This window comes from Proteus sp. G2674 (genome assembly GCF_009915195.1).
Lineage (GTDB): Bacteria > Pseudomonadota > Gammaproteobacteria > Enterobacterales > Enterobacteriaceae > Proteus > Proteus mirabilis.
Window position 1 is genome coordinate 115,343 of sequence record NZ_JAABLS010000005.1, and the last position, 100,532, is coordinate 215,874.

Genomic DNA, 100,532 nt, shown 5'->3' on the forward strand with positions numbered 1-100,532 from the left:
AAGGGCATTGGCAAAATAATCCTGGTGAGGCTACACCGTTAATTCTATTTGGTATACCGGATATGGATGAAGAAAAAACCAAATATGCCCTTCAAATTCCTTATTTAGGTAGCCTGATATTAACTCATAGTTTAGATAAACAAGTACCAGCACTAAAAGAATTTCCTAAAGATGATAGGCCAAATTCACTGATTGTTTTTTGGTCATTTCGTATTATGGTCGGTCTTGGCATGCTGATGATTTTAGTGGGTGTATGGGGCACATGGTTACGTTACAAGAAAAAATTATATCAATCTAACCTCTTCTTGAGATTCACTTTTCTAATGGCACCTTCAGGATTAATTGCCATTTTAGCGGGTTGGTTTACTACAGAAGTAGGTCGACAACCTTGGGTTGTGTATGGGATACAACGAACACGAGATGCGGTATCTGCTCATGGTGAAATGCATATGAGCATTAGCCTACTGATTTTCTTAATCGTTTATGGATCTGTATTCGGAATTGGATATGCCTATATGTTAAAACTTATCCGCAAAGGTGCGCCGGAGGTTCAAGATGGGAATTGATTTACCCGTTATTTGGTTCATCATCATCGTATTTAGCACATTAATGTATATTGTGATGGATGGTTTCGATCTCGGCATTGGCATGCTCTATCCTTTTATAAAAGAGAGAGAAGATCGCGATTTAATGATGAATACTGTCGCCCCAGTATGGGATGGCAATGAAACATGGCTAGTTTTAGGTGGTGCAGCGCTCTTTGGTGCGTTTCCTTTAGCGTATTCAGTGATCCTTGATGCTTTAGCTATGCCTTTAACTATCATGCTAGTTGCGCTTATTTTCAGGGGCGTTGCTTTTGAATTTCGCTTTAAAGCCGATGACACTCATAAGGTTTTTTGGGATAACGCTTTTATTGTCGGCTCTCTATTAACCACCTTTATGCAAGGTATAGTCGTCGGTAGTATTGTTCAAGGTTTACCCATTATTGACCGTACTTTTGCAGGAAGCTATTTTGATTGGCTATCACCCTTTGCCCTGTTTTGTGGCTTTGGTCTAGTCATTGCCTACTCACTGTTAGGGTGTGGCTGGCTCATTATGAAAACTCAAGGCCATTTACAACAGAGTTTGTATAAAGTGATCTTGCCATTAACGTTCGTTATGCTAGCAGTGATAGCCGTAGTCAGTTTATGGACACCATTAGCACAACCGGCGATTGCTGAACGTTGGTTTTTACTACCCAATATTTTCTTTTTCTTACCTGTACCACTGCTAGTGTTATATAGCGCTTGGTTGATTATTCGCGCAGTAAAGAAAAAAGGTCATTACTTACCTTTCTTTGCTTCTCTAGCGATTATATTTCTTGGTTTTACTGGGCTAGGGATTAGTATCTGGCCAAATATTATACCGCCGGCAATTAGTTTTATCGATGCATCAGCACCACCGGAAAGCCAAGGTTTTATGCTCGTTGGTGCGCTATTTATCATTCCCATTATTCTCGTTTATACATTCTGGAGTTATTACGTATTCAGAGGAAAAACCAATTATGAAGAAGGCTATCACTGATCCGAACCCTGAAACAAAACCCTCATTACTGAAAAAATGGGGTTGGTTAATTACCATTTGGTTTTGTAGTGTTTTAGCGCTATTTGCCGTTTCTTCGCTATTTCGTTTTTTAATGACGGCAGCGGGAATGAAAGTAAAGTAAAAAATCAATTAGGTAATATAAAAATAAAGCGGGATAAATTTCCGCTTTATATTAGTTAAAAAAATTCCTCTTTTTAACTCGCGTTACTGTTAGTGCCTCTCCCCTCATAAAAATACAAGCGCTTTAATTTGTTGATTTTTATTTTCTTTATTTACATCTTATTTGAACTACATCACGCTTCGACAAGTCAATCTTATTCATGGCTTTACTAAATTAGTGTTAATAGTGATAATGACTATCATTATTGATTGTAAATGATAATATATAACAAGTAATAAATAGCTTAGATGGGTTGGATAAACGTGAGTAATCAAGACAGCACACAACAAAAGAATATTTATCGTCCTGCACCGCCTCGTTTGGTGCAAGTAAAACGTATAGTAGATATCACGCCGGGCATGCGCTCTATTACCTTTACTAGCGATGACTTGGACAATTATCCAAGTCACACAGGTGGTGCCCATTTAAAAATATTTTTACCTGTAGAAGGCCAAACTAAACCAACAATTCCAACACTCACTGACAAAGGCCCTAGTTGGCCCGAAAACCAACCAAGAGCGATAGTACGAACTTACAGTGTGCGAGCTATTCGTCCTGAATTAAAAGAGCTTGATATTGAATTTGCGGTTCATGAAGATGCAGGTCCAGCCATTAATTTTGCTTTAAATGCCAAGGTAGGTGATTATATTGGCATTACTAATCCTGGAGGGCCTGATCCCCTATTGGCTCCCGCCTCTCATTACTATATGGCAGCCGATCCCAGCTCATTACCCGCTTTAATGGCATTAATTGAAACAATGTCACCCGATGTACAGGGTAAAGCGGTGATCCGCATAGAAAATGAATCCGATCGCCAAATTATTGATGCTCCTCAGGGACTAGAAATTGTTTGGTTAGTCGGCTCTGTTGAAACACAAACTCAGCCTCTGATTGATGAATTTATCTCTTGGTCGTTACCAAAGGAAGATGTGGCATTTTGGATCGCCGGAGAAGATAAAATTATCCGTGCACTAAGACGTTATATTCGTCGTGATAAAGGCTATGAGCGCGGACAGATTTATGCTATCCCTTATTGGCGTTTTGGCTTTAATGAAGAAGGTTATCATGCAGAGCGTCATCATGTTATGGATAATGAAGATGTAAGCTAAGCGTATTTTAGATAAAACGAGTTGGCTGTACCGGCAGCATATTAAGACCCTCATTTAATATGCTGCCTTTTTATAGGAATGATAATAGCGAAGAAATCTTTAATATTTAACTTATATAAACAATAATTCACCTAACACAACTCCTGACAAAACAAACAAAAAAACCATCAACTCATCAAAATTAAATAAATAACAGAAATAAAACCCAATTTACACTGTCAATTCAAACAAAAAAATATAAACCATTAAGCCAATCAAAATCTTTCACTAAAATAATATTTAATTATTATTGAAACAGAACAGTAATTTAATTATTATACCGCAGCTTGACGTTACTCTTTATTAGCTAAAAATAACATATTGAACTTAATTTATTTATATTTTTAGAGTGAGAATTCAAAAACAATAGCAAATAATAATTTTATTATCTTCAATTGATTATTAGAATTTGACTGAGTCAAAAAATAATAGAGATTAACCTAAATCTATGTATTTTTACTATTGAATTAAGGATGAAAAATGAATTGGTACTTAGAGGTTATTAAAAATAATTATGCTAATTTTTCAGGTCGTGCGCGTCGAAAAGAATATTGGATGTTTATAGTGGTAAATACCATTATTTTAGCTGTGTTATATGGGATCATGTTCTCTTCTATTGACAGTTATACTGGTGAAATGAGTGGTACAGGCTTTGCTGCTTTGATTATTATCGGTATCTACTCTTTAGCAACTATTATTCCTAATATTGCGGTCACAGTGCGCCGTTTTCATGACCAAGATAGATCTGGTTGGATGGTTTTATTATCATTTATTCCTTTCGTTGGCGGACTGATCCTGTTTATTTTTATGTGCTTAGATGGCACTAGAGGTGAAAATAGATTTGGTCTTGATCCTAAAGCCTAATAGCTAATTAATTTCTATCTTAATACAGTGAGTAAACTATTTATATAATTTACTTACTGTGTTGATTCTCCTTTCTCTTACAGTTACTTCTCTTATCCCCTATTAGCATAGAATTTTATGCCTGATTATTTTAAGTAATATTATCCACATACTATTATGCCCATGTATGCCATATAGTAATTTAAATAACATGAATGTTTTTTATCGGCAGCATATTAATACCCTAATTTAATATGCTGCCTTTTTTATTGCTATGCTAAAGAAATATTTTAATCACTATATGCTGCTAATACATGCTGACATAGACTAGAACGCACACAATCTTCTTCATTAAATTTAATGACACCAACACGCTCATTAGCTTGAAAACGACTTAGTGCATCTGCTAATCCTGAATTTACATTGGCAGGTAAATCGCATTGCGTAATATCACCGTTAACAATCACTGTCACATTTTCTCCCATTCGCGTTAAAAATAATTTCATTTGATTAATGGTGACATTTTGCGCTTCATCCAATATGACAAATGCATTTTCAAAAGTGCGTCCTCGCATATAGGCAAATGGGGCTATTTCAACTTTGCCGATTTCAGGCCGTAAACAATATTGTAAAAAAGAGGCGCCTAAACGTTTAACTAATACATCATAGACAGGACGAAAATAAGGCGCGAATTTTTCTGCTATATCGCCAGGAAGAAAACCTAAATCTTCATCAGCTTGTAATACAGGCCGAGTAACAATAATTCGCTCTATCTCTTTATTAATAAGGGCATCAGCAGCCATTGCTGCACTTAAAAACGTTTTACCACACCCCGCTTCCCCTGTCGCAAAAACCAAATTTTGATGTTTAATAGCGTTCATATATTGGCGTTGAACTTCATTACGAGGAGAGAGTGTTCGTTGATCACGTTTCTCTCTCGCCATACCAATTGTTTCTAGATCCCCAAATCCTGGTAAAACCATAACATTATCTCGATGGGCGGCATTACGTTGCTCTTTACGTAATGTACGTTTATTTTCTCTACGTAAACGTGTTGCTGCTTTTTGTCTACTCATAATGGTATTTACCTTTGTTAGTCTCAAAAAGTCATCAGATCAATCATTGTTTGACTAGAAAATAAGGTGAGCCTCCCTCAGACTCTATTGCGCTGTAGAAAACAAAAAAGCCGGTCACAAACTTGAGCATTAAACATCAATGCACAGTTGCTACCAGCTTTGTCTTGGTGATTTAAAATTTTGATTGCTTCTGTCATTCATATTCCCCATCATGGAGTTAGAGTGAAAATTAACGAAGCTTTATGACAGTATAATGACAGAACAAAAATTTTTTCAATATTTAAGTCATTAATAACGCGATTAAGTTAACATTTTGCTAACAAAGAGCGCTATTGAGGGGAATAAAATGCGTTTTTTAAAATTACCTTTTATTTATTGGCTGCTACTCAATTGCATCCCATTTATTGGCTTTGAACTACACTCAGGCAATATAAAACCCGGTGTTTTTTTCTATTTAGGTGCCCTAACGATCATCACTTCAGGGATTTGGCTATTTTTCTGCCTTTACTTTTTTATCAAACATAATACATCCCCTAACCCTCACCAGACACCGCGCCAGTTAGTCACCACAGGTCCATATAAAATAAGTAGAAATCCTATGTATCTTGGCTTTCTCGATATTAGTATTGGGCTGTTTTTTATTTTTGGTAACTGGGGATTTTTAGGGGCTGCGCTTGCCTTCTACTTTATTACCGATCGCTATACTATTGTGCAAGAAGAGAAAATATTAAGTGAGCGGTTTCCACAAGCGTGGCGACAATATTGCCGCCACGTTCGACGCTGGATATAACAGATCTAGACTAAAGCGCTTTACAGTTATTTGCTAATCGGTAACCCGCTTTAGTTGCTTCATTTTCGGTTTTAAAATATACCGCATTTTTATCTGACATGGTTCTATAACCAGTACAGTGTGAAAAATGATAAATTTTACTATTTAGATTACCTTTGATCTGCTCATCTTGGGAGACTGTGGGCGCTTTAGGCATATCTATTTTGTCAGTTGTAGGACGATATGTTGCAATTAATCCTGCACCACTATTTTTATGTCCTAACTGCCACTTCATTTGTCCCGTAACAAAGGGATTATGATGCCCAACAATGTTAGCAATTCGATTATCTCGCTCTCTTTCCCACGGTGTTGGTGGGTAAGCTTTATCCCATGCCATAAAAAGCTGTTGTTGTTGACGTGACATTGAGAGGTTATAACGATCATGCAAGTAGAAATAGACACGTGCAACTTGACCTTTCACCTCATTACGAGGCTCAAAGGTGCGAGAAGCAAAATCGACCCGACTGCGACACTGGCCATATTGATAAGGCGCTTGAGATGATAATTGACCAAAGCTAAAATTACTGCGATCACCATTCACCTCTCCAATCGAAGGCGCTAGATTATGTAAATCAGCCTCAATTTTGCCAAAAATAGGATCGTTTTTAACACAGTTAGCTCGCCCACCATTTTGCCAGCATTGACGTTGATGACCAAAAACCCAAGCAGGGACGATATGTTCCCATTCAATGCGTGAAGCTCGGGTGGCTTGTGCCCTCACTTGATAACCACAACTGGCTAAATTAACACGTCCCCCCGATTTTCCTACCCACTCCCAATGACAACCACAATACAGCGTACCTTGGTTGTTTTGATTTTGATCATAATAAATGCGTTCTCTGGCTAGCTGTTTTGCTTTAGTGAAATTTTCCGGTGCCTGTGCGGATACATTTAGCGTAATAATAAATAAACCTAACGCTAAAACAATATAGTGTAATATTTTTCTCAAAGTGCTATCTACCTTATACTCTCTTTTATTAAACCTAATAAGATTTATTATTAAATAACCAACTAATAATCTTATTTTTATTTGCGCTTACCATACCTTTTTTATTTATTTGAAGATATCTTTTTAATTCATTTTTTGATGGATTTACTAAAACAATACAAATGAAAAGTGCTAGAAAAAGGCGCTATTCATGTCATTGTGTAAAAACATCTTTGCTATGGTTTAAAGATTGGTATTTTAATGGAATAGATAAAATGAATGAGAATATGCTGAATTTAATGAATGAGCTCGTCGAAATAACCAAAAAGCATGCGAACAATGAAGATGTTAAAGCGCATGCTAATTTAGAGTCAGAAAATAAATTAAGAATTCAAATTATTATTTCTGGTAAAAACGAACTGGATATTACATTAAATTCGCTACAACATGCGGTATAAAGCATTTATACACTGGGGCGTTTACGATATAACCACAATCCAGGTAAAGATAGTCCAATAGAAAGAGCACCCACAATAAATGAAGCTTTAAGAAAATTAGTCACTAAAGCTTCAAAAATTTCTTCGCTATAGCCTATTTGAGTCAACTTCACCACGGAGATCATCGCAACATAAGCATTGATCCCAGGAAACATAGGAATAATTGCTGCAACAGTGAAAACTTTTGGATGAGCTAACCACCAGCGTGACCATTGAATACCTATACAACCGACTAGAATAGCGGCACAAAAGCTTGCCCACTCAATATTCATACCACTTATCATTAATACCGTACGAGAGCCATGCCCTATTGCACCTAACAACGCACAATATTTTAATGCACGTAACGGTACATTAAATACCATTGCAAACCCCACCGCAGGTATTGCCGCTAAAATCATATCTTCAATTAGCGTTATAATAATGTTGATTATGCCCAATCTCTTAACTCCCATACTGCCATCGCTAAAATAACCCCTAAGCAGGTAGCAAGTGTTAACATCGTCGCCATCGCCCAGCGTGCGAGTCCTGTATTAACATGACCTTTAAACATATCAGCAACAGCATTAATTAAAGGAAATCCAGGAACTAATAATAGAACGCTCGCGGCCATTGATATAGTGGCAGTAACTTGAAAATAAGGGAGTTTTAGCAATAAACCTGATACTGATGTCGCAACAAATGCCGTGATACAAAAGTTGATTAAAGGATTTACTTGACGATGAGTAAGGAGCTGACGAACCCACATTCCCATTCCTCCGCCCAAAGCAGAGACTAAAAAGCCATCCCAATCACCGCCATTCAATTTGGAAAAACATCCACAAGAAAGTGCAACCATAACAATAATTATCCAACGTGGATAACGTAGTGGTTGGATATGTTCAAAACGTTTCCTTGCTTCATCAATATCCGCGAGATGATGCTCAACTAAAATAACAATGTGCTGAACTTCGGTAACAACATGCATATTGATACCACGATCAACAATTTTTCGTGTTGAGGTTTGGCAATGACCATTAACTATTGTCGTTAATACCACCGCATTGGCTGAAATAGCCGTTTCAACTTGATGAACGCCTAAAGCCAGCCCAAGTCGCGTTGAGAGCTGTTCAACCAACATACTTTCAGCACCATGTTGTAACAACAATAGCGCCGTTTGAATACATAATTTCGTAATTTCACGCTGTTTATCTTGTGAAATGGCATATTCTTCAGCCATTATCTGATTATCCATACTACGCCTTAGTATTTATCAAAAAACGCGCCATAACCAATTGAAAGCTTATCAGTATAGTTCAATCATGACGCTATCGTCTTTCTATACTATTATGAATAATTAAAATATTTAAGGCTGAAAGTAGATCAAAGTTTTATCCATCTTGGTACTACCATAAAAGTGTATTCTTACTATTGAACTACAAAATCAAAAACAACAAAGGCACCGAAAATATTAGTGCCCCATAAATACGAGTATATTTTTTATTTCTGAGGGATGATGGTTTAAGCTAATAAACTATTGGCTTTGAGATAAGCCCCATCAAGGGTTTCTTCAACAAAGATAGGTACACCGTACACCGCAGAAACAACGGGAGATAACTGCATCAGTTGCTCTTTATCATTTGTTTGTTGATTGACGGTCATGATCATTCCAGCACAATATTGACTTAATGGCATTTTCCCTGTTTTCAGCCAGCGTCTAACGGCTTTCATGCCCTCCATATCCTCTTGTTCATTTTTCTTGTTGATAGGTGGGTAAACCAATACAAAGTTTTGTTTTTGAGCAAGCACTAAGTCCATTTCAGCAATCCAGTTATTAGCATGCTCTAACGTTTCTGGGAAAACCTGCATGGTAATAATGGGAAATTGGTCAACAGACATTATTGTAAAATTGTTATTATTCAACATATTGTTATCTCTCAGTCATTATCTTCACTTTAGATTAGAATAATTATCATTTACATTCAATAAAAAGGCTCTTTATTAGTGCACTGATCGCATTAATAGACAATTTTTATCAGCAATAAATTTCTATCGACTTATATTTATTCTTTTAATATATAAAACACTATAATTATTTTATATATTCTTTATAATTATTTTATTTTTAATAAATAAGCTATTCATAAAATGACCACTTTATAAATTTGAAAATATATTTGAAGTCATTTAAAGATTATCATGACAGAATTCATTAATTTATAACTAAGAGAAAATTAATATGGTAAGTTTCTTGAGAACAAAGTCCGCTGTCTTATTATCAATAGTTATTTTTCCTATTTTCTTTTTATTATCAGGCTGTTTTTCATTCGGGTTAATGTTATCAACTGAAAATGATAATGGCTATCATCGTTCTCATTGGAAAGGCGATTCAATTACCGCACTCTCTCTAGCAAAAGATAGTAACGGTACTAGCGGATGGGTATTTATTGGTGAGCATTTTGATTATTTATTAATAAGAGGTGGAGATAACGCAGTAAATATTTTAAGAGATCCTCTTATCCACCATGATAAATTGAGCGTAGAAAATCCAGTTGAATTTATTATTGATAAGCAAAAGAAGCAATTTAATGGGAAAATTAAAATAAATTATAACTGGATAACTCAAACCGATAAAGAAGCAGCATTAACTTATGGTTTTATATGTAAAAAAGATATAAACACCTGTTCACTAAAAATAGATAATTTACTTGGAACAGTTCATCAAAAAAATAAAGAACAAAAAAATGAGTATTTACTACCTTTTAACCATCCCTTTAATGTTGAATTCTACCAATACAAAGAAAATCTTATTGGTGCCAGCACACCAAGAATATTATTACCCGTTACTTTGGCGCTAGATATAGTTACATCTCCTTTACAATTGCTGATGATCCCAATACTAAGCAAGTAGTATCGATAAAATAATTGATTATCAAACACTAAATATTCTAGTTTGATTAATAAGGAGATAGCGTTACCTCTATCTCCTTTTATACCATATTATACTATGATGTTAGCCTATTTCATCGCTTATAGGATTAACGCACAACTAACACAGATTGTTTGGCGTAAGCCACAATTCCTGATGCATTAGAGCCTAATAAATGAGTTGAAATGCTAGGACGACGAGAGCCAACGACAATTAAATCCGCTTTAATTTTTTCTGCCAGCTCTAACACTTTATCTCTTGCTGAGCCAAATGCGGCAGAGAAATCAACTTGCTCTTTAGGTAAATCTACAGAATTAGCTAATTCTTGCAGTTGTTCTTGAACTCGTTCAATCGCTTTATTAGCAAAAGAGCTTAACATATCATAATGGTAGCTATAACTAATTGAAAAACGTGAAACATCAGGAATAGCATGAAACAAATGGATCTTAGCCCCTTCAAGCTTTGCAATATAAACAGCGTGTTGTAAAGCCTTTTCGGTTAATTCATCTTCTGAAATATCCACGGGCACTAGAATTGTCTTATACATAGCAACTCCTCATTATTAATTATCGTCTGTTTGTTATTTTGATTTTTTCAACCAACAGTATGATTGCTAATCCTCTTCAAGATGCCATTTATGTAATTGTCGATGAATAAAGGGTGTCACTACTAATCCAATCGATAAAATAAAAACACACTGAAGAAACAAACCATAAATCGCAATAAAAAAACGCCCTGTTGGTGTTGCAGGCGCAGGCTCTACCGGTTGACCACTTAACATTGATATTGCGTTTAATGAGGACTCCATAAAAGTATGTCCTTCAATAAAATAGAACCCTAGCACGCCCGGTAATAATCCTAAAAAAAAGAATACAGTACCTATTATATAGTAGCGTAGAATACGTAGAATAAAATGGTCGAGCCTTAAAAGTTCTTGTGTAAATTTTTCCATCCCATTGACTCTATTAATGCGCAACCCAATGAAAATAATTTAATAATGATAAAATAGATAATTTAAAAGAGAAAAAATAGGTTATGAAACCTCATAACCTATTAACATGTGTCAATTAACGAACCACTAACACAGAAATATCTGCATAACGAACAACGCCTGCAGCCGTAGAGCCTAATAAATGTGTGCTAATGTTGGGTCTGCGAGAGCCGATAACAATTAAATCTGCTTGAATATCTTTTGCTGTCGTTAAAATTTCATCACGGGGAGAGCCGAAAGTGACAGTGTAAGCCACTTTTTCAGCAGGCAGATCCACCGAATCCACCAGCATTTGCATATCATTTTCGGCTTTTACTGTCGCTTTGTCTTTAATTTCGGGATAACCCAGTGAATAAGCATTAATAATGGCTGAAGAGATAGGAAGCACATGAATAAGATGTAAATTAGCTCCTGTTTCTTTGGCTAAATAAACCGCATGGCGTACTGCTTTACTGGTTAACTCTTCTTCTACAATATCGATAGGCACTAAAATTGTTTTATACATAATAACTCCTCTCAACTCTCCATTTGCCTTAATAGTATCGCAATAACCTCAAGATTACTGTGAGTCAATTAACTAAAACCAACCTAATATCAATTATCAATCGGCTTTAAGTATTAATGAGTTACTACAAAAAATAAACTACTCAGTTAAAATAAATCAGTGCTGTGCTGTTGGTGGGTTGCCCACATTTGGTTGCGAACCGCACGGATGGTATCAATAAGCTCTGATGCGGTTAATCCTATTGGCCCTATTCCTTGTTTTATTAATTGGTCTGCGGCTATACCATGTATCCATACAGCACTCGGCACAGCCTCTGCGATTGGCATACCTTGTGCTAAAAAACTTGCCATGACACCGGTTAATACATCACCGCTCCCTGCTGTCGATAATCCACTGTTCCCTGTTGTATTTACTGTGATATTTCCTTGAGGTGAAGCAATCACCGTTCCTTGTCCTTTCACTATGGCCCAACAATGATATTGGCGTGTAATTTCTATTGCAGCTTGTTGACGGTTATTTTGAATATCAGCAACATCACAATGAAGTAAAGTTGCGGCCTCTTTCGGATGGGGCGTTAATACACAATTAGCGGTTAAATTCGTGTTAATATGCGATAAGTTTAATTGAGCCAATAACACCAGCGCATCGGCATCAAAAACATAAGGTATTTTCTCGTTACGTTGTGCTAGTACTGTAGTCAGCAATTGTTCCGAATCAGATGAGAGCCCTAAACCGCAGCCAATCGCCCATGCTGATATTTGTGGTTGCTCTAATAATGTTATGGCTGTTTGTAGCATCAGTTCGGGTGCACTATCAATAAAAGGCAGTGGCAATTGTGGTTGTGCAAAGCCCAAAAAGACTTTACCACACCCTGCTTTAAGCGCACTTTTTCCCGCTAAAACAATCGCACCACTCATGCCTTCTGAGCTGCCGATAATGGCTAATGTACCAAAAGTGCCTTTATGTGTATTCCCCATATTTCGCTGAGCGAGTGCAGGATAGTGAGATATTGCTTGTAATAGTTGCTCTCTGTTCATCTATTATTCCTCATATTCCTCACCTTTTATTGCTGAGTGTTTATTTTTATATCAAACCGCATTAAATGGTAATGGCTAATTTAAAGTATAGCGTGATATCGATGACATAATCATAATAAGAGTGTGCTAGCGGAAATGATTTCTTATCTACTATTTATTTATTCGTTTTATTCATTTATTTCTTTTATGGGCGGTAAGAAAAGCTATTCATACCAGATGAATACAATGTTATTCTGTTACTAGGCATTATTTTTAGGTTAATAAACAAACGATATAAAGGGAAATTCACCATGAATGAGAAGTTTAAAACACAAGCAGATGTTGAAACATTAGCGCAAGAAGTTGCATGCCTAAAAACGCTTGTGACTTATATGTTAAAAGCATTAGGTCAAGCAGATGCTGGACGCGTTATCTTAAATATTGAGCGAGCTATTTCCGAAGTTGCTGATGAACAACAAGCAGAAACCTTCCGCAACACATTAAGCCAAATTAAAACAGCTTATCGTCAATAATGATATTGACGTCATCAAAGTGCAATTGCGCATGATTTTAATTTATTGTCGCTTCTTTTTGTGCTGCACAAATAAGCAAAAAGTAAATCTGAAAAGTCTATATACTTAATTCCGAAATAAACCATTCTTTATTCATTTAACTGCCCCTCTATTGTTATAGAGGGGATTTTTTTATCTGTAATAAATAACTAATGTTAATCCTATTCTGATTTAACGCTATATGGGTTTATATGTTACACTTACAGTGTACGCACCAAAAATAAACCATGAGGCTTATAATGAAACCACTTCTGTTATCCCTGCTTTTACTTCCTGCTGTTGCATTTGCTAACCCAAGTAAAATGGCTGAAGATTATTGCAATACATTCAAAGATATCTCAGTAAAAGCTTATGATACTAATGAAGCACCTGAGAAAATCGCCAAAGACGCATTAGCAACATTGAAATCTCAAAACTTTGATTTTGCAAAACTAGATGCAACGGAAGCTGATTTTTCTAATGGCACCGTTGAAGTTGTTAAATCTTTACGTGATGCAAAAGCAGAAATTGGTTCACGTGAAGAGTTCCAAGAAGGCTTAACGCAAATTGTTGCGGCATGTAAAATTCAAATGGATTCTGTTTTACAAGAGCAGAAAAAATAATCCATTGACTGCCTTAAATGATTAAGCGCAGAGTCCAAGGAGCAGAAATAATCCTGCTCTTTTTTTATTAAAACTCCCCTATTTCATTTCTTACGTTTAACCCTGCTAACTTTTCCCTGCCGCTATTTATTGTGCATGATAGTATCCATCTATTGCGATTAAGGTTTATAATACTTTAGTAAATAATCATTAGAACTGGCCATAACAAGGAGATATTGTGAGCAACGAACAATCCATCCAGCGATTAAGAAGACTACGCCAGTCAGAGAACCTGCGCGCGCTGTTTCAAGAAACGACACTCAGCAAAAATGATCTAGCCCTACCTATTTTCGTTGAAGAAGGCTTAGAGGATTATCAGCCGATCAAAAGTATGCCAGGTGTGGTACGTATTCCTGAAAAACGCCTTGCTTATGAAATTGAGCGTATCGCTAAAGCGGGTATCAAAACGGTCATGACCTTTGGTGTCTCACACCATCTTGATGAAACAGGTAGCGACGCTTGGAAAAGCGACGGTCTAGTTTCTCGCATGTCTCGTATTTGTAAAGATGCTGTACCAGAAATGATTGTTATGTCAGATACTTGTTTCTGTGAATATACTTCACATGGGCACTGTGGCGTTTTACATGGTGAACATGTCGATAATGATGAAACTATCCATAATTTAGGTCTACAGGCGGTTGCCGCCGCACAAGCTGGTGCTGATTTTATTGCTCCCTCTGCCGCAATGGATGGTCAAGTTGCCGCTATTCGTGCTGCATTAGATCAAGCAGGATTTACCGATACCGGTATTGTTTCCTACTCAACTAAATTTGCTTCTGCATTATATGGCCCATTCCGTGATGCTGCTGGCTCTCGCTTAATTGGTGATCGTAAAACATATCAAATGAATCCGATGAATCGTCGGGAAGCTATCCGCGAATCATTGATTGATGAGCAAGAAGGTGCGGATATGTTAATGGTTAAGCCTGCTGGTGCTTATTTAGATATTATTCGTGATGTTCGTGAACGTACACTATTACCGTTAGCAGCCTACCAAATTAGTGGGGAGTATGCGCAAATCAAATTTGCTGCATTAGCGGGTGCTATTGATGAAGATCGCGTGGTAATGGAAACACTAGGCTCCATTAAACGCGCAGGTGCTGATTTAATTCTCTCTTACTTTGCGCTTGATTTAGCAGAAAGAAATCTACTTTAATCACCCTTGTATCTAGATGACAAGTGAATAGATCACTAGGAATCTTCAGTATATGACTAACCCCACCACTAAAAACATGGCGGTTAGATACGCTAAATACTTCAAGTTATAACGATAATTTGAAGTATTTTTCACCCTATATTATGAGGCGACTATGGATAACTGTATTTTCTGTCAAATTGTAGCGGGAAAAGCACCTTGCCATAAAATTTGGGAGGATGAACATCATCTTGCGTTTCTTTCAATCTTCCCTAATACCAAGGGTTTTACGGTTGTTATTCCGAAAAAACACTATCCAAGTTATGCTTTTGATTTAAGCGATGAAGCCTTAGCGTTATTGATCATCGCCACTAAAAAAGTGGCAAAAATCCTAGATAAAACATTCCCAGATGTGTCACGCACGGGGATGTTTTTTGAAGGTTTTGGCGTTGATCATGTTCATAGCAAACTCAGCCCAATGCACGGTACGGGTGATATGACAAAATGGGCGCCCATTGAAAACAGACAAAAAATTTTCTTTGATAACTACCCTGGCTATCTTTCATCTCATGATTTTGAGCGCGCAAATGATGAGGAATTAGCGCAATTAGCTGCGCTTATTCGCCAAAATAGTCAGTAATTGATCCAGCCATAATAAACTAATAGCAATAACGGATAAGCATTTATTACTTATCCGTTATTAGTTAATATTACACAATTATTCTTTATTTATACGTAATTGGCGTTGGCTTAGCTAACATAATTTCTGTCTTAGCCGGCTCGGTTTGTGCAATCACTTTACCGTGACGAATAGAGTAACGTACAGGGACTTGACGACGTAACGCATCAAAACCATTTTCAGCAGGAAGAATAATAAAGTTAGCACTATTACCGACTTCCACACCATAATCCGTTAATGCCAATGTTTTTGCACTATTATGACTGATAAGTTGTAATCCATTATCAATTTGCCCATAGCCCATTAACTGACAAACATGTAACCCCATATGCAGCACTTGTAGCATATTTGCTGTACCTAATGGATACCATGGATCAAAGACATCGTCATGACCAAAGCAAACATTAATACCACTCGCTAACATCTCTTTGACACGGGTGATCCCTCGACGTTTTGGATAACTATCAAAACGCCCTTGCAAATGGATATTCACTAATGGATTGGCTACAAAATTAATGCCTGACATTTTTAATAAACGAAATAAACGCGAAGTATAAGCGCCATTATAAGAGTGCATAGCGGTTGTATGACTTGCTGTCACCCGTGAGCCGATATTTTCTTTATGTGCTAATGCAGCAACGGTTTCAACAAAACGCGATTGTTCATCATCAATTTCATCACAATGCACATCAATAAGTCGATCGTATTTCAGCGCTAATGCGAAGGTTTTATGTAGTGACTCCACGCCATACTCACGGGTAAATTCAAAGTGCGGGATTGCCCCCACAACATCCGCACCTAATTTCAAGGCCTCTTCTAATAATGCTTCGCCATTAGGGTAAGATAATATCCCTTCTTGGGGAAATGCCACAATTTGTAAATCAACCCAAGGTTTGACTTCTTGTTTGACTTCTAACATGGCTTTTAAAGCCGTTAACGATGCATCAGAAACATCAACATGGGTTCTTACATGCTGAATACCATTGGCGATTTGCCATTGTAATGTTTGCCACGCCCGTTGTTTAACATCATCATGGGTGAGTAATGCTTTTTTTTCTGCCCAACGCTCAATACCTTCAAATAAGGTTCCTGATTGATTCCAGTTTGGCTGTCCTGCTGTCTGCGTGGTGTCTAAATGTATATGAGGTTCAACAAAAGGAGCGTGAACCAATCCACCTTGTGCATCTAACCCTTGGGGATGAAAATCGCTTTGCGGTTGTGGCTCAATGGCTGCAATCTGGTTATTTTTAACTGTAATGCGCCATAAACCTTCTTTTCCAGCTAAACGAGCATGATTAATTTGTTCTATATTTTTACCCAGCATGACTTATCTCCGCTTGTCGAGCTGTACGACGATTTAATATTGGATTTAATACCGCGTAACTGATTGCGCCACCTAACACGGCATTAACAGGTACGATCCCTGGTAACCAGTGACCGGCAGCAATACCGATAGCCACAGCAAGTAAGGCTACCCAGTTCACATTTTGCATATTGTCAGCATTGAATTGATTATACCGCGCTCTATTCATCAGATAATCTGCAATAATAACGCCACCTACAGGGGGGATCGCCGCGGATAGAAAGGTTAACCAACCAACAAAATTATTATAAAGCCATAGCGCACACAATGTGCCGATAATGCCATTAACCACAGATAACTTTTTACTGGATAACCCTGTGATATTGGCAAAACCTAATCCTGATGCATATAACGCATTATCATTGGTCGTCCAGATATTTAAACCTAATACAATGATCGCCGGCAGTAATAAACCTTGCGCTATCATCACATCGGAGATATCCGCCATGCCTAATGATGCCGCTCCCGCAGCACCAAAGACAAACATCAAAGTATTTCCTAAGAAAAAAGCCACAATAGCGACAATCACGGCAATTTTAGGGTTACGCCCAAAACGAACAAAATCCGCCGTTAATGTACCGGCACTAATAAAAGAGCCTACCACCATGGCAAGGGCTAAATTAAAATCGAGTTGTTCGGCAGGCTTCACAGCCATTAGTGTATTAAGCCCTCCCATATCATGTACCGCAAGATATACCGAGTAACTTCCTAGGATAGCAATAGCAGGAACCGCAATAATGGAGAGAATAGTTAATGCAGAGATACCAAAAAACACAGTGATAGTCATTAAAATTCCTGATATCGCAATCAGGAGATTAATATCAATCCCCGTGGCTTTACCAACGGGAATAGCAAACATCGCAACACCAACACCAAACCAACCGACTTGTGTACCACCGAGTAAAAATGAGGGGAGCCAAGAGCCTTTAATACCAAAAGAGTAACGAGCAAGAAGATGAGTGGTGAGACCTGTTTTAGAACCAATAAAACCAAGAAATGCGGTGTAAATACCAAGGAGAAGATTACCGATAAGAACTGCGAGGAAGAAATCATTAAAGGAGAGACCAGTACCAAGAGCGCCGCCAGTCCACATACTGGCTGAAAAAAACGTTAATCCCAACATCACAAAGGTTAACGCTAATCCACCCTTTCTTGCGGATATGGGCACCGGGCCCTGACTATAATTGTTGTCCTGAGACACTTTAACCCCCTATTCATTTCACCAGGCCAAAAAATCTGACGCATTCTATCGGCATAAAAATTTTATGCAAACGTTTTCGTACTCTGTTTATGATAATTAATGGGATCGGTGATAGAAAAAATTGATATATCTCACATCAATCCTGATGTTATGGTTGTTTTACTTGAGTCACTCGACTTATTTAAAATGATTGTAAAAAGGAGATTGCTTTAGAAATATTTATGATAACAATGGAAAGTTCATAATCATTTAATTATGAAAAAATACATAAATAATATTTAATAAAACTTAAAAAAATAAAATAATAACGAAAAAAGAAGCTTTACTTTCAGTCACAAAAAAGAGGAATTTTCATTCCTCTTGACTATTGTTTTGATAAGTTAATTAATTTCTTCTGGCAGGTGAATGTCCAGCAACATAGTAATCTGCTTGGCTTGCTGGCAATGGTTTAATGCCTTTAATTTTGTCTGCCATTTTTTCAGCAATCATAATGGTTGTCGCATTTAAATTGCCAGTAATTATATTGGGCATAATGGAAGCATCAATAACTCTTAAGCTTTCTATACCATGAACGCGTCCGGCACCATCTACGACGGCCATTTCATCATTTCCCATTTTACAACTACCACAAGGGTGAAATGCTGTTTCTGCCCGCTCACGCACAAAAGCATCCAGCTGTTCATCCGTTTGAATATCTTTCCCGGGACTAATTTCTTCACCGCGATAGGGATCTAATGCAGGTTGCGCCATAATTTCTCTCGTGATACGAATAGCAGCCCTAAACTCTTGCCAATCTTGCTCTGTTGACATGTAATTAAACAAGATGCTTGGATGCTGATGTGGATCTCGTGAGGTTATTTTTATACGTCCGCGACTAGGCGAACGCATCGACCCCACATGAGCTTGAAAACCATGCACTTCCACTGCATTACTGCCATTATAATTAATCGCCACTGGTAAAAAGTGAAACTGAATATTTGGCCAAGCAAACTTTTCACTTGAGCGAATAAAACCCCCTGCTTCAAATTGATTGCTCGCCCCAATACCCGTTCCTTTAAATAACCACTCGGCACCAATTTTAGGTTGGTTATACCATTTTAACGCCGGATAAAGTGAAACGGGTTGTTTGCATTCATATTGCAGATACATCTCTAGATGATCTTGCAAATTCTGCCCCACGCCCGGTAAAACATGTACTGGCGAAATATCAAACTCATTGAGAACATCTTCAGGGCCGACACCTGAGCGTTGTAAGATTTGTGGTGATGCAATCGCCCCGGCACAAAGCAGTATTTCTTTACGTGCTTTCACATGCTGTGGCGTGGTATTAGTTCCTTTAAAATAGCGCACACCACTTGCTTTTTTACCTTCGAATTCAATAATATCGGTTGTAGCATGTGTCTCAATAGTTAAGTTTTTGCGCGATTTAGCTTGGTCAAGATAACCCCGTGCCGTACTGGCTCGACGCCCATGGGGGGTTACCGTTCTATCCATAGGGCCAAATCCTTCTTGCTGATAACCATTGAGATCGTCAGTTCTAGGATATCCAGCTTGTACACCGGCTTCGACCATCGCATGGAATAAAACATTATTCCCCTTTTTCGGTGTAGTCACACTAACAGGCCCACTATCACCATGATAATCATTAGCCCCAATATCTCGGGTTTCAGCTTTACGAAAATAGGGTAAGCAATTTAAATAATTCCAATCTTCAAGGCCAGGTAATTTGGCCCACTCATCAAAATCCATCGCGTTACCACGAATGTAACACATACCATTAATGAGTGATGATCCTCCTAATCCTTTACCTCGCCCGCACTCCATGCGGCGGTTATTCATATGTGGCTCAGGCTCTGTTTCATAAGCCCAATTATAGCGTCTACCCTGTAACGGATAAGCTAATGCTGCTGGCATTTGTGTGCGAAAATCGAACCTGTAGTCCGGTCCTCCAGCTTCAAGGAGCAGCACAGTAACATCAGGATCTTCTGTCAAGCGGGTAGCAAGAACGTTACCGGCTGAACCAGCACCGATAATAATGTAGTCATAGACCATTGTTATCTCCTCTGTTTCAGTCATTAAAATTAAAAATAGAATGGATTAAAAAACGGATGAAAACTCCCCAAGTTCAACTTGAATAGATTTAATTTGAGTGTAATTTTGTAGTGTGACAAGCCCATTTTCACGGCCAACACCGGAATGTTTATAACCACCAACAGGCATTTCTGCTGCAGATTCACCCCAAGTATTGATCCAGCAAATTCCGGCTTCTAATTGATGTATAACGCGATGTGCCGTTGTCAGATCTCGAGTCACCAAGCCTGCGGCTAATCCATAGACACTATTATTGGCGCGTAAAATAACTTCATCTTCTGTTTGATAACTTAAAATGCTCATTACAGGGCCGAAGATTTCGTCCTGTGTGATTTTCATATCATCAGTACAATCGGTAAATACCGTTGGCGCCACATAAGCCCCTTTCGCCAATGCACCAGCGAATAAACGTTCACCACCACAAAGTAGTTTTGCACCTTGAGCTTTACCTAACTCGATATAGCTTAAAACTTTTTCAAGATGAGGGAAGCTGACTAATGGTCCAAAGTTGGTATCCATTTCCAGTGGTGATCCAACGCGAATACGAGAGACACGCTCAATGATTTTAGCTTCAAAAGCTTGTTTTAACTTTTCTGGCACAAATACGCGTGTTCCATTGGTACATACTTGTCCTGAACTATAGAAATTAGCCATCATGGCGATATCAGCTGCGGTATCAAGATCGGCATCATCAAAAATAATTAACGGTGACTTACCACCTAGCTCCATAGTGACATCTTTTAAGCTTGATGAAGAAGCGCTCGCCATCACTTTTTTCCCAGTATCGATCCCACCCGTAAATGAGACTTTAGCGATATCAGGGTGCTGCGTTAGCCATTGCCCTACAGTGGCATCACCCGTGACCACATTAAATACCCCTTGAGGCAAGCCCGCTTCAGTATATATTTCAGCCAATTTTAATGCCGTTAATGATGTCATTTCACTCGGTTTAAAAATCATCGCATTACCTGCTGCTAATGCAGGTGCTGATTTCCATAACGCAATTTGAATTGGATAATTCCATGCACCAATGCCGGCAACAACACCTAATGGCTCACGACGGGTGTAAACAAAAGCGCTGTCACGTAGTGGGATCTGCTCCCCTTCTAGGGCAGGAATAAGACCCGCATAGTATTCCAATACATCAGCACCGGTGACAATATCGACATAACGTGTTTCAGACAGGGGTTTACCGGTGTCTAACGTTTCTAAATGCGCTAACTCATCATTACGTTCACGTAAAATATCCACGGCACGTCGAAGAATACGGGAGCGTGCCATCGCAGGCATAGCAGCCCATATTTTTTGTCCTTGCTTTGCACTTTCTACCGCCCAATTAATATCTTCTTCACAGGCTGATTGTAAATGTGCAATCACCTCACCTGTAGCAGGATTAATTGCGGCAAATTGTTCACATTCAGGTTGTGCGCAATCAACATATCCACCATGAATATAAAGCTTGTGTAACGGTGGGTTTTGCATATTTTCTCCTTTATAGTGAGTAAGTTAAGTCTGTTTATCCTGGCAAAGATTAAGTTGCATATCGATATACTCATCAGTAATTTTTTTTGCTTCTGCTAACGAAAATGGCTCCTCGCTAAGGGCACTACGTAGCCATAAACCATCGATTAAAGCGGCCAAGCCTTTGGCGGCTAAGCGTGCTTTATCTTTTGTTAACGCACGTCCAAATTCATAACAGAGATTAGAGTACAAACGTCTATCATTAACCTTTTGTAAACGATGCAAATTAGGCTGATGCATGCTACTTGCCCAAAAAGCCAGCCAAGTTTTCATTGCGGTTTCACTGGTTTGTGACGTATCAAAGTTACCATCGACAATGGCTTGAATACGCAATTTAGGCTCAGCATCGCTTAAAATACGTAATCGCATTGCGACGGCAAAACCTAACTGATATTGGATATGGCGCATTGCCGCTTCCAATAAACCATTTTTATCACGGAAGTAGTGGCTTATAATGCCATTAGATACCCCGGCCTTTCGTGCAATTAATGCAATGCTGGCATCTTGCATTCCGACCTCATTAATCACCGCTAATGTCGCCTGAATTAATTGCTGTTTACGTATCGACTGCATCCCTATCTTCGGCATGTTTTCAAGACCTAAAAAATACATTGAACACTTTTATTAAACGTTTTTTTAATTGAACATTCAATCAATATTAACTATTGTTTATCACAATTAATTCACAAATGACATAAGGAGCAGATCGTGAAAATTTGAATCTTTGCATATAAATCAATTGATTAGCAAAGAATGCAACTTTTAACTTTTAGATGAATAAATTTTTGGAATTTCTGATGACAACTCTTAATAGCTCAAAAAAACCACAGAAAGATAAGCTCAATTCTGTTGTTTTTTTCGCTTCCGCAACGCTGATTTTAGCGTTCTCTTTTTTCACTATTTTAATGACAGATACCGCCAATGCATGGATCATTAAAACACTAGGTTGGGTATCAAAAACCTTTGGTTGGTACTATTTATTAGCGGCAACTTTGTACATTGTTTTCGTTATTTTCGTTGCCACATCTCGCTTTGGTAATATTAAATTAGGCCCAGAACAGTCAAAGCCTGAATTTAGTGTATTGAGCTGGTCTGCTATGTTGTTTGCCGCGGGGATCGGGATTGACTTAATGTTTTTCTCAGTCGCTGAGCCTATTACCCAATATATGCTACCGCCTACTGGCGAAGGTGAAACAATAGAAGCAGCCCGTCAGTCGATGGTGTGGACATTATTCCACTATGGCCTGACGGGCTGGTCTATGTATGCACTGATTGGTATTGCACTCGGGTATTTTAGTTATCGTTATAATTTACCCTTGACCATCCGCTCGGCACTTTATCCTATCTTTGGCAATCGTATTTATGGCCCCATCGGTCATACTGTCGATATTGCTGCCGTATTGGGTACTATTTTTGGTATTGCCACCACCTTAGGTATTGGCGTAGTACAACTTAATTATGGGTTGAAAGTTCTCTTCGATTTACCGCAAGGGTTAGGTGTACAAGGTGGTTTAATTCTACTTTCCGTAATTATGGCGGTGATCTCAGCCACATCAGGCGTCAATAAAGGCATACGTATTCTTTCAGAATTAAATGTATTACTCGCTTTAGGGTTAATTTTATTTATCTTATTTGCTGGTGATACTGAATTTTTATTAAATGCGTTAGTACTTAATGTCGGTGATTATGTAAACCGATTCTTAGGAATGACACTAAATAGCTTTGCTTTTGATAGACCGACGGATTGGATGAATAGCTGGACACTTTTCTTCTGGGCTTGGTGGGTTGCTTGGTCACCTTTTGTGGGCTTATTTTTAGCACGTATCTCAAGGGGGAGAACTATCCGTCAATTCGTTATAGGCACCTTGATCATCCCTTTTGTATTCACGCTATTATGGTTGTCTATCTTTGGTAATAGTGCACTTTATGAAGTGATCCACGGTAATCAAACCTTTGCTGAAACAGTATTAGCCTCACCAGAAAAAGGCTTTTATTCTTTACTTGAACTCTATCCGGGATTTGGTTTAACCGCTTCCGTAGCGACTATTACAGGATTACTTTTCTATGTAACCTCTGCAGACTCCGGTTCATTAGTTTTAGGTAATTTCACTTCTCAACTGAGTGATATAAATAATGATGCCCCAAATTGGCTGCGCATATTCTGGTCTATCGCTATTGGTCTATTAACATTAGGTATGTTAATGGCAGACGGGGTTTCTGCTTTGCAAAATACCACGGTTATTATGGGATTACCTTTTAGCTTTGTTATTTTCTTTATTATGGCAGGACTATATAAGTCATTAAAAGTAGAAGATTTTAGACGCGTCAGTTCATTAAACACCAATGCGCCAGCGCCTCTTTATGGTAACACCACCATGAACTGGAAACAGCGTCTAGGTCGTGTGATGAATTTCCCAGGTACTACCTATACCCAACGGATGTTAGATTTAGTTTGTACCCCAGCGATGCAAGATGTGGCTAATGAGCTGTCATTACGTGGTGCAAATGTCTCGTTTAATCTTTACCCGCTGGAAGAAGAGCCTCGTTTAAACCATTTAGAATTAGTGGTTGATTTAGGCCAAGAGCAGCATTTTATTTACCAAATATGGCCACAAAAATATTCAGTACCTGCATTTACTTATCGTGCTCGTCGAGGTAAATCCCATTATTACCGACTAGAAACCTATTTATGGGAAGGTTCACAGGGTAATGATTTAATGGACTATACCAAGGAGCAAGTGATCAGTGATATTCTCGACCAATATGAAAAACACTTAAACTTTATTCACTTAAGTCGTGAAGCGCCCGGTGCAACATTAACATTTCCAGAATCAAATTAATTAGCGACTGAGCTATCTTATCTCTCAAGGGAACCCGTTTTATCGGTTCCCTTTTTTATTAGCCTGCATCACACACCTTATGCAATACATCGCTATTTTCTGACTTTATTTCATGTTGACATGCTTAAGCTAATTCCTAAAAACTGACCTAACAGTGAATAAATAATCAAAATTAAAACATATTTATTTACTTATTGTGTTTTTTTAGTAATCTACATAAACAATAAAAATGTAGAATAATTTACTTGGGAAACATCACATGAATCGTCGTTCATTTTTAACATCATCAAGCTTAGTGATCGGGGGACTTTCATTAAGTTCGTTTGTTAGCGCTGCCTATGCCGCAGAAACTTCAAACCGTAAACGTATATTTAACCGAGTTAAGGACAGCGCATACATTTATCATCGAAAAGTTACAAAATACGTATTTATACATATTAAAGGCCTTACATTATTTTCTGTATGATTAAATATTGTCGTCGGTGTTTAAACACTAAAATATTTTTTACATTATTAATGGGGCATCCTAGATAAGGTTTAAAATTTTCCTTTAACTTTATATTTTAAAATAGTTAATTGCTGTTTGCTCTTGGTGTATTAAATCGCAATTTATACTCTTACAGATACAGCTTAATGCACCTTAGAAATACCGTTAGGTTTACGTATATAACGCTTCGCCTGATTGCGAAACAGCGTGCTCATCTATCAGCACTCTGAGCCGGTGAAAATAGTAAACGACAATGTTCCTGTGGACATCAACCAGCTTTGCTGGCAATACGAGCTGCAATAGAGTCTGCAATAAACAACTCAAGTAACTATTCCTTTTTGTACTAACTGAGTCTACTTTTCCTCATATAACTATCCTAGATCACCTTAGTTATCTAGAACTGCCCATATTTATATGGTATATCCTAAAATAATTTAGTTAAAAAAGCATAATAGTCATATTTAGACTACAAGAATAATCTGAAAATCTAAAAATATATACATATTAACCTCTACGTATAATGAATTTAGTTGCGTTTTATGAGTAAATAAGTCGATAATTATACATAGTTAAATATTAGTACATGGTAAATATGAAATAAGGAATAAGGTTATTAAAATAATTTTATTTCTTATTGTTTATTTCTTATTGTTCCTTTTCAATTATTGAAACCCAAAAGTAATCTTATTTAGATATATTACCGGAGAGAGTTTTATTATGAATAAAATGCTTCTTGCTGCGATGATCGCAGGTATTTTTTCATCAACAGTTTATGCTGCTTCTGATAATACCATTCGCTTTCAAGGTGAAGTTTCTGATGAAACTTGTACTGTAACTGTTAATGGTAATTCCACACTTCCAGTTGTTTTATTACCAACAGTACCAGTCACTGCATTAGATACTGCTGGTAAAACAGCAGGTCAGACACCATTTACTATCACTGTAAGTGGTTGTACTGGTTCTAAACCAACCGATACAAATATTAAAACTATTTTTATTGCTAATAATCTGACAAAAGAAGGCCGTATTGGTAATACAGCATCAGATAACAATGTTAGCTTAGAAATTATTGATCCTGCAAAAACAGGTACCAAAATTGATTTAACTGGTGTTGGTAACGAAGGTTTAGTGTTAAAAGCAAACGAAAAATCAGCATCTTATGATTATGCTGTACGTTATTATGCGGATGACATTGCAACAGCAGGTAAAGTAGAAGGTAGCGTGCAGTACTCTATCTCTTATCAATAATGCTTATATGTCTCCTTTATATAAAGGAGACATTTTCTATTTATATAAAGGAGGCATTTCTATCCATATCAGAGGAATATAAGTAATGAAAAAAATAATAATGTTAATTGCCTTATTTTTTTTAAGTTATAGCACAGCATCGCATTCTAGTGTCACGATGCTAAAAACACGTATTATTTATTCATCAGATTCACGCTTTGAAGTTTTAAAATTTATGAATAACGATGAAATTCCTTACATTATGCAAATATGGGCGGATAAAGACAATCCTAATTCGACTCCAGATAATGCAGATGCTCCTTTTATTATTCAACCTCCAGTCTTTCGTATCGATCCTAAAACAGGGAGAGACATACGATTAATTTATACTGGTGAAGGTTTACCACAAGATAAAGAATCTATTTTCTATTTAAATGTGGCGCAAATTCCACCTAAAAATTTGAATAAAGATATAAAAGAAGGAAATAGCTTTACGGTTATTGTGCATCATCGATTAAAAATATTTTATCGTCCAACAGCAATTGTTTCTCAGCTAAATAATATCGAGAAACAAATATCATTCTTAAAAGAAAGTAATGGCAATATAAAAGTTAAAAATGACTCACCTTTCTTTGTGTCATTCGCACAATTTGAGGCTACTAATGCATCAGGAAAAAAATTTATATTTAAATCAACTATGGTTCCTCCGTTATCAATGGAAGTTTTAGTCGCTGAAAATGGTGGAAAGCTTCCATTTTCGCCTGATAAGATGACCTATAAATACCTTAATGATCTAGGTGGGCAAAACAGCGCAATAAAATTAATTCATTAATAAAAATGGCATTGAAATGAAATTAATAGAAAATAGCACTGCACAATTAAATAAGAGAATAAAAGTCGTATTCTTAATCGGCTCATTTTCTCTATTTACTCAATCAATGCCCTCTGCATTTGCAGATGATTATGAATTTGATCCTTCTTTACTATTAGGTATTAAAAATAATATCAACATTAATCAGCTTCATGATAGTAATTATGTGGAGCCTGGTGATTATGATGTTGACATCTACATTAATAATCATTTTATTGAAAGAAAAACCGTGAGTTTTCAATTAAATGATAAGGGTAAAGTCACACCTTGTTTTACTCAAAAACAGATTGAGGAAATGGGGCTCTTGCTAGATATCGAGCCAAATCAAGATAATAATCAATGTTTAATATTGAGCCAATTTAATAAAAACATCGTAGACTCGTATGATGCTTCTAACTTTAGAATAACGATTACAGTGCCTCAAATTTTATTAAAACGAAAACCACAAGGTTATGTCAATGAAGACGATTTAGATGCGGGTAACACCATGTTATTCAGCAATTACTCTGGTAATTACTATAAGAATAAATCGAACGGACAAACTTCAGACTATGGTTTTGGTAGTATTAATATGGGCGTAAATCTAGGAACTTGGCAATTTCGACAACAAGCATCTTACTCTTATAATTCATCAAAATCGGGAAGTAACAGTGAATTTAATTGGATAAGAACTTATCTACAAAAACCATTACTGACATTAAAGTCAATGTTAGTTGTCGGTGATATTTATACAGCAGGATCACAATTTTCTAGTCTGGCATTTAAAGGTATTCAATTAATGTCTGATGAAAGAATGTTGCCGGATTCTCAAAAAGGTTATGCGCCTGTTATTCGCGGTATTGCAACAACGACTGCCCGAGTAGTGATAAAACAAAATGGTACTGAAATTTATCAAACGACGGTATCACCAGGGCAATTTGAAATAAATGACCTTTATCCAACCAGTTATGAAGGAGATTTATTAGTCGAAATTCACGAAAGTAATGGTAAAGTTTCTTCTTTCACAGTGCCGTTTACCGCATTACCTGAATCAGTGAGGGCTGGTCGCTTTAAATACAACTTTACCGCTGGTGAGGTGAATAATTTTGGTTCAGAAAATAGTTATTTTTCAGATATTGCTTTACAATATGGTATGAATAATACGGTAACGTTAAATACTGGGATACGTGTAGGACATCAATATCAGGCAATATTTGTCGGCTCTGTTATTGCTACAAAATTAGGGGCCATAGGTTTTAATTCGACATTTTCAAATGCTGAAGTGGCTGGTAAAAATTATCAAGGTGGACGATTAGGTATTAGTTATAGCCGTACTCTCAGTCTAACCAATACTGTTATTACACTCGCAGGTTATAAATACTCAACAGAGAATTTCCGTGAATACAATGATGTTTTGGGGTTGAGAAAAAGTGCAAGTAATGACATAGAATGGAATTCCAGCAGTTATAACCAAGAAAGTCAGTTTACACTTAGTGTTAATCAGTCTCTTGATAAGTGGGGGCAACTTTATGTTTCGGGCTCTATCAGCAACTATTATGGTAATAAAGGACATGATGCCCAGTATCAAATTGGTTATTCAAATACCTATAAAGATATTGCTTATAGTCTTGTCTATAATCGCCAAAAAACAGGGAAAATAACGGCGAATAATACTTTTACACCAATAACTACTGATCCAATATCGGAAGATATGGTGATGTTATCTGTTTCTGTACCTTTAGGACGCTCTGATTATTCACCAATGCTGTCACTATCCTCTAGCCACTCTAGTAATGATTCGAATTACCAAACGAACTTATCGGGGCTTTTAGGGGAAGATAAAACACTTTCTTATAGTATAAATGCAGATTATGACACACAAAATAGAGTGGTAGGTACTGGTTTGCATTTAATTAAACAACTTCCTTTTACCACGTTATCAGGCAGCATTTCTAATAGTAAACAATACACTCAAGGTAGTGTGGGCATTCAAGGTGCGTTAGTTGCACACAGTGGCGGGATAACATTAGGGCCAAGTATTAGTGATTCTTTTGCTTTAGTGGAAGCCAAAGGTGCAAGTGGAGCGACTGTGAGTAATGGAATGGGGGCACAGATTGATCCTTTTGGCTATGCTATTGTGCCTTCTCTTGTCCCTTACCAATATAACAATGTTAGTTTGGATGGAAAAAATATTAGAAATAATAATATTGAGCTATTAGAAAATACTAAACAAATAGCACCATATTCAGGTTCTAGTACCAAAATCGTTTTTAAAACCCAAGTCGGATACCCTGTATTGATTTCAGTTAAACCTTCAAACTCATTGGCATTAGGTGAAAATGTTTATGATAAAGATAGAAATATTGTTGGCATGGTAGGACAAAGTAACCAGATTTATGTCAGAGTCGAAAATAAAAAAGGGACACTAACTGTCGGTAAAGATGAAGATAGTTGCCAAATCAATTACTCAATACCAGAAGAAAAAGAAGACGATAAACTCATTTTATTATCAGGTCAATGCTTATGAAATTAAATTGCTATTTACTTTCTCATCACTCCTCTATTTTATTTTTATTGGCCTTGATGCTATTCCCTTCTTTAGCATTGGCAACATGTTATAAAATAACAACCACAACGACAGATCCCAATAATGTGTATTATACCGAGCCGGGCAAAGGTTCAGCGAAAAATTGGCAAGGTGCTAGAGATGATTCAGGATCAATGGGAAGTACCCCCAAAGTAATTAATGTTAATAACGATCAGTTTCAAATTCCAGGTACATTAGTAGCGACTGGCTTTATCTCTTTTTTTGAAGCAGGTTATGAAGTTTATGATCCTGAACAAATATTGTTTCGTTGCACAGCCGATGAAGAGGGAAAATTAAGAGAATTCTATTCAACGAATGGTGACTATATCTATGGGGGTAGAAATTTAGTTAATCCAGCTTTAGGCTTAAATAATACTTATATTAGTTTAGCAAGAGGGCTGGGTATTCGCATTAAAAATACCATTACAGGTGAATATTATAGTCGCTATTGGAAATCTCGTGCTTTAAATAATTTAGAAAGAGATAGCCAAGGATGGATCTTAGTAAAAGCAAAAGACTTCTCTAATATGGAAGTAGAGCTATTTAAGATTAACTATGAAAGAATAAGTGATATGCCCCCCGAACAATCAAGTAATGGGTTAATTACGTTTGCTAACCAACCGGCGGGTTATATCGCCTTTCAAAGCTCTAACTTTTCTTATTTATTAAAAGATGGTTCAGATCACGCCACAAATTATCATGGCTTTTATGATTCTTGGCCGGCTGCTGTAAATATGTCTCGCCGTATTTACATTCGTAATGCGTCCACTTGTTTTGTGCGAAATGTTACGCCTTATGTTTCATTCCCGCTAGTCACTATTAATGAGTTAGAAAGAGGCAAAAAAGTGACTTTACCTATTACGATTGATTTTTATTGTCAAATAGCACCACCAGCAAACGATGGAATGAGTTATATTTCCAGCGGAACTGGGCCTGGGCAAACTGCAATGGGATTTTTACCTAGACCTACAAATGTTAATAAGGCAATTGAATTAGGATTAACAGTACCTAATGGTGCTGCAATTACCCATTTAGTGACAGACGGTTATGGTACTGATACAAATATGGCAAAAGGGGTTGGTGTAAGAATATATCGCCCATCAGGTATGCCATTAAACTTATTATCAACATTAGCGAATGAAGGACAAGGTGAAGGTTATGGTTGGTACCCTATTGATGATGATGCAAGCGCAGTCTCATATGACAATGGTATTGTCGATTCAACAAAAACATTGTATGCCTCATTAGAAGCGTTACCGAGAGAAAAAATAACTGCCGGTAAATTTAATGCAAAATTACAAGTAATTATACAGGTGCAATAAATATGAAAAGGATCAGCATTTTTATGCTATTATTGTGTTTTTCGTTTATCGCCAAAGCGAATTTAGCGTTAGACGGCTCAAGGGTGATCCTTTATCACTCAGACAGAGAAGCATCCTTAAATATAAAAAATGATGGTGAATTACCTGTGGTAGTTCAAACTTGGGTGGATGATGGTAACCCCCAAAATACCCCAGAAACGATAACTGATGCTTCTGTTTTATCATTACCGCCAGTATTACAATTAAAACCGAGTGAATCACAACAGATACGAGTTATTAATAAATTTATTAACATAGATAAAGAGAAAGAGACACTTTATTGGCTTAATTTATATGAAATTATGCCGAAGCCTACAAACAAAAAATATGATGAAAGATTGATTAATGTCGTCGTCAGATTACAAGTAAAAGTATTCTACCGCCCAGATGATTTAATTATGGTAATTTCTGATGTTAGTCGTGCTCTTATTTTTAAGAAATTAGATAAACAGTTACTAATTGAAAATCCGACGCCTTTTTATGTCACCATAAAATCAGCATCTAGTAAAAATAATCCTAATATTCTTATTCCTATGATAGCGCCATTTTCAAAACAGAAAGTCAACCTAGTGGATAGCAAAATAAATACCATTAACTACATTTTGATTGATGATTTTGGTGGAGAATTTAAAGATAATAAAGAGGTAAAATAGGTTCACTGGTGGTTTATATTGGATTATTTAATTAAATTAGACTAATCATTTATTGTAATTAACTCCATCAATTATAAAAATAGAATATAATAGGATGTTGTTTTTTATTCGCTGTATTATTTAACACCTTATCTAGGTATAGTCGTATAGTCCCTTATTTATTATTCACTAGACAAAGTAGCTAAATCCATTTTAAAAATTAGTAAACAGAATTTATAGCTAAATACGAAAAGATATTTATCCTATCAATGCATTAGCTTTTATTTCAGCTAATTCTTACGCTTCCACCTTAGCCTTTTTCGTGCCCTTACGAGCCTTCCAGTCAGCACAAGTAACTTGATCGACTAATGCGTAGCTGTTTCTTTCGTTTGAGAGCTCGCATTTAAATGGATAGCCTTTGCCTTTAGTTGTATATGGAACGCAAAATAAGAGCCCTACTTTATTATTGCTAGCAAATAGACTGAGAACAACAACAGGACGATGACCAACCTACTCATGTTCTTCAACTGGATCAACGTCTATGCAGATTAAATCACCCAAATCAGGTATACATCAAGATGCTATTATATTAATTCCTTACCTACTCGAGCTCCAAAGTCAGCTTTCTCATGAATATTCTCCGATGTGATGCCGGCTAACAAGTTATCTAATGAGCTTTAACCAGTGTGATTATTAGCCTTCATCACACCTGCATTACATATCTCATGCAATACATCGCTATTTTCTGACTTTATTTCATGTTGACATGCTTAAGCTAATTCCTAAAAACTGACCTAACAGTGAATAAATAATCAAAATTAAAACATATTTATTTACTTATTGTGTTTTTTTAGTAATCTACATAAACAATAAAAATGTAGAATAATTTACTTGGGAAACATCACATGAATCGTCGTTCATTTTTAACATCATCAAGCTTAGTGATCGGGGGACTTTCATTAAGTTCGTTTGTTAGCGCTGCCTATGCCGCAGAAACTTCAAACCCTAAACAGCTATTTAATGCAGAAAATCCTTTACTGTTAAACTTTAATGAAAACTCGCTAGGCATGTCATCCAATGCCAAACAGGCGATTATTGATGCACTTCCCCATGCTTTTCGCTATCCAGATGATGCGCGAAGCGCACTTATCAGTGCATTAGGTGAAGAATTTAAGCTATCAGACAAACACATCACTCTAGGTAATGGCTCCTCTGAAACCATACAAGCAGCCGTACAATATGTGGCGAATAAAGCGCAAAAAGCAGGTAAAGCGGTACAACTAATTGTGCCTGATCCAACGTTTAATTATGCCGAACTTTATGCTGAACCTTTAGGTGTTAATATCGTAAAAGTGCCGGTTGATAACACATTGGCTTTTGATTTAACCGCCATGCAGAAAAAAGCACAAGCATTTGATGGTATTAGCATGGTATATCTGTGTAATCCTAATAACCCAACCGCAATGCTGACACCAACAGCGGCATTAACAAATTGGATCACCTCAGCAAAAGAAAATGTCTTTTTTATTATTGATGAAGCTTACGCTGAATTTGTGACAACACCTGAATTTACCAGTACGATAGCATTAGTTGCTCAAGGTTATAAAAACTTGATTGTTACCCGTACATTTTCAAAAATTTATGCATTAGCTGGATTAAGGGTAGGCTATGGTGTGGCAGTCCCTGAGGTAATTAGTGAAGTAGATAGTTTCGTTTCTATTGATAATACCAATACTGCCGGTGCTGTTAGCGCATTAGCCTCGTTAAAAGATCACGCTTTTGTGGCATATAGTCGCAAGTCAATTGATGTATCACGACAAATGGTGGTTGATACTTTAAACGCCTTAAATATCGAGTATGCACCTTCTCACGCCAACTTTATTTTTCATAAAGTCAAAGGTGATGTAAAAACTTATCAAGAGAGAATGAAAGCGGCAAATATTATGGTAGGACGTGAGTTTCCTCCCGCATTAGGTTGGAGCCGTTTAACCTTAGGAACCCCTGAGGAGATGAGTTATTTTGTCGCGACGTTAAAAGAGTTTAGAACTAAAGGATGGATATAATCCTCTACAGCCAATAGTTATAAATGTATTTAAAAGGGAACGACACAGTTCCCTTGTTATTTACAGATATTCTAAAGAAAATAATACTTCACCATTTGCACTTCCCCCAACTACGTCCTTATTAGTTGCGATATATTGCGCATAAAAATCGAGAGAAATATTATTAGTTGTCTCTACAGGGTAAATCATACTACTTTTTCCTGGTAATATTTTATTCTGATTTTTATCTAAAATAGCAATACCTATATTTTGAGCCGCATTTTTTTCTGCCAGCTTAAACAAGGTACTATCCTTACTGTCAGTATCACCACTAAACATTACTTTTACACCGCTAGTAACAATACTGCAATCAGTTAAGTTAAGTGTAAACTTTACTGGCTCTGTTGTATTTTTTTGCTGAAAATCTTTTGTTCCCCAAACCCCTAAGTCAACAAATTTATTTAGCGAATCAGGACTGACTCTACAAGTATTTGCCACAATGTTCGCTTTTATAACAATATTTGTATTAGCTAATTCTGCTGTTGCATCTTTAGTAAAAAATACTGTATATCCGCTAAAAAGTAGCATTCCCCATAATAGAAAGCGCATTATTTTTCTAGTATGTAATAACTCATTCATGATATTAGCCTATTAAAATTAAGGGAAATCAACTCTTAGAAAGCCACTTGATGTGACAGCGCCTTCAGTTGGTATTTTTCCATCAATACTTACGGGATAAACATTAATCGTGACATTAGCATCAGCATTTTGGTTGAGTCTGAAAGGAATAAAACTTGATAAATCATTAGGTGTTAATTCAGATCCACTTGAATTAGCAACCACAAAGCCAACACTTTTATTATTAGAAACAATAGCATTACCTTGAACTGAATCTGCTTGTAATCGCATTGTTAAATCAGCACTGGCATCTATATTGTCACATTGAATACTTAAGTTTCTAGAAACCGTATTAACTCCTTCGGCTTTTTTCCCTGCTACTTTAAAACTTGATGCAGGAATATTGTCAAAATCAATATTCAACACTTGCCCTGAATTAATAACGCAAGATTGTGGAACTGTCATTGAAAGATTTAAAAATAGCTTTGTGATGATAGTTTGTTTAGTCGCACAATTCTGTGGTTGGCAAAAACCAAATTCGCCTACAAAGATATTTTTTACATAGGTACCAGAAATAATAGCCTTGTCAATTTTTATTCTGGTTTGATACTTTCTTACAGAAACGACGCTTTCTTCGTTTTCAGTATAAGTACGGGCACCACAAGTAGAGCTTAGCGTAGGTACATTATAAGGGACATAAATTGTTCTACAATTATTAGTCATTCTTAACGCAACAGAAATATAGTCATCTATCTTAGAATAAATCCAGTCATTATTGCTGGTATTTGCACTAGGAATATTACCATTGGAATATGTCGCCCATGTTTGCGCTTGCCCCGCATTCCATCTTAATGTAATTCGATTGGACAAAGTAATATCAGAAGCATCTTTAGTAACACCGACTTTATTTTCCGTCTTTGATAGTTGTCCACTAAGCGTGGAATATTCATTCGCATTACAACCACTGACACAGCTCACAGCGACTGCATTATTTGAAATAATGGCTATTATTGTAAACAATACTATTCTAATCATAATAAAATCCGTAAATATGCTTGTTTTTAATATTGGCATGTGGAAGAAATAAAATAGATACCTTTTTCTTTTGATGACTTCTCATTAATTTGGTAATCAAATATACATTGTTGATCAGCCATTTTTCCCCATTTTGCTTTTAGCCTACCAACAGGTGCTAAACCAGAGATAAAAACATTCCCATTATCGCCAACAATACCACTTACGGAACGCTCTTCATCAACAACCATCGCACCGAAAGGTATAATAGCGCCATCTTTTTTGCTTAATGTAACCATTGCTCGATAGCCAATATTCGTTTTAAAATTAGCTTCAACCAATGCCCCCTTAGTAGGAACTACATTAATAATCGTATTTTCTAATTCAATATTTTCTTCTAATGAATTAATATCTAATGAAACTCGATTATTTTTATATGTTGAAGCAAACGGTAAGACGGCATAACCTTTATTATCAGTTAATATACCATTTGCATTTTCTACTTTAATATTATTAGCATCATTTGCTTTAATAAGAATATTGGTATCCCCTAAAGGTTGAGTTAAAGTAATACCTCCTGCATGAGCAACAACACCACCATTTAAACTATAATTAAACTCATGCCAATCATTACTATAATTATATCCGCTACCTATATTAGCATATTTACCTTTATAATTAGCATAAACCATTCCTGAATAACCAGAACCATTATGCGTATATCCTTGTTGAATATTATAATTTAAATTATTGTCTTCAAGGAGAGTTCCTGTTAGTCCCACTTGATTGACCCAAACATTGTCATCGCTTCTATTCATTGAGTAAACAGCATACATACTATTTCTACTTGAATGTAAGTCACTTACAGTTTGCTGGTTAAATACATCATTAAGAGGAATTGATATATTAAAAGCTACATTTTTATTATCACCACGCATACCCGGTGATTTTAATTTCGATAAACTAAGACTATAATTTATCCTATCAATATTAGCATTATAACCCAGTTGCCATAACTGTTCAGTTTCAGTTGTGCGCCAATAGTTTTGGTAAGAGCCTAAAATATACAAAGAACTATTATTGGTAATTTGCTGATTTATATTAAGTTGAAACCTTCCTTTTTTAGAATAATTTAAATTATAGTAGTTAGATAAGTTATCCTCATCTCTTATTATTCCATTATCTGTTACTATTTCACGCCCTGCCATTTTTTTATAACTAACTTCATTTAAGGTATAATAGCCTTGCGTTGAATATCGATACCCCATTATTTGAAAGTTAGTGCCTGTGCTATTAATCGATTTAGCATAGAGTAATCGGAATGACTGCCCTTTTTTATGCTCATCGTTTGGCAATATACTATTCGCCTGTATTACATCTGCTGATATCGCCCCAAAGGTGCCTAGATTACCACCTAAACCAATCGCATAGGCTTGATAATTATTTGAAAATTGGCTTCCTCCATATAACGTCATATTATAAGGTAAGCCATATACTAAACTTAATTGACCAAAATTAGGTTTATCTTGATAATCTGCTCCGCTACGAAATTCCCCTCCAATCAATTCGTATTTTAAGCGTCCTTCACGTTGTAAAATAGGCACATTTGAATAAGGTACAACAAATTGTGTAATTTTACCGTTATTCTCTTTGATTGTGACATCTAAATTACCGCTACTTGATGTGGCATAGAGATCTTTTATTTCAAATGCACCTGGAGGTACAGAAATTTGATAAATAACAAAACCATTCTGCTTGACTGTAACAATAGCATTGCTATTCGCAATACCCTTTATCGTAGGTGCAAATCCTCTCATGCTATCAGGCAACATATTATCATCAGATTCTAGCTTAATCCCTCTAAAACCAAGACTATCAAAAATGGTTCCATTAGAAAAAGAGTCACCAAGGGTTAATTCAGCACGTAATGGAATAATAGGTTTTTGTACATATGTTCTTATATTCCTCCATTTATTTTGCTTACTTTCACCACTGGCATAGTTCCATGAACTTTCATTTCTAAATCGCCATGAACCAAGATTAATACCAGGATTTAAGTTTAAAAAATAATTATTATTATCAACGTTATCCTTAAAGTTCTTACTATTTCTTCCTGTGAAATTATAATTTAGTAAAAACGCATTAATCCCATTATCCCATTTTTCAGGTGGGATAAAGCCACGAACATTATTTTTAAACATTATTTGTGGAATACTTAAAAATAATTTTTGTCCTTCAAAATCGAATTTAACACTTGAGTTTTCTATTTTATCTAAAATATTCTCACAAGCACTATCTTTACTTTCTACCTCTTCTGATTTCTTTTTGCTATTTTCAGTTAAAGTTATTCCAAAATTTGTTAAAGTTTTATTATCTATACAAGGTAATAAGCCTGTATCATCGGATGATGCATCGCTTTCATAAAATATTAATTTTTTTGTTTCAACATATTCATCGTTTACATAAATTTCTACTGAATACATTCCTTCAGGTTGGCCTTCACCTTTATCAAATCGAGATAAATCTGCTACTTCATTATCAATATTTGAAATTAAGTTAGGATTAAAAAAACTATCCGCATACACCACACCAGAAAAGCATGTACCTAAAAAGATATATAAATTAAAACATATAGTTTTAGATTTTAGCATAATAAAGCCTTATCATTAATGAATGTTATAGCATTACTTACCAATCTGTTTCGTTACTTTGGGTGTACTAGCACCATAATCATTAATAGTTTGATAAGATATTTGACTATAGTTAGGCTTGCTGACTTTAATCATTACTGTTCCCATAGGAGGAACCATAATACTATTTAGCTGTTCATTATCAGCTTCTAAATTAATTAATGTCGCATAATAAGGTGAAGGATTATTTACTATTATGTTTCCTTGTGATTTTTTAAACTCAAGACTATTAGGTACATCCTCTATGTTAAAATTTAATCCTTGAGGTCTAATAAAAATTTTTATTCTAGATAATACTGCTAGCTGTAATATATTTTTATCTTTTATTTCTTCTCGCTCAATTTCAGGGATTGCTTTTGTATTTAACCAGAACAAACTTTCTCTATCATTTGGTAATGCCTTACCAGCATAAATTATTCTTAGCTTGTTTTCACTTTCTGGTTTGCTGACAAACAGTGGTGGTGTAACAATAAATTCATTACTTTTTTGATCTTGGCTATCATCAATCCATGATTGCACTAAAAAGCGTAATCTTTTATCTGTATTATTAAGAGTAATTGACGTCTGTTTTGCATCCATAGGATAGACTATGCGTGTTGCAGCTAATGCAACACCTCCCGCATATGATAGCGATGAAAAACTGAAGAGAAAAAATAACGCAATAAAGTGTTTAGATATTAAATGCATATTAACCTCAAATGATAGGTTTATTTATTGATAATTGAAAACAAACCAAACTACGCTGTCAGCTTTTCCACCGATAACGTTTTCTTTCGTTGCCAGATAACTTGCTTTAAATTTTAGTTTTAATTCATTCTCTTCAATAAATTTATACTTATTGAATTTATTAGGAATAATTATTTCACCTTCATCATTAAATAATGCAACACCTAATCCTGAAGCTGAATTTTGTTGATCGGTGATGCTAAATAATCGTTTATCATTATTGTTTACATCACCTATAATAATTATACTGACTTTATCCGTAATACTTTTATTACATCCCATTAATTTAATAAAAAATGGAATTTTTATAGAGTGACTTCCTACTCCATGAAATTGGTTACTACTAATAACACCAAGATCAACAATTTGATATTCACTTTCAGAAGATACTGTACAAGCAGGCTCTACAATTCCCCCTTTAAAAGTCACAATACCATCGTCTAAAGAGATATTTTCCCTGTCATTAGAATAGGCTGTAAATGAAAGAGTAAAAAATAGGACAATAGAATATATTAAACTATATTTCATATTTCCCTCGATATAAAAGTATGACCTTTATCAGGTCATACTTTAAGTTAATCCAATTTATTTATTCATATTGCATTTTGAAAGTTACATCAGCATCAGCATGACCAGGGGTAACGGTATCTAATGTAGATTTATAACGTGCAACAAAGTTAAGTGTATTTGATCCATCAATTAACTGTTTTGCTGTAGAAAAAACAGAGCCGTCTGGTGGTAACACTTTTCCTGTATGGTCTGTAATTTCAATACCAACGCCCGTCGCAGCACCCGCACCACCTGTTGTAATATTGCTTACAGCTAATACTGTTTTATCATTTGAATCACTTACACCTGAAAATGAAACTGAGGCATTTTGTGCGACAGTCGTATCACAAGCTTCTAAATTGATATAAAAATCAGTATTACCAACTGTTTTCCCTACACTATCAAATTGTGCGGTACGATATTGTCCAATATTAACAGTTTGATCTATTGATTTTGTACTAACAACACATGCAGCATTAACAATTTCTCCAGTAAAATTAATTTTACCACCATTAACAATAGTCGCTGCAGAAGCAACACCGCTCAGTGATAAAACAGATACTGTAAATAGAGCTTTAACTAACATCTTTTTTTTAAGCATTGACTTTTCCTTTTACATTACAGGTAAATATACACAACAACTTCACTTATAAATTAAAATAGTAAATCTATATTAGATAACAATATTTGAATTCATATACTAATTATATGATAAAGTGTTAACTACCTTAATAAGGGTAATTTAATAAATATTAAATAAATAGGATTTTAATTTTAAATAAAATCCCTATTAATTAATTCATTGATATACTTAATATACTTGCCACCAATAATATTACTTATCTTACATTTAAATAATATTCTCAAAGAATGGAATATTATTATCAGAATCATATTTTATTTTATATTTTAATGTGATAACTCTTTTGGAAACCTTTTCAAAGAAATCACTTATTGAAATATCAAATATATTTAGTATGTGAAAAAGTATATCAATAGGTATTTTATTTATTCCTCGTTCATAACGAGAAATTTGTTGTTGAGAGATATTCAATAATTTTCCTAACTCAGCCCCCGTCATAGAATTACGTTGCCTTAAAAGAAAAAGTTCATATCCAATCGAATGACAAAATATTTTTCTTTCTGAAATATATTCAAAATTCAATGAGAAATTATTTATTTCCAAAATTCACTTCCTCAACTGTATTTGCATTTAATTTACTTTATGAGATTAATAAAATCAATTATTCAAAAATTTCTAACGAATTAAAAACCTCATAATAAAACACTAAATAAGAGTAGGTAAATATACTCATTTTATTTGTATCAGGGAGTTAATTGATTATCTGATTTGAATAGTCGTTTTAAGGCAGTGATTAATTCTAAAATTACGAGAAAACAGACATAAATAAGACATAATAATCTATTAATAAAAACATATTAAATTTTTATTAATTTTTAATAGAAATATTTTTTATTGTTTTTGCTTACTGTAAAACTAAAACAGATAGGGTTAGTACAAAATTTATACTTCTTTGTTTCAAATATTATTTTAACAAAGTTATAATAATAAATTTTATTAATGATTATACCTTTACATCTCATCCTAAAAATTTTTACTTGATATAAATTAATATTTATTTATTTTTTTGGTACTGATATTTGTAATTAGATAAGTTTTTTTAATCATTATTTTATCTTATTAAAAAATAATATTTTTATAACTATAAAAACTTTTGATATTAAAATTACAAACCGATAAAAACAACATAATTCATTGATAATAAATGATTTTCATCATTATCAATACTTTTCATATTTAAAAAATGATAATATCAAATAGAAAATAATTTTTTAGAAAAAATCTATTACAAATAAGTTTATTTGAATATTAAATTTTTGAGCCATATGCTTTATATATAAAGAAAAAGGGCCTGAATAAATTCAGACCCTTTTTCCTATTAATATAATTTTATTATTTATTAAAGCGGATCGACTTTTAAACAAGATACCGCATGGCGGAAACTTCCCTCTAATAAGGGGCGCGTTTTAGCACATTCTTCATCAGCCATCGGACAACGTGTACGGAAAATACAGCCTGATGGTGGATTAATTGGTGAAGGAAGCTCTCCTTCTAACAAATCAATATGCTTGTTACGCTCTTTATCCGGATCAGGAATAGGCACCGCTGACATTAATGCTTTGGTGTAAGGGTGTAATGGGTGATGATAAACTTCATCATAAGTCCCCAACTCCACCGCATGACCTAAATACATCACTAAGACACGATCTGAGATGTGTTTCACTACCGCAAGATCATGCGCAATAAAGATGAGCGATAATCCCATCTCTTTTTGGATATCTTTCAGTAGATTGACTACCTGAGCTTGAATAGAAACATCCAGTGCCGATACAGGTTCGTCACAGATAACCAGTTTTGGCTCTAAGATCAGTGCGCGAGCAATACCAATCCGTTGACACTGTCCACCAGAAAACTCATGAGGATAGCGGTTAATTAAGTTTGGTAATAACCCCACTCGCATCATCATCGCTTTGACTTTTTCAACCACTTCAGCCTGTTTCATTTTCGGATGATAGGTTTTTAGTGGTTCGGCAATAATATCGCCAATCGTCATTCTTGGGTTTAAGGAGGCAAGTGGATCTTGGAATATCATCTGAATATCTTGACGAACATCGCGCCACTGTTTATTGCCCATGCCTAATAAGTCATTGCCTAACCAAGTGACTGTACCACCCGATGCTTTAACTAAGCCGATAATGGCACGCGCAAAAGTTGATTTGCCACAACCTGATTCCCCTACTACACCTAAGGTTTCACCTTCGTATAAACGTAAGGTAACGCCATCAACGGCTTTGAGGCTTTTTTTAGGTTGCCAGAACCACTGTTTATTATCTTGTACATCGAAATAAACTTTTAGATCGTTAACTTCGAGGATCACTTTTCTATCTTGTAAGGTGGCTTGGCTCATACTAACTCCTCCGCCGCTTTAAAACAGGCTCGTAATCTTCCCTGAGCAAATTGTGTTAATTGAGGCTCACTATTCAAACATTGCTCTGTTGCATATTGGCAACGAGGCTGGAATGGGCAACCTTTAGGTAAACGCAATAAGTTAGGAGGATTACCCGGAATGGTCGCCAAACGTTCATCTTCACCATCTAAACGAGGTACTGCTTGTAGCAACCCAATAGAATATGGGTGTGATGGTTGGTAGAAAATATCTCGCGCATTACCATATTCCATGGTTCGCCCAGCATACATTACCAGTACTTTGTCGCAAATACCCGCAACCACCCCGAGGTCATGGGTGATCATGATAATGGCAGTATTAAGCTCTTTTTTTAGCTCGTTTAGCAGTGTCATGATTTGTGCCTGAACAGTCACATCCAGTGCCGTTGTTGGCTCATCAGCAATTAATAGTTTTGGCTTACATAATAGTGCCATCGCTATCATTACCCGTTGGCGCATCCCACCAGAGAACTCATGGGGATACATGCCCATACGTTTATGGGCTTCGGGCATTTTTACTGCATCAAGCATGCGAACAGATTCCGCATATGCATCATTTTTACTCATACCCTTATGAAGCATAAGCACTTCTATTAACTGAGTGCCGACTTTCATATAGGGGTTAAGTGAGGTCATCGGATCTTGAAATATCATGGATATTTCTTCAGCACGCATTTTGTTTAATTGACTTTGGCGTAAGTTTAAAATTTCACGACCATTAAAATGAGCACTTCCAGCAGTACGACCGTTTTTAGCTAATAATCCCATTAAGGCGAACGCCGTTTGCGATTTCCCAGAGCCAGATTCACCGACAATTCCTAAGGTTTCCCCTGCAGATAGCTCAAAGTTGAGCTTATTTACTGCGGTTACATCCCCATCTGGAGTACCAAAGGTGACACAGAGATCTTTTACACTTAACAATGGCTTATTTGTTGAATTTGTCATCATGTTCTCCTTAACGATCTTTCGGATCTAACGCGTCACGTAAACCATCACCGATAAAGTTAAAGCAAAACAAGGTGACAACTAAAAATGCAGCTGGGAAAAGTAATAACCAAGGAGAAACTTCCATTGAATTTGCACCATCACTCAGTAGTGCTCCCCAACTACTTAATGGCTCTTGTGTGCCTAATCCTAAGAAACTTAAAAATGATTCAAATAAGATCATGCTAGGAACCAGTAATGAAGCGTATACCACCACAACACCTAATACATTAGGCACGATGTGTTTAAGGACGATATTACGTGATGACACACCACAGACTAACGCCGCTTCAATAAACTCTTTACGTTTTAAACTGAGTGTTTGTCCCCGTACGATACGAGCCATATCAAGCCAAGATACCATGCCGATGGCGACAAAGATCAGTAAGATATTTTGCCCAAAAAAGGTCACCAGTAAGATAACAAAGAACATAAATGGGAAGGAGTTTAATATCTCCAGTAAACGCATCATCACTGAGTCAACGCGCCCACCAATATAACCTGCCATCGCGCCATAGAGGGTGCCAACAATCACCGCGACAAATGCCGCTGCAATACCTACCATCAGTGAAATACGTCCACCAATTGCTACACGAACTAATAAGTCACGTCCTGATGAGTCAGTGCCAAAATAGTGCGCTGAGGCAAAATCAGGTGGCATTGACATCATTTCCCAATCCGTATCGTCATAAACAAAAGGCGATAACATGGGGGCGAAAATGACAAAAAGTAAAATACAAAATAGTAGTACTAGGCTGGTGATCGCCGCTTTATTGTGCATAAAACGACGACGGGCATCTTGCCATAAACTACGACCTTCAACATCTAGCTGCTCCGAGAAATTCCCCAGAGCTTCGCTATTTTCTTTCATCGATAACATAACGTGCTCCAGTCTCTATTAATAACGAATTTTCGGATCGATTACGGCGTATAAAATATCAACTATGGCATTAAATAAAATGGTTAAACCACCCACAATAATGGTTAAACTCAATACCAATGAGTAGTCTCGATTTAATGCACCATTAACGAAAAGTTGACCAATACCCGGTAATCCAAAAATGGTTTCAATGACCATAGAGCCTGTAATAATCCCCACAAATGCCGGCCCCATATAAGAGATCACTGGCAGTAATGCTGGTTTTAACGCATGACGTAGCACTATGCGTTTCATTGGCAAGCCTTTGGCTTTGGCCGTTCTGATAAAGTTTGAGTGTAAAACTTCAATCATAGAACTACGTGTGATACGCGAAATGCTTGCAATGTAGGAGAGCGATAATGCAACCATCGGCAGTAACATGTACTGAATTTGCCCACCATTCCAACCTCCCGCCGGTAACCAACGTAAGGTAATCGCAAAGATAAGCACTAATAGTGGCGCCACCACAAAACTCGGTATCACAACCCCCGTCATGGCAAATGTCATGACGGTATAATCCCATTTGGTATTTTGATTCAGTGCGGCTATCACGCCTGCCCCCACACCAAAAATAACCGCTAATACAAAGGCCGATAGCCCTAATTTTGCAGAAACAGGGAATGCTTTACCGACTAAAGTGTTAACACTGTAGTCTTTATATTTAAAAGAAGGCCCTAAATCCCCTTTCGATAATTGAATTAAATAATCGAAGTATTGTTTGTAAATGGGATCGTTTAAATGATATTTCGCTTCGATGTTGGCCATAACTTCAGGGGGTAATTTCCTTTCCCCAGTAAAAGGGCTACCCGGCGCTAAGCGCATCATAAAGAACGAAATCGTTATTAGAATAAAAAGTGTCGGGATCGCTTCCAAAAAGCGACGAAAAATAAATTTGAGCATTGCCCGTTCCTATAACACAAACCTATTCAGGCGTGGTGATAAAAAGACCTCGCTTAACTTAAGCAAGGTCTCGCCCGATTATTTAGCAATAATATACAAGTCTTTAGTATGTAAATTATCCAGTGGATCTTTACCAGAATAACCACCGACATAAGGTTTAACCAAACGGGTGTTTACGTAGTAGTAAAGTGGAACAATGGCAGAATCTTTATCTAATACACCTTCTGCTTTTTGATAAATTTCTGCACGTTCATCATCCGATTTCACGCGTAAAGATTCTTTCATATACGCATCAAATTGTTTGTTTTTATAGTGAACTGTATTATTACTGCTGTAAGACAGCATCATATTAAGGAATGAAGAAGGTTCGTTATAATCTGCACACCATCCTGCACGTGCAACATCATAATTACCTTGGTGACGTGTATCTAAGAACGTTTTCCACTCTTGGTTTTCAAGAGAAACCTCAGCACCTAAGTTTTTCTTCCAAATAGAAGAGGCCGCAATCGCAACTTTTTTATGTAGATCAGAGGTGTTATACAGTAACTTGAATTTTAATGGATTAGCTTTGTTATAACCCGCCTCTTCTAATAATTGGCGCGCCTTTTCATTACGTTGCTCTTGGGTCCAAGAAGCGAACCACTCTGGTTTACTCTCTTTAATGCCATCGGTGAAAGGCGGTGTAAATCCGTAAGCAGGGATATCACCTTGGTTTTTCACTTTATAAGTGATGATATCTCTATCCATAGATAGTTTTAGTGCTTCACGTACTCGTGGATCGTCAAAGGGAGCTTTCTCATTATTAATTTCATAATAATAAGTACATAAGTATGGGCTGATACGTAATTCATCTGGGATCTCTTTTTTCAATTTTTGGAAAAATTCAATCGGCAGATTGCTATAAGTCATATCGATTTCACCCGCACGATAGCGGTTTACATCGGTGACTTCTGATGAGATAGGTAAAAAAGTAACTTTATTGATAACCGTATTTTTATTGTCCCAATAGGTTGGACTACGCTCTAATTCAATACGTTCGTTTACCGTCCAATTTTTCAGTACATAAGCACCATTGCCGACAAAGTTCGCAGGTTGCGTCCACTTTTCACCAAATTTTTCAATCACTTTTTGATTCACTGGCGACATCGAGGAGTGAGCTAGCAATTTAGGTAAATAAGGTACGGCCTCTGATAATGTGATTTCTAAGGTATTATTATCAAGCGCTTTAACACCTAGTTCCGTCGGTTTTTTCTTACCGGCGATAATATCGTCAATATTAACAATATGGGCATATTGTAGATAGCTTTCATAAGGTGATGCTGTATTCGGATCTGCTAAACGTTGCCAGCTATAAACAAAGTCTTGCGCTGTTACAGGGTCACCGTTTGACCATTTCGCGTCTTCACGAATTTTAAACGTCCAAACGGTAAAATCTTTATTTTCCCAGCTAGTCGCAGAGCCCGGTAGAATTTCACCATCAGGCCCTACAATCGTGATCCCTTCAAATAGATCTCGTGCTAATGCTGATTCAGGTACACCCTCAATTTTATGAGGATCAAGTGATTGTGGCTCAGAGCCATTATTACGCACTAACTCTTGTTTATCAGCCAGTTTTACCCCATCAGGCACAACAGCCGCAGTAGCATTGAGCGCCGTAAAACCAAAGATAGTACCAATGGCGATCGCTAGCGCACTTTTTTTAGTTACATTTATCATCTTATCAAATACTCCCAGTTAGTGAGTCGGCCATTGTTCGGCCTTCCTGTGATGCTTCGCTGTGTTTTTGGAACGTTTTACACAACTTATTGTTTTACAAAAAAATAAAATATTGTTGCGGATTGACTATCTATGCTTAACTGCATGATGTCTTTATCATTTTTGTGCCGTTATATTTTGTGTAGTACTTTTTATGCTGTACTTTTTTAAATTGCTTTTGCTAATTAAAATCAGATATAGCTATAGATGCGTTATAACTTACCAGTTTTATTTATCTGCCTTTATAAAATAGCGCTTTAAGTCCGTATAATCAAAGGGGTCTTTACCGGTAAACCCGCCCACTTTAGGACTGACCATTCTGACACTCACACGATAATAGACTGGTACAATAGCGGAGTCCTTGTCTAACAAGGCTTCAGCACGTTGATACAGTTGGTGACGCGCTTCATTATCAGTGGCCAGTAATGCATTCTTTAATGCAGCATCATAATCACTATTTTCATATAAAATAGTATTTAGACTGCTAGTGGAGAGGAAAGAGTTTAAAAATGATGTTGGTTCATTGTAATCGGCACACCATGTTGCCCTTGCTACTTGGTAATTACCTTGGTTACGATTTTCTAACGTCGTTTTCCACTCTTGATTTTGTAAAGTGACATTAGCACCAATATTCTTTTTCCACATAGAAGCGGCAGCAATAGCTTGTTGCTTATTCTGATCGGATGTGTTGTACAACAATGTAAAAGATAATGGGTTTTGGCTGTCATAACCGGCTTCTTTTAATAATTCACGCGCTCTTTCATGACGCTGTTGTTGCGTCCAACCTGCCCATTTAGGGGGTTTAAACTTGCCATTATTAATAAAAGGTGGAGTAAAAGAGTAAGCCGGTATTTGCCCTTGCCCCATGATCTTTTCCGCGATAATTTCTCTATCTAAACTTAATTTTACCGCTTCACGCACTCGGGGATCATCAAAAGGTGGACGTTTATTATTAAGCTCATAAAAGAAAGTACATAGGTAAGGCGTAACATGTAGATTCTCTGGTTGCTCTTGTTTCATCTTTCGATAAAGCGTAGGAGGAATAGCGCTATTGGTGATTTGAACTTCACCGCTACGGTAGCGATTAATATCACTGGTTTCTGAACTAATAGGTAAAAAAGTCGCTCGTTCAATAATGGTGTTTTTGTTATCCCAATAAAGTGGATTACGTTTTAAAGTGATTTTTTCATTAACCACCCAATTATCAATTAAATACGCCCCATTACCGACAAAGTTTTCCGGGCGAGTCCAATTGACACCATATTTTTCAACAATCTCTTTTTTAACTGGTTTTAATGAGGTGTGGTTTAACATATCCACCAGATAGGGAACCGGTTGTGTGAGCGTAACTTGCAAAGTATGTGGATCAATTGCTTTTACCCCTAGACTCTCTGGGGATTTCTTGCCTGTCAGAATATCTGCAACATTTTCCACATAGGCATATTCAAGATAACTGGCATAAGGCGAGCCAGTTTGGGGATCTGTTAATCGACGCCAACTATAAACAAAATCATCTGCAGTAACCGGTGTACCATCACTCCATTTCGCATCATCGCGTAAATAGAAAGTCCATGTTTTATTGTCTTCTGAGCTCTCCCATTTAGCGGCAACCCCCGGCATACTTTCGCCATTAGGCCCCATATAAGTGAGCCCTTCTAATAAATTTAAAATAATATTACTTTCTGGTACCCCTTCCACTTTATGTGGATCAAGGGAGGAAACTTCAGTGCCATTATTAATAACAATATCTTGTTGTTTCGCAAGAAGAGTACCTTCTGGAGGTATTACCGCATGAGAAAGAAAAGAGGTCAGCGCAAGTGATATAATGCTGACAGGAAACATCATTTTTAACATAACTTTCTTTTTCATGGGTACCTCTCCTAATAAATAATCATCTATAGCGGGGTTACTCAATTTACATATAAATTATTTTTAAATAATATTCAGATATTTCATGCTATTTAATATGTTGAGATAATTGTTAGATAAAATTAATAACAATATTCTTCTTTTTTACACTTATAGTGAATTTTGTCAATTAGTGCGGTGTTATTATCACTTAAACTTTACTAAGCCCAGTAGACTTCTATCTTATGAAAAAAGAAAATTCTCATCACGCTATCTACAACAACAAATAAACATTTAATTAACACCGCGCAACTTTTATAGATAGAAAACCTACATAGCTCACAAAATTAATATAATCAGATGGGTTTTTAGCGAGGATACAGAACTTTATGATGTGTTCGGTGTAAGTTTTTTTTCACGCAACTTGATTATAAACAATAACAAATCTGTCTTTAAATGACAGAAACTGGCTAATCTAAAAATAACGGTAGATTAATAAAAAAACATTTTTATTATTTGTTTTTAAAAATTAATATATTTTTTGAAATACAATTAAAATCAGTACTATTTTCATTTATATTCCGATGAATTAGCAAAAAAATATCCTTTATCGTTGTTATGAACCATAAAGGATATTCTGAGCGTTAGCCTACTTCTTCAAAATTTTTGCTTTAATTGGCTAAAGTCGTACCAAACCATTGTAGCTTTTGATTTAAACTGACGACTTCACCAACAATAATTAATGCAGGACTTTGCATTGAGCTTGCCATTTCAGTTAGTTGCTGTAATTGACCAACAACCACTTTTTGTGTCGCCAGTGTACCTTTTTCTACTATTGCCACTGGCATAGTGGCACGCATATGCTGATTAAGTAACATTTGCTGAATGTAATCGGCTTTACTTAGCCCCATATAAAAAACCAGAGTTTGGTTATCTTGTGCGATACATTGCCATTGTGCGTCGTTCAGCCCTTTTCCATGCCCAGTAATAAAACGCACACTTTGTGCATAATCCCGATGTGTTAACGGAATACCGGCATAAGTGGTACAGCCTGATGCCGCGGTAATGCCAGGCACCACAGAAAAAGGTATTTGATGCTCAATTAAAGCTTCTAACTCTTCACTTCCTCGACCAAAAATAAAAGGATCACCCCCTTTTAACCTCACTACCCTTTTCCCTGCCTTAGCGTGATTAATAAGAATTTGGTTAATCTCCTCTTGAGGAACACAATGAAAACCTGCTCGTTTACCAACATAAATACGCTCCGCATCTCTGCGCACTAAATGCATAACCTCATCAGAGACTAATCTATCATAAACCACGACATCGGCTTGCTGACATTGTTGCAGCCCTTTAATAGTCATTAATCCAGCATCTCCAGGGCCTGCTCCCACCAACACCACACTCCCTTGGGGTTGGTTATTTTCCGCTAGCAATGTGCTGATACGTTGTTGAATACCGTTATCTCTACCTGCATCAATTTCCGCTTGTAGCGCTTTATCTGCAAAAAAACGCTCCCAAAAATAGCGTCTAGCACTCATGGTGGCAAAACGTTGTTTAACTTGCTCACGTAATTTCCCTGCTAACTGCGCTAAAGCGCCTAGCGAGTTGGGCAACCACTGTTCCATTTTTTCACGTAAGATACGTGCAAGTACAGGGGCTTTTCCTCCCGAAGAAATCGCAACCATAATAGGGGAACGGTCAATCACTGAGGGCATAATAAAGCTAGCTTGCTTGGGCGAGTCAACCACGTTACAAAAAATGCGTTGTTCTGTGGCCTGCTGATAGACAAGTTGATTCACTTGCTCATTATCAGTGGCCGCAATGACTAGCCATTTGTCAGCTAAATCAGCAACACTAAATTCAGCCATGAAACACTGTAATCGTTGCTCGTTTTGCCACTGCATAAATTGTGGTGTGAATGTCGGTGCAACGACGGATATAACCGCTCCCGCTTCCATCAGTAAACGTGCCTTACGCTCTGCCACTTCACCGCCACCTACTAATAAACAAGGTTTATTGTTGAGCTGACAGAATATTGGAAAATAATCCATCTGGGTCCCCTATTTATTGGTTTTATCAATGACGCGAACGCACACTGACGGTATTGCCTTCGACTTTGACTTCATAATGAGTAATTGAATAGTGCTCATCTTCAAGGCAATAACCATCTGTTAAGCGAAAATGCTGCTTTTTCAGTGGACTGACGATATATAACTCATTGTCGTGCTCTGCAATTAATCCCCGTGATAAAACACTCGCTTGCGCGAAGGGATCAATATTACTTAATGCGTAGAGCCGTTCATCTTGGTATGGACGGAAAATAGCCACCTGATCTTGTTCCACCAGCGCACAAACGCCAGTTCCCACAGTGATGTCATCTAATTGGCAAACCGCTATCCATTGACTCATGATTGCGTCTCCTCTGTTACCATTTTGATATCAATACGTTCATGCATGCGGGCAGGACGATGCTGAGCACGCTCTTTTACCATCTGTATATTAGGATCGGGCATCGGATTGTTAATAAAGTGCGCAAAACGTTTCAATGCTTGTGGTGAATCAAGGGTTTCTTGCCACTCACAGGCTACGCGCTCTTGTAAAACTTTAAGCTCTTTTTCTAACTGTGCATTTAAGCCTAACTTGTCGTGAATAATGACCTCACGTAAATATTCAACGCCCCCTTCTAGGCTTTCTAACCAAACGGAGGTTCGTTGTAATTTGTCTGCTGTACGGATATAGAACATCATAAAGCGGTCAATATAATGGATCAGCGTTTCTTCATCTAAATCCGCCGCGAATAGATCGCCATGACGCGGTTTCATGCCTCCATTACCACCAAAATAGAGATTCCAGCCTTTTTCTGTGGCAATAATCCCTACATCTTTCCCCTGAGCTTCGGAGCATTCACGGGTACAACCAGATACCCCAAATTTCATTTTATGCGGCGTGCGGATCCCTTTATAACGATGTTCTAAAAAGACACCTAATCCAACACTATCGCCAACCCCAAAACGACACCAACTGTTTCCTACACAGGTTTTTACCATACGGATCGCTTTGGCATAGGCATGGCCTGTTTCAAAACCCGCGGCAATTAATTTCTGCCAAATCGCCGGTAAATCTTGTTTCTGTGCACCAAACATCGCCATACGTTGAGAGCCTGTGATTTTGGTGTATAAATTGTATTCTTGTGCAATTTGTCCAATCGCAATAATACCCGCAGGCGTAATTTCACCGCCGGGGGAACGTGGAATAATGGAGTAAGTGCCATCTTTTTGCAGATTGGCGAGGAAGTTATCATTCGTATCTTGTAGCGCAACTAAGTCATCACGCAAGATATAGTCGTTCCAACACGAAGCCAGCAGAGAGCCGACGGTCGGTTTACAAATTTCACAGCCATAGCCTTGACCATGTTTTTTCAATAGTTCATCAAAGCTTTTCAGCCCTTCAACACGAATAAGATGATAAAGCTCTTGGCGAGAATAGTGAAAGTGTTCACAAAGGTGATGGTTAACTTCAATGCCTTGTTTTGTGAGTTCCGCATTTAATACTTGAGTGATAAGCGGAATACATCCCCCACACCCCGTTCCCGCTTTTGTTTCTGCTTTAATCGCCGCAACCGTATGACAACCTCGTTCAATAGCTTGAATAATGTCGCCTTTGCTTACATCAAAACAGGAGCAAATTTGTGCTGTTTCAGGTAATGAATCAACCCCGATTGCCGGTTTACTTCCAGCATGAGCAGGTAAGATTAATGTGTCAGGATGTTCTGGTAATTCAATTGTATTTAATGCTAACTGTAACAGATTGCCATAATCTTCCGTGTCCCCAACCAATACCGCACCTAATAGGTATTTATTGTCTTCACTCACTATCAGGCGTTTATAAATCTCTTTACCTTCATCAAGATAAATATAGCTACGACAACCTGCTTGGCGACCATGAGCATCACCAATTCCCCCTACATCAACCCCGAGTAGTTTTAATTTTGCACTTAAATCCGCCCCTTGGAATGCAGTCTGTTGACCTAATAGATGATCAACGGCCACCTGAGCCATTTTATAACCCGGGGCAACTAACCCAAACGTTTGGTTATGCCAAGAAGCACACTCCCCAATGGCATAAATATCCGCATCTGAGGTTTGGCAATAGTCATTAATCACAATTCCCCCTCGTGGTGCTATATCGAGAGAACATTGGCGTGCTAATTTATCTTTCGGACGTATACCGGTTGAAAATACGACAAAATCAACCTCAAGTGAGGAGCCATCGGCAAACTGTAATGTTTTACGCGCATTTTCCCCTGTCGATAAGATCGCTTGGGTGTTTTTCGCTGTGTGTACTTTAACCCCCATGCGCTCTATTTTGCGTTTAAGTTGCTCTCCTCCCATGCTATCAAGCTGTTCTGCCATTAGCGTTGGCGCAAATTCAATCACATGGGTTTCAATACCTAAACTTTTTAGCGCACCAGCAGCTTCTAAACCTAATAGTCCGCCACCAATAACCGCTCCTTTACGGCTTAAACGAGCACAAGCTTCAATCGCATTTAAATCTTCAATAGTTCGGTAAACAAAACAATCTGGTGAGTTGCTTCCTTTAATAGGAGGCACCCATGGGTAGGAGCCTGTTGCCATGATCAATTTGTCGTAGCTAACACAACGCCCGGTATTGGTGTGCACCACTTTTTCTTCACGATTAATGGTGATCACACGCTCACCCACTAATACTTCAATATGATGTTTCTCGTAATAACCGGGTTTAACTAACGAGAGCTCTTCAGCGGTGTGATGAGAAAAATAGGAAGAGAGATGGACTCTATCATATGCAATACGAGGTTCTTCACAAAAGACGATAATATTGAACGTTTCATTGCCGCCCTTATCAATCAATTCTTCTATATAACGGTGTCCAACCATGCCGTTACCGATGATTGCGAGTGTTTTCTTGCTCATTTTTGCCTCAGATCTAAAGGTATCTAAGGTTAAAATACGAGGCTACTTATAAGAGATATTGATGAATATCAAATACAGCTTAATCAATTCAGCCAATACAACTTAATAGTCAACATATTACTACCAAAGTAGTATTTTATTCGTCGTTTGTTGCGATTAATTATTCCTCAACCATAATTAATTCAAAAGGCTTATAACGAGGTGTTATATATAAGTGTAATAAAAACTTTGCGAAATGCGCTTATTTTGCCTAAGTTAATTTCCAAAAGTAATAACTAATAAGTTATTGACATAATAACGAAAGCGAGACTATTTCAGGGAGCGCCCAATGAAAGTGAAAACCAAATTATTATCATTACTTGTGATGGGTGCTCTCAGTGCCCCTGTATTGGCAGCAACACCCGCCAATACATTGATTGTAGTACAAGGCCTTGATGATATTGTTAGCCTTGATCCTGCCGAAAGTAACGAGTTATCAAGTATTCAGACCGTACCAAGTTTATATCAACGTATTGTTCAGCCTAACCGTGACAATCCAGAAATTAACGAGCCAATTTTAGTCGAGAGTTGGCAGGCTCACCCTGAACAAAAATCTATCGTCTTTAAAATTAAACAGGATGCAAAATTTGCCTCCGGTAATAGCGTACGCCCAGAAGATATTATCTTCTCTTACCAGCGTGCAGTGACGATGAATAAATCCCCTGCTTTTATTTTAAATGTGCTAGGTTGGAAAGCAGATAATATTAATACCCTCTTGAAAAAAGTCAGTGATAAAGAGATTGAAGTACGTTGGACAGCAGATGTTAGCCCTGATGTGGTACTTAACATCCTTTCTACACCCATCGCTTCTATTGTTGATGAGAAATTGATTGCCGCACATATTAAAAATAATGACTTTGGTAATAATTGGCTAAAAATGAATTCGGCTGGTAGTGGTGCTTATAAAATGCGTGCCTACAAACCTCGTCAAGCCATTGTGTTAGAAGCTAACCCTCTTTCACCAACCGGTGCGCCTAAGATAGCCAATATTATTATCAAAAATGTGCCCGATCCCGCTTCACGTCGTCTGTTAATTGAAAAAGGCGATGCGGATATTGCCCGTGACTTAGGTACAGACCAAACTGCAGCATTAGCAGGTAAACCGGGCATTCAAATTTTAAATATCCCTTCTGCTGAGCAAGTCTATATGGCGTTTAATACCGGTAGCGGAAATCCGCTTCTTAGCAATCCGGCATTTTGGCAAGCAGCGCGCTATTTGGTCGATTATAAAGGGATCACCAATGACTTAATGCGTGGGCAATATTTTATTCACCAAAGTTTCTTGCCGGTGGGATTACCGGGGGCATTAGAAGATAATCCATTTAGTTTTGATCCACAAAAAGCGAAAGATATCTTAGCAAAAGCAGGAATTACTCATGCACGTTTTACTCTCGATGTAGAAAATAAAGTTCCTTACATCACCGTTGCACAATCTATTCAAGCAAGCTTTGCACAAGCGGGTGTACAGGTTGATCTGTTACCTGCTGCCGGTAGTCAAGTTTATAGCCGAGTGAGAGCAAGGCAGCACCAAGCGGCGATCCGTTTTTGGATCCCCGACTATTTTGATGCTCACTCCAATGCTAGCGCTTTTGCCTATAATGACGGGCAATCGAATACCGTGGCTTGGTTAAATAATTGGAATATTCCTGAGTTAAGTAAACAAACACTCGTCGCCCTGAATGAGGCGGATAAGGCTAAACGTCAGTCCCTTTATACTGAAATGCAAAAAGAGCTACAACGCAGTTCACCTTACGTGTTTATCGACCAAGGCAAAAATCAGATTGTATTACGGGATAACGTGAAAGGTTATGCTCAAGGTCTAAATGCCGATATGGTCTATTACGACAAAGTCACTAAGTGATCATTTTCCTGCCACCACTCACAATCATGCTATTGTGAGTGGTCTATTTTTTGCGATTTCAAGGCTGTTGCCGTATGAATACACTCACGATATCCACTCGCCTAAAAAGCCAGTTGTTTACCTTGGTTCAAGGTATATTGACATTGGCGCTAACACTTTTAGGGTTACTGGTTATTACTTTTACGCTTTCTGCGTTTTCCCCTGTGGATCCTGTTTTACAAATTGTTGGTGATCACGCCAGTATTGAAACTTATAATCAAGTAAAACATGAGTTAGGGTTAGATTTACCCATCTACATGCAATTTTTCCACTATGTAGAAGCACTATTGCAAGGAAATTTAGGTACGGCGACGTCAACGGGTCAACCAGTATTTGATGATTTAATCGCCACCTTTCCAGCCACTTTAGAATTAGCCACTGTCGCCTTAGTCATTGGCGCTAGTTTGGGCGTTTTATTTGGTGTGTTATGTGCGCGTTTTGTTGGCACCCCCTTTGATTTTATCTTACGCTTTTTAACGCTATTAGGTAGCTCAGTCCCTATTTTCTGGTTAGGTTTAATACTACTCCTTATTTTTTATGCCACATTGCAATGGACTGCAGGCCCAGGACGTTTGGATGATATTTATCAATTTACCATTGAGCCTGTAACCGGCTTTGCCTTGATTGACACTCTACTGGCAGGTGATAAAGATGCCTTTCTAAACGCTCTATCACATCTCATATTACCGGTTTCTCTGCTAGCCTATTTTGCACTGGCATCTATTACCCGTTTAACACGCTCTGCCTGTTTAAATGAGATGAATAAAGAGTATGTCACTCTCGCCAGAGCAAAAGGGATTGGCGAATTACGTCTCTTATTTACCCATGTATTACCTAATATTCGCGGTGTGTTGATGACCATTATCGCCTTGTCTTATACAGGGATGTTAGAAGGTGCTGTATTAACAGAAACGGTATTTTCTTGGCCGGGGATTGGTCGTTATCTCACAACGGCTCTCTTTGCGGGTGATACCACCGCAATTATGGGGGGCACACTTGTTATTGGTCTATGTTTTGTGCTGATTAATAATATGACAGATATCGTTATTCGTCTGACTGATCCGAGGTTACGCTAATGTCACTCTCCTTTTTAACAAAAATAGCGCGTTCACCTTCAGCGTTTATCGGTCTGTCATTGCTGCTCCTTCTGCTACTGATTGCCATTTTTGCCCCTTGGCTAGCGCCTTATGATCCGAATTGGCAACACGCTGCACAACGCTTATTAGCCCCTAATGCCGCACACTGGTTAGGTACTGATAGTTATGGTCGCGATATTCTTTCACGCTTAATTTATGGTACACGCCCAATGTTAGGTTTGGTGGGTCTTGTTGCCTTGATAACACTACCATTAGGGCTATTTATTGGCATTTTATCCGGTTATTACGGCGGTTGGACAGAGCGGATTTTAATGCGTTTTACCGACATCATTATGTCTATGCCCTCCTTAATTTTAGCCTTTGCCTTTGTCGCCATGTTAGGGCCGGGATTACTTAACGGTGCATTAGCCCTTGCACTTACAGCATGGCCGGCTTATGCCCGCCAAGCCCGTAGTGAAATTCAACACTTACGTAATAGTGATTACCTTGCAGCCGCTGAAATGATGGGAATTAAAGGTATTAGACTATTATGGGGGCATATTCTTCCTTTATGTTTACCTTCTGCCATTGTACGTTTAGCCCTTAATTTAGCGGTGATCATTCTTGCTGCAGCAGGTTTAGGTTTCCTTGGGCTAGGTGCTCGCCCTCCCATGGCGGAATGGGGAGCAATGATTGCCGAAGGGATGCCCGTTATTTTTGATCAGTGGTGGGTGGCCGCTATTCCGGGTACGGCAATTTTAATCAGTAGCCTTGCTTTTAACTTATTGGGTGATGGATTACGCGATGTATTAGGAGAAAGCCATGAATAAAGCCCCTTTAATCGAAGTCGATAATCTGTGTATTGATTTTCCACGTGCTAGAGTGGTGAATAATGTCTCCTTTCAGTTAGGACAAGAGCGGCTAGCGCTGGTGGGTGAATCTGGTTCAGGAAAATCGATGACGGCACGCTCATTAATGGGCTTAGTGCGTAAGCCGGGCAAAGTTTCTGCTGATAAATTGCATTTTATGGGGGACGATCTCCTCGCTTATTCTCCTAAGCAATGGAACCAGTTACGAGGAAAAACAATATCAATGGTATTACAGGATCCTCGTTATGCATTAAACCCAGTGAAAACCATTTATCAGCAAGTAGAAGAAACGGTAAAACTCCATCAAAAATTATCCCATAAAGATCGACATGCATTAATTACTGAAACTTTGCTTTCCGTGGGATTACCGGAACAGAGTATTTCTCGCTACCCCGGTGAATTATCGGGCGGTATGGGACAACGCGCGATGATCGCTATTGCGCTGATTAATAACCCAACAGTACTGATTGCGGATGAGCCAACTTCCGCACTAGATGCACAGCTACGACATCAAATATTAGAACTTATCATTACCCAATGCGCACAACGAGATATGGCTTTGTTGTTAATTAGCCATGATCTACCTTTAGTGGCTGAATATTGTGATCGTGTTATGGTCATGTATCAAGGGGAGCAAGTGGATGAACTTGAGGCAAAAGCATTACCTCAAGCCACACATCCATACACCCGCACCTTATGGACCTGTCGCCCTAATGCGAGTACCTATGGCACACAATTACCGGTATTAGATAGAACACTGAATTTTAAAGGTACACCTTATGCTAATTGATATTCATCATTTACGCGTTCAATTTGAACAAAATAGACAGATTAAGCAGGTGGTAAAAGGTGTCAATCTACAAGTTAAACAAGGCGAAACCTTTAGTTTAATTGGTCGTTCTGGTTGCGGTAAATCAACTGTATTACGGGTTATAGCCGGATTATTACATCATTGGCAAGGGGATATTAAGTTGTTAGGGCAAGCAATTAAGCCACAGCAACGCTTTCAAGGTAAGTTACGCCGTAACATACAGATGGTGTTTCAAGATCCCTATGCTTCATTACACCCTCAACATCGGATAGAACGAGCATTTATTGAGCCGTTAAAAATTCATCATATTGCTTATGATAAAACAACCATAACCTCAGCGTTAGAGCAAGTCGGCTTAGAAAGCGATATTGCTTATCGTTATCCACATCAACTATCAGGTGGACAACGTCAACGTGTGGCTATAGCCAGAGCATTACTGTTGCAACCACAGTTGTTATTGTTAGATGAGCCAACCTCTGCACTGGATATGTCGGTACAAGCAGAAATTTTAAATCTACTTAATACCTTAAAAAAACAACATAACATGACTTACCTTTTGGTCAGCCATGATGCAGATGTTATTGCACATATGTCGGATAGCGCAGCGCTAATGGAAGAGGGTCAATTGACTTGCTATTATGATAGAAAAGCGCTTTCTCAAGGGCTTCATCGTCTTGATTAATTAAAAATAGCCACAAAAAAGATAACAAAGAGAGAAATGATAAGAGCAGTATTAAATATCAATACTGCTCCTTTGGTAATATTACACTGTGCTTATACTAATAATCCCGGAAAAATAGAACGTAACCCGGTGACAATAAATTCAATACCTAACGACATCAACAATAACCCCATAATACGCGTGACAACGTTGATACCGGTTTGACCTAAGTATTTAACTAATAAAGTGGCACTACGAAACAGTAACCAGCAACAAAAAGCAAAAAAGATACTGGTCGCAGCAAGACCTAAGAAATTAGTCACCCCTTCCCAACGTGAACTCCAAACAATACAGGAGCTAATTGCGCCAGGACCTGCCATCAATGGCAATGCTAAAGGCACCACCGCAACACTGCTACGTACTGCTGATTCATTTTTTTCTTGGTTATTTTGTTTATCTTCTCCTAAGCGCCCATTTATCATGGTCATTGCGATTGTCACTATCAGCATCCCCCCAGCGATACGAAATGAGTCAATAGAGATGCCAAAAATACTCAGTATCGAATCACCTATTAATAGGGAAATAACCAAAATAATCGCAACGGAGCCATTGGCAATTAAGTTTGTTTTATTACGTCCTGCATCCGTTTGATAACTCGTCATACTGATAAATACAGGCAAGATCCCTATCGGGTTTACAATAGCAAAAAGACCGACAAAAAATTTAATATAACCGGATAAATCCAGCAGTGCCCCCATGAAAAGCCCCTTCTTGGCTAATAAACATGCGAATTATGCTCTAAAAGATAGAGTAACTCCAAAAAATGCGCGTTACTTTAAATCAATAAACCAGTTAATTCTATTACTTAACATTATTTTGACTAAATTTTTCGCTAGTAAACAACCATAACTCTAGTGATTTAATTTTATATCCTAGAGAGTCTTACAACAAAAAAATAGTCCATTTATTTTTGTAATTAATTATCATTACCATTTAAACACTTGCTGAAAGGTGTCAGCTTGCTATTATTGTGATGTAGATCACTTTAATTAATTAGAAAGATGATAAGCTGTCATCATTCAGAAAAAGGAGAACTTTTTAAAATATATTTGTATTTGTTATTGTTTTTTCTTAGCTTTTTAAGCAAATTAGAGCTTCTAATAATAATGACTTAAATAAGTATAGAAATTTTGATTTGAGCTATTCTTATTTAGTGATGATTTTACCAGCTAATTTGCTTAAAAAGTTTAACATTTTATCAGGAGTCTCTTTATGTCTGTAACTAACGTTACTGAACTCAATGATCTGGTTGCTCGTGTAAAAAAAGCTCAGCTTGAATTTGCTAACTTTTCTCAAGAAAAAGTTGACGCAATTTTTCGTGCTGCTGCATTAGCTGCCGCTGACGCCCGTATTCCTCTTGCAAAATTAGCTGTTGAAGAGTCTGGCATGGGTATCGTTGAAGATAAAGTGATCAAAAACCACTTTGCTTCAGAATATATCTACAATGCGTATAAGGACGAAAAAACCTGCGGTATTTTGTCTGAAGATTTAACCTACGGTACTATCACTATTGCTGAACCTATCGGTATTATCTGTGGTATCGTGCCAACCACTAACCCTACTTCTACCGCTATTTTTAAAGCATTAATCAGCTTAAAAACACGCAACGGTATTATTTTCTCTCCACATCCACGGGCGAAATTAGCCACAAACCGTGCGGCTGAAATTGTGTTAAACGCTGCAATCGCCGCGGGTGCACCAAAAGATATTATCGGCTGGATCGATGAACCTTCAGTGGCATTATCCAATGCATTAATGCACCATGATGATATTAACCTGATCTTAGCAACAGGTGGCCCAGGAATGGTAAAAGCCGCTTACAGTTCAGGTAAACCTGCTATCGGTGTTGGTGCGGGTAATACTCCTGTTGTTATTGATGACTCAGCAGACATTAAACGTGCAGTTGCTTCTATTTTGATGTCAAAAACCTTTGATAATGGGGTTATTTGTGCTTCAGAGCAATCTGTTATCGTCGTAGACAGCATCTATAAACAAGTTCGTGAACGTTTCGCTACTCACGGCGGCTACATGTTAACTGGTAAAGAGTTAAAAGCTGTTCAAGATATTATCTTAAAAGATGGTAACTTGAATGCGGCCATTGTTGGTCAACCGGCAGTGAAAATCGCAGAAATGGCCGGTATTGAAGTGCCTGTTAACACTAAGATTTTAATTGGTGAAGTTAAAGAAACTACTGATGCAGAACCTTTTGCTCACGAAAAACTATCTCCTCTGTTAGCAATGTACCATGCACAAAACTTTGAAGATGCGGTACATAAAGCAGAAAAATTAGTTGAAATGGGCGGTATTGGTCATACTTCTTGTTTATATACCGATCAAGACAACTGTCCTGAACATGTTGCCTACTTTGGCGACAAAATGAAAACTTCCCGTATTTTAATCAATACACCGGCATCACAAGGGGGTATTGGTGACTTATACAACTTTAAACTTGCTCCTTCTCTCACTTTAGGCTGTGGCTCATGGGGTGGTAACTCCATTTCTGAGAACGTAGGGCCAAAACACCTTATCAACACTAAAACCGTGGCGAAAAGAGCAGAAAATATGTTGTGGCACAAACTTCCTAAATCAATTTATTTCCGCCGTGGTTGCTTACCTATTGCACTGGAAGAGATTGCAACTGATGGTAAAAAACGCGCATTTATCGTTACAGACAGTTTCTTATTCAACAACGGTTACGTTGATGAAGTGACCAATGTACTGAAAAAATTTGGTGTTGAAACGGAAGTTTTCTTTGAAGTTGAAGCAGATCCCACATTAAGTGTCGTACGCAAAGGTGCAGAGCAGATGAACAGCTTTAAACCTGATGTGATCATCGCATTAGGTGGCGGTTCACCAATGGATGCGGCTAAGATTATGTGGGTAATGTATGAACACCCAGAAACACACTTCGAAGAATTAGCATTACGCTTTATGGATATCCGTAAACGTATTTATAAATTCCCGAAAATGGGTGTGAAGGCTCAAATGGTAGCAATTACCACAACATCAGGTACAGGTTCTGAAGTTACACCATTTGCTGTTGTGACTGATGATGAAACAGGCCAAAAATATCCATTAGCAGACTACGCATTAACGCCAGATATGGCGATTGTAGATGCCAATCTGGTGATGAATATGCCAAAATCACTCTGTGCTTTTGGTGGTTTAGATGCGGTGACTCACGCATTAGAAGCTTATGTTTCTGTATTAGCCAATGAGTATTCTGATGGTCAGGCACTGCAAGCTCTGAAATTGCTGAAAGAATATCTGCCAGCAAGCTATCATGAAGGTGCTAAAAATCCGGTTGCTCGTGAGCGTGTCCACAATGCAGCCACCATCGCAGGTATTGCATTTGCTAACGCCTTCTTAGGGGTTTGTCACTCAATGGCGCATAAATTAGGCTCTGAATTCCATATTCCTCATGGTCTTGCCAATGCGTTATTAATTTCTAACGTTATTCGTTATAACGCGAATGATAACCCAACAAAACAGACTGCATTTAGCCAATATGACCGTCCACAAGCACGTCGTCGTTATGCTGAAATTGCTGATCACTTAGAACTGTCTGCTCCTGGTGATCGCACAGCCGCTAAGATTGAAAAACTGTTAGCTTGGTTAGAAGAGATGAAATCTTCATTAGGTATCCCTGCTTCTATCCGTGAGGCGGGCGTACAAGAAAGTGATTTCTTAGCGAAAGTGGATAAATTATCAGAAGATGCGTTTGATGATCAGTGTACCGGTGCTAACCCACGTTATCCGCTGATCTCTGAGTTAAAACAACTGTTATTAGATTCTTACTACGGCCGCGAATTTAACGAGCACCCTGTTGCTGAGGTAAAAGAAGCGAAGCCTGCGAAAAAAAGCAGTAAGAAATAATAGCGCTATCTCTGTATTAACAGATTAGCCTTCAATCTTCGATGATTGCTTTACTATAAAACCAGCCACAAGGCTGGTTTTATTTTGTCTATCAATGGATAACAATAATGTTCTAATCCCCTTATCTCTCAATTTATTTTTCTTCCTTGTATTTAATATGACGTCCAGCAAGATAGATGAGAGAGCCGCCTTGTGATTATCACTTTTAGGTATACGTTGCTAAAACAGCACCAATCGCCCTCTCCCCTATTTTTATCAACATCCATCTCTTTATTCAGCTTAACCGTGATTAAGCGCTTAACGTGCTTTACAGCGCTTTGATATCTGATTACCTAGAAATGAAAACGCTAAAATTTCTCATTGAGTTAAACCACACGACACAATTATTCTTATGATAAGGCTTATCGCACAAAAATGAGAGTTGAGCAAAAGTAGGCACTATTAATGTAATAAAATGAGGTGCTTATTTTTTAATAAGCACTTTTTACCGCAACACAATAAAAAAGAGAAATATCAAAAGATTTTGATCTATCGAAGAAAGGAATAAACTTATAAAAATAAAATTTCAATAAAATATTATCGAACTCACTTTTGCTTATTAAGCAGTATATAACATTCAAAGTAGGGGCTATTTGTGTATTTTTTATCTAATAAATACTACTTTAGTGGTAATTCACATGTTTATATTTGGTCTATTAAGCACAGTTTCCTCTTTTTTACTCATAACCAATATGAATATTTAGATATAAACATTTCACCTGAACCATTAAATGGTTGAAATATTTTTTCACTCACAAGCATTTTTTCTCTTCTTTATTCAGTTTTATTAAACTATAAATAATGGCGAAGTATCAAATGTCATCATCTTAGAACATTTGTAAAAATCAATATCTACATCACAAAACAAAGAACCTACGTATATCTGATTACCTTTTTATTGATTAAAGATAATGAAACGGAGAAAACGAATAAATGTTTCTAGAAAAAAACTAACATTTTTTTACATTATTGATGCTATTTTCAGTTATGAATTATAAAATACAGTAAATATAAAACGTAACTTCTAAAAATAGATAACCTTTTTTTAGTATAACAAGAGATAACATTTATTTAGACGATTATATTTCCCCCCCTCTATTCCCGCACCAATTAACAATAGAGAAGAGGAATTTTGCATTATAACTGTTCAATTCGTCCTTTTAACGTAGCCTCTGTATAATGTTTGCGGCACACTGAAACATATTTTTCATTACCACCTATTTCCACTTGTGCGCCATCTGAAAGTACTTTCCCATTTGCCGCTAAGCGTAATACTTTATTTGCTTTACGCCCGCAGTAACAAACTGTTTTAAGCTCAACGAGCTTGTCAGCCCATGCAAGCAAATAAGCACTACCGGTAAATAATTCACCTCTAAAATCCGTTCTTAAGCCATAGGTTAAAACGGGTATATCATAACTATCGGTAATTTCACAAAGTTGTTCTACATGTGCTTTAGTCAAAAATTGGCATTCATCAATCAAAACACAATGAATAGGCTCTTTATTATTTTCAGCTAAAATAGCATCACGAATATTCATATCATCACTGAAAAGCAATGCATCAGCACTTAACCCTATCCTTGAGGTTACTTTTCCCTTAGCAAAACGCGTGTCTATCGCTGCCGTAAAAATCAAAGTTCGCATTCCTCGCTCATTATAGTTATAAGAAGACTGCAATAAAGATGTTGATTTTCCGGCATTCATAGCTGAATAATAAAAGTAAAGCTGAGCCATCAGCTCTCTCCTTAAATAGTGTGTATTATCGCGAGAAGCAGTTTAACATAAACAAACGAGAAGTTATCAACGACAACTATTTATAGCCTTTATTTCTATAAAAGATATAGCGAAAAAAGCGCAGGATCACTGATGAGGCAAATTTTTTGTTTAAAAAATAAATAGCCTTAATAGGTACTTAACATATTAACCCCGCCTTTGATATACAGTTATTAAACTATGAAAGTTACTCTAAGCGCATTTTTAGAAAAAAATCCGTTATTATAAAAAAGTAGACAACGTTTTCTATTCTTTTACATTAGCGCTATCACCAGTTAAAAGATGTATATCATTACTAATATTTCCTTTATTGGCGAAAGATGCCCCAACTTTTAATATTTTTTTGTAAAGATATTCGTTTTAAAAAAAGAAAATTTACGTTTGGTTTGTATTTAGCTATTGCAGAATTTTAAATAGCAATCTATTATTAGTATTACATCAGCCAACAACATTTATTTGAGACCAGGAAAATGAGCGAATCTTTAAAAATATTAAATAACATCCGTACTCTTCGTGCACAAGCAAGAGAAACTTCTTTAGAAACTTTAGAAGAAATGCTTGAGAAACTTGAAGTCGTTGTTAATGAACGCCGCGAAGAAGAACAAGCAATGCAAGCTGAAATTGAAGAACGTCAGCAAAAATTACAAAAATACCGTGAGCTATTAATTGCCGATGGTATTGATCCAACTGACCTGCTTGAAGCTGCTGGCGCAAGCAAAACTGGTCGTGCTAAACGTGCAGCACGTCCTGCTAAATATTCATACGTTGATGATAATGGTGAAACTAAAACTTGGACAGGCCAAGGCCGTACACCAGCTGTAATCAAACGTGCAATTGAAGAAGAAGGCAAATCTTTAGAAGATTTCCTCATCTAATTTAATGCATACTCTATTTAAAATACCCTTTTAAAAATTAAAAGGGTATTTTTCTTGTTTAGTCATTTTTATTAAACGAGCGTTTAACTTTAATAGGCTGATGAAGCTTTTAAATAAAAAGGGCTTTACAAATATAGTGAATGCATTGATAAAATTAATTAGTTAGTTTTATAATAAAAAAGGAGCTTTAAGGCTCCTTTTTGTCTTGTGCATTATATCTATGCTCTGATTATTGCTGGTAATAATCTACATACCAATCCACAAACTGCTTCACACCATACTCTACTGCAGTGTTGGGTGAAAAACCTGTTGTCTGAGCTAAATCGCTACAATCAGCACAGGTTGAAAGTACATCACCATCTTGCATCGGCATTAAGTTCAATTTAGCTTTAATATTGAGTGATTTTTCTATTGCTGTAATAAAATCCATTAACTTTGTAGGTTGCCCATTACCCACATTATATATTTTATAAGGTGCAGAACTTGATGAAGTTTCCCCCTGCTCTACGGTCCAATTTGGGTTGGGTTCAGGAATAATATTAATTAAACGTACCACAGAACTGACAATATCATCGACATAAGTGAAATCACGGGTCATATTTCCGCCATTATAAACATCGATAGGCTCACCCGCTAACATAGCTTTAGTAAATTTAAATAGTGCCATATCAGGACGCCCCCAAGGACCATATACGGTAAAAAATCGCAGTCCTGTTGTGGGTAGCTGATATAAATGAGAATAGCTATGAGACATTAATTCGTTTGCTTTTTTCGTCGCAGCATAAAGTGACACCGGATGATCAACACTATCTTCTGTAGAGAAAGGTTGCTTTTGATTTAAACCATATACCGAGCTTGATGACGAATAAATCAAATGCCCAACGTTATGATGGCGACAACCTTCTAATATATTAATATGGCCTACAATATTAGCATCGATATATGCCATTGGGTTTTCAATTGAATAACGAACGCCAGGCTGAGCCGCCAAGTGAATAACTCGATCAAAACGGTGATCAGCAAATAATTGCGCAATACTCACTGAATCTGTAATATCAATTTTCTCAAATTGGAAGTTATCCAACTGATTAAGTTTAGCTAATCGTGCTTCTTTTAAGCGCACATCATAATAATCATTGAGATTATCTATCCCGACAACATGATAACCCATTTCTATCAAACGCTGGCTTAAATGGTAGCCAATAAATCCTGCTGCACCTGTTACTAATATTTTCATATTATACTCAAATAACCCAATTAATTGATTTCTGCGCTAAACGCTATCATGCTTAATATCACCTCAATTAACATCATAACGCTTAACCTAGTCAATGCCGATATATATATCAATATTAGCACTGTAATTTATCATCTTTTATAGCGGTACTTTTAAGCTTTAAGCCATAAATAAATGCCGCACCACATTATAAAATTAAAATGACAGTGCGACACTATTAACAAGATAAATCGTTAAGTTTTGTTACTCAACACATTAAGCTTGCAGTGATTTTATCCATTTCGTAAACTCTTCGCCAAACTCTTCGTGCTGTAAACCATATTCAACAAAAGCTTTCATATAACCTAATTTATTACCACAATCGTGGCTTTTTCCTTGTAGGTGATAAGCTTCTACAGGCTCTTTTTCAATTAACATTGCAATCGCGTCAGTTAATTGAATTTCATCCCCTGCTCCTGGTGCCGTTTTGGCTAATAAAGGCCAAATGTTTTCAGACAACACATAACGACCAACAATAGATAAATTTGAAGGTGCTTCTTCTTTCTTCGGTTTTTCTACCACACGAGTAATGGGTTTACTGTCGCCAGGCTGTAAATGTTCTCCCATGCAGTCAACAATCCCGTAGTTAGATACTTCCTCTTCAGGAACAGGCTCTACTAAAATTTGACTTGCGCCAGATTGTTCAAAATGAGAAAGCATCTCTTTTAAATTAACCTTAGTCAGATCAGCACTATATCGGTCTAAAATAACATCCGGCAAGATAACAGCGAAAGGCTCATCACCCACCAAAGGTTTTGCACATAAAATGGCATGGCCTAACCCTTTTGCTATTCCTTGGCGAGTTTGCATAATAGTAACGTGACTTGGGCAAATACCTTGTACTTCTTCCAACAACTGACGCTTAACTCGTTTTTCTAAAATAGCTTCTAATTCAAAACTGGTATCAAAATGGTTTTCAATAGAATTTTTTGAAGAGTGTGTAACTAGCACAATTTCATTGATGCCAGCTGCAATACATTCATTAACAACATATTGAATTAAAGGTTTATCAACAACAGGTAGCATCTCTTTTGGGATAGCCTTGGTGGCAGGCAACATTCTTGTTCCTAGCCCTGCAACAGGGATCACCGCTTTTCTTACTTTACGCACCACTGATGACATTACTCTTCTCCTACAAATTAAGTACCATGATATTCCTATGATGTTATGGTACATATAAAAAAATAATCGCCAGAGTATACCAGCTAATATCTACGGATAAACAGAGCATCATCGCTTAATTGAGATTGTTCTTCATTTATGTTTAATATATGTGCAATAACAGATTTTATTTAATCTAAATTTAACGTTTATGTATAGGTGAGAACATTAAATTAATTTTATGGTACTGATTCCAAATTTTACATTGCCAATCTATTCCCACACACTTTATTTGGTTAATATATAAAGAGTGTAGTGTTCCTAAAGGTACACCACTATTTAAAACATATTTTTTATTCTCTGTTTTTATTTCAGCTCGTAGTCCTGCTGACGCTAATAATATATTTTTTTCCTTGGTGTGATAATAACCTAAAATCAGCGGGAATGATCCTCTCACCCCCATATCCTCAAGCATTTTATTGATTTTATTCAATATGTTATACATACTAGGTAAGAAGCGTCTTTTCTCAGTAGCTTTTAGGAAACGATTAAAAACCACCCTTAAAAGCAGCGCAACGAGTAACCCATTTTCTTCATCATTAGAGACGTCAACACAGTAAAAAATGATTTGATCTTTTGATAAAGTCGCTATATCAAATAACAACCCCATTTGGGATGCATCATTTAATTGACGATAATTAACATTATATCCTGCGACAATTTGTTTAACTTGCGGTTGCATCTGTTTAACAAAGGATTGAATATAATGAGGCTGTTCTCGTAAGTTATTCCAAAGAGGTCCAAGTTGTCCCCTTGCAATTAATTCAGACTCAAAAAAACCTGGACATAATACTTCAATGACCTTCTGTTTTAACTTAGCTAAATTAGTTACGGGCTTAAGAAAAACGTCCTGAGCGCCAAAGCGCAACATATCATCAATTTCAGCCATGTTGTCAGTACATGAAATAGCAATAACAGGAAAAGACCAGTGACGCTGCTCTAGATGACATAAAAAAGTCGGCCCATTCATAACAGGCATTCTGATATCACATAAAATAAGATCAGGTCTTAGTCCCTCTTCAAGTAACAACAATGCTTGGCTACCATTGTCAGTCGCATAAACGCAAGCCTTTTCGTGTGAAAAATACTCAGTGAGCATGGTGCGAAATACAACCTCATCATCAATAATGAGAATTTTTTTACCGACTAAGGCTTTATTCATTAGTAATACCCATAACTATCATTTCACTTGCAGTTTATTTAGCGTTACATTATTAGTTTAGTTCAACATTGACGTTTATTATTCCTAATCGCTATTTTTCTGATGGGGATCGTCGTATAAAAATGGATCAGGACATTACCTTGTCAAATTTATGCCCCTGCAATAGCCAATTGCCTTATAGTGAGTGCTGTGAGCCTTACTTATTAGGGACAAAAAATGCCCCTACAGCTCAAGCGTTAATGCGCTCTCGCTATAGTGCTTTTGTGACTCATAATGCAGATCACCTAATCAAAACATGGCACCCTTCGTGTCGTACACCTTCTTTACGGGATGAGTTAATCGCCACGTTTCCCAATACACAATGGCTAGGGTTACATATTATATCGGCACAAGAAAACCCTCGTGATAACGAAGCCTTTGTTGAATTCTCAGCTTGCTTTATTGAAATAAATGCCGATGATAAGCAGTATCTACATGAACGCTCTCGTTTTCTAAAAATAGACGACTGCTGGTTTTATATTGATGGTGTACAGCCTAAAGTAGGACGAAACGATACCTGTCCTTGTGGCTCAGGCCGTAAATACAAAAAATGTTGTGAACACAACAGAAAATAATTGCAAACACAGAAGTAAATTAAAGGATTTATCCATACATGCAACACCAAAATACTCAAAAGAAAATACTACGTACTATTTGTCCAGATGCGAAAGGACTTATCGCAAAAATTACTAATATTTGTTATAAACATCAGCTCAATATTGTTCAAAATAATGAGTTTGTTGATCATCGCACTGGCCGCTTTTTTATGCGCACTGAGCTAGAAGGTATTTTTAATGATGAAACCTTTTTAGCCGATTTAGATGATGCACTTCCACAAGGCTCACAGCGAGAGCTTAATACTGCCGGTCGCCGCCGTATCGTCATTATGGTCACTAAAGAAGCCCATTGTATTGGTGACCTCTTAATGAAAAGTGCTTTTGGTGATCTGGATGTTGAAATTGCAGCAGTTATTGGTAATCACGACACGCTAAAACACCTTGTTGAGCAATTTGGGATCCCTTTCCATCTCATTAGTCATGAAGGGTTAACCCGTGATCAGCATGATGAAAAACTGATAGCACAAATTGACCAATACAAACCTGATTATGTGGTATTAGCTAAATATATGCGTGTATTAACCCCCGCATTTGTACAACATTACCCAAATCAAATTATTAATATTCATCACTCTTTCTTACCGGCATTTATTGGCGCCCGCCCATATCATCAAGCCTATGAACGTGGTGTAAAAATTATTGGCGCCACAGCTCACTATGTAAATGATAATTTAGATGAAGGCCCTATTATTACTCAAAATGTAATAAACGTAGACCACACTTTTTCAGCAGAAGATATGATGCGCGCAGGACGGGATGTAGAGAAAAACGTACTAAGCCACGCCCTCTATTGGGTGCTCTCGCAACGTGTTTTTGTCTATGGCAACAGAACAATTATTTTGTAGGCTTACCCGTTTTAAATTAGTGTAACTATGGCACTAGCCTAAAGTAACAAGAGCCTGAGATAGTTATTTTATCACAGGCTCTTTTTATTTTTTGTTACACATCCAAGTCAATCACTATAGCTTTCTATCTAAAATCAATACGATATAGCACAACAGTTAAGCAAAGCGGATATTTTTACAGCAGTTGATCGCTTTTTCTTAAAATAGCACTTTACACATCTCAGGTATTTGGTATTATTGCGCCCGCTGTCACGGACAGCAAGACAATTTAATGTTGGTGGGATACCCAAGCGGCCAAAGGGAGCAGACTGTAAATCTGCCGTCACAGACTTCGAAGGTTCGAATCCTTCTCCCACCACCATCTTCAATACTCTTCACTATTTTTTCATTCCAATTCTTTTATTAAATCAACAAACCTGTTCAATATGCTCGAGTGATATTTAGATTTATAGATATAACAATTATAAATCAGTTCCGTTTGTGTTAAAGGTATAAAGCACAGTTGCTTTTCATCCTCACTCTTAATCGGGTTTTCATCAGTAAATAATAGCGAATGGTGAGTTTGAATAAAGTTTAAACAACAATTTAAATCATCCATCAATCTAATACTGACAGGTTTACCCTGATCCGCTATTTCATTTTCTAATTTCTTTATTTTTGCTGTTTTATATAAAGCGGGATCACATAACCAAATATTTTCTTTTAGCAATGTATTGATATTCTCTTGTGCTTTTTGTGCTAAGATTTGTTGGCAACATATTCCTAGATATTTATTTTTAACTTGATGTATTAAGCTAAACTTTTCACTAATAATTTTATCTGAGCTTAAGATTAACGTGTTTCCATCATAATCTGGTATCTCTTCAAAATTATCTTTCGAAAATCTCATCATATTTATATGTGAACAATTCTTATTGGCTGCTTGATAGAGTGCTGTTAAATATTGACTTTTACCCCAATCATAATAAACATGAATGCTATTATTAATAACGCCCGATGTGTGTTTTTTTGTTATCTCTTTTTCTTGCAGATAAAGTGATTTTAAATCATTATAGAGTTCTAACCCTTCTTGCGTTAAACTCATACCAAACTTTTCCCGCTTAAACAAGCGCTTCCCTAGCACGGCTTCAAAATCTTTGATTGATTTCGCTACAGGTGGTGTCGTTCGGTTCATCACACGAGCAGCTTTACTTAAGGATCCATTTTCAACGACGGCCATAAAGGCCTCTAATTTACGAGAAAAAAACATAATCCACCATTCCTTTGCTGTGTTAAACAAAACAATTAAATTAATTTTATTAATATAAATAAAACACATATTAACTGAAAGAAATCCATGCGAAATAAATATTATTTTTAATTATCTTCACCTCCTATAAATATAATTTATAATTCAATTGATATTTTTATTCTGTCATTTTGCTTTACATATAAAAAATGATAATACTTATATTCTTCTATCAAAGAATAGTTTATGTTTCTACTTTATTTAATTAATATTTTTTGTTAGGCATAAACTTATTAATATTATTAGTTGCCATACATTTTGCTATTTGGCTACGATTTATCTATATCACGCGATTATATCTCGATGGCAAGTATTAACATTGGTATGTAACCGACTTACATTTATTTCATTATCCTGTTAGTATAAGTTATCCTATTATTCAATCTATAAATGGTTATAGTCACATGAAATTTGTCTCATTCAATATTAATGGATTACGTGCTCGCCCTCATCAGCTCGAAGCCATTGTAGAAAAACACCAACCCGATGTTATTGGACTGCAAGAAACAAAAGTTCATGATGATATGTTTCCATTAGAAACTGTCAGTGCCTTGGGCTACCACGTTTTTTATCATGGACAGAAAGGCCATTATGGTGTGGCTTTGTTAACTAAGGCGAAACCTGTCGCGGTACGTAAAGGATTCCCTGGTGATGGTGAAGAAGCTCAGCGTCGTATGATCATGGCGGACATTGAAACCCCCGCTGGATTATTAACGGTAATGAATGGTTATTTCCCTCAAGGTGAAAGTCGTGATCATGAGACAAAATTCCCTGCTAAAGCAAAATTCTATGCTGATCTACAGCAGTATCTGACCACCAGCTTAACGCCTTCCTCTCCCGTACTGATTATGGGGGATTTAAATATTAGTCCAACCGATAAAGATATCGGTATCGGCGAAAATAATATGAAACGTTGGCTAAAAATGGGTAAATGTTCATTTTTACCGGAAGAGCGAGAGTGGTTAGCAACGCTTATGGGTTGGGGATTAACCGATACTTACCGCGCCCAACATCCTGAAGTCGAAGACCAATTTTCTTGGTTTGATTATCGCTCAAAAGGCTTTGATGATAACCGAGGCTTACGTATCGATTTACTGCTAGCAAGTCGTTGCTTAGCAGATAATTGTATTTCAACCGGCATTGACTACGATATTCGTGCGATGGAAAAACCTTCCGATCACGCACCTGTTTGGGCCGAGTTTAAGCTTTAATTCCCCCCTCTCCCCCCTTATTGATAAACCCCACTTCAAATAGATTAAAAGTGGGGTTTATTTATATATTAGTTAGCGTCTTACACAATCAACTAAGCATCACTCTTTATATCGCGATTCGTAGATTGAGACTGCGCTGAACGACTTTTCCCTTGTGCACTTTTTTTCGTCGCACCTTTACGTTTTTTATTCTGCACAGGCGCAGGCAGGTTTCTAAACGCTTGAATATTAGGACGACGTTTAGCTTGAGTAATTAATTCAAATAGTGTGTTACTTAATGGCATCATAAAATCTTGATACTTAAATTGCTTCTCACTAATTTGCGTTAATATTGATTCCCAATGAGCGGTCATATCGGGTAATGTCGCCATATCTGGCAAAACATGAATTAATGCTCTTCCTGCTGGTGTCGAGTTGATAGCTCGCCCTTTCTTTTGCAGAAAGCCACGTTTAAACAGTAATTCAATAATACCAGCCCTAGTCGCTTCAGTACCTAGTCCATCCGTCGCTCTTAGGATTTTCTTTAGCTCTTTGTCTTGCACAAAACGTGCAATACCGGTCATAGCCGAAAGTAGCGTAGCATCTGTAAAAGGTCTCGGTGGTTGGGTCTGCTTGGCAACAATTTCGCCTTTTTCACAAAGTAACTCATCACCTTTAGCCACAATAGGTAAGGCGCTACCATCATTTTCCGCATCTTGCTCTTTACTACCTAATAAGGTACGCCAGCCGGCTTGTGCTAAAAATCGTGCCTTAGCAATAAACTTTCCATTCTCAATATCGAGTTCAATCACACATTTGCGGTACACCGCATCTGGCATAAATTGCATTAGATATTGTCGGGCAATCAAATAATAAATATTCTTTTCATTTTCACTTAATGAAATATTACCTGTTTTCGCAGTAGGAATAATGGCATGGTGCGCATCTACTTTCTTGTCATCCCAGCAACGGTTCTTTTTATCAATATCTAATGTTTCTTGTGGTAAAAGACTATTATCATGCACACTAATGGCATTCATCACCGCATGACGCCCAGCAAAGTGTTCATCAGGCAGATAGCGACTATCGGAGCGTGGATAAGTAATAAGTTTATGCGTTTCATATAAGCGTTGACATGTGTCTAACACTTGTTGAGCACTTAAACCAAAGCGTTTCGCCGCTTCAATTTGTAAAGCAGATAATGAAAAAGGCAAAGGTGCTATTTCAGACTCTTGTTTATCTTGATAATCGGTAACATTAGCAGGCTTGCCAGCTATTCTATCAACAACATGCTCTGCTAATTTGCGATGTAATAAACGCCCTTCTTCATCTTGCCAAGGCTCGCAGTGTTCACTCGGCTGCCAAATAGCGGTAAATCGCTCATCTGCAGGAGTAACGATATGCGCTTTGACTTCAAAAAAATCTTTCGGTACAAAGTTTTCAATTTCTTCATCACGGCGTACGACTAAACCTAGCACCGGGGTTTGTACTCGCCCAACAGAAAGTACGCCTTGGTAACCATTGCGCTGTCCTAATAACGTGTAAGCGCGTGTCATGTTAATGCCATATAGCCAATCCGCCCTCGCTCTTGCTAAGGCAGAAACACATAATGGAATAAATTCATGATTGTAGCGGAGCTTATCAATTGCTCGAGATACCGCGGCGGGGTTTAAATCGTTAATCAGGCAGCGACGTGCCTGTTTTCTTTGAGCATCACTAATATTAAGGTAATTAAGTACTTCATCTACTAACAGTTGCCCTTCGCGATCGGGGTCTCCTGCGTGGATCACTTCATCGGCTTGTTTTAGTAATGTGTTGATCGTATCTAGCTGTTTTTTCACATCAGCGCGCGGTTTGAGTTGCCATTTATTCGGAATAATGGGCAAATCATCTAACGACCAACGCGCATAGCGCGGATCATATGCATCCGGCTCAGCCTGCTCAAGTAAATGACCAACACACCACGTCACATACTGGTTATCACCACAAACAATAAAACCATCACCACGTTTATGCGGTTTTGGTAATACATCAGCAATAGCTCGAGCAAGGCTGGGTTTTTCTGCAATAAATAATCTCATTACGTTAGTTTGTCACTTCGATTAACGCTCTTCCTGCTTTCGGCTCTGTTAATTCACCGATCGAGGTCAAATCAATATTAAAGCGTTTAGCAACTTCTTTTACTTGCTCAACGGCTTCTGGCTGTACTGCCAATAATAAGCCACCTGAAGTTTGTGGATCACATAATAATTTACGTTGCATTTCGCTGATATTACCAATCAAATGGCCATAACTTTCAAAATTACGTCCAGTACCGCCCGGTACACATCCTTGCTCTATATACGCTTCTACTTCAGGTAATCGTGGTACTTGTGAAAAGTGAATAGTGGCTTGTAATCCAGAGCCTTCACAAATCTCGCTAAGGTGACCTAATAGACCAAAACCTGTCACATCGGTCATTGCCGTGACCCCTTCAATATCAGAAAAATCAGTACCCGCTTTATTCATACGGCACATAATTTCAGTAGCTAGGCCCTGATGCTCAGGTTTTAATAAGCCTTTTTTCTCTGCGGTAGTTAATACCCCAATACCTAAAGGTTTAGTTAAAAAAAGCTGGCATCCTGCTTTAGCAGCACTGTTTTTCTTAATTTTACTCACCGGTACAACGCCCGTTACCGCTAAACCAAAAATAGGCTCAGGAGCATCAATCGAATGCCCACCAGCAAGGGAAATCCCCGCTTCTTGACAGGCGGCTCGCCCACCTTCGATAACTTCACGAGCAATTTCAGGCGCAAGTTTATCAATTGGCCAACCTAAAATTGCTATCGCCATAATAGGTTTACCCCCCATAGCGAAAATATCACTAATCGCATTAGTCGCCGCAATACGCCCAAAGTCATAGGGGTTATCAACAATTGGCATAAAAAAATCAGTGGTACTAATAATTCCCGTGCCATTACCTAAATCATAAACAGCGGCATCATCTTTCGTTTCATTACCAACCAATAAATGGGGATCGTGAAACTTAGCCTGTTCACTATGTAAAATCGTTTCCAAAACTTTTGGTGAAATTTTGCAGCCACATCCGGCACCATGACTGTATTGTGTTAAACGAATTGCTTCAGACATAACATGTCATCCTTTTAAAAATAAGTCACAAAATCAGTTAAATCAGCAGGAGAAACCGTTGTAGGTGCTTTCAATGCGGGAGTACCAAGATATAAGAAACCAACAATATGGTCGTGCTCTCCACAACCTAATCCCGCTCTTACCACTGGATCATGAGTCCAAGAGCCTGAACGCCAAATACCACTATAACCTTGTGCCACTGCAGCCATTTGCATCGCCTGAACACAACAGCCTGCCGCAACAATTTGCTCCCATTCAGGAACTTTAGGATGCGCTTTAACTTTGGCAATCACGGTAATAATTAAAGGTGCACGAAAAGGTGCGTTTTTTGCTTTTTCTTCTACCTCAGCACCTAGTTGACTCACCACCGCCGCTTTATGTAATAATTGACTAAAACGCTCAATACCATCCTCTTTCATCACGACAAAGTGCCAAGGTTTAAGGGCGCCATGATCGGGGGCTCTCATACCAGCTTGTAAAATAGCTTCAAGCTGTTGGTTATTTGGGGCTGGAGTAGTCAGTCGAGACGCTGAACGTCGATTTAAAAGCAGTGTTAATGCATCCATTTTTGTATTCTCCTGTCAGTATTATTGTAGCAAAATCCCTTAAGAGCAGGGATAGACAGTTGTTATCAATTCGCAGTATAACAAAATGTTATATTACCACCACCGAGAAATTTAAGCGGATATTTTTAGCTAAAATAGGATTGTACTTAAGCCAATATTGAGCGTTTGTTCAAAATATGAATGTGTTAGCTTTTAGGTGTAATACACTGCCCAAGCGCAATAAAATACGTGACAGACTTTCGCTAGTCGCTATATTAGAATGGTGTCTAAATATTTGCAGTCTAAGTAGTCAATCGAGTTTTGTTATTAAAGGATCGAAGTGAGATGTAGGGAATATTAGCGTTTTTTATTCTAAAAATAGCAGTGACCTTTGCTGTCTATTGCTCACCTGCAAGGTATACTCTCATGTAAATAAGGTATGTTGTGGCTATACAGCTAATTTCTTGAGTCGCTCAATATTGAAATAAATACTTTAATAATAGAAACTTAAACCTTTACCATCAATTCTAGCATAACTGTTTAGGATTAATTTTTAGCTTTACATGATGTGGAGATAATATGAGTAAAATTATGGAGTTAATCGGCACTATTTTTCGATTTAGTTGGCAGGCGATTAACTTTATCAGGAAACTAATCTTAAACGTTATTTTCTTCTTTCTACTTTTTATGGGTGTGGGACTCTATTTCATCGTCCAAGAAACGCAAAAACCTACCGATTACCAAGGTGCATTACTGGTTGATTTAAAAGGCGTTATTGTTGACCAAACAGCTAACCAAAATCCTTTAGGGCAAATGAGCCGAGAGCTTTTGGGTGTTTCGGGTAGCCAGTTACAAGAAAATTCGTTATTCGAAGTCGTTGATACCTTACGCAAAGCAGCGACTGATCCCAAAATTAAAGGGATGGTACTAAAACTTGACGAATTTGCTGGGGCAGACCAACCTTCACTCAATTATGTTGGTAAAGCGCTAACTGAATTTAAAAAAACCGGCAAACCTATCTATGCGATTAGTGGTTATTATAGCCAACCGCAATATTACTTAGCCTCTTATGCAGATAAAATTTATTTAGCATCACAAGGTGCTGTGGGTATTTATGGTTTAGGTTTTAGTAATCTCTATTACAAATCGCTATTAGAAAAACTTAAAGTTAATACCCATATATTCCGTGTAGGAACCTATAAATCAGCTGTTGAACCGCTGATGCGCGATAATATGTCTGATGAAGCCCGAGCCGCATCGAATCGATTAGTTTCCGTACTCTGGTCTAATTATTTAACGCAAGTTGCAGAAAATCGTAGTATTACCAAGGAAGATGTTTTCCCTGGTGCAAAAGAGATGATTGTCGAGTTACGTAAAGCCGATGGCGATAATGCTACTTATGCACTTAATCGCAAATTGGTCGATACTGTTAGCTCTTATGCCCAATTTGAAGCGGATATGAAAGAGACCTTTCAATGGGATCATGAAGCTAAGCAGTTTAACAATATTAGTATTTATGATTATGCTGATAACCTCACCGCATTCGCCCCAGAAAACGAAGACGGCAATATTGCGGTTGTGGTCGTTCAAGGCGCAATTATTGATGGTGAAAGCATTCCTGGCTCCGCAGGTGGTTCAACCATTGCTAATCAAATCCGTCAAGCGCGTTTAAATCCTAATATTAGAGCATTAGTATTACGAGTTAATAGCCCCGGTGGTAGTGTATCTGCATCTGAGCAGATCCGCAGTGAAATAGCCGCCTTTAAACAAGAGAAAAAACATGTCGTGGTTTCGATGGGCGGAATGGCTGCATCAGGGGGATATTGGATCTCTACACCTGCGAGTAAAATTATCGCTAGCCCTTCAACATTAACAGGCTCTATTGGTATATTTGGTGTCATCAATACCTTTGAAAATAGCTTAGAATCAATAGGTGTGCATAGTGATGGCGTGAGTACATCGCCTCTTGCAGGGCTTTCGGTAACCAATAAATTACCAGAAGATTTTTCAGAGCTATTCCAACTTAATATTGAAAGTGGCTATAAAACATTCCTGAAATTAGTGGCTGAATCACGTAATAAAACACCGGCACAAGTTGATCGTATTGCTCAAGGTCGTGTTTGGGTTGGCGTTGATGCTAAACAAGTAGGATTAGTTGATGAATTTGGTGATTTCGATGATGCTATTAATACAGCAGCAACCATGGCAAAAATCAAACAACCAGTCATTGATTGGATGAAACCGGAATTAAGCTTATCAGAGCAAATATTAATGAGCTTATCGGCCAATGCAAAAGCCATTATTCCTGATCCATTACAAGCCTATTTACCTGCACCGGTATTTAAAGAAGTTAAAACACAAACTGAGTTTTATCGTAATATGAACGATCCGCAAAACCGCTATGCGTATTGTTTATCTTGTGGTGATATTCAATAAATAAGTGTGCTCCCGCTCAATATGAGCGGGATTATCTTAGCCTTTGATTATTTTTTTAGTTATTTTGCTAAATGGTGTAAATAATGATTTAAAACATCAATTGCTGTATTTCAATTGTGCTTTTTGTCTCCCCTTTCTTTTTTTATTCTGCAAACCCCCTATAATCAACTCTTTCTTATCGCTTAATTCATAAGAGTGTTAGGTCTGATGCAAAAAAAATCCATTTACGTTGTGTATACTGGTGGAACTATCGGTATGCAACATTCTGATCACGGCTATATACCTGTATCAGGACATTTACAACGCCAATTAGCTAAGATGCCCGAATTCCATCGTGAAGAGATGCCCAATTTCACAATCAAAGAGCACCTTCCTTTAATTGATTCATCAAATATTACCCCTGAAGATTGGCAATCTATCGCTGATGATATTAGCGAGAATTATTGCCACTATGATGGTTTTGTCATCTTGCATGGTACCGATACCATGGCATTTACCGCTTCTGCACTTTCCTTTATGTTTGAGGGGCTGGCAAAACCGGTTATCGTCACCGGCTCTCAAATTCCATTAGAAGCTTTACGCTCCGATGGACAAACTAACCTATTAAATGCTCTCTATATTGCTGCACATCATCCAATTAATGAAGTTGCACTGTTTTTCAACAATACTCTGTATCGTGGAAATCGTGCGATAAAAGCACATGCAGATGGCTTCAATGCTTTTGCTTCTCCTAATAGTGCGCCTTTATTAGAAGCAGGCATTAATATTAAAACGTTTAAAATAAACCCATTACCTAAGCCAAAAGGTGAGTTTATTGCTCATCATATTACCCCTCAACCAATTGGTGTGGTAACAATATATCCGGGACTTTCTGATGAGGTGGTGAAAAATATCTTAATGCAACCCGTTAAGGCACTTATTTTGCGCTCTTATGGTGTGGGTAATGCCCCTTCTCATCCCGCCTTGTTATCAACGCTACGCGAAGCAACTGAGCGCGGTATTGTCGTGGTTAACCTAACGCAATGTATTTCTGGTCGTGTCAATATGGGGGGCTATGCAACAGGACAAGCACTCGCCGATGTTGGGGTGATCAGTGGTTATGATATGACTTTTGAAGCAGCGTTAACTAAACTCCACTATCTACTTAGTCAACAATATAGCTATACTGAGATCTGCCGTTTAATGCAACAAAATCTCCGTGGTGAAATGACATTAAACGATGACGACTAGGTCTAATCAAAGGTAACTCCTGTGAAAAATTCAGCGTTATTATTAGTTGATCTACAAAATGATTTCTGTACCGGTGGCGCATTGGCTGTTAAGGAAAGTGATACCGTCATAGATACGGCAAATCGACTTATTGATTATTTTCAACGCCATCAGCGTCCTATTATTGCGAGTAAAGATTGGCATCCCGCAGATCATCTCAGCTTTGCAAAAAATTCAGGTACTGTCGTTGGCGAAATTGGCCAATTAAATGGCCGTCCACAAGTTTGGTGGCCAGTGCATTGTGTACAAAATAGCCATGGCGCTGATTTTCATCCCTTATTAACAGATAATTTAATTAGTCATATTATTTATAAAGGCCAAAATCGACTTATCGATAGTTATAGTGTTTTTTTTGATAATGACCATGAATATCAAACAGGATTGCATACTCTTTTACAAAGCATGCAGATCGAGCATCTCACCATTCTAGGGATAGCAACTGATTATTGCGTTAAATTTACCGTGTTAGATGCATTACAATTGGGTTATCAAGTATCAGTGGTTATGGATGGTTGTCGAGGTGTCAATATTCAACCAGATGATAGCCAGCTCGCATTTAATCAAATGCAACAACATGGGGCAGTTTTAGTTGATTCAGTAACAGTGCTTAAAAGTGACAAATAATATAAACAACATGATTAGCAATTATCATTCTCTACTTGTATGAATAGTAGAACTAAAAAGTGGTGATTTATCAAAATAATAAACTAATAAATCACCACCGTTACGCTAACTTTCATTATTTAAATTTAAAAACGTCTTAATCATCATCCATTGGTGTTAATGTGGCTAAACGTTCAGCTTGAAATTGCGCTTTTAGCTCTTGTTTGCTTTTCATCGTAATTTGTCCGTTTGTGCCAACCGTCATATGTTCCGGATTATGGTTATTCTGCGCTTGCCATAAGAGAACAATTTGCATGCAATGCTCTTTTTGCTCTGCAGTGAGTGCAACGCCGTCTGGCCATTTACCTAGCTCAACTGCGGTAGAAAGACGTTGATAAATCTCAGGTGTGACCATTGAAATTAAATCATTAACTTCCATTGATTGCTCCATATATCAAATTACCACGCAAAAGCTGAATCGTTTTTTTATTTGTTAATTTATTGTTAATAGTAACTGTTTAGCCCTTTTGCACTTCACCTGTTTCTGTATTGCTAAATGCCAAAGAGGCAGAATTAACGCAATAACGTTGTCCTGTCGGTGCTGGGCCATCATTAAATACATGCCCTAAATGAGCACCACATTGACGACAGCGGATCTCTGTTCTTTTCATATTATGCGAAAAATCATCAAGATAAAGAATTGCATCATCACTTACAGGTTGATAAAAACTTGGCCAACCACATCCTGCATCAAATTTAGTTTCCGAATAAAACAAAGGCGCAGAACAACATAAGCAATGATAAATACCTGTTTCTCTATTATGTAATAATTTACCACTAAACGGCGGTTCAGTACCCCGCTGTTGCGTCACATAATGCTGCATTTCATTGAGGTTTGATAAATCAATGTGATTGTTATCACTTGAAATATGCACTTTTTTTTCATTATTGCTCATAAACACCTCACACTGACAAAAATGTTTTTTAAAACAACAGCAAATAATAACAAAGATTTAACAACAAATCTGGAAAATATAGTCTAAAATCAATGAGAGTAATCTTTAGTTTTTGAAATGTGATACATTTCACATAACGGAGCAAAGGTAACTTCATTTATCGGCAATGATCCCGATAATACACAGCGTAATATTTATCTAAAACGACCAATCCTTAAGCAAAAAGTGTTTTTTTAATTGATTTTTTGCAATTATTGACACGATTCCGCTTGACGACTGGCGCGGTTTTGGTAACTTTAGAAGCAACTTTTTAATTCACTAATAAAGCTGGTGGAATACATATGACTATCAAAGTAGGTATTAATGGTTTTGGTCGTATCGGCCGCATCGTTTTCCGTGCTGCACAAGAACGTTCAGATATCGAAATCGTAGGTATTAACGATCTGTTAGACGCAGAATACATGGCATACATGCTGAAATACGATTCAACTCATGGTCGTTTCAACGGTACTGTTGAAGTAAAAGATGGCCACCTCGTTGTTAATGGTAAAACCATCCGCGTAACATCAGAAAGAGATCCAGCAAACCTGAAATGGAACGAAATTGGTGTTGATGTTGTTGCTGAAGCAACTGGTCTGTTCTTAACTGACGAAACTGCACGTAAACACATCCAAGCTGGTGCGAAAAAAGTTGTTCTGACTGGTCCTTCAAAAGACAGCACACCTATGTTCGTTATGGGTGTAAACCACAAATCATATGCAGGTCAAGATATCGTTTCTAACGCATCTTGTACAACTAACTGCTTAGCGCCTTTAGCAAAAGTTATCAACGACAAATTCGGTATCGTTGAAGGTCTGATGACAACTGTTCACGCAACAACTGCAACTCAACGTACTGTTGATGGTCCTTCAATGAAAGACTGGCGTGGTGGTCGTGGTGCTTCTCAAAACATCATCCCTTCATCAACTGGTGCTGCTAAAGCAGTAGGTAAAGTTATTCCTGAACTGAACGGCAAACTGACTGGTATGTCTTTCCGTGTTCCTACTCCTAACGTTTCTGTTGTTGACTTAACTGCACGTCTGGAAAAACCAGCAACTTATGCTCAAATCTGTGAAGCAATCAAAGAAGCTGCCGAAGGCGAACTGAAAGGCGTTCTGGGTTACACTGAAGATGCAGTTGTTTCAACTGACTTCAACGGTGAAGTATTAACTTCAGTATTCGATGCTAAAGCAGGTATCGCGCTGAATGACAACTTTGTTAAATTAGTTTCTTGGTACGATAACGAAGTTGGTTATTCAAACAAAGTTCTAGATCTGATTTCTCATATCTCTAAATAATTAGAGTTTAGAAAGCCAAGATTGATTTTAGAGCCACCCTTTCGGTGGCTCTTTTATTTTTTTACTCGGCAGTTTATTGTATTCAAATAGTCCGCGACATAAGGTTATAAAATAATGAATGAGAAAATTTTTTCTTTGCCGGTTATTGAACAAATATCACCTTACTTAAGTCGACGCCAATTAGGTGAACTCCCTATTCTGGTGATCTCTCACCCCAAAGTACGTGCGGCTATTAGTCTTCAAGGTGCCCATCTTATCGCATGGCAACCCGCACAAACGCACCCCGTTTTGTGGCTCAGTGAAGATGCCTTATTTACTCCCGGTGTTGCTATTCGTGGTGGTATCCCTATTTGTTGGCCTTGGTTTGCCTCAGCGGGAACCCCAAGCCATGGATTTGCACGTATCTTACCTTGGGAATTTAGTGCTCATTCTGAACAAGAAGACGGAGTGCTTATCACCATGACACTCAAAGAAAGTGCACAAACTCAAAAGTATTGGCCTCATGAATTTACTGTTATTGCTCGATTTAAATTAGGTGATACCTGTGAAATTGAATTAGAGTCATACGGTGACTATGAAGCCACTGCGGCGCTACACTCCTATTTTAATGTCAGTGATATCGATAAAGTTTCCATTACAGGCCTTGGTAGTCACTATATTGACACCGTAGCGGATAAAGAAGTTTATACCGACGAAACCGCCCTACGCTTTAACGGCCGTACTGACAGACTTTATACTGAGCCTGAAGATTTTAATCTTATTCATGATGATGGTTGGGATCGTACTATTGAGGTTCACCATTATCATCACAGTGATGTCGTTTGTTGGAATCCGGGTGCAGAACTCGCCAGTTCAATGAAAGATATAAGCTCAGGTGGTTACCGTAAAATGGCATGTGTTGAAACAGCTCGTATTCATCGTCCACTTAAGCCGGATAATGTTCATCCTGGACGTTTATCTGCTGTGATACGCGTACGCAAAAATATTGCTGAAAAATAGTTTGCCACTCTACTTTGTCGAACAAAAAAGCTTCGAACAAATTCGAAGCTTTTAGTTATCGAAAGCAACTTAACTTACCGTTTTACCGTTTTACCGTTTTACCGTTTTACCGTTTTACCGTTAGAAAGTATAAGTGACACCTGTCCATAAAATAGCCGTTACCGATTTATTTACCATCGGGCTATCTTTAACTTCGCTGGGTAAGCGATCCACTCGTCCCATCGCGAAGAAATCCCAGTTTTCAGCAAACTTATAGTTAGCTGAGATTTCCACATAAGGTCTCCAGCTATCATTTGGTCGATATTCTGCTAAACCACTACGCTGAGATTCTCCCTGACTAATCCCATATGCGTAACGATTCTGCTTTTTATTTTCCCAAACAGCACCAATTCCCGGTTGAAGTGACCAATTGCCTAATTCAAAAGGATAAAGGTAAGCAGCATCAGCAATAATGCCATTACTTTTACCTAAAAGATCACCTGAAATAATTCCTCGTAAACTTCCCCATGACTCATGATGTTTATAGGTAAATCCACCCATGACGGTATCACGGCGACGATTAAGTTTTTTCATCTGCTCATCATCAGAGTCACTTGGTTTAAATGCTTGTGGGTAATAGTGAACATCGACAGACAGCTGATCTTTCGGTGAATTCCATAAATAATATCCTGCGGCTAATGTCGCAAAATAGAAATTTTCAGATTGATAATTAACCAAAGGTACAGGTAATAAATAGTCTTTAGATTTAGCACCCTTATAAGGTGTTACTTGTGATAATACAGAACCCCCTATTGACCATTCTCCCGCGAAGGCTGTCGGTGTACTCAATCCAGCGATTATGGCTAAAGAAATAACAATTTTCTTTTTACTCACGATGATTTTCCATATTGTCTTTGATAAAACAGTGACCAAAAAACGACTGTTGTTATGGTGCACTAAAAGTTAGCTAATAGATTACAATCATTTTATTTTTTACATAAAATGACTGGCAATAAGTGCTTGTCCTAATGCAATTCCACCATCACCAGATGGCAATATCATAGGGGTCAATACCTTTTTATTGTTTAATTTTTGCTTAAACAGATCCTTAAGTAAGATATTATTGAATACCCCTCCTGTTAAAACAATAGTATCAATCTGATGTTCTTGCGCAGCTTGCAGAGCAATATCACCCAAACTTTCGGCTAATAAATAGTGAAATAACCAAGCCTTCTCACTGGTATTTAATGTGATGCTTTCCCATTGTGACCAGAAAGTGGACAAATCAACATGCTTATCTTTTACAGGCATTAAATGTCCATATTGCTTGATGATATCAGCATACCGATCTACGTGACACTGTAACGCATCGCTTTGTAAGTAGCATGCCGCTTCGCCTTCCCAGCTTATTTGTTTAGGTGATAATCCCAAAGAGCAAGCAACTGCGTCAAATAATCGTCCACAAGATGATGCTAGCGGTGAATTTAAACCACGAGCCACTACCTTACTCAAAATCTGTAACTCTGTGAGCGGAATTGCTTGGGTGATAACACTACCTTGCCAATCTTTTGTAAAAGTAGCTAAATGTGCGAACCAATTTCGCCAAGGCTGTATTGAAGCTAAATTTCCTCCCGGCATAGCAACCGCAGGTAGCCCGCCAATACGTTGGGATTTTTTATAATCCACCAGCAAACACTCGCCTCCCCATAAAGAGCCATCTTGTCCATACCCTAGACCATCAAGGGCTATACCAATTACTGCGCCTTGTTGCTGTGTATGTCCATGCTCTGCTAAACAAGAGACAATATGTGCATGGTGATGGGGAACTTCTATAACAGGGATCTGTTGCTGTTCAGCTAGCTGTTTACCTATTTGATGGCTGATATAATTAGGATGAGCATCAATGGCAATCGCTTTGGGCGTAAAACGATAGATCTGTTGAAACAGCGTGAGCGATTTCAGTAATTGTTGCCTCACACTTAAATCATCTAAATCACCTAAATGCGGCCCCATAATAGCTTGGTGCTCTTTTAAGAGACAAAACACATTTTTCAGATCCCCTCCTAAAGCCAAAATTGCAGGTTGTGCATCAAAAGTGGTTGGCAATGCGATAGCATCTGGTACATAACCCCGTGAACGGCGGATCATCACACACTGATCATCTTCAATACGTACTAATGAATCGTCCGCTCTTTGTATAATCTCCCTATTATGCATTAGAAATAATTCTGCAATATCACCAAGCTGATTTAACGCCTCTTCATTGGTTAATGCAGGAGTGTGTCCTGTCGCATTACCAGAGGTCATGACTAATGGAATTTGTGTTTCATGTGCGAGAAGATGTTGCAAAGGATTAGCTGGTAACATAACACCTACTTCTGTTAATCCAGGTGCAATCAGTTCACTTAATGAAATAGGGGCGATTTCTTTAGGAATAAGTACGATAGGTGCTGCGGTACTGGTTAATGTTTCTATCACTTTTGAGTAAAACTCGGCATTATCGGCCGGTTTTTGGATCTGCTCAGTCCCGGTTAACATCACCGCAAGTGGTTTGGCTGGACGATGTTTACGCGCTCTTAAACGCGCAACACTTTCACTATTGCGTGCGTCACAAACTAAATGAAAGCCACCAATGCCTTTTACAGCAACAATTTTCCCCGCTAATAGCGCCTGACAAGCTTGCGTTAATGCCCGCTCTTTTATTGCAAGTTGTTGCCCTTGATGATCTGCCAACCAAATATGAGGTCCACAGACAGGACAGGCATTAGGTTGTGCATGAAAACGCCTATCTGCGGGATCTTGATATTCATGTTGGCAAGTCGGACAAAATGGAAATGCAGACATAGAGGTAAAAGGCCTGTCGTAAGGCATTTTTTTTATAATAGTAAAACGAGGGCCGCAATGGGTGCAGTTTATAAAAGGATAGTGATAACGACGATTTTGTGGATCAAACAACTCATCAATACAAGCCTGACAAGTCGCTGCATCAGGTACAACTTGTGTATCCATTTCTCCACCACCACTTTTTACAATAGTAAAGTCCGTGGGGAGTTGCTCCCATTGATAAGGTGTTTGTTCAATACGTTCAATGCGTGCAAGAGGAGGACATTGAGCTGTTAATGCATTAATAAAGTGTTGATTTTGCGGTGATAACGTTAAGTGGATCAATACTCCTAAGCTATCATTACTCACCTGGCCTAATAAACCAAAATGATGTGCTAATTGCCAAACAAAGGGGCGAAAGCCAACACCTTGAACCTTTCCTTTCACACGCAATGTAATGCCGTTACTCATAGGATCACCAAATCAAAATAAGTTTAAGCTTATTCTAGTTTAGTGATTATTAACAACTTTCATTTAGATCAGAAAAAGTAGAGTTTGCTACATTTATCGTCACTTCAACCGCCACTCGCGGTGCAATAGCGCACAGTAATTCATAACCAATAGTGCCACAAGCCAGTGCAACTTCATCAACCGGTAATTGATTTCCCCATAACTCAACGGGGCTTCCATGTTCAACATCCGGCAAATCGGTTACATCAATAGTAAGCATATCCATTGAAATACGCCCAACTAATTGTGTTTTATGTCCTTTAACGATAACGGGTGTACCATCTGGGGCATGCCTTGGATAACCATCAGCATAACCACAAGCGACAACAGCAATTCTCATATCACGTTGTGCGGTATATCGACTACCATAACCAATTTGTTCACCTTTTTTTACTGACTGAATAGCTAATACTTCACTGTTAAAGGTCATCACAGGTTGCAAATCAAAATCAGCAATATCTTGCCACACCCCAGAGGGGGATACACCATATAAAATAATACCGGGACGAACCCATGAATGATGGGTTTGTGGTTCAAATAAAATAGCCGCAGAATTGGCTAAACAGCGCGGTAAATCATTTACCATTGAGCTATCAATAATCTGTTTTTGTGTCGCCATATTCAGCCCTGAATCAGCATTAGCAAAATGGGACATTTGTACAATAGAGCCAATGTTAGTTATGCGTTTTGCTCTTTGTATAGCTTGCTGATAGTCTTCTGGTCGGTAACCTAACCGATTCATGCCACTATTGAGTTTCAGATAAATATTGATAGGCCGCTCTAATTGCGCTTGCTCAATGGCTTCAAATTGCCAATCAGCATGCACAACCGTCGTTAATGAATAACGCTCTAATAAATACACATCATCTGGTTTGAAAAAACCTTCAAGCAAAAGAATGGGGCCTACCCATCCTTGCTCTCTTAGCATAATTGCTTTATCTAATTCAATTAAGGCAAAACCATCGGTATGACTTAATGCAGGCCAAACACAAGAAAGACCATGTCCATAAGCATCAGCTTTAACCACTGACCATACTTTACTTCCCTGCGCTTTCGATTTGATCACCGAAAGATTATGACTCAGCGCATCTAAATTTATGCTAATTTTGGCAGGTCTGGACATCGTCTCTCCTTAATTAATAAACAGCGTCAAGTTTTTGCCCTGGACGGAGCAATTTAGTATTAAATCCATCGATATAACGGAACACGGAGAGATCATCTGCAGCAATTGCCGTTTTATTACCTGATATTAAATCAGCTAACAGTTGTCCTGAGCCACATGCCATCGTCCATCCTAATGTACCATGCCCCGTATTTAGGGATAAATTACGATATGCGGTTGGCCCAACTATCGGTGTACCATCTGGCGTCATTGGCCTTAAGCCTGTCCAGAATGTCGCTTTACTGATATCACCACCACCCTCATAGAGATCTTGAACAACCATTTTGAGCGTTTCACAACGTGATTTTAAAATATTCAAATTAAAACCTACCACTTCCGCCATACCGCCCACACGAATGCGATTATCAAAGCGAGTCACCGCAATCTTATATGTTTCATCTAAAATAGTGGATGTTGGTGCTCTGCTTGCATCAATAATAGGCATGGTTAATGAATAGCCTTTTAAAGGATAAACCGGAATTGTGATTTTGTTTTTCAAAAATTCAGTCGAGTACGATCCCATGGCGACAACATAGTGATCTGCGGTCAATAAACCATCATGGCATTGCACACCGGTGACTTTATCACCATCAAAAAGTAGGTGTTTTATTTCTTTATTAAATAAGAAGGTAACCCCGGCCTCTTCAGCCATTTTAGCCAGCTTCTTAGTAAAGATTTGGCAATCACCCGTTTCATCATTAGGAAGACGTAATCCTCCGGTAAGTTTATGACTCACATGCTCTAAAGCGGGTTCTGCTGATTTTAGTTGCTCGGCTGTTAGCAGTTCATAAGCCACACCTTCTTGCTTTAATACAGCGATATCATTAGCGGCATTATCAAATTGTTTTTGATCACGAAATAGCTGTAACGTTCCCCCTTGGCGTCCTTCGTATTCAATACCGGTATCTTGGCGTAATTGACGGATACAATCACGACTATACTCAGCAATACGCACCATACGACTCTTATTCATCGCATAATGAGAAGCATCACAATTACGTAACATTTGCCACATCCAGCGTAATTGGAACAGTGAGCCATCAGGTCGGATCGCTAAAGGTGCATGTTTTTGAAACATCCATTTTACTGCTTTTAATGGAATACCTGGGGCACCCCAAGGCGTTGCATAACCCGGAGATATTTGCCCTGCATTACCTGCACTCGTCTCTTCTGCCGCACTATTTTGCCTATCGACAACAATGACTTCATGCCCTTGCTGTACTAAGTACCACGCACTTGTTACACCAATAACGCCGCCACCTAAGATGATCACTTTCATGGCTAGACTCCAAATAATTTACATTGATATAACATAAGAATAATATTCCATACACAAAAAGCCAGCACAGAATAATCATCTAGCACTACAAAAAAGCAAATTTTAGAGTCAAATCACATTTAATTAGTAATAACAGTGTTAGTTTTGCAGAGCAATTATTAATTCTATTTAAAAATCAAGTTGATAGAGTATTTAGCGCTTTTTATAAAAATAATACATAAATATATTATTCAAATATAAATTAAATAAGCCAATAAAAACCCATCATGCAATTTTTATGAAAAACCAAAAAAATTATCATTGTCAGAATATAATATTAAGATGAGATATGTTTCAAATTTTTTTTACTAAAAATAGCCAAATTAAAGTATCACCTAAAAATGGATGGTTAAACTAGGCTTGCTGTTTTTAGCCCGCTATTCTTTCACTTCTCCAATAATAGTCATCATATTTCTATTACTACCATTTTCTGGATAATAAAAAATCAGCACTGGATCAATAAGATCCAATGCTGATGTTAAGACGGGATAAACGCGATGAATTAACGTTTTACTTCTTCTAAGTCACTAGGTAGTGGCGATTGGAGCTCATGCCAAATAATGCCACTCTCTTTTCCGTATTGGCGAACGCAATCCATAACGTGCTCAGTATCTTTTTGCTCACATAGCAACGCCAATTTTTTATAAAATGATAGCGCCAACTCTTTCGCCTGAACATTAGAGAAATAATAACGCCCTACACGGGTATATAATCCCTTAAGTCCATTTAAGATCAATCCATAAATAGGATTACCGCTGGCAAATGCCAAACCACGGAAAATGTTATAGTCCAACTCACTAAACTCATCAGCACTATTTTCAGTCGTTAGTTGATGAGTCAGTGCTTCTAGGGATTTTTCTGGATTATTTTTAAATGCCGTGCGAATAAAAATTGCTGAGATATTCGTTCTTACGGCTAATAAATTATCGATTAATTGTGGCACGCGATCATGATCAAGACGCGCGACAGTTTCAAGAATATTAAGACCTGACGTTTCCCAAAAGTTATTCACTTTGGTTGGTTTTCCATGCTGGATAGTTAACCAACCATCACGAGCTAAACGTTGCAAAACCTCTCTCAATGTCGTTCTTGTCACACCAATTAATTCGGAAAGCTCACGTTCTGCGGGCAGAATAGAACCTGGTGGAAAACGGTTGTTCCAAATACTTTCAACAATGTACTCTTCCGCAAAACCTGCGGGGCTTTGAGCCTTAATAACCATATTTTTATTTCTTCCGAAGCGTTTTTTCTGCTAATAATAGAAAAGATAATATCAGAATGCTTAATTTTGATATAGCTCAACCATCGCTAAATAGTGAATGGCATCATAAAACATGACACTGTTTTATCAATTTATTATTTACGAATACGCTTAATTTCACAGCGATTAGAGCGTATTATGACTAGATTGCGCATTTTAGGCGCCTAAAATCTCTATTCGGAGGATAAAAAACATAATGGATATGAGTATAAGACAAGCATTACTGAAAAATTTCATGGGGAACTCCCCTGATTGGTATAAGCTTGCTATTATTACTTTTTTAATCATCAACCCACTGATTTTTTTCTTTGTTGACCCTTTCATTGCTGGCTGGCTACTCGTTGTTGAGTTTATCTTCACTTTAGCCATGGCATTAAAATGTTATCCGCTACAACCAGGGGGATTACTTGCTATTGAGGCCGTCATTATTGGTATGACAACGCCGAAACAAATAGGTCATGAAATAGCCAACAACCTTGAAGTCATTTTATTGCTGGTCTTTATGGTTGCGGGTATTTATTTTATGAAGCAATTACTTCTATTTGCTTTTACAAAATTACTCCTCTCTATTCGATCTAAACGCTTATTATCATTAGCATTCTGTTTTGCTAGTGCCTTTTTATCTGCTTTTTTAGATGCTTTAACCGTGATTGCCGTGGTGATCAGTGTTTCTTTAGGCTTCTATTCCATCTACCATAACTTTGCTTCTAACCAAGCTGATGCAGAGTTAAGCAATGATGGCTTTATTGATAGCACAGAGAAAAAACAGACCTTAGAACAATTCCGTGCTTTCTTACGTAGCTTAATGATGCATGCCGGTGTTGGTACTGCATTAGGTGGCGTGATGACGATGGTTGGTGAGCCACAAAACTTGATCATTGCAAAACACTTAGAATGGGATTTTGTCACCTTCTTTATCAGGATGTCACCCGTTACTATTCCCGTTTTCTTTGCTGGACTTGCAGTATGTTATTTGGTTGAGCGCTTTAAGTTGTTTGGTTATGGTGCCGAGCTACCTGAATTAGTGCGTAAAGTTCTCACTGATTACGATAAAAAGAACAGTGAAAAACGAACTCAACAAGAAAAAGCCCAGTTATTAATCCAAGCATTAATTGGTATTTGGTTAATTGTTGCACTGGCCTTACACCTTGCTGAGGTCGGTATTATTGGTCTTTCTGTTATTATCTTAGCCACCACTTTCTGTGGTATCACTGAAGAGCACGCTTTAGGTAAAGCTTTTGAAGAAGCACTGCCTTTCACCGCATTACTTACAGTATTCTTCTCCGTTGTTGCCGTGATTATTGATCAACAGCTATTTGGTCCTATTATTCAATTTGTTCTACAGGCATCAGAATCTTCACAACTGTCACTCTTTTATCTCTTTAATGGCCTACTTTCTGCCATTTCAGATAATGTATTTGTGGGTACGGTCTATATCAGTGAAGCATTAAGCGCATTGCAAGAAGGATTAATTAGCCAATCTCAATATGAACATATTGGTGTCGCAATTAATACTGGGACTAACTTACCGTCAGTGGCAACGCCAAACGGACAAGCGGCTTTCTTATTCTTATTAACTTCTGCATTATCCCCGCTGATCCGCTTATCTTATGGACGTATGGTGATGATGGCACTTCCTTATACCATCGTTATGACACTGTTAGGATTACTGGCTGTAGAATTCTGGCTCGTGCCTATGACACATTGGTTATATGAAATTGGCTTAATCGCTATTCCATAAAAAACCATCATGAAATGAGTATTTTTTAGGGCTTTTAATGTTTAAAAGCCCTATTTTTTTATAAAAACACCTATTAATGTAAATATTTGTGAAATAAGAGATTTTACCTTTTTTTTAGTCTAGTTTTTAGGCAGAATAACAACTTATTTCAATATTATCATGGACATTGTTATGTTGAGTGCTCTTCGTCACTGGTCACAAAGTCGTTTTTCATGGTTACTGCTGGCATTAACGGCAATTGGTCTTGAAGGTGCGGCATTGTATTTTCAGTACGGAATGGAATTAATGCCTTGTGTGATGTGTGTTTATCAGCGCATTGCTGTATTAGGGATCTTAGTTGCCGCATTAATTGGTTTTTCTTCGCCAAAACTGACACTAATGCGCATGGCGGGTAGTTTTTTATGGCTTTATGCCTCATACCGCGGTATTGAACTGGCTTGGGAACATACGCAACTTATTCTTAATCCATCACCTTTTGCAACGTGTGATTTCTTTGTTACCTTGCCTTCTTGGTTTGCATTGCAAGATTGGTTCCCTGCCGTATTCCAAGCATCAGGGGATTGTTCTGTTAGCCAATGGCGGTTCTTGTCATTAGAAATGCCACAATGGATGTTAATTATCTTTTCTGCTTATTTTATTGTTGGTTTATTAGTATTAATCAGCCAAGTCACCTCTTCTTTTTCCAAAAAAGACTAACATACGCTACTGTTAGCTATAGAAAGATAGAGCGCAGATAAATTATTATCATCACAAAAATAGGCGCTTAATCAGACATTAAGCGCCTATTTTTCTAATTATCACTTGTTTATGCATATCCCCAAGCGTATTAACCTGGAATACAGGCACCATCAATCAACGCTTGTTCACTACAACGTTTACCATTAGCAAATTGACAAACGGGTGTTTGACCGCCATGTAATTCATAAGTTAACGCAGGCACTCCACCAGAAAATATACAGGTCTCTTTGGCTGGTTCCTCTAAAGGAATAGAAGGTGTGGTCGCTATCGTTTTATTGCTATTAATCACTTGAGCGGTGGTATTTTGTGCTTGTTTAGATTGACTACAGCCAGTAAGCAACGCAAAGCTGGTCAACATCAACAAAAAACACGTTGCTTTCATTTTTCTTTGCATTATAAAAACACCTAAATTATCTCTGTTATCTCTGATTAGTGTGAGGTGCTATTGGAAAGTAAGTTAATCACTAAGACGCCGGCAATAATTAATGTCATACCGACGATGGCGGGTAAATCGAGTTTTTGTTGATAGACAAAAACAGCCGCAACAGAAACTAAAACAATACCTAATCCGCTCCAAATTGCATATGCAATACCCAGTGGCATGACTTTCACAACCTGAGATAGCGCCCAAAAAGAAAAACAATACCCCACCACGACGACAATAGATGGATATAATCGACTAAAGCCATCGGATGCTTTTAACACCGTTGTTGCAATAACTTCAGATATAATGGCTAATATTAGGTAAGTTAATCCATTCATTTCTTCGCCCTACTAAGATCCAAATTCAATTTTGTGAATTCTATCACAAGATATTTCTGTGATATCTATTTTAGAACAACAAAAAAGGCATCTATTCAGCGCAATAGATGCCTTAAAATGCTATTTATAGATTTTGTTTAATGGAGCCGGTTTTTTTCGCGAGGTTTGCCTCCCATCGCAACACGATAACGGGTAAAAATAAAGCCACACCACGCTAGTGCAATAATACTTAAGGCTGTTCCTGCATAGCCGATATTTGGCATTCCCGCGTGCAATATTACTTGATTACCTAACAAAGCCCCTGCCCCAATACCGATATTAAAGATACCTGAGTAGATCGACATGGCGATATCTGTTGCATCAGGTGCTAAGTCAATCACTTTAACCTGCAATCCTAACGCAATACACATAAAGCCTATCCCCCAAAAGATGATTAAGGCAATAAATGTGAGTGTATGTTGGCTACTTATCATCAGCGTACTTAAGCATACGGTTAAGAGAATAAGTGCAAAGAATAAGAATGAGGTTGGCATTTTGGTACTATAGCGACTAAATAACACACTCCCCAAAATTCCTGCACCGCCAAAAATCAGTAATACAATAGTGGCAAAATTTTCATCTAATTTTGCAATATCAATAACAAAAGGCTCAATATAACTATAAGCAGTAAAATGAGCGGTCACTGCGATCACCGTTAGTAAGAAAATACCCACTAATGGTGCTCGTTTTAGCAATATTGGGACACTTTTTAACGAGCCTGAATGTTCACTTGGTAATAAAGGTAAATAGCGCATTAAAGCAAGCATGGTTATCAGCGCCAGTACACCTATACCCAAAAAGGTAGCTCGCCATCCTAACCATTGTCCAACCACCCTTCCCAGAGGTAACCCCAGCACGGTAGCTAGTGCAACACCGGTTGCTAATAAACTTAATGCTTGTGCTTTTTTACCATGGGGTGCCATTCTTATTGCTAATGAGGCAGTAATCGACCAAAAAACAGCATGAGCAAAAGCGACTCCAACCCGACCTACAATTAGCGAATTAAAATCCCATGCCACGCCAGATAAGACATGGCTTAGAATAAATACAATAAACAAAATAATCAGTAGCTTACGTCGCTCTACTTTGCTGGTCATTATCATTAATGGCAAAGACATTAGGGCAACAACCCAAGCATAAATAGTGATCATCAACCCTGTTTGAGCCGGCACCATGGCAAAACTTTCAGAAATATTACTTAACAATGCAACAGGTACAAACTCTGTCGTATTAAATACGAAAGCAGCAAATGATAGAATAATTACCCTGATCCACGCCGTTTTACGGCTTACTTCATTAACGCTATTGGGTGTGGTGATATTCATAATTGTTTAAATACTTTTCAGTGAATTTTATAAATAGATAAAAGATACTTATGTACTACTGCCAGTGAATTTCATAAAAAGAAGCGTAAATACCCATCGTTATATTTTATAACATCTAAATAGAATAGATAATAAAGTGTGTTTTATAAAGCGATAAGTAAAGATAAAAACAAACTAATGAATAGAAAAACATCTGACTAAAACGAATCAGCCTATTATGTTAGCATAGGCATAACGCTAAATTAAATCCCTACATTGGCTTCTTTTTAACGTTAACATTTTATTTAGATCGCAAAAGGGAGATTGGCAAGGAAAAATAGCGTTACTGAATTACATTTTTATTAATAAAAAATGATAACCATTTCATGCTATTATAAATAGATCTTCACGGGCTTATTGTTGCAGTTAGTCTAATAATAGAGAGTCTATATTATAAAAATAAAGAGAATAACTATACAGTAGCTTAATACTTATGGATTAATTCTGTCTATAAATTGAATAGCTTGCTCACAGGCAAAGCTTTGGGCTGGAGATGAGCTATCATTAAGGCTATTTTTAATAGCAAAAATTTGCTCAATTGATGACCGAGGAAGTAACAAACTACCTTCCGCTAGTGCTTTTTCAACACTGTCTAATTTAGACACGAGTTGATTACAACTTTCACTGTTTTCTAATGATTGATAACGTGCCATGACATCATCACGCTTACCTTTGACAAAAGAAAACATATCGTTGATTTGTGTTGAGGAGTTTTCAATAACATTACGGCTATTATTCCAAGCAGCAACGGTATCTTCTTTAAATACAGAAACAACTAAGATTGCAACAAAAATAGCAATCATAATAGTCAATGATATAATTCCTCCTGCAATAATAATTATTTGTTTCATGAAAGCCCCCACATCACTAATCATCTTTGTATCTGTATATAATTAAAGCCATTCATATTCAATATTGATTACAATTCTTTTTATTTTTTACATTTTATTACGCAGACATGTAGCCCTATTGGCATAAGAAATAATTTATTATTATAATTTAAATATTGTTAAGTTATTATACTTAAATTCTGATTTTAATTATTATTTGGACATGCGTTAAAAATAAGATTTATCGCAAGTATATCTGGTTTTCATTATAGCTATTATAACAATTATTTATTCAAGTCTATTGATAATACTTTACAAGATAAAATGTCATTAAAAGTAAAGTATTCTAAACTTTTAGTTGTAACCTTGACCTTCCTCTAAGGGGGATCTTTAGAATAAAGATAATTCATACAATATAAAGGGAACAATGATGAAAAAAGTTTTACCTATCGCCATCGTTTTAATGGGTTCACTCTCTTTTGGTGCAATAGCCAATAATTCACATATGAATATGAATATGAATATGAGTACTAATGTGGCACAGAGTAACTCTCCTATGAACCAAGAGCTCATGGATTCAATGAATAAAATGCATGAAAATATGGCAAAAGGAATGAATAGTGATAATGCAGATGTTGCATTTGCGCAGGGAATGATCGCTCACCATTTGGGAGCAATTGATATGGCAAAAATCGAGCTAAAGTATGGTACTGATCCTGAAATGCGCAAATTAGCACAAGCTATTATTGATGCACAAGGCCCTGAAATTGAACAAATGCAAAAATGGTTAGAAAAAAATAATAGCAATATGCAAAATAACTAATATTTGAAACGCAGACGTTCTATTAAGGAAAGTCTGCGTTTTCTTACATTGCCATGTCATTGACCTGTAACTATTAGCGAAATAACGGCATTATATCTTCTCTATTTAACGTTATTGCACTATTAAACATCAGTATACCTAAAAATATAAACAATATTCCTGCTAATAGACGTAGTAACTCCGCCATATACCTAAAAGATAAATTAGTATTTTTTACCGAAAACCGATAAGCAACATTTCGCATATAATAAACTGTTAATGCAATTGCAGTAATGGTTAAAGCCGTTCCTATTGCCATTGCAATGACAGCCACTATTCCCCAAAGATAGATATTTAATGCATATGAAAATAACAATACTAACAATGCGCCAGAGCAAGGGCGGCTGCCAATAGCGAATAGTACCAACAATTGTGCCGACCAATTCCCTTGTAATTCATTGGAAGTCACCACATGTTTATGACCACAACATGATGTTTGTGAGATTGTTTGGTTGCTTTTATGTTTATAGAGATATCTAGATCGCTTGATGATAGGTGTTGCCTGTTTAATATAAAAAGCTCGCTTTTTATAGTCTGACAATAAACGACGAATAGACTGGATAAAAATAATAATGCCAGATAATGAAATTAATAAATAGCTACTATTTTCAATGTAATGACTCGCTATTTTTAAATGAGAGCTTGATAGGTTTAATATTATTAATATAACAGTAATGATAACTATGGCAACTGTACCTTGTAGCAATGAAGCAAGGACACTTAACCACGCACTTTGTTTTAATTTGGTCGGGTGAGTAGCAATATAAGTACTAATAATGACTTTTCCATGCCCAGGGCCAACAGCATGCAGTAACCCATACAAAAAACTAACACCTATTAATATAAAGCCTACTTGCCAATTATTTTCGCTAATATCTTGCATTAATTCTGCAAGATAGCTATTGATAACTTTTTGCCATTGAACATTAAAATAAGTTAGTTCAGACCAATAATAAGCAATCAATAACAAACAACTGGCTATCACTGTGAGTAAGCTAATTAGTAATCCCCTTTCCTTCGTTATATTTATTGGCATAATACTTGTACTCGTTGTGTAAAAGAGAGCCCTAAATTTAAATCACTATAAGCAGAGCCATTGATATCTAATGATTGTGCATATTCTTTTAAACTTTCATCAGCAAAAGGTTCAATCAGTTTGTGTTTACAATCAGCGATCATTTCTAAAGGCAATATGATCTGTGTATTGTCACGATAGGTCATGCTGACATAAAAAGTGGGATCATAAGTTAAAAGTTCAAAATGATGTTTAGCAAATGGCAATGGGGTAATAAATAGCACATCAAAGCTAAACTTCACCTGTAACTTCTCTTTTATAAGAGTGTAATGGCTTGGTATACGACGGAACTTTTGTTTTTTCCCATCCATATAAAACTCGGAAAAATAGTTCTGAGATAATATATTGCTCATTAATCTCGCCGCCTGTTTTTTCCAAATATCACTTTCTGGTTGCGCATTATATATATCGTACAGAATATCCATTGAGGTTATCGGATCCATAACCCAAGAAAAAGTTAATCCAATTAACTTATCATCTTGTGTATTAAAAGTTGTTTGCATATCAATAAAGCTATGAGGATGTGCTAAAACTTTTGGTGTAGTCATCAATAAAAAGAAAGACATCAATATCGAAACTGCTCGCCAAGAGAAATTTTTAAAATTAACTATCCACATAAACAAAACCACCCATGACATTTTGTTATAATATAACATCGCGGATTTATAAAATGATAGTCATTTTATGAAATTATTCTAGGTGTGTTATAACTTGGTTTAGTGAAAGCGAGGTGTTTAGAAAGCAAAAAGCCACCCTATTGGGTGGCTTAGTATTTTTAACTTACTAAAGTAGTAGTAAAGTTTTATATGGTGCCCAGGGCGGGACTTGAACCCGCACAGCCTAGAGGCCGAGGGATTTTAAATCCCTTGTGTCTACCGATTTCACCACCTGGGCTAAATTGTATTTATTTATTTTTGGTACTTATTTATTAGTTAAGTACATAATAAATAAACTTAAATCATTTTTTTGTTTTAACTTTATGTAGCTAATAACAATATTTATTACGCTAAAACTACTTTTCCTATACCAACCATCAGCGTTGTGGTTAGAAGAAAAAACGGACCTAATTTAAGGTCCGTATTTTATATGGTGCCCAGGGCGGGACTTGAACCCGCACAGCCTAAAGGCCGAGGGATTTTAAATCCCTTGTGTCTACCGATTTCACCACCTGGGCTAAATTCTGTGGTGCGTCCGTAAAATTATAACTAATTTTTACTGGTAAGGACGACTAACTACTTCCCAATGCCATTATTTATGGTCTTTTTACACCACTCTCTCAATTTGGAGTGGTGCCCAGGGCGGGACTTGAACCCGCACAGCCTAAAGGCCGAGGGATTTTAAATCCCTTGTGTCTACCGATTTCACCACCTGGGCATTTATGGAGGCGCGTCCCGGAATCGAACCGAGGTACACGGATTTGCAATCCGCTGCATGACCACTCTGCCAACGCGCCTCAACTGCTCAATCTCTTAAGAGATTGGAGCGGGAAACGAGACTCGAACTCGCGACCCCAACCTTGGCAAGGTTGTGCTCTACC

Annotated in this window: 89 protein-coding genes, 5 tRNA genes and 2 pseudogenes (1 of these 96 cut by a window edge); 38 read left to right on the top strand and 58 right to left on the bottom strand. The window is 37.4% G+C overall.

What is annotated here, in order from left to right:
• The 5 genes from GWI58_RS00995 to GWI58_RS01015 all read left to right on the top strand — a co-directional run.
• A protein-coding gene (locus GWI58_RS00995) for a cytochrome ubiquinol oxidase subunit I (RefSeq protein ID WP_049207938.1) crosses the window boundary here: on the top strand, positions 1-566 show its final stretch. It extends 769 nt beyond the left edge of the window; 566 of the gene's 1,335 nt are visible here — the last part of the coding sequence; its start codon lies beyond the left edge, outside the window; it ends in the stop codon at positions 564-566.
• Positions 556-1,563, top strand: coding sequence for a cytochrome d ubiquinol oxidase subunit II (gene cydB / locus GWI58_RS01000; RefSeq protein ID WP_161768831.1), 1,008 nt, complete (start codon positions 556-558; stop codon positions 1,561-1,563). The genes GWI58_RS00995 and cydB overlap by 11 nt, the downstream gene beginning before the upstream one ends.
• Complete coding sequence (locus tag GWI58_RS01005; RefSeq protein ID WP_004243187.1) at positions 1,544-1,705, top strand: DUF2474 domain-containing protein; 162 nt, start codon at positions 1,544-1,546, stop codon at positions 1,703-1,705. The genes cydB and GWI58_RS01005 overlap by 20 nt, the downstream gene beginning before the upstream one ends.
• Before the next feature lie 287 nt (positions 1,706-1,992).
• Entirely contained in the window at positions 1,993-2,853 is an 861-nt protein-coding gene (locus GWI58_RS01010; RefSeq protein ID WP_004243188.1) for a siderophore-interacting protein, read from the top strand.
• Positions 2,854-3,372: 519 nt separating this feature from the next.
• Positions 3,373-3,756, top strand: coding sequence for a DUF805 domain-containing protein (locus tag GWI58_RS01015; RefSeq protein ID WP_004243189.1), 384 nt, complete (start codon positions 3,373-3,375; stop codon positions 3,754-3,756).
• Positions 3,757-4,025: 269 nt separating this feature from the next.
• Here the strand turns inward: GWI58_RS01015 and phoH are convergent, their stop codons facing one another.
• The gene (gene phoH, locus GWI58_RS01020) at positions 4,026-4,811 is read right to left on the bottom strand and encodes a phosphate starvation-inducible protein PhoH (protein ID WP_004243190.1); all 786 of its coding nucleotides are present in this window, start codon (positions 4,809-4,811) and stop codon (positions 4,026-4,028) included.
• 346 nt (positions 4,812-5,157) lie between these two features.
• Here phoH and GWI58_RS01025 point away from each other — a divergent pair, with 346 nt between their 5' ends.
• Positions 5,158-5,601 (top strand): methyltransferase family protein, encoded by a 444-nt coding sequence (locus GWI58_RS01025; RefSeq protein WP_004248191.1) that lies wholly within the window; start codon positions 5,158-5,160, stop codon positions 5,599-5,601.
• 10 nt (positions 5,602-5,611) lie between these two features.
• Here GWI58_RS01025 and GWI58_RS01030 read toward each other — a convergent pair whose 3' ends face one another.
• Positions 5,612-6,589 carry an endonuclease gene (locus GWI58_RS01030; RefSeq protein ID WP_161768832.1) on the bottom strand — a complete coding sequence of 326 codons (978 nt, stop codon included), beginning with the start codon at positions 6,587-6,589 and terminating at the stop codon, positions 5,612-5,614.
• Between the two features lie 254 nt (positions 6,590-6,843).
• Between GWI58_RS01030 and GWI58_RS01035 the strand changes: the two genes are divergently transcribed.
• Positions 6,844-7,026: a hypothetical protein gene (locus GWI58_RS01035; RefSeq protein ID WP_004248195.1), complete on the top strand. Its 183-nt coding sequence runs from the start codon at positions 6,844-6,846 to the stop codon at positions 7,024-7,026.
• A gap of 5 nt (positions 7,027-7,031) precedes the next feature.
• Here the strand turns inward: GWI58_RS01035 and GWI58_RS01040 are convergent, their stop codons facing one another.
• The 3 genes from GWI58_RS01040 to GWI58_RS01050 all read right to left on the bottom strand — a co-directional run bounded on the left by GWI58_RS01040 (position 7,032) and on the right by GWI58_RS01050 (position 8,970).
• The gene (locus tag GWI58_RS01040; protein WP_049200898.1) at positions 7,032-7,505 is read right to left on the bottom strand and encodes a threonine/serine exporter; all 474 of its coding nucleotides are present in this window, start codon (positions 7,503-7,505) and stop codon (positions 7,032-7,034) included.
• Entirely contained in the window at positions 7,496-8,299 is an 804-nt protein-coding gene (locus GWI58_RS01045) for a threonine/serine ThrE exporter family protein (protein WP_161768833.1), read from the bottom strand. The genes GWI58_RS01040 and GWI58_RS01045 overlap by 10 nt, the downstream gene beginning before the upstream one ends.
• Positions 8,300-8,565: 266 nt before the next feature.
• Positions 8,566-8,970, bottom strand: coding sequence for a hypothetical protein (locus GWI58_RS01050; RefSeq protein WP_017628070.1), 405 nt, complete (start codon positions 8,968-8,970; stop codon positions 8,566-8,568).
• Between the two features lie 313 nt (positions 8,971-9,283).
• Here GWI58_RS01050 and GWI58_RS01055 point away from each other — a divergent pair, with 313 nt between their 5' ends.
• Positions 9,284-9,955: a hypothetical protein gene (locus tag GWI58_RS01055; RefSeq protein WP_124725492.1), complete on the top strand. Its 672-nt coding sequence runs from the start codon at positions 9,284-9,286 to the stop codon at positions 9,953-9,955.
• 127 nt (positions 9,956-10,082) lie between these two features.
• Here GWI58_RS01055 and GWI58_RS01060 read toward each other — a convergent pair whose 3' ends face one another.
• The 4 genes from GWI58_RS01060 to GWI58_RS01075 form a co-directional block, all read right to left on the bottom strand.
• Positions 10,083-10,520 carry a universal stress protein gene (locus GWI58_RS01060; protein ID WP_004243203.1) on the bottom strand — a complete coding sequence of 146 codons (438 nt, stop codon included), beginning with the start codon at positions 10,518-10,520 and terminating at the stop codon, positions 10,083-10,085.
• A gap of 66 nt (positions 10,521-10,586) precedes the next feature.
• Complete coding sequence (locus GWI58_RS01065) at positions 10,587-10,925, bottom strand: hypothetical protein (RefSeq protein WP_004243204.1); 339 nt, start codon at positions 10,923-10,925, stop codon at positions 10,587-10,589.
• 115 nt (positions 10,926-11,040) lie between these two features.
• Positions 11,041-11,469, bottom strand: coding sequence for a universal stress protein (locus GWI58_RS01070; RefSeq protein WP_004243205.1), 429 nt, complete (start codon positions 11,467-11,469; stop codon positions 11,041-11,043).
• Positions 11,470-11,615: 146 nt separating this feature from the next.
• Complete coding sequence (locus GWI58_RS01075) at positions 11,616-12,506, bottom strand: NAD(P)H-hydrate dehydratase (RefSeq protein WP_012367998.1); 891 nt, start codon at positions 12,504-12,506, stop codon at positions 11,616-11,618.
• A gap of 290 nt (positions 12,507-12,796) precedes the next feature.
• Between GWI58_RS01075 and GWI58_RS01080 the strand changes: the two genes are divergently transcribed.
• The 4 genes from GWI58_RS01080 to GWI58_RS01095 all read left to right on the top strand — a co-directional run bounded on the left by GWI58_RS01080 (position 12,797) and on the right by GWI58_RS01095 (position 15,473).
• Positions 12,797-13,018 (top strand): DUF2594 family protein, encoded by a 222-nt coding sequence (locus GWI58_RS01080; protein WP_036905633.1) that lies wholly within the window; start codon positions 12,797-12,799, stop codon positions 13,016-13,018.
• Positions 13,019-13,296: 278 nt separating this feature from the next.
• Positions 13,297-13,659 carry a hypothetical protein gene (locus tag GWI58_RS01085; RefSeq protein ID WP_004248202.1) on the top strand — a complete coding sequence of 121 codons (363 nt, stop codon included), beginning with the start codon at positions 13,297-13,299 and terminating at the stop codon, positions 13,657-13,659.
• Positions 13,660-13,876: 217 nt separating this feature from the next.
• Positions 13,877-14,854, top strand: coding sequence for a porphobilinogen synthase (gene hemB / locus GWI58_RS01090; protein WP_012368000.1), 978 nt, complete (start codon positions 13,877-13,879; stop codon positions 14,852-14,854).
• 154 nt (positions 14,855-15,008) lie between these two features.
• Positions 15,009-15,473, top strand: a complete 465-nt coding sequence (locus GWI58_RS01095; protein ID WP_017628067.1) for an HIT family protein — start codon at positions 15,009-15,011, stop codon at positions 15,471-15,473.
• Between the two features lie 85 nt (positions 15,474-15,558).
• On the opposite strand, the gene GWI58_RS01100 is transcribed toward GWI58_RS01095, so the two are convergent.
• The 5 genes from GWI58_RS01100 to betI all read right to left on the bottom strand — a co-directional run bounded on the left by GWI58_RS01100 (position 15,559) and on the right by betI (position 22,276).
• On the bottom strand, positions 15,559-16,836 hold the full coding sequence (locus GWI58_RS01100) for a cytosine deaminase (RefSeq protein WP_161768834.1): 1,278 nt from the start codon (positions 16,834-16,836) through the stop codon (positions 15,559-15,561).
• On the bottom strand, positions 16,826-18,076 hold the full coding sequence (gene codB, locus GWI58_RS01105) for a cytosine permease (RefSeq protein WP_161768835.1): 1,251 nt from the start codon (positions 18,074-18,076) through the stop codon (positions 16,826-16,828). Before codB ends, GWI58_RS01100 begins: the two co-directional genes overlap by 11 nt.
• Before the next feature lie 384 nt (positions 18,077-18,460).
• A complete protein-coding gene (gene betA / locus GWI58_RS01110; RefSeq protein ID WP_004250946.1) occupies positions 18,461-20,128 on the bottom strand; it encodes a choline dehydrogenase in 1,668 nt (555 codons plus the stop codon).
• 45 nt (positions 20,129-20,173) lie between these two features.
• Positions 20,174-21,649, bottom strand: a complete 1,476-nt coding sequence (gene betB / locus GWI58_RS01115; RefSeq protein WP_004243216.1) for a betaine-aldehyde dehydrogenase — start codon at positions 21,647-21,649, stop codon at positions 20,174-20,176.
• Between the two features lie 24 nt (positions 21,650-21,673).
• On the bottom strand, positions 21,674-22,276 hold the full coding sequence (gene betI / locus GWI58_RS01120; protein ID WP_004248206.1) for a transcriptional regulator BetI: 603 nt from the start codon (positions 22,274-22,276) through the stop codon (positions 21,674-21,676).
• A 209-nt stretch (positions 22,277-22,485) separates the two neighbouring features.
• Here betI and GWI58_RS01125 point away from each other — a divergent pair, with 209 nt between their 5' ends.
• Positions 22,486-24,528, top strand: coding sequence for a choline transporter (locus GWI58_RS01125; RefSeq protein ID WP_004248207.1), 2,043 nt, complete (start codon positions 22,486-22,488; stop codon positions 24,526-24,528).
• A gap of 679 nt (positions 24,529-25,207) precedes the next feature.
• On the opposite strand, the pseudogene GWI58_RS17805 reads toward GWI58_RS01125, so the two are convergent.
• Positions 25,208-25,334: pseudogene (locus GWI58_RS17805) on the bottom strand (IS1595 family transposase); the annotation flags it as partial.
• A 398-nt stretch (positions 25,335-25,732) separates the two neighbouring features.
• Here GWI58_RS17805 and GWI58_RS01140 point away from each other — a divergent pair.
• From GWI58_RS01140 to GWI58_RS01160, 5 genes are all read left to right on the top strand, one after another.
• Positions 25,733-26,263 carry a fimbrial protein gene (locus GWI58_RS01140; RefSeq protein ID WP_036907929.1) on the top strand — a complete coding sequence of 177 codons (531 nt, stop codon included), beginning with the start codon at positions 25,733-25,735 and terminating at the stop codon, positions 26,261-26,263.
• An 85-nt stretch (positions 26,264-26,348) separates the two neighbouring features.
• On the top strand, positions 26,349-27,074 hold the full coding sequence (locus GWI58_RS01145) for a fimbrial biogenesis chaperone (RefSeq protein WP_094959257.1): 726 nt from the start codon (positions 26,349-26,351) through the stop codon (positions 27,072-27,074).
• Between the two features lie 16 nt (positions 27,075-27,090).
• Positions 27,091-29,619 carry a fimbria/pilus outer membrane usher protein gene (locus GWI58_RS01150; protein ID WP_161768836.1) on the top strand — a complete coding sequence of 843 codons (2,529 nt, stop codon included), beginning with the start codon at positions 27,091-27,093 and terminating at the stop codon, positions 29,617-29,619.
• The gene (locus GWI58_RS01155) at positions 29,616-31,001 is read left to right on the top strand and encodes a fimbrial protein (protein WP_049254993.1); all 1,386 of its coding nucleotides are present in this window, start codon (positions 29,616-29,618) and stop codon (positions 30,999-31,001) included. The genes GWI58_RS01150 and GWI58_RS01155 overlap by 4 nt, the downstream gene beginning before the upstream one ends.
• A gap of 2 nt (positions 31,002-31,003) precedes the next feature.
• Positions 31,004-31,693, top strand: a complete 690-nt coding sequence (locus tag GWI58_RS01160) for a fimbrial biogenesis chaperone (RefSeq protein ID WP_094959259.1) — start codon at positions 31,004-31,006, stop codon at positions 31,691-31,693.
• 276 nt (positions 31,694-31,969) lie between these two features.
• Here the strand turns inward: GWI58_RS01160 and GWI58_RS01165 are convergent.
• Positions 31,970-32,167 (bottom strand): annotated as a pseudogene (locus GWI58_RS01165) (type II toxin-antitoxin system PemK/MazF family toxin); the annotation flags it as partial.
• 410 nt (positions 32,168-32,577) lie between these two features.
• On the opposite strand from GWI58_RS01165, the gene GWI58_RS01170 reads away from it, so the two are divergent.
• Positions 32,578-33,735 carry a pyridoxal phosphate-dependent aminotransferase gene (locus GWI58_RS01170; RefSeq protein WP_161768837.1) on the top strand — a complete coding sequence of 386 codons (1,158 nt, stop codon included), beginning with the start codon at positions 32,578-32,580 and terminating at the stop codon, positions 33,733-33,735.
• 60 nt (positions 33,736-33,795) lie between these two features.
• On the opposite strand, the gene GWI58_RS01175 is transcribed toward GWI58_RS01170, so the two are convergent.
• The 16 genes from GWI58_RS01175 to nirB form a co-directional block, all read right to left on the bottom strand.
• Positions 33,796-34,353, bottom strand: coding sequence for a fimbrial protein (locus tag GWI58_RS01175; protein ID WP_004248209.1), 558 nt, complete (start codon positions 34,351-34,353; stop codon positions 33,796-33,798).
• 18 nt (positions 34,354-34,371) lie between these two features.
• The gene (locus GWI58_RS01180; RefSeq protein ID WP_237611657.1) at positions 34,372-35,352 is read right to left on the bottom strand and encodes a fimbrial protein; all 981 of its coding nucleotides are present in this window, start codon (positions 35,350-35,352) and stop codon (positions 34,372-34,374) included.
• A 41-nt stretch (positions 35,353-35,393) separates the two neighbouring features.
• On the bottom strand, positions 35,394-37,997 hold the full coding sequence (locus tag GWI58_RS01185) for a fimbria/pilus outer membrane usher protein (RefSeq protein ID WP_110229175.1): 2,604 nt from the start codon (positions 37,995-37,997) through the stop codon (positions 35,394-35,396).
• A 33-nt stretch (positions 37,998-38,030) separates the two neighbouring features.
• Entirely contained in the window at positions 38,031-38,723 is a 693-nt protein-coding gene (locus tag GWI58_RS01190) for a fimbria/pilus periplasmic chaperone (RefSeq protein WP_004243223.1), read from the bottom strand.
• A 24-nt stretch (positions 38,724-38,747) separates the two neighbouring features.
• Positions 38,748-39,290: a fimbrial protein gene (locus tag GWI58_RS01195; RefSeq protein WP_004243224.1), complete on the bottom strand. Its 543-nt coding sequence runs from the start codon at positions 39,288-39,290 to the stop codon at positions 38,748-38,750.
• Positions 39,291-39,351: 61 nt separating this feature from the next.
• On the bottom strand, positions 39,352-39,912 hold the full coding sequence (fimA, locus tag GWI58_RS01200) for a type 1 fimbrial major subunit FimA (protein ID WP_004243225.1): 561 nt from the start codon (positions 39,910-39,912) through the stop codon (positions 39,352-39,354).
• Positions 39,913-40,161: 249 nt separating this feature from the next.
• Entirely contained in the window at positions 40,162-40,497 is a 336-nt protein-coding gene (locus GWI58_RS01205) for a helix-turn-helix domain-containing protein (protein WP_012368005.1), read from the bottom strand.
• A 796-nt stretch (positions 40,498-41,293) separates the two neighbouring features.
• Positions 41,294-42,301 (bottom strand): murein tripeptide/oligopeptide ABC transporter ATP binding protein OppF, encoded by a 1,008-nt coding sequence (gene oppF / locus GWI58_RS01210; RefSeq protein ID WP_004243227.1) that lies wholly within the window; start codon positions 42,299-42,301, stop codon positions 41,294-41,296.
• Positions 42,298-43,287: an ABC transporter ATP-binding protein gene (locus GWI58_RS01215; RefSeq protein ID WP_004243228.1), complete on the bottom strand. Its 990-nt coding sequence runs from the start codon at positions 43,285-43,287 to the stop codon at positions 42,298-42,300. Before GWI58_RS01215 ends, oppF begins: the two co-directional genes overlap by 4 nt.
• A gap of 7 nt (positions 43,288-43,294) precedes the next feature.
• Complete coding sequence (gene oppC, locus GWI58_RS01220; protein ID WP_004243229.1) at positions 43,295-44,203, bottom strand: oligopeptide ABC transporter permease OppC; 909 nt, start codon at positions 44,201-44,203, stop codon at positions 43,295-43,297.
• An 18-nt stretch (positions 44,204-44,221) separates the two neighbouring features.
• Positions 44,222-45,142 carry an oligopeptide ABC transporter permease OppB gene (gene oppB, locus GWI58_RS01225; protein WP_004243230.1) on the bottom strand — a complete coding sequence of 307 codons (921 nt, stop codon included), beginning with the start codon at positions 45,140-45,142 and terminating at the stop codon, positions 44,222-44,224.
• 78 nt (positions 45,143-45,220) lie between these two features.
• The gene (gene oppA / locus GWI58_RS01230; RefSeq protein ID WP_004248215.1) at positions 45,221-46,858 is read right to left on the bottom strand and encodes an oligopeptide ABC transporter substrate-binding protein OppA; all 1,638 of its coding nucleotides are present in this window, start codon (positions 46,856-46,858) and stop codon (positions 45,221-45,223) included.
• Between the two features lie 267 nt (positions 46,859-47,125).
• Positions 47,126-48,766 (bottom strand): ABC transporter substrate-binding protein, encoded by a 1,641-nt coding sequence (locus GWI58_RS01235; protein ID WP_004248216.1) that lies wholly within the window; start codon positions 48,764-48,766, stop codon positions 47,126-47,128.
• Positions 48,767-49,416: 650 nt separating this feature from the next.
• On the bottom strand, positions 49,417-50,799 hold the full coding sequence (gene cysG, locus GWI58_RS01240) for a siroheme synthase CysG (protein WP_094959456.1): 1,383 nt from the start codon (positions 50,797-50,799) through the stop codon (positions 49,417-49,419).
• Positions 50,800-50,824: 25 nt separating this feature from the next.
• Entirely contained in the window at positions 50,825-51,157 is a 333-nt protein-coding gene (gene nirD, locus GWI58_RS01245) for a nitrite reductase small subunit NirD (protein WP_004243234.1), read from the bottom strand.
• Positions 51,154-53,700 (bottom strand): nitrite reductase large subunit NirB, encoded by a 2,547-nt coding sequence (gene nirB, locus GWI58_RS01250; RefSeq protein WP_094959457.1) that lies wholly within the window; start codon positions 53,698-53,700, stop codon positions 51,154-51,156. The genes nirD and nirB overlap by 4 nt, the downstream gene beginning before the upstream one ends.
• 334 nt (positions 53,701-54,034) lie before the next feature.
• On the opposite strand from nirB, the gene GWI58_RS01255 reads away from it, so the two are divergent.
• The 5 genes from GWI58_RS01255 (at position 54,035) to GWI58_RS01275 (ending at position 59,077) form a co-directional block, all read left to right on the top strand.
• On the top strand, positions 54,035-55,600 hold the full coding sequence (locus GWI58_RS01255; RefSeq protein WP_170827679.1) for an ABC transporter substrate-binding protein: 1,566 nt from the start codon (positions 54,035-54,037) through the stop codon (positions 55,598-55,600).
• Between the two features lie 74 nt (positions 55,601-55,674).
• Positions 55,675-56,715 (top strand): ABC transporter permease, encoded by a 1,041-nt coding sequence (locus tag GWI58_RS01260; protein WP_004248219.1) that lies wholly within the window; start codon positions 55,675-55,677, stop codon positions 56,713-56,715.
• Positions 56,715-57,545, top strand: coding sequence for an ABC transporter permease (locus tag GWI58_RS01265; protein ID WP_020945758.1), 831 nt, complete (start codon positions 56,715-56,717; stop codon positions 57,543-57,545). Before GWI58_RS01260 ends, GWI58_RS01265 begins: the two co-directional genes overlap by 1 nt.
• Positions 57,538-58,374: an ABC transporter ATP-binding protein gene (locus GWI58_RS01270; protein ID WP_004243241.1), complete on the top strand. Its 837-nt coding sequence runs from the start codon at positions 57,538-57,540 to the stop codon at positions 58,372-58,374. Before GWI58_RS01265 ends, GWI58_RS01270 begins: the two co-directional genes overlap by 8 nt.
• The gene (locus tag GWI58_RS01275) at positions 58,364-59,077 is read left to right on the top strand and encodes an ABC transporter ATP-binding protein (protein WP_110229171.1); all 714 of its coding nucleotides are present in this window, start codon (positions 58,364-58,366) and stop codon (positions 59,075-59,077) included. The genes GWI58_RS01270 and GWI58_RS01275 overlap by 11 nt, the downstream gene beginning before the upstream one ends.
• Positions 59,078-59,169: 92 nt before the next feature.
• On the opposite strand, the gene GWI58_RS01280 is transcribed toward GWI58_RS01275, so the two are convergent.
• The gene (locus GWI58_RS01280; RefSeq protein WP_004243244.1) at positions 59,170-59,814 is read right to left on the bottom strand and encodes a YchE family NAAT transporter; all 645 of its coding nucleotides are present in this window, start codon (positions 59,812-59,814) and stop codon (positions 59,170-59,172) included.
• 514 nt (positions 59,815-60,328) lie between these two features.
• On the opposite strand from GWI58_RS01280, the gene adhE reads away from it, so the two are divergent.
• Positions 60,329-62,992 carry a bifunctional acetaldehyde-CoA/alcohol dehydrogenase gene (gene adhE / locus GWI58_RS01285; protein WP_004243246.1) on the top strand — a complete coding sequence of 888 codons (2,664 nt, stop codon included), beginning with the start codon at positions 60,329-60,331 and terminating at the stop codon, positions 62,990-62,992.
• Positions 62,993-64,168: 1,176 nt separating this feature from the next.
• Here the strand turns inward: adhE and GWI58_RS01290 are convergent.
• The gene (locus GWI58_RS01290; RefSeq protein ID WP_004243248.1) at positions 64,169-64,765 is read right to left on the bottom strand and encodes a thymidine kinase; all 597 of its coding nucleotides are present in this window, start codon (positions 64,763-64,765) and stop codon (positions 64,169-64,171) included.
• 509 nt (positions 64,766-65,274) lie between these two features.
• On the opposite strand from GWI58_RS01290, the gene hns reads away from it, so the two are divergent.
• Positions 65,275-65,679 (top strand): histone-like nucleoid-structuring protein H-NS, encoded by a 405-nt coding sequence (hns, locus tag GWI58_RS01295; protein ID WP_004243249.1) that lies wholly within the window; start codon positions 65,275-65,277, stop codon positions 65,677-65,679.
• 229 nt (positions 65,680-65,908) lie between these two features.
• Here hns and GWI58_RS01300 read toward each other — a convergent pair whose 3' ends face one another.
• From GWI58_RS01300 to rssB, 3 genes are all read right to left on the bottom strand, one after another.
• Positions 65,909-66,916, bottom strand: coding sequence for an NAD-dependent epimerase (locus GWI58_RS01300; RefSeq protein WP_060555523.1), 1,008 nt, complete (start codon positions 66,914-66,916; stop codon positions 65,909-65,911).
• A 255-nt stretch (positions 66,917-67,171) separates the two neighbouring features.
• Positions 67,172-68,077, bottom strand: coding sequence for a UTP--glucose-1-phosphate uridylyltransferase GalU (galU, locus tag GWI58_RS01305; RefSeq protein ID WP_004243251.1), 906 nt, complete (start codon positions 68,075-68,077; stop codon positions 67,172-67,174).
• Between the two features lie 181 nt (positions 68,078-68,258).
• Entirely contained in the window at positions 68,259-69,278 is a 1,020-nt protein-coding gene (rssB, locus tag GWI58_RS01310; RefSeq protein WP_046334970.1) for a two-component system response regulator RssB, read from the bottom strand.
• A gap of 122 nt (positions 69,279-69,400) precedes the next feature.
• Between rssB and GWI58_RS01315 the strand changes: the two genes are divergently transcribed.
• The 3 genes from GWI58_RS01315 to GWI58_RS01325 all read left to right on the top strand — a co-directional run bounded on the left by GWI58_RS01315 (position 69,401) and on the right by GWI58_RS01325 (position 71,140).
• Positions 69,401-69,892 (top strand): YchJ family protein, encoded by a 492-nt coding sequence (locus tag GWI58_RS01315; RefSeq protein ID WP_161768839.1) that lies wholly within the window; start codon positions 69,401-69,403, stop codon positions 69,890-69,892.
• Positions 69,893-69,930: 38 nt separating this feature from the next.
• Positions 69,931-70,779 carry a formyltetrahydrofolate deformylase gene (gene purU, locus GWI58_RS01320; RefSeq protein WP_004243254.1) on the top strand — a complete coding sequence of 283 codons (849 nt, stop codon included), beginning with the start codon at positions 69,931-69,933 and terminating at the stop codon, positions 70,777-70,779.
• Between the two features lie 276 nt (positions 70,780-71,055).
• Positions 71,056-71,140 (top strand) — tRNA-Tyr (locus GWI58_RS01325).
• 24 nt (positions 71,141-71,164) lie between these two features.
• Here the strand turns inward: GWI58_RS01325 and GWI58_RS01330 are convergent.
• Complete coding sequence (locus GWI58_RS01330; protein WP_017628061.1) at positions 71,165-72,028, bottom strand: helix-turn-helix domain-containing protein; 864 nt, start codon at positions 72,026-72,028, stop codon at positions 71,165-71,167.
• 443 nt (positions 72,029-72,471) lie between these two features.
• Between GWI58_RS01330 and xthA the strand changes: the two genes are divergently transcribed.
• The gene (gene xthA, locus GWI58_RS01335) at positions 72,472-73,278 is read left to right on the top strand and encodes an exodeoxyribonuclease III (protein WP_004248228.1); all 807 of its coding nucleotides are present in this window, start codon (positions 72,472-72,474) and stop codon (positions 73,276-73,278) included.
• Between the two features lie 92 nt (positions 73,279-73,370).
• Here xthA and GWI58_RS01340 read toward each other — a convergent pair whose 3' ends face one another.
• From GWI58_RS01340 to GWI58_RS01350, 3 genes are read right to left on the bottom strand one after another with little or no spacing between them, the layout of a single operon-like run.
• Positions 73,371-75,338, bottom strand: coding sequence for a DNA topoisomerase III (locus GWI58_RS01340; RefSeq protein WP_161768840.1), 1,968 nt, complete (start codon positions 75,336-75,338; stop codon positions 73,371-73,373).
• A 4-nt stretch (positions 75,339-75,342) separates the two neighbouring features.
• Positions 75,343-76,386, bottom strand: coding sequence for a selenide, water dikinase SelD (gene selD, locus GWI58_RS01345; RefSeq protein WP_004243259.1), 1,044 nt, complete (start codon positions 76,384-76,386; stop codon positions 75,343-75,345).
• Between the two features lie 14 nt (positions 76,387-76,400).
• Positions 76,401-76,952, bottom strand: coding sequence for an NAD(P)H nitroreductase (locus GWI58_RS01350; RefSeq protein WP_004243260.1), 552 nt, complete (start codon positions 76,950-76,952; stop codon positions 76,401-76,403).
• Positions 76,953-77,510: 558 nt separating this feature from the next.
• On the opposite strand from GWI58_RS01350, the gene sppA reads away from it, so the two are divergent.
• The 3 genes from sppA to pncA all read left to right on the top strand — a co-directional run bounded on the left by sppA (position 77,511) and on the right by pncA (position 81,260).
• Complete coding sequence (gene sppA, locus GWI58_RS01355; protein WP_161768841.1) at positions 77,511-79,367, top strand: signal peptide peptidase SppA; 1,857 nt, start codon at positions 77,511-77,513, stop codon at positions 79,365-79,367.
• A gap of 207 nt (positions 79,368-79,574) precedes the next feature.
• The gene (ansA, locus tag GWI58_RS01360) at positions 79,575-80,597 is read left to right on the top strand and encodes an asparaginase (protein ID WP_004243262.1); all 1,023 of its coding nucleotides are present in this window, start codon (positions 79,575-79,577) and stop codon (positions 80,595-80,597) included.
• A 21-nt stretch (positions 80,598-80,618) separates the two neighbouring features.
• On the top strand, positions 80,619-81,260 hold the full coding sequence (pncA, locus tag GWI58_RS01365) for a bifunctional nicotinamidase/pyrazinamidase (RefSeq protein WP_161768842.1): 642 nt from the start codon (positions 80,619-80,621) through the stop codon (positions 81,258-81,260).
• A gap of 136 nt (positions 81,261-81,396) precedes the next feature.
• On the opposite strand, the gene GWI58_RS01370 is transcribed toward pncA, so the two are convergent.
• Together GWI58_RS01370 and msrB are read right to left on the bottom strand one after the other, a co-directional pair.
• Complete coding sequence (locus GWI58_RS01370) at positions 81,397-81,678, bottom strand: YeaC family protein (RefSeq protein ID WP_004248238.1); 282 nt, start codon at positions 81,676-81,678, stop codon at positions 81,397-81,399.
• A gap of 79 nt (positions 81,679-81,757) precedes the next feature.
• Positions 81,758-82,195, bottom strand: a complete 438-nt coding sequence (gene msrB, locus GWI58_RS01375) for a peptide-methionine (R)-S-oxide reductase MsrB (protein WP_049217324.1) — start codon at positions 82,193-82,195, stop codon at positions 81,758-81,760.
• A gap of 341 nt (positions 82,196-82,536) precedes the next feature.
• Here msrB and gapA point away from each other — a divergent pair, with 341 nt between their 5' ends.
• Positions 82,537-83,532: a glyceraldehyde-3-phosphate dehydrogenase gene (gene gapA / locus GWI58_RS01380; protein ID WP_004243268.1), complete on the top strand. Its 996-nt coding sequence runs from the start codon at positions 82,537-82,539 to the stop codon at positions 83,530-83,532.
• Between the two features lie 114 nt (positions 83,533-83,646).
• On the top strand, positions 83,647-84,531 hold the full coding sequence (locus GWI58_RS01385; protein WP_161768843.1) for a D-hexose-6-phosphate mutarotase: 885 nt from the start codon (positions 83,647-83,649) through the stop codon (positions 84,529-84,531).
• Positions 84,532-84,651: 120 nt separating this feature from the next.
• Here the strand turns inward: GWI58_RS01385 and GWI58_RS01390 are convergent, their stop codons facing one another.
• The 5 genes from GWI58_RS01390 to fadR form a co-directional block, all read right to left on the bottom strand.
• A complete protein-coding gene (locus tag GWI58_RS01390; RefSeq protein ID WP_004243270.1) occupies positions 84,652-85,404 on the bottom strand; it encodes a MipA/OmpV family protein in 753 nt (250 codons plus the stop codon).
• Between the two features lie 99 nt (positions 85,405-85,503).
• Entirely contained in the window at positions 85,504-87,804 is a 2,301-nt protein-coding gene (gene hypF, locus GWI58_RS01395; RefSeq protein ID WP_161768844.1) for a carbamoyltransferase HypF, read from the bottom strand.
• Positions 87,805-87,853: 49 nt separating this feature from the next.
• Positions 87,854-88,966 (bottom strand): alanine racemase, encoded by a 1,113-nt coding sequence (alr, locus tag GWI58_RS01400; protein WP_004243272.1) that lies wholly within the window; start codon positions 88,964-88,966, stop codon positions 87,854-87,856.
• A gap of 13 nt (positions 88,967-88,979) precedes the next feature.
• Positions 88,980-90,284: a D-amino acid dehydrogenase gene (locus GWI58_RS01405; RefSeq protein ID WP_161768845.1), complete on the bottom strand. Its 1,305-nt coding sequence runs from the start codon at positions 90,282-90,284 to the stop codon at positions 88,980-88,982.
• Between the two features lie 541 nt (positions 90,285-90,825).
• Complete coding sequence (gene fadR, locus GWI58_RS01410; protein ID WP_094959464.1) at positions 90,826-91,545, bottom strand: fatty acid metabolism transcriptional regulator FadR; 720 nt, start codon at positions 91,543-91,545, stop codon at positions 90,826-90,828.
• Between the two features lie 235 nt (positions 91,546-91,780).
• On the opposite strand from fadR, the gene nhaB reads away from it, so the two are divergent.
• Both nhaB and dsbB read left to right on the top strand, forming a co-directional pair.
• The gene (gene nhaB / locus GWI58_RS01415) at positions 91,781-93,325 is read left to right on the top strand and encodes a sodium/proton antiporter NhaB (protein WP_004243275.1); all 1,545 of its coding nucleotides are present in this window, start codon (positions 91,781-91,783) and stop codon (positions 93,323-93,325) included.
• 171 nt (positions 93,326-93,496) lie between these two features.
• A complete protein-coding gene (dsbB, locus tag GWI58_RS01420; RefSeq protein ID WP_004248244.1) occupies positions 93,497-94,021 on the top strand; it encodes a disulfide bond formation protein DsbB in 525 nt (174 codons plus the stop codon).
• Positions 94,022-94,151: 130 nt separating this feature from the next.
• Here dsbB and GWI58_RS01425 read toward each other — a convergent pair whose 3' ends face one another.
• The 4 genes from GWI58_RS01425 to GWI58_RS01440 all read right to left on the bottom strand — a co-directional run bounded on the left by GWI58_RS01425 (position 94,152) and on the right by GWI58_RS01440 (position 97,079).
• Complete coding sequence (locus GWI58_RS01425) at positions 94,152-94,457, bottom strand: putative hemolysin (RefSeq protein WP_004250912.1); 306 nt, start codon at positions 94,455-94,457, stop codon at positions 94,152-94,154.
• A gap of 35 nt (positions 94,458-94,492) precedes the next feature.
• Positions 94,493-94,825, bottom strand: a complete 333-nt coding sequence (locus GWI58_RS01430) for an SMR family transporter (protein ID WP_004243278.1) — start codon at positions 94,823-94,825, stop codon at positions 94,493-94,495.
• Positions 94,826-94,962: 137 nt separating this feature from the next.
• Positions 94,963-96,189: a sugar transporter gene (locus GWI58_RS01435; RefSeq protein ID WP_004250911.1), complete on the bottom strand. Its 1,227-nt coding sequence runs from the start codon at positions 96,187-96,189 to the stop codon at positions 94,963-94,965.
• Between the two features lie 470 nt (positions 96,190-96,659).
• Complete coding sequence (locus GWI58_RS01440) at positions 96,660-97,079, bottom strand: hypothetical protein (RefSeq protein WP_135050041.1); 420 nt, start codon at positions 97,077-97,079, stop codon at positions 96,660-96,662.
• A gap of 406 nt (positions 97,080-97,485) precedes the next feature.
• Here GWI58_RS01440 and copM point away from each other — a divergent pair, with 406 nt between their 5' ends.
• Complete coding sequence (copM, locus tag GWI58_RS01445; RefSeq protein ID WP_196721919.1) at positions 97,486-97,881, top strand: CopM family metallochaperone; 396 nt, start codon at positions 97,486-97,488, stop codon at positions 97,879-97,881.
• Between the two features lie 73 nt (positions 97,882-97,954).
• Here the strand turns inward: copM and GWI58_RS01450 are convergent, their stop codons facing one another.
• The 6 genes from GWI58_RS01450 to GWI58_RS01475 all read right to left on the bottom strand — a co-directional run bounded on the left by GWI58_RS01450 (position 97,955) and on the right by GWI58_RS01475 (position 100,448).
• Positions 97,955-98,956 (bottom strand): nickel/cobalt transporter, encoded by a 1,002-nt coding sequence (locus GWI58_RS01450; RefSeq protein WP_161768847.1) that lies wholly within the window; start codon positions 98,954-98,956, stop codon positions 97,955-97,957.
• Positions 98,947-99,612 carry a DUF1007 family protein gene (locus GWI58_RS01455; RefSeq protein WP_161768848.1) on the bottom strand — a complete coding sequence of 222 codons (666 nt, stop codon included), beginning with the start codon at positions 99,610-99,612 and terminating at the stop codon, positions 98,947-98,949. The genes GWI58_RS01450 and GWI58_RS01455 overlap by 10 nt, the downstream gene beginning before the upstream one ends.
• Before the next feature lie 190 nt (positions 99,613-99,802).
• Positions 99,803-99,889, bottom strand: a tRNA-Leu gene (locus GWI58_RS01460).
• A 193-nt stretch (positions 99,890-100,082) separates the two neighbouring features.
• Positions 100,083-100,169 (bottom strand) — tRNA-Leu (locus tag GWI58_RS01465).
• Between the two features lie 113 nt (positions 100,170-100,282).
• Positions 100,283-100,369 (bottom strand) — tRNA-Leu (locus tag GWI58_RS01470).
• Between the two features lie 5 nt (positions 100,370-100,374).
• A tRNA-Cys gene (locus GWI58_RS01475) sits at positions 100,375-100,448 on the bottom strand.
• Between the last annotated feature and the right edge of the window lie 84 nt (positions 100,449-100,532).

Excerpts from the sequence above, each read along its gene's own strand:
- oppF (WP_004243227.1), bottom strand. The coding sequence starts at position 42,301 with ATGAGCCAAGCCACCTTACAAGATAGAAAAGTGATCCTCGAAGTTAAC.
- GWI58_RS01190 (WP_004243223.1), bottom strand. The coding sequence starts at position 38,723 with ATGCATTTAATATCTAAACACTTTATTGCGTTATTTTTTCTCTTCAGT.
- GWI58_RS01290 (WP_004243248.1), bottom strand. The coding sequence starts at position 64,765 with ATGGCTCAGCTTTACTTTTATTATTCAGCTATGAATGCCGGAAAATCA.
- GWI58_RS01315 (WP_161768839.1), top strand. The coding sequence starts at position 69,401 with ATGGATCAGGACATTACCTTGTCAAATTTATGCCCCTGCAATAGCCAA.
- alr (WP_004243272.1), bottom strand. The coding sequence starts at position 88,966 with ATGTCCAGACCTGCCAAAATTAGCATAAATTTAGATGCGCTGAGTCAT.
- dsbB (WP_004248244.1), top strand. The coding sequence starts at position 93,497 with ATGTTGAGTGCTCTTCGTCACTGGTCACAAAGTCGTTTTTCATGGTTA.
- GWI58_RS01300 (WP_060555523.1), bottom strand. The coding sequence starts at position 66,916 with ATGAAAATATTAGTAACAGGTGCAGCAGGATTTATTGGCTACCATTTA.
- GWI58_RS01280 (WP_004243244.1), bottom strand. The coding sequence starts at position 59,814 with ATGGGGGCACTGCTGGATTTATCCGGTTATATTAAATTTTTTGTCGGT.
- GWI58_RS01085 (WP_004248202.1), top strand. The coding sequence starts at position 13,297 with ATGAAACCACTTCTGTTATCCCTGCTTTTACTTCCTGCTGTTGCATTT.
- betB (WP_004243216.1), bottom strand. The coding sequence starts at position 21,649 with ATGCAAAACCCACCGTTACACAAGCTTTATATTCATGGTGGATATGTT.
- GWI58_RS01100 (WP_161768834.1), bottom strand. The coding sequence starts at position 16,836 with ATGCTGGGTAAAAATATAGAACAAATTAATCATGCTCGTTTAGCTGGA.
- oppB (WP_004243230.1), bottom strand. The coding sequence starts at position 45,142 with ATGCTCAAATTTATTTTTCGTCGCTTTTTGGAAGCGATCCCGACACTT.
- GWI58_RS01235 (WP_004248216.1), bottom strand. The coding sequence starts at position 48,766 with ATGAAAAAGAAAGTTATGTTAAAAATGATGTTTCCTGTCAGCATTATA.
- cydB (WP_161768831.1), top strand. The coding sequence starts at position 556 with ATGGGAATTGATTTACCCGTTATTTGGTTCATCATCATCGTATTTAGC.
- GWI58_RS01025 (WP_004248191.1), top strand. The coding sequence starts at position 5,158 with ATGCGTTTTTTAAAATTACCTTTTATTTATTGGCTGCTACTCAATTGC.
- GWI58_RS01055 (WP_124725492.1), top strand. The coding sequence starts at position 9,284 with ATGGTAAGTTTCTTGAGAACAAAGTCCGCTGTCTTATTATCAATAGTT.
- GWI58_RS01015 (WP_004243189.1), top strand. The coding sequence starts at position 3,373 with ATGAATTGGTACTTAGAGGTTATTAAAAATAATTATGCTAATTTTTCA.
- GWI58_RS01370 (WP_004248238.1), bottom strand. The coding sequence starts at position 81,678 with ATGGAAGTTAATGATTTAATTTCAATGGTCACACCTGAGATTTATCAA.
- nhaB (WP_004243275.1), top strand. The coding sequence starts at position 91,781 with ATGGATATGAGTATAAGACAAGCATTACTGAAAAATTTCATGGGGAAC.
- GWI58_RS01170 (WP_161768837.1), top strand. The coding sequence starts at position 32,578 with ATGAATCGTCGTTCATTTTTAACATCATCAAGCTTAGTGATCGGGGGA.
- GWI58_RS01140 (WP_036907929.1), top strand. The coding sequence starts at position 25,733 with ATGAATAAAATGCTTCTTGCTGCGATGATCGCAGGTATTTTTTCATCA.
- fimA (WP_004243225.1), bottom strand. The coding sequence starts at position 39,912 with ATGCTTAAAAAAAAGATGTTAGTTAAAGCTCTATTTACAGTATCTGTT.
- GWI58_RS01125 (WP_004248207.1), top strand. The coding sequence starts at position 22,486 with ATGACAACTCTTAATAGCTCAAAAAAACCACAGAAAGATAAGCTCAAT.
- GWI58_RS01035 (WP_004248195.1), top strand. The coding sequence starts at position 6,844 with ATGAATGAGAATATGCTGAATTTAATGAATGAGCTCGTCGAAATAACC.
- GWI58_RS01175 (WP_004248209.1), bottom strand. The coding sequence starts at position 34,353 with ATGAATGAGTTATTACATACTAGAAAAATAATGCGCTTTCTATTATGG.
- hypF (WP_161768844.1), bottom strand. The coding sequence starts at position 87,804 with ATGAGTAACGGCATTACATTGCGTGTGAAAGGAAAGGTTCAAGGTGTT.
- GWI58_RS01340 (WP_161768840.1), bottom strand. The coding sequence starts at position 75,338 with ATGAGATTATTTATTGCAGAAAAACCCAGCCTTGCTCGAGCTATTGCT.
- GWI58_RS01330 (WP_017628061.1), bottom strand. The coding sequence starts at position 72,028 with ATGTTTTTTTCTCGTAAATTAGAGGCCTTTATGGCCGTCGTTGAAAAT.
- GWI58_RS01430 (WP_004243278.1), bottom strand. The coding sequence starts at position 94,825 with ATGAATGGATTAACTTACCTAATATTAGCCATTATATCTGAAGTTATT.
- GWI58_RS01045 (WP_161768833.1), bottom strand. The coding sequence starts at position 8,299 with ATGGATAATCAGATAATGGCTGAAGAATATGCCATTTCACAAGATAAA.
- rssB (WP_046334970.1), bottom strand. The coding sequence starts at position 69,278 with ATGAATAAAGCCTTAGTCGGTAAAAAAATTCTCATTATTGATGATGAG.
- GWI58_RS01260 (WP_004248219.1), top strand. The coding sequence starts at position 55,675 with ATGAATACACTCACGATATCCACTCGCCTAAAAAGCCAGTTGTTTACC.
- phoH (WP_004243190.1), bottom strand. The coding sequence starts at position 4,811 with ATGAGTAGACAAAAAGCAGCAACACGTTTACGTAGAGAAAATAAACGT.
- gapA (WP_004243268.1), top strand. The coding sequence starts at position 82,537 with ATGACTATCAAAGTAGGTATTAATGGTTTTGGTCGTATCGGCCGCATC.
- GWI58_RS01155 (WP_049254993.1), top strand. The coding sequence starts at position 29,616 with ATGAAATTAAATTGCTATTTACTTTCTCATCACTCCTCTATTTTATTT.
- GWI58_RS01070 (WP_004243205.1), bottom strand. The coding sequence starts at position 11,469 with ATGTATAAAACAATTTTAGTGCCTATCGATATTGTAGAAGAAGAGTTA.
- GWI58_RS01150 (WP_161768836.1), top strand. The coding sequence starts at position 27,091 with ATGAAATTAATAGAAAATAGCACTGCACAATTAAATAAGAGAATAAAA.
- GWI58_RS01440 (WP_135050041.1), bottom strand. The coding sequence starts at position 97,079 with ATGAAACAAATAATTATTATTGCAGGAGGAATTATATCATTGACTATT.
- GWI58_RS01050 (WP_017628070.1), bottom strand. The coding sequence starts at position 8,970 with ATGTTGAATAATAACAATTTTACAATAATGTCTGTTGACCAATTTCCC.
- GWI58_RS01075 (WP_012367998.1), bottom strand. The coding sequence starts at position 12,506 with ATGAACAGAGAGCAACTATTACAAGCAATATCTCACTATCCTGCACTC.
- GWI58_RS01455 (WP_161768848.1), bottom strand. The coding sequence starts at position 99,612 with ATGTGGATAGTTAATTTTAAAAATTTCTCTTGGCGAGCAGTTTCGATA.
- GWI58_RS01095 (WP_017628067.1), top strand. The coding sequence starts at position 15,009 with ATGGATAACTGTATTTTCTGTCAAATTGTAGCGGGAAAAGCACCTTGC.
- hns (WP_004243249.1), top strand. The coding sequence starts at position 65,275 with ATGAGCGAATCTTTAAAAATATTAAATAACATCCGTACTCTTCGTGCA.
- GWI58_RS01350 (WP_004243260.1), bottom strand. The coding sequence starts at position 76,952 with ATGGATGCATTAACACTGCTTTTAAATCGACGTTCAGCGTCTCGACTG.
- GWI58_RS01450 (WP_161768847.1), bottom strand. The coding sequence starts at position 98,956 with ATGCCAATAAATATAACGAAGGAAAGGGGATTACTAATTAGCTTACTC.
- fadR (WP_094959464.1), bottom strand. The coding sequence starts at position 91,545 with ATGGTTATTAAGGCTCAAAGCCCCGCAGGTTTTGCGGAAGAGTACATT.
- xthA (WP_004248228.1), top strand. The coding sequence starts at position 72,472 with ATGAAATTTGTCTCATTCAATATTAATGGATTACGTGCTCGCCCTCAT.
- GWI58_RS01065 (WP_004243204.1), bottom strand. The coding sequence starts at position 10,925 with ATGGAAAAATTTACACAAGAACTTTTAAGGCTCGACCATTTTATTCTA.
- oppA (WP_004248215.1), bottom strand. The coding sequence starts at position 46,858 with ATGATAAATGTAACTAAAAAAAGTGCGCTAGCGATCGCCATTGGTACT.
- galU (WP_004243251.1), bottom strand. The coding sequence starts at position 68,077 with ATGTCATCAGTGGTGCGTAAAGTAAGAAAAGCGGTGATCCCTGTTGCA.
- cysG (WP_094959456.1), bottom strand. The coding sequence starts at position 50,799 with ATGGATTATTTTCCAATATTCTGTCAGCTCAACAATAAACCTTGTTTA.
- betI (WP_004248206.1), bottom strand. The coding sequence starts at position 22,276 with ATGCCGAAGATAGGGATGCAGTCGATACGTAAACAGCAATTAATTCAG.
- GWI58_RS01385 (WP_161768843.1), top strand. The coding sequence starts at position 83,647 with ATGAATGAGAAAATTTTTTCTTTGCCGGTTATTGAACAAATATCACCT.
- GWI58_RS01060 (WP_004243203.1), bottom strand. The coding sequence starts at position 10,520 with ATGTATAAGACAATTCTAGTGCCCGTGGATATTTCAGAAGATGAATTA.
- GWI58_RS01270 (WP_004243241.1), top strand. The coding sequence starts at position 57,538 with ATGAATAAAGCCCCTTTAATCGAAGTCGATAATCTGTGTATTGATTTT.
- purU (WP_004243254.1), top strand. The coding sequence starts at position 69,931 with ATGCAACACCAAAATACTCAAAAGAAAATACTACGTACTATTTGTCCA.
- GWI58_RS01405 (WP_161768845.1), bottom strand. The coding sequence starts at position 90,284 with ATGAAAGTGATCATCTTAGGTGGCGGCGTTATTGGTGTAACAAGTGCG.
- GWI58_RS01425 (WP_004250912.1), bottom strand. The coding sequence starts at position 94,457 with ATGCAAAGAAAAATGAAAGCAACGTGTTTTTTGTTGATGTTGACCAGC.
- GWI58_RS01435 (WP_004250911.1), bottom strand. The coding sequence starts at position 96,189 with ATGAATATCACCACACCCAATAGCGTTAATGAAGTAAGCCGTAAAACG.
- sppA (WP_161768841.1), top strand. The coding sequence starts at position 77,511 with ATGAGTAAAATTATGGAGTTAATCGGCACTATTTTTCGATTTAGTTGG.
- GWI58_RS01215 (WP_004243228.1), bottom strand. The coding sequence starts at position 43,287 with ATGATGACAAATTCAACAAATAAGCCATTGTTAAGTGTAAAAGATCTC.
- nirD (WP_004243234.1), bottom strand. The coding sequence starts at position 51,157 with ATGAGTCAATGGATAGCGGTTTGCCAATTAGATGACATCACTGTGGGA.
- GWI58_RS01145 (WP_094959257.1), top strand. The coding sequence starts at position 26,349 with ATGAAAAAAATAATAATGTTAATTGCCTTATTTTTTTTAAGTTATAGC.
- ansA (WP_004243262.1), top strand. The coding sequence starts at position 79,575 with ATGCAAAAAAAATCCATTTACGTTGTGTATACTGGTGGAACTATCGGT.
- GWI58_RS01080 (WP_036905633.1), top strand. The coding sequence starts at position 12,797 with ATGAATGAGAAGTTTAAAACACAAGCAGATGTTGAAACATTAGCGCAA.
- msrB (WP_049217324.1), bottom strand. The coding sequence starts at position 82,195 with ATGAGCAATAATGAAAAAAAAGTGCATATTTCAAGTGATAACAATCAC.
- GWI58_RS01275 (WP_110229171.1), top strand. The coding sequence starts at position 58,364 with ATGCTAATTGATATTCATCATTTACGCGTTCAATTTGAACAAAATAGA.
- oppC (WP_004243229.1), bottom strand. The coding sequence starts at position 44,203 with ATGTTATCGATGAAAGAAAATAGCGAAGCTCTGGGGAATTTCTCGGAG.
- copM (WP_196721919.1), top strand. The coding sequence starts at position 97,486 with ATGATGAAAAAAGTTTTACCTATCGCCATCGTTTTAATGGGTTCACTC.
- nirB (WP_094959457.1), bottom strand. The coding sequence starts at position 53,700 with ATGAGCAAGAAAACACTCGCAATCATCGGTAACGGCATGGTTGGACAC.
- GWI58_RS01265 (WP_020945758.1), top strand. The coding sequence starts at position 56,715 with ATGTCACTCTCCTTTTTAACAAAAATAGCGCGTTCACCTTCAGCGTTT.
- GWI58_RS01010 (WP_004243188.1), top strand. The coding sequence starts at position 1,993 with ATGGGTTGGATAAACGTGAGTAATCAAGACAGCACACAACAAAAGAAT.
- adhE (WP_004243246.1), top strand. The coding sequence starts at position 60,329 with ATGTCTGTAACTAACGTTACTGAACTCAATGATCTGGTTGCTCGTGTA.
- betA (WP_004250946.1), bottom strand. The coding sequence starts at position 20,128 with ATGGTCTATGACTACATTATTATCGGTGCTGGTTCAGCCGGTAACGTT.
- selD (WP_004243259.1), bottom strand. The coding sequence starts at position 76,386 with ATGTCTGAAGCAATTCGTTTAACACAATACAGTCATGGTGCCGGATGT.
- GWI58_RS01185 (WP_110229175.1), bottom strand. The coding sequence starts at position 37,997 with ATGCTAAAATCTAAAACTATATGTTTTAATTTATATATCTTTTTAGGT.
- GWI58_RS01160 (WP_094959259.1), top strand. The coding sequence starts at position 31,004 with ATGAAAAGGATCAGCATTTTTATGCTATTATTGTGTTTTTCGTTTATC.
- GWI58_RS01005 (WP_004243187.1), top strand. The coding sequence starts at position 1,544 with ATGAAGAAGGCTATCACTGATCCGAACCCTGAAACAAAACCCTCATTA.
- GWI58_RS01195 (WP_004243224.1), bottom strand. The coding sequence starts at position 39,290 with ATGAAATATAGTTTAATATATTCTATTGTCCTATTTTTTACTCTTTCA.